We start from the raw sequence: 115,343 nt of genomic DNA, 5'->3' as shown, positions 1-115,343 counted from the left end.
CATGTATAGGCTTATGAATTGGCGTAAGCGTTTCTACCAAATGACCGTAATCATTGGACTACATGTGAACGTTAGAGGGGTTACTATACCCTTTTTTCAGTCGCACATTTTTAGTCTAGTTTGAATACTAGACTTTTTTTATACTATTTTAGTTTATTTAAGTTTGTTTTTTTCTTAAATAATTTCAACAATCCGATTACATCAGGTTATTGCAGACGAAAAAGCCAAATTGATTAAGTCCATTCATAACAAGAAGGGGAGCGTTAAGAATGAAAAGTCAATTATCAAAGGTAAGTCAAACACTGATTCAAGTCGCATTAGGAGAAAAGCCAGCAGATCTCGTTTTAAAGCAAGGTACGCTAGTCAATGTCATTACTGGGGAACTAAATGAAAATGTTGATGTTGCTATCTCAGGAAACAGAATTGCTTACGTAGGAAATGCAGATCACACGATTGGACCAGACACTGAAGTAATCGAACTTAACGGAAAGTATTTAGCGCCAGGATTAATGGATGGCCATATGCACGTTGAAAGCACGATGCTAACGGTAACTGAATTTGCTCGAATGGCATTAACAAAAGGTACGACAAGTATTTTTATGGACCCGCATGAAATGGCAAATGTATTCGGTAAAGAAGGCGTTCGCTATATGCATGAAGAAGGGCAGAAGCTGCCATTACATGTCTTTACAACATTCCCATCTTGTGTTCCATCAACAGCTGATCTAGAAGATGCCGGAGCAAGTATCACTGTTGAGGATGTGGAGGAAGGCTTAACGTGGGATGGTGTAGTTGGGTTAGGAGAAATGATGAACTTCCCAGGTATCGTCAATCGTGACCCATTGATGATCGGTGTGGTAAATGCCACAATTGACGCAGGTAAAACTGTAACAGGCCATTTTCCAGATGGGACTGACCAAATGCTCCAAGCTTATCTTGTTTCTGGTGCTGATTCATGTCATGAAACAATCAATCGAGAGAAGGCGTTGGAGAAATTACGTTTAGGTATGTATCTCATGATTCGTGAAGGCTCAGCATGGCATGATGTCAAGGAACTGGCAAAGGTTATTACAATTGATAAAGTTAATACTGAGCAAATTATGCTCGTCACAGATGATATTTATCCCCAAACTCTTGTAGAAAAAGGACAAGTGAACCATGTTGTTCGACGTGCGATTGAAGAAGGTGTTGATCCAGTAACTGCTATTAAACTAGCTTCAATCAACACTGCACGTTACTTCAAGTTAGCAGATGACTATGGTAGTGTATCACCGCGAAAAGTGGCCGATATCATCATATTAGATGAATTAGAAACGATGGAACCAACGCTAGTCATTGCTGATGGAAAAATTGTCGCTCAAGACGGTAAGCTAATTATTGATTTACCAACATATGAGTATCCAGCTCACGTAAAAGACTCTGTTCACGTAAAACGTGCAGTTGAAGCAAGTGACTTTATTATCAAAACAGATGCAACCACTGATCGAGTGACAGCAAATGTAATTGAAGTCATTGAAAATAGTGCTCGTACAAAGCGAACTCAATTTGAGCTTAAGGTAGAATCAGATCAAACAATTGTGACAGACTTAGACCAAGATGTGATTAAACTCGCCTGCTTAGATCGTCACCATAAGTCGGGTGATATATCAGTAGCGTTTGCTCATGGCTTTAAATTGAAAAAAGGAGCCGTTGCTTCAACCGTTGCTCATGATAGTCATAACTTAATTGTTATGGGGACTAATGATGAGGATATGGCTTTTGCTGCAAATTACTTAGTTGAACTAGGTGGAGGAATGGTAGTAGTTGAAGATGGTAAAGTACTAGCTGAAGTACCTCTACCAGTAGCAGGGTTAATGTCAGATCAGAGAGCTGAAGTTGTAGTTGAACAAGTTGAAAAACTCGAGCAAGCATGGAAGGACCTTGGCTGTCCAATTCATGCACCATTTATGACATTCTCATTAATCGCACTACCTGTTATCCCGGATATCCGGATCACGAACCGTGGACTTGTAGATGTGGTGAAATTCGATTTTATTCCAGTAATAGAATAATAAAACAAGGATGGTCAGTTGCTGATCATCCTTTTATTTTTGGTGTTTTTTTGACTTACTTTCTAAATAGAGTTCTCTCGCTTCAGTAGGTGTCTTTTGCTTAAATCTCTTAAAAGTTCGTCCAAAGTATGTAGAATCAGAAAAGCCAACTAAATAAGCTATTTCTTGAATTGTGTATTGATTACTATATAACAAGTGTTCCGCCTCGGAGATCCTTAGTAGATTAATATAAGTCTTTAACGAATAACCGGTCGCCTTTTTGAATACGTAACAAAAATAATTCGGGCTCAAATTGCACATATCAGCTGCTTGCTTGACACTAAGTGGTTGATCGAAATGATTACTAATGTGGAAAAGGACTGGCTTTATTACATCATACTTATTACTTTGATGATCAAACGTTTGAGCAACATGGGCAAACTGAAAAATTTGTGCTATCGCTTCGAGTAAGTGAGCTTTTACAAGGATTTCATAACCGAACCTTTTTTCTGTAAAGCTGTAAATTATTTTTTCTAAACAGGCCTGTAGAGAGTCTAATTGTTGATGATTAGATTGATAGTAAAATGGAATATTAAACTCATTGTTTAATAATGGGATAAGATAGTTTTGTTTTACTCGATCGATTTCCCCATCGATCAGAAAAGCCTGATTAAACACAATCGCATATAATTGACTTTCATGAGACTTTGGAAAGGCAGAGTGAAGTTGCTTGCGATTTACAAAGATAATATCACCTGCACTGACATCTTTAAACTCTGCACTAACCTGAATCCTAAATGAACCTTTTGTAATATAGAGCCATTCAAGGTGATTATGCCAATGAAGCGGAATTGTACTTTGCTCTGGATGACGAATAAAAAATATATTGATCGGAAAAGCCGGATCAGGAATGCTCGTGTGTTCTTCTTTTGATAAATGCAATTTCTCCATGATTGCTCCCCACCCTAAAATCGTAATTGAGTCCGATAATATCGGAATTCCCTCCGTTGTATAGCGCCTTCAATAGATAATATAATATGAGTATAACTGAATGATGTTATATGCAGCAAATAATTCATAAACAATATGCCGCTAAGAGGAGGACAAGGGATGTTTGAGAACATTAATCAGACGTTAGTACGTAAATATGATGGGGAGACACTGATTATAGAAGCATGGGGCGAAAATTCACTAAGGATCCGCGCATCCTATACTGAATTTGAAAAGTCAAACTGGGCTTTACTAGATCCATTAAAGTCAGCACCAGAAATAACAATTAAAGAAGACTCAGCAGAAATTGTTAATGGGAAGATTAAAGCTGTTGTTAAGAATAATGGTCATATGACCATTTACAATCAAAAAGGTGAAATTTTATTACAAGAATCAGAACACACATATCAGCTAAAATATGGTGGAAGGGAACTCACCCCTAAAGTTGGTAGTAGTGATTATCAATTAACATTTCGATTAGAGTCTGAGCCGAATGAGAAATTATTTGGTATGGGACAATACCAACAAACATTAATGAACTTAAAAGGTTGTCAACTAGATCTAACACATAGAAATAGTCAAATTAGTGTTCCATTCGTCTTGTCAAACTTAGGCTATGGCTTTTTATGGAACAACCCTGCAATCGGTAAGGCGAATTTCAATTTAAATATCACTGAATGGACGGCTTATTCAACAAAGCAACTTGACTATTGGATTACTGCTGGCGATACACCTGCAGAAATTGAAGAAGCATATGCAAATGCAACTGGTAAAGTACCAATGATGCCTGATTATGCGATGGGCTTTTGGCAAAGTAAATTAAGATATCAAACACAAGAAGAGCTATTAAATATCGCCAGAGAGTATAAAAAACGTCAACTACCACTATCAGTTATCGTTGTTGATTTCTTTCACTGGACGAATCAAGGTGATTGGAAATTCGATCAGGAATACTGGCCTGATCCAGAAGCGATGGTTAAAGAATTAAATGAAATGGGCGTAGAACTGATGGTCTCAGTTTGGCCAACTGTTCAAACTGAAAGTGAAAATTATCATGAAATGACTCAAAAAGGATACCTGTTAAAAACAGATCGTGGAGTGCGGACACAATTTAATTTCCTCGGTTCAAATGAATTGTTTGATCCAACGCATCCAGAAGCAAGAAAGTATCTATGGAGTAAAATCAAACAAAATTACTATAAATATGGCATTAAAATATTTTGGTTAGATGAAGCGGAGCCAGAGCTCTCAGTTTATGATCATGATATTTATCGTTATCATATAGGACCAAGTCTGCAATATGGTAATCTCTATCCACTTAAATACAGTCAAACATTTTATGATGGTATGAAGGATGAGGGGCAAGAGAATATAATTAATTTAGTTCGGGCTGCGTGGGCTGGCAGTCAGCGTTATGGTGCGCTTGTCTGGTCTGGTGATATTCCATCAAGCTTCGAATCATTAAATAAACAAGTACGAGCTGGGCTGAATATGGCGATTGCCGGAATACCTTGGTGGACAACGGACATTGGTGGTTTTCACGGTGGCGATCCAACAGATCCAACATTTAGAGAATGTATGGTTCGATGGTTTCAATATGGAGCATTCTCTCCTGTCTTCCGTGTTCACGGTGACCGTGTACCGATGCAGGAACCAATTGGCACAACTGGAGGTGGCCAGTGCCATAGCGGTGCTGATAATGAAGTGTGGAGTTATGGTGAAGAAGTGTATTCAGTTTTCGAGAAATTTATGAATATACGTGAACAAATGAAGCCGTATATAAGAGAAATTATGAAACAAGCGCATGAGAAGGGTACACCACCAATGCGTCCACTGTTTTATGACTTCCCAGAAGATGAACAAGCATGGGAGATCGATGATCAATATTTGTTTGGCCCTGATATTTTAGTCGCTCCAGTATTACGTGAGGCACAACGTGAGAGAACAGTATATTTACCCAAGGGTGCCATATGGAAAGATGCTTATTCTGAACAAGTATATGAAGGTGGGAAAGAAATAATGGTTCACGCGCCATTAGATCAGATACCGCTATTTATTAAGAATAACGTAAATCTTCCAGTAAACTTTAAATAAAGGGTACTGAAACCGAACTAGTCTCAATAAGCAAAAACAGTTCTATTTACGCACTTTTTCCGTAAGTAGAACTGTTTTTATTAATATGAGTCAATTTCATAATACAAAATCTAGTTAAGAACACGAACAATTACAAATGAAAATACAATATCATACGTAAATAAAGAAGCCTAATCAAGTGATTAGAACGGCAGGCGGCGACTCCAGCGGGAACAATCGTGTCCGAAGATCCAGTGATAAAAGCTTGGAAAGCTTTTATCAATTAGCTGAGTTTAACGAAGGCAAGCTAAAACCGTCACGTCGTGTGACGACGCTTGCATGACCTACATCCTGTAGGCCCGAAAGCGTCCGCCTAGAGTGGAAATCACCGCGTCACCTGTAACCCAATTGTTCGTGTTTTATAGCCAATTAAGTCATTATGAAATTCATTCATTTAACTAAATTTTGTCCCTAAAAGATTTAGTAATGATGCGGTTTAATCTGTACTTTACTTGAGGAGTAGCAATGAAGCTCTAGGCGAATCCAGTAGAGTTCTTCTTTAATTAACTTTAGAAACATGGTAATATGATACAAAAGACACGGAGTTCGGTATTGGAGGAAACAAATATGAAGCGTGGTAGTTTTCAACAAATGAAAGCACTAAACAAATCTATTATTTTGACCAAAATATTAGAAGATGGACCGATTTCTAGAGCACAGATTGCAAAAGAGACAAAGTTGACACCACCTACAGTAGGTTCATTAGTGAAAGAATTAATTGAACAAAAGATGGTGATTGAAAGCAGTCAGGGTGAATCAAAGGGTGGACGCAAGCCGACAATGCTTGTTATTAATGAGAAAGGTCACTATATGATTGGGATAGACGCTGGGTCAAGAAATATAGAAGGTATATTAACTGACTTATCAGGTAAAATTGTTACACATGTGAAAAATAAATTGACCCTACCAATTACAGAGGATCAATTTTTATCAGTCTTAATTGATACGATAAATACGATTCTAGAGAATAGCTCTGATTATAAGAATGATATCGTTGGCATCGGAATTGCTATGCATGGTGTTGTAGATGCTGAAAGTGGTAAATCATTATTTGCCCCTAACTTGAATTTACGTCAAATGCCAATTGCAGAAACATTGTCAGAACATTTCCCTTACCTGATAAAAGTAGAAAATGATGCACGTGCTCTTGCTTTAGCTGAGAAGTGGTTCGGACAAGGTAAAAGTAGTGAACGGCTAGTCGTTGTAAATATTGGAACAGGTGTTGGCTCTGGTGTCACGATCGGTGGCGAGCTGTACCATGGTGAGAGCCATATTGCCGGTGAGATCGGACATATGACAATTGATTTAGACGGCGAACAATGTACGTGTGGAAATAAAGGATGTTTACAAACATTTATTTCAGGACCTGCAATTGCAAAGCGTGCAATCAATCAAATTAATCTAGGTGAACAGACGAGTTTAGCTGAGGTTGATGAGGTAACAGCGCTAAAGGTATTTGAAGCAGCTGAAGCAGGTGATCTTGTTGCTAAAGAGATTTTACATCAGACAGGGACGTATATCGGTGTTGGATTAATTAATTTGATCCATACACTAAACCCAAGTCAAATTGTTTTAACAGGTGGCGTCACCAATGCAAAAGATTACTTATTACCAAATATTGAAGCGGCAATAAATGAACGAGCATTAACAAGGAAAGCTAAGCAAACGATTATTTCAGTATCTGAATTAGGTGAACATTCAACTGCGCTTGGAGCAGTAGCGCTTATTATAGGCGAATTATTTGCTACAAATGGAACATTATCATAATAGTAAAAAAACAACCCAATTTATCGATCATCAGTCGGTAAATTGGGTTTTGTGTGTTAATTAATGATTTAAAAACGGGAGATTTTCTATGTAACTAAATGCATGATCATAAAGTTTCTCAGTTTCAATAAAGCGATCAATCATAGACTCAGTTCCCATTACAACCGAGATTAACCTTACATCATTTCTTTGAACAGTCCCAGTAAATCCGAACCCAGCAAGATCTGTATAACCAGTTTTCAAGCCATCAACTCCTTGATAAGGGATGACATTGGATAACATCAGATTAGTGTTTTGATATTCCTGATCATTAATAAGAAGCTGTGGCTGGCTCGTAATTTCTAACAGAACGGGATAGTTATTAATTAAATATCGAGCGAGCGTTGCAAGATCACGTGCTGACATTATATTTGTATCCTCAATTGTGCCCACAGATGAAAAATGGCCAAGATGATCGTTGTTAAGTCCAGTACTGTTTACAAAACGTGAATTATTTAATCCTAACTCATAAGCCCTCTGATTCATCCGCTGAACAAATGCTTTTTCGCTACCACTGACAGCCTCCGCTAAAGCAATTGATGCTCCATTAGCTGAATGAATCGCCATCGCTTGAAATAGCTCTTCAACTGTATATGTTCTATCCTGTTCGAGATCAACTGATGCAAATCCAGGTCGGTGTGAAATATAGTAGGCATAGTCACTAATCGTAACCTCCGTGTTCCAACTTAGTTCCTGTGCTTCAATCGCTTCTAAGACTAACAATTCTGTCATTAGCTTTGCCATACTAGCTGTCGGTAAGGCAACATCACTATTATCCTCATAGATCACATGCCCTGTTGATCCATCAATCAAGATAACCGAGTTTGCATTGATATCGATATCTGTTAGCTTCCAAAACCGCTTCGTTAACTGATTAGATAAGATGCGATCTTCAATCGTCCTTTGATAAATATCAATGGACTGGCTAGCAAGAGGTTGACTCTTATTACTATTAAATAATAAAATACCAGCTAAACTGATAAGCAGTATAAGTAGATAAAATGAACGTTTTTTCATCATTACCACCAATTGTTTTAATTATTAATCATAATGTAACACAAATCATACTATGAGAACATCTATTAGACGAGATAACTAATGAAACTAGACTTATCGATATTAACTAAAATCAAGTTACATGGGTCTTAATTGAGTAACGATTTTAATTGATCACAAATCTGTTCAATACTTTTGTTTGTCGTATCAATGATTAGATCAGAACTTTCTCTTAATAGTGGTAAAACAAATTCAACATTATCAAGTATTTCAGCCTTTTCAGCTTCTGTCTTACCATAATTATTATTCGTTCTTTGATCAATCCGTTTAAACATTGTATTTAGATCAGCTGTGAAGAGTACGACTTGATCAAAATACTGATAAAATTTACCTTGGTTAGCGTAACAACCAGAAATGAATAGGTCTTTATCTTGATAATGATCAATGAGATGTTGGATCTTTTCCTCATCCCAACCAATCTCTGTACCTTGATCTGTTTCAATAACTCCTGTATAGCCAACATCTGTCTCAACGACATGATAACCTTCTAAAGCTAGATGTTCTAAAGTAGTTGTTTTACCCACACCAGACATACCGGTAATAAATATAATTGCCATTTGATGACCTCACTCGCATTATTTTAAGTCTTAATAAAGGAAAAGAAGATTTATTACTAAACCTTCTTTTCCAGTCAAATTATTTAATTATAAAGTTGAAAATTTAAATGTCGTCGTATGACGGTACGTTTCGTGTTTAGCTAGCAAAATACTTGGGAAACCAGGATAATTAAGTGATGCAGGTGTACTTTGTGTCTCTAAGCAAACACCAAGGTGCTTAACTGATTGACGTTCTTTTAAAGTACAAGAGTCATCAACGCTATTACCAGTATATAGAACCATTGCTGGTTGGTTTGTTTTAACTGTTAACTTACGTCCGCTTGTCTCCTCAGATAATTCAACATTTACATCTTCTTTATGGTTGAAAATGAAGAAATGATCATACCCGTCTCCAGCAATTTTATTTTGTGGATCATTTGAGCCAACGCCATCAGCAATTTTTCGTCCTTTTGTAAAGTCAAATACAGTATCAGCAACTGGAACTAAGCGCCCAGTTGGAATTAATTCATGATCAAGCTCAACATATTGACTAGCATCGATCTTCAAATCGTGATTTAAAACAGTGTCTTTTAAATTACCAGTTAAGTTAAAGTAAGAATGGTTTGTTAATGATAGAATTGTATCTTGATCAGAAATAGCTTCGTAATCAATTGTAAATTCATTATCATTCGTTAAAGTATAAGATACTTTGAATTTAACTGTTCCAGGGTAACCTGCATCTCCATCTAGGCTAGTGTGATATAAAACAGCACCTGTACTAGTTGCCGTTTCAATTAATTCAACCTGCCAAATAACACCGTGAAGTCCAACTGGTCCACCATGTAAGTGATGTTTACCTTCATTTGCTGGTAATTCATAAGTTTTCCCATTAAGTGAAAAAGTCGAATTGGCAATTCTTCCAGATACACGGCCAATTAAAGCGCCGAAATAGTTACTATTATTCAAATAATCTTTATAGTTATCGAAACCTAAGACAACGTTTTCATAGTTACCATGTTTATCTGGTGTAATAATTGAAGTGATGATTCCACCGTAATCTAAAAATGATACAGACATTCCATTATCATTAGAAAGTGTATATTCATTCCACGATTGTCCTTCAACTGTTAATGGTGTTGTTATTGCGTTCATAATAAAGACCTCCTATGAATTTAATTATTTATTTAGCGAGGAAGTAAAGCGCTTAAATGCTTGCCATCCACGACTATTATCTTTAAAAATACCAGAATCCTTTAATACTTTAATAAATTTGTTTGATAGTTCTTGTTCGATAACTTGATCAATATTATCTCTTGTTAACTGTTTATATTCAAGCTTAATTTCATTCGCCCATGGTTGATGATAAGCTTCAATTTGATCAGCCTCACCTAGTAAATAATGCTTTAAATCTTTTAGCTCATCTTTCAAGCGAGGAGGTAAGACGGCTAACCCCATTACTTCAATTAAACCGATATTTTCCTTTTTAATGTGATGAACATCTTGATGAGGATGGAAAATACCTTCTGGATGCTCTGAGCTTGTGCGATTATTTCTAAGGACTAAATCGAGTTGATAGCGTCCATTTCTAAATTGAGCGATAGGTGTAATCGTATTATGTGGTGTTTTATCCGTGAATGCTACAAGATCAACATCCGGATCACTATATTCACGCCACTTGGCTAAAATCTTCCCACCCGCTTCAACCAGTTGATCAGTATCTTGTGCCCGTAATCGAATCACGGACATTGGCCAGTTGAGAACGCTTGCATCAATCATTGGGTAGTCATCTAATTTAAACTGATAAGCATCCTTAGCGTCTGTCATTCCAAAAGTATACTGTCCAGCTTGATAGTGATCATGGCTTAAAATACTTCCACCTACTATCGGTAAATCGGCATTTGACCCGATAAAGTAATGTGGGAATTGTTTAACAAAAGCAAACAATCGAGCAAAGGTAGTTTTCGAGATAACCATTGGTTGATGCTCTTTACACAGTACGATACTATGCTCATGATAATATAGATACGGTGAGTATTGAAAATACCAATCTTCACCTAGCAAATTCAAGTCTATCATACGGTGATTTGAACGTGCTGGATGGCCAATCCTACCAACATATCCTTCATTTTCACTACAAAGTAAGCAAGTTGGGTAATGACTTGTTTGCTTCATTTCCCGTTCTCTCTTAATTTGTAGTGGGTCTTTCTCTGGTTTAGATAAATTGATCGTAATATCAATTTTACCATAGTCAGTATCCGATTGAAAATGAATGTTCTTTGCAATCCGTTCCGTTTGAATGTAATGAGATGTTTGACTAAAGTGATAGAAAAAATCAGTCGCTTTTATCGGATCTTGCTGATAAAGTGAGTTGAATTGATCATTTACTGCAGACGGACTAGGCAAAAATACATTCATAATCTGTGCTTTAAGCTGATCACGATCATCTAGTGCACGAGTAATGACTTTTTGGGTAATAGCGTACTCGACAATTTTAGTTAACAACTGTGGGATTGTTTTGTCTGTTTTAGTGAGCACCGGCTCTTCAAAGGATTCCATATTTAGTAGTCCGAGTATTTGATTACGGCAATAAATTCGGTCTCGCTCTTTGATTAGACCAGCACTAATCACTTGGCTAATTAATTGTTCAATTAATAGGTACACCATCATTTATTCCCCCTAATATCCATTTGGATTTTGTTGATGAAAACGCCATGCATCTGAAATAATTCGATGAATCTCAGTTCGAGTAGGTTGCCAACCTAAGATTTGCTTCGCTTTCTCTGAAGAGGCAATCAAAGTACTTGGGTCACCAGCTCTTCTTTTGCCTACTTTAGCTGGGATAGGATGATCAGTAACTTGTCGTGCAACTTCAATAATTTCCTTTACAGAAAAACCATGGGAGCTTCCTAAGTTAAAGATGTCACTTTCTCCACCACCCACTAAATATTGAACAGCTTTAATATGTGCATCGATTAAATCTTCAACGTGAATATAATCGCGGATACAAGTTCCGTCAGCTGTAGGATAATTATCACCAAAAATAGTGATGAAGTCTCGTTTTCCAAGTGCAACCTGTAATACAATCGGGATTAAATGAGTTTCTGGATCATGATCTTCACCAATTTTTGCATCTTCTCTAGCACCGGCAACATTAAAGTATCTAAGAGAAACAAACTGGATATCGTGAGCCTTTTGGCACCAGCGCATCATTTTCTCCATTGTTAATTTCGTTTCGCCATAAGTATTTGTCGGCTGTGTCGGCATCGTTTCGGTAATAGGTACTGTAGTAGGCTCACCGTATGTTGCAGCAGTAGAAGAAAACACAATATACTTAACATTAAATTCAACCATGGCTTGTAGTACAACCTGTGTCCCATATACATTATTATCAAAATACATTAATGGTTGTTCCATGGATTCACCAACGAGAGAGTTGGCAGCAAAGTGTATGACGGCATCAATATTCTCTTTTTGAAATACAGATCTTAAAAAGTCTAAATGACGAATATCACCTTGATAAAATGTTGCATCAGGATGAATTGCATCTTTGTGTCCAGTAGATAAATTATCGACAACGACGACTCGATGATTTTGTTCAATTAATTGATATACAGCATGTGAACCAATATAACCCGCGCCACCTAATACTAAAATATTCATTCAAAATGCCTCCCTATAATTCTATTTGTTTCGCACCATCACTGATCGTTGCCTGATAAAAAGTTGGCTTGTAACCTATTTTTTCATGGTAGTTAACTATAACATTGTTCATAATTTTTTCAACGTGATCGTTGGCAACAAGGGCAATCGCACAACCACCAAAGCCTGCTCCAGTCATTCGAGCGCCTAAGACGCCTTCCTGGCTTAAAGTAACGTCAACAAGTGTATCAAGCTCAATACCGGTCACTTCATAATCATATTGAAGCGAACGATGCGATGCTGTAAGTAGTTTACCAAAACCAATTATATCATCATTTTTCAGCTTCATTAGTGCATCGATTGTACGTTGATTTTCATAGACGGCATGTTTAGCGCGCTTTCGCTCCGTCTCATTTTCTATCAGCGCTTGATGCTGTTCAAATTGATCAATCGATAATTCACCTAGGCTATTAATTGGTAGTTTCGTTTGTAAAGCAGCTAGTGCACGTTCGCATTCACTTCTGCGCTCATTATACTTTGAGTCTGCTAACTCACGACGCTTATTTGTATTCATAATTAGGATAGTATTATCCTTCAAATTAACAGGCGCGTATTGATAGGTTAGCGTATCACAATCTAATAAAATTCCGTGATCCTTTTTCCCCATTCCAATCGCAAATTGATCCATAATACCGCAATTGACACCAATATATTGGTTCTCCACTTTTTGGGCCAGCTTCACGAGTTCAATTCGATCAAGATCAAGCTGATAAAGTGATTCAAGCATAACGCCTGTTGCGAGTTCAATCGAAGCAGAAGATGATAACCCAGCACCATTAGGAATATCACCGTAGAAAAGTACATTAAAACCATAATCAAGCTCCATACCAGTTTTAATAAAATAATCAACGATTCCCTTTGGATAGTTAGCCCAATGATCAGCTTTATTGTAAGCTAAGTTATCTAACTCGGCAGTAATAATGCCAGTCTCTTCAAAGTTCATGGAGTATAACTTAATCAATCTGTCAGTGCGCTTTGTAGCGAGAGCGTATGTGCCAAAAGAGATTGCAGCAGGGAAGACATGACCACCATTATAATCTGTATGTTCACCGATTAAATTAATCCGACCAGGTGCAAAAAAGGTCTGTATCGGCTCATTTGGTTGGAAAAGCTGCGTAAAAGTCCTAACTAATTTTTCTTTATTCATTGAGAGACAACTCCTTATAGACTTAATTAAATTAATTTATTAATTGTAGATGATTTATTATATTCATAGATGGTCAAATGTGTCAAGTACATCATCGAAAGTTAAAAAGATATTTTAGAACTAAATGAGAGTAGGGGATAACAAGGATATTAAGCCATTGTGTAGTGACGTTCATTTTAGCGAAAAGTGCTCTCTTATAGATGATCAAGATGAGAAAAGAGGAATCCAGTAACAAACTGAATTCCTCTTGTGTTTAGCTGAGTTTTATACTAGCCTTGTAATGATATTATTTCTCACGATTAATCAAACCGTTCGCTTTAATAACTTCTTGATACCAGTAAAAACTCTTCTTCTTAACTCTACGTAAATCTTTCGGTCCAGATTCATCACGATTAACATAAACAAAACCGTAACGTTTTTGATATCCATTTAGCCAACTTAATAAGTCAGTAAATGACCATGTACAATATCCAAGTACGTCAACACCATCTGATATTGCGTTTTGAATCGCTGCAACGTGAGATTCGAGATAGTCAATTCGATAATCATCATTTACGACATCGCCTTCTTCAAGCGTGTCAAATGCACCTAATCCATTTTCAGTAATTAGAACAGGTAACTGATAGCGATTGTTAATTCTCCGCAAAGCAACACGTAAGCCTTCAGGATCAATTGTCCAATCCCAATCTGTCGTTTCAGCATATGGGTTTTTAACATATTTAAATAATCCTGGGTGACCTGATGCCTTAGAAGTACCTTTCTTACCGGTCGTATTCATCTCAGCTTCACCTACACCATCGAGTGGGTTCGCTTCAAATGTACTAGTTTGGTAATAGTTGAGTCCCATAAAATCTGGTTTAGCTCGCTTTAATAATTCAAAATCGCCAGGTTCAATCTCTGGTGTAAGACCTTCAGACTCAAGATAATTCCACATTGTTTTCGGATAGTGTCCCCATGCATAGACATCCATCCACCAATGTGCATTAATTTCTTCTGCATTTTCTGCTGCAATAATGTTTTCTGGCTTACTATCAAGTGGATATGCAGGGCTGTATGCAAAGCTTGGACCAATTTTCCCATCTTTAACAATCTTACGGAATGTTTCAATTGCTTTAGCATTTGCAATGTTAGCGATATGGTTAGCTTGATACATTCTCTTTAAATCTTTTACTCCTGGTGGGTGTAGACCTGAACGATAGCCAAGACCGATAAAAATATTTTGTTCATTCAATGTAACCCAATATTTTACCCGATCACCGTAATGTTTAAATAATGTCTCGCAATATGTGTTAAAATCCTCAATAATTTCTCTTGATTCCCATGCACCATACGCATCCATCAATGCTTGTGGTACGTCCCAATGGTAAATAGTAATGAGAGGCTCAATATTATGCTTAATGAGTTCATCTATTAAACGATCGTAAAATTTTAAACCTGCTTCATTGACCTCACCACGGCCTTCTGGATAAATCCGGCTCCAAGCGATGGAAAAGCGGTATGCTTTTAACCCTTGTTCAGCCATTAAAGCAACATCTTCTTTATAACGATTGTAGTGATCAACGGCAACGTCACCGTTAGTGTTTTTAAATGTAGTTCCAGGGATTTTTGTGTAGATATCCCAGACTGATGGCCCTTTGCCATCCTGGTCGTAAGCGCCTTCAACTTGATACGCAGCAGAGGCAGATCCCCATAAGAAATCTGATGGGAATGGCTTTAGTTGTTTGTGTTCCATTATTACACTCCTTTATTTTATTTTTATTCCAATCTCTATTACAACAAAGTTATTTGACAAGTTGACCAAATAACAGAACGAGAATTGGAATTATCTATTCAATGCATTAATGCAGTGAAAACAAATTTAAGTAATAAATACGTTGTGGTTTCATATAGAAATTTTATATGATTTTAACAAACTATCAAGTTATTTCAATAGAACCATTCTGCAGTAAAAAGTTATAAAGAGCCCCATATAAATTCGCTGAGCTAGTAAAATGACAGGGAACAATATAAGGCTTTGCAACATGATGTGGATTTGCCTTTTTAATTCGCTCAATAGCATCTTTGATCCCGTTAATAAATGCTGGCTGAACACTAACACCTCCACCTATGGCAAATATGTCAGGATCAATAATATATTGTAAATTAAGGATTTGAACAGCAACATTTGTACAGAAAATGTTGAATATTTCAAGGGCATCAGGATCTTTGGCGTCAATATATTTAAACACACCGATACCATCATTTTTCTCTAATCCTTTTATAGCTGCAATCTCATTTACCATAGTCGAGGCTGAACACATAGTACCGATAAACTTTGCTTTGTGACTAGCATGATCAATACTTTCCATCACATAACTTTGTTCTCCAGCCTCTAAATGTGCTCCACGATGAAGTTTACCATTAATGACAATACCGCCACCCACTCCTGTACCGAAAGTAAGGATGACACTATGCAAATAATCTTTAACGGCACCTTTCCACAATTCAGCTAGCGCTACACACTTCCCATCATTTTCAATGCTAACGGGTACACGACATTGCTCAGATAACATTTGCACAAGATTTTTTTCATGCAAATATGTTAATGCGCCTCCATAATAAATAACACCAGTATTAATATCAATAGTCCCAGGACAGCAAATTGCGATCCCTTTAATTTTCGCTGGTGATACATTGAATATTTCGACCATTTTATTCACTAGGTATTCAGCTGATTTGTATGGAGTGCTGAATTCTCCTTGCTTAATCATTTCACCATCACTGCTCATCCATGCGTATTTTACGAATGTACCACCTATATCAAAACTAAGATACATAAAAAACCCTCATTTCTCTAATAAATTTCACTAGATTAATAGTTTATAATAATCCAGCGCTAACTTCAATGACATGTTAAATTGATTGGCCCAATCTTTAGTTCAATTTTTTGTAATAAAAAAATATTAAAATTGACACTTTACGAAAGCGCTTTAGTGATATATAATGTCAATAATAAAACAAGTGAGTCAAAGAGTAAAGGGCATTTATCAATAATTAATAATATTAATATAGCCTTTTTGCATAGAAAAGTCTATTAATTTATTAATTATATTCTATAATAAATGCTTTTATTCGCAATAAAAACGAAAGCGCTTTTCAAGAAAATAAAGGTTATTAATGCTTTTTGATTCATTTGGGTTATTGAAATTAAAAAGGGAGGGTTTTGATAAAGTGAAAAGATATTGGAAGCTTATATTGATGGTTGTATTGGTAATTGGATTATTAGCTGCGTGTGGTGGTGACTCCAAAGAAGGATCAAGTAATGCTGATGATGAAGGAACCGATAATGGTGTAGTTGAAGAACAAATTGGTAGTGATGATGCAGAAGTTGAATTGACATTTTGGGAGTTTGGAAACACTGGTTACGATGTTCTGATTGAAGAGTATGTTGAATTAAATCCTCATGTATCAATTAAATTATTAAATCAAGATATGAATGATGTTCATGATAATTTATTTACCTCAGTTTCTGCTGGTAGTGGTGCACCAGATATTGCAATGATTGAAGAGGGTGGAATTGAACGTTTTAAAGCTGCGCAAGACAAGTTCTATAACTTATATGACTTTGGTGCAGCGGATGTCGAAGGGGAATACCTTGATTGGGTATGGTTAAACGGTCAAAGTGCAGATAATACATTCCAATTTGGTTTACCAACAGATATTGGACCAACAGTAATGTTTTACAGAACAGACGTTTTTGAAGAAGCTGGCTTTGATTCTTCACCTGAGGCAGTATCTGAATTACTAAGTACTTGGGATGATTTTGCTGAAGTCGCTCAAATCATTAAAGACAAGACTGGTAAACTAATGACTGATTCTGGTGAACTTGTATATAACGCTAGACGTGACCAAGCGACAGAGACATATTTTAACGCTGAAGGCGAATACATCTTAGAAGAAAACGCTCAAATTAGAGAAGCGTACGATTATGTAGTAGATCTGATTGAAGCTGAATTAGTAGGAGACGTACCGCTTTGGACACCTGAATGGTTTGCGGGTATGAACGAAGCTACTTATGCAGTATTCCTAGGTCCAGCATGGATTCAGGGAGTTATCAAGGATAATAGTCCTGAAGAAGGTATTTGGTCTATTGTTACAATGCCTGAAGGTGCTGGTAACTGGGGTGGATCATTCTTAACTCTACCTGCTGAAGGCGAACATCCAGAAGAAGCCTATAAATTTATTGAGTGGTTAACTGCTCCTGAACAACAATATAAAGCATTCTTAGGATATGGACTATTCCCATCAACTCCAGCTGTTTATGATATGCCAGAGTTCAAGAGCTATGAAGATTCATACTTTGGTGGTATTAACACTGCAGAGGTATTTGGTGAAGCTGCAAAAGCAGTAAAACCTGTCTACAAAGGTAGTGCATACTATCCAGTTGGTGATGAAATTTATGAAGCACTTGATAACATTGCTGGTGGTGGCGATCGAGAGCAAGAGTGGGAAGATATGCTCATGCGAGTTCAAGGAATTATTGATAGACAATAAAATGATATCTTTTGAAGGGTATGTATTTAATCATACCCTTCAAAATTTCGTAAATTATAGGTAATTAACAGATAGATTAATAGAAGTTTATCTGAAATTATATAAGTGAGTACAATAGGACCTTAGGTAAGTAGCGTGTGATTTATCGATAGTTTAATGCTTTTCGAAAAGGAGGAATAACATGGAAACGACTATAAAGACTAGGAAGCTAACTGAGAAGAAATATAATGCCTTGTCTGGTTATATTTTTACTTCCCCTTTCTTTATTTTGTATGCAATTTTTGGCTTGTTCCCAATGTTATTTAGTTTTTACTTGTCATTTTATAAATGGGATGGATTAACGCCAATGACATTTGTAGGTTGGGACAACTTTAAGTTAATCTTAAGAGATCGCATTTTCTATTCTTCAATTCTAAATACATTTATTATGGGTATTATGGGTACGTTACCGCAGCTGGTTATTGCGTTGTTAATTGCATTTGCACTTAACTCAGCACTCATTAAATTTAGAAATACTTTTAGAACCCTTATTTTCTTACCATATATAACTTCTCTAGTGTCTGTAGCGATTATATTTGGGCTTATGTTTAATAATCAACCGTTTGGGTTTATTAACTATATTTTAAGCTTATTTGATATTGAGGCAATTCGATGGAGTCAGTCATATTGGCCGGTGAAGATCGCGATTTCTACAATGGTGTTTTGGAGATGGGTTGGTTATAATACGATTATTTTCTTAGCGGGTATGCAAAGCATTCCTAAAGAATTGTATGAGGCGGCAAAGATCGATGGAGCAAGTGTTATGCAACAAATTAGATTGGTTACACTCCCAATGCTAAAACCAATATTACTTTTTGTAGTATTTACTTCAACGATTGGTGCGCTACAACTATTTACAGAACCATTTATATTTTTAGGTAGAGGATTGCGTGAAGAGGGAATAACAATTGTTTCATATCTTTGGAGAGATGCGTTTGTCTATAATTCTTTTGGTACAGCTTCTGCTGCAGCAATAATCCTCTTCATTATAGTTATATTATTAACGGGAACTAACCTTTTAATTACAAACTTAGTTGGACGTTCACGTAAGGTTAAGGAGGGGTGAGTAACATGAGTAAAGAACCAGAAGTAGGGTACAAAAAGTTTTCTATTAAGCGAATGTTTGTTTATCTATTTTTAAGTGTAGCAGCAATAGCTTCACTATTTCCATTTTATTATATGTTTGTAATGGCAACTAGGCTAAATCGTGAAATAAACGCTGTCCCACCCCCGTTTACACCAGGTGCTCACTTAGTTGAAAACTTCAAAAAAGTAAATGACAACATCAACTTTTTTGGTGCAATGGGCAATTCTTTTATAGTATCAGCAACGATAACAATCGGTGTTTTATTTTTTTGTTCGTTAGCAGGCTTTGCATTTTCAAAATTAGAGTTTAAAGGAAAGTCATTTCTATTTGGGTTTATATTACTAACAATGATGGTACCAACACAATTAGGTTTAATTCCTCAATACTATGTCATCACAACATTGGGATGGTTAAATGACTTAAAGGCAGTAATTATTCCTGGCTTAGTTAATGCATTTGGTGTGTTTTGGATGACACAGTACATTAGGGATGGTGTGCCATACGAAACTGTAGAAGCAGCAAAAATAGATGGATGCTCTAACTTTAGAATCTACTGGAATATTGTTGTGCCGATGATATTACCTGCCTTTGCAACTTTAGGTATTATTGTCTTTATGCAAGTTTGGAATGACTTCTTATGGCCGGTAGTGGTCTTGCGCGAGCCAGCGGTACACACAATACAGGTAGCGTTGCGCTCATTGAATGATGCAAGGCAATTGGATTATGGTATGATTATGTCAGGAACCTTCTGGGCAACTGTCCCATTAATCGTTGTATTTTTATCTTTCAATAGACTATTTATCGAGAGTTTAACCGATGGTGCTGTAAAAAGTTAAATATAGAATATATTCAACATTTTAAATACTCACATTCGGTATCTTTTTAAATTAAAGATATTGAATGTGAAATTTATTTTTATTGCAGCTAATCTAATAAGCTAATCAATCTAACTGATAATGATAGATTACGAAATGAGGTTTTGATATTGGGAAAGTTGTATATAAAGTAGCTGAAATCTGTTATAAGTTCGTTGTCTTAAATTTATTATGGATTCTATTTACGATACTAGGCTTAGGTGTCTTTGGGGTAATGCCTGCAACTGTTGCGCTTTTTGCTGTAATTAGACAATGGATAAAAGGAGAAAAAGATTTAAGGCTAATCAGTTTGTTTTGGCGTTACTATAAGGCTGATTTTTTCAGAGCTAATTTAATCTGGTTAATATATTTAGCTGTTTTTTATGTGATTTATGTAAACTATATGTTTGTTGAGTTTTATTACGCAGAAGACATCCATTTTTATATATATTCTGTTATATTTGTTGCATTTATCGTGATATTCATGTCATTTGTTAACGTCTTTTCGATTATGGCTCATTATAAAATGAAGACAATCCAATACATTAAGGTAGCACTTGGAATGGTGTTTTCAAAACCACTTCATACAATTATTCAAATCATTTGGTTATTGGTCTACTACATTGTTTTTATTGAGTTGCCTAAAGTATTCTTAGTTTTAGGTGTGAGTGTTATTGCATTTGTTTTACTGGGTACAAATTATCGGATATTTATTAAGTACGATCAAAAATGAATGGTAAATCTTAAGTTAACTTTAGCTCATGTCGGTGAAAGAAAATGTAGTTATTGTTGTGCTTGCAATTGGTTTTGAGTGATATAAGTAGTATTTTGTCGTATAATAAATATAGAAATAATTATACTGGATCAGTATGAGGAGATATAAAAGTCCTAAACTTTAAAAAGCATTAAGAATTTAAAAAGAATAGTATCATATAGAAGGGGAAATAGCATTGGTGACGATTTATGATTTGGCGAGAAAAACAGGCTATTCAATTACGACTGTTTCGCGAGCGTTGAATAATAATCCGGGTGTAAGTGAGAAGACTAAGAAATTAATCATTGAAGAAGCAAATAGAATAGGTTATTATCCAAACTCTATTGCTAGATCTTTAACGATGAAAAAATCATTTACTTTAGGGGTAATCTTTACTGAAGATTTAGGTCTAGGAATGAAGCACCCTTTCTTTAGTGCGGTAATTGAAGGTTTTAAAGAGAGGGCCGAGAAGTTTGGCTTCGATTTAGTATTTTTAAATAGATACATTGGTAATGAGAAAAAGAGTTATATTGACCATGCGTATTACCGTGGTGTTGACGGTGTCATTATTGTTTGTTCTGATTTTGATGATCCTGAAGTGTTAAAGCTAATAGAATCAGATTTGCCTAATGTTGTATTAGATGTATACAGTCACAAAACTAACGTTATTTATAGTAATAACCTATATGGAAGCGAATTAGTTATTGAACATTTATATTCATTAGGACATAGGAAAATTGCTCATATAGCGGAGACAGCTGGGTCATTTGCTGGTAAAGAGAGGATAAAAGGCTACAAGTTAGCTTTAGATAAATATGGTATACCGATCAATGAATCCTACATTGAGAGCGGAAGTCATTTCTCATATGAAAGTGGCTATACTGCAATGAAAAAATTATTATCCTTAGATGATATACCAACAGCGGTTTTTGCCTCTAGTGATACGGTAGCTGTTGGAGCGATTAAAGCCATTAGAGATGCAGGGCTTTCCGTACCTGACGATATCTCGATAGTCGGTTTTGATGATATAGAACTTGCTCAACATATTACCCCTGCATTAACGACAGTCTGCCAAAATAAGGAGTTAATGGGTAGGAGAGCGGCTGATGTATTAATTAATCAAATCAATCAAAAAGACGACGAATATACAGGCGAATACACAGCTGTGGTGCTGCCTGTGGAGTTAATCGTTAGGGAATCTACAAAAAGTATCAATTAATATCATTTATAAGATGATCTAAAGGTTTAAATTATTCAAACTGCCATACCTGAGCGTCATTCGGTAATGATTAAATTACCCGATTCTTCTATACTGATTAAATAGTACAAATCTAAATTATTAGGTTTGTGCTTTTTTATTTTATCAGTAGAGTAAGTGTAGTTATTGTTATCAATAGATCACAAAAAGGGTCAGGTCAGCTAAATAATTTAAATAGCTGACCTACATCTTGTTTTACTTTACGATCAAATTGCTTTTGATTCTACGTCTAAGTAGAGCTAAAAAATATATCTGGTCTTTAGCTAGCAACAGCCGATTCCTCGGGTTGCTCAGGCTCTAATATTACTTCATCCTCAATTTGATCAGAAGCTACTTTAGTTTCAACGGTAAAATGGTTCATCGTATCATCTAACTTATTTGCAGCAAGAAATAGATCATTAGAGTGATTATCAATTTGATCGATTACTTTATGTTGATCAAATATTGCTTTACTTGTCTCATTGATATGTTTCGTCGTTTTATCAGATAAAGCAGTTAAATCATCTAGTGATGTGTTAATAATATCACTTTCTGTTGTCATCGTTTTGATAGATTCAGAGATGTTATCGATACTTGTAACAAGATCAGTTATAGAATGGTCAATCTTCAATAGGCTAGCGATATTGTCTTCTAATTTCTTTTGTTCTTGTCTTGTTGTTTCATTTGAAGATATTAGTACTGTTTTAACTGCATTTGCTTCTTTTTGAATACCTTCAGTAATGATATTGATATTGTTTATTGACTGATTTACTTCATTTGATAAATTACGAATCTCTTCTGCTACTACGGCAAATCCTCTGCCATATTCACCTGCTCTCGCGGCTTCAATAGAAGCGTTTAGTGCGAGTAAATTTGTTTTATCTGCTACTTTATTAACTAGTGCAGTAATCTGTGAAATATCTTTTGCTCGATCAACTAAATCATTAACCTTGTTAACAGTATTACCAACAGTTTGGTTAACGGAACTAATATTGTTCACTGTCATATTCATTAATGATATACCTTCTCTTGCTTCAACTGCTACATCATGAGAGGCTTCTTTCATAACTACACTGAGTTGACCAATTGTATTTACTTTTTCATTAAAGTTAGTATTTGTATCAGATATCTCAACTATAGAAGCGGATTGTTGCTCTACGATAGTTATTAATTCGCTTAAAGTATCCGAGACATCCTCGCTCACACCTTTTAAAAATGTAGTTGAATTTTCAATATCAAGACTGTTGATGCTAATGTTGTTTGATACTGAATAAATATCTGCTAAGATCTTCTCAATGCCAATTTTCATTGTATTTAAAGCGGTAGATATTTTTGAAAACTCATCATTACCTTTTGTGTCGAGGTTATTGGAAGATAGATCCCCTCTCTTAATTCTTTCGCTAAAATCTATGATATTTGATAACCGTTTTTTAATATTTTTGCTTACTAATATTAATGTGATCACGCCAAATATAATTGAGATTACAATTGAATAAATTAAAATCTGATTCGTACGCATAAAGCTATTTGTAGTACGCTCGATAGAATTTAATCGTTCTTGTTCGAAAATTTCCCGTAACTGATTTAGTGAAAAGGCACTCTGTTGATAATTACGTCGTGCATTTTCGTAAATTCTTCTATTGATATTTGCTGTTGTTTCATCACTTCTTAGTTCTGAATATTCATAAAAACTTTCAATAATCTCTTGATCGTTCTCAAGTACAGTATCGATTAAATATTCTTTCTGTTCTGAATCGATAAAAGGTTGTATCTCCTCTAAGTAAGTATTAAACTTCTCAATCGAGTCTTCAAATTCACTCACTGTATAATTGGTTGGTGAAACAATATGTTGTCCTAATATGGAATACCTACCTTGAATTAATAATTCCATCTCATATAATTTCACAGCATTCTCAGTACTTTGGTTCATTTTTGATACTTCATCACGCGTATTGAACAATAGTAGATTAATAAGTATCGCTGAGATAACAAATAAAGAAACAGTAAAAGCAAAAACTAATCCGTATTTAAATGTTAAATTCCTATTAGACCATTTGAACAAATTAAACACATCCCACTATGAATTTTGTATTGGAAAAACAATATTATAAAAAGCGCTTTCGATAATAAATAACATTTTACACACTACAACGGATACTTCGTGATAAATTTTAAATATAGCGAGCAACATTATTGATAAAGGTGCTAAAAAGTTGTTATAACAACAAAAATACCCCCAAAATTATTCAAGGAAATAAAATAAAACGAAAGAGATCTATAAATCACCCGCCAAAATCTATAATTCTAATTGACAAAAATTATAACTATATTTATAATAAATTGCAAGCGCTTTCGTTTTTAAATTTTAATAATAACTAACCGTGTTTGTAGAATTTATTTCTCAATCAGTAGGTTATTTGGAGGTGATAATAAAAGTTTTATCTTGTTTTATAGTAAACAATTATTTAAGGAGGAAATTAAATAGTGAAATTGTTTAAGAGATTTGTAGTTTGTTACCTAAGCTTGATCCTTATAGTGACCAATTTAAATGTAACGACGATCTTAGCGAATGACTTAACAGAAGATGAAAAAAGTCATGATGATTGGAAGCTAGTATGGAGTGATGAATTTGATGGTGATGAAATTGATATGAACAATTGGAGCTTTGACCATCCTGAAAACGGAAGGTACAACCAAGAAATCCAATCTTACACTGATAAAAATGCATGGGTTAAAGATGGATACTTGGTAATTGAAGCTCGTGAAGAAGAAATTACTGAGCCTAATGGTGAGACATATAACTATACCTCCTCTAAGTTAATTACTAAAGGCAAACAAACATGGACATATGGAAAAATTGAAGTACGAGCAAAGATGCCAGAAGGTCAAGGTATGTGGCCTGCGATCTGGATGATGCCAGAAGATGAACCTTTGTATGGTACGTGGCCAGTAGGTGGCGAAATTGACATTATGGAACTTTTAGGACATGAACCACATAAGGTACATGCGAACATTCATTACGGAGATCCTAAAGGTGAGTCACAAGGCACATATGAATTAAAAGGTGGCAAGAAATTTTCTGATGACTTTTATTTATATACACTTGAGTGGGAACCAGGAGAGATTCGTTGGTATATTAATAATGAGTTGTACCATACAGCGAATAACTGGCATTCGAAGCACCCAAGTAATGCAGATGAGTTTACCTATCCGGCACCATTTGATCAAGACTTTTTCTTAATATTAAATATTTCAGTTGGTGGTGGATGGCCAGGTAATCCAGATGACACTACAAAATTACCACAACAAATGGTTGTCGATTATGTAAGAGTCTATCAAAAGGATGAATATCCAATACGAGAAAAGCCAGAATTACCGGAAGATGTTGGGGCAGGACGAGCTCCTTTAGAAGATGGAAACTATGTTTACAATGGCAACTTTAATATTGATAGTCCTGAAGTTGGTGGTATTGACGGGGTTACTAATACAGCTTATTGGACATATGCTGAAGGACCAGGTGGTAGTGCAACATTAAATGTTGAGGATGGTAATCTACACGTAGGGATTCATAGTGGTGGTACTGTTGACTATGGTGTTCAATTAATTCAAGATCCAATTCCATTAGAGAAGGGCGCAACATATAGAGCCTCCTTTAAAGCAAAAGCGGAAACTGAAAGAAATATGATTGTTAAGCTAGGTGGTGGTGCGTCTAGAGGTTACTCAGATTACTCAAAACAAAATCCAATAACACTATCAACACAGTGGGAAGATTATCAATTTGAATTTGTAATGCCTGAACGAACAGATTTAAGTGCAAGATATGAATTTAATATGGGATTAGAGGATTCGGATATCTGGCTTAGTGATATTAAATTAGAGAAAATAGCAGATGCACCAGATACGGATCCAGTATTTGAGCCAAGGTCACCATTGCCAACTGGTAACTATATTTACAATGGCACGTTTGATCAAGGGAAAGGCAGAATGAGCTTCTGGGAGTTCAGAACTGATAGTAGTGCAGATGCAGACAAATATATTGGTAGCAAAGTACTTGAAAGAAGATTCGACGCTCACATAAATAATGGTGGAGATAAGCCGGAATCAATTCAATTAGTCCAAACAGAAATTAATCTTGAAAAGGACAATAGTTATCAATTAGTATTTGATGCAAGTGCAGACGCGCCTAGAAATATTAATGTAACGCTTGTTACTTCTAATGGAGATTTGATCACAGACCAAATAGTTAAGATTAATGAAGAGACAAAACAATACGAGATCTATTTTGATGTAGAAGTAGAGACAGGCAATAATGTTGAACTCCAATTCAATCTAGGTGGAAGTAACGAAAATGTATACCTTGACAATGTTGAATTGACGAGAGTTTTAGAATGGGACGGTATTGAAAATAACTTAATTAAAAATGGTATTTTTGATAGTCTAGCTCATTGGTCAACTGAATTTAATCATTCAGAAGCAAAATTTAGCGTAGATGAGAATGGACATTTCAAGGTTAATATTACTGATGTTGGATACGATACATGGGCGATTCAATTATATCAATTAGGTGTTAATTTAGAACAAGGTGAAACTTATCAAGTGTCCTTTGATGCAAAGTCAACGATCGAAAGACCGATCCTTTTCCATATGGAGCATAAAACTAACTATACAAAGTATTTTGATACAAAGATTGATTTAAACGATGAGTGGACAACTTATCAATATGAGTTTACGATGACAGAGGTAACGGATCCGGATACAAAATTTGGCTTCTCCTTTGGTGGTGATGGTACAAATCAAATACCAAATATAGAACATGATATATTGGTTGATAATATTGTATTAACTAAAGTAGTTGACATTGATGATAATGACCCAACAATACCAGGTGACGAAGAAGAAGTAGTGCCAGGAGATGGTGAGGAAACAACGCCAACAGATGAAGATCCAGTACAAGTAGACGATGATGAGACAACACCAGAAGAGGTAGATGAACCAACTACTGATGATGAAGGAAAATCTGATGAATCGACGAAAGATGCAGATAATGGACAGCGTCTTCCAGAAACCGCAACTGGATTGTTTAGTACAATATTTATTGGTGTAATCTTAATTACAACTGGTTTAGCAATCGTGTTTATTACGAAAAGACGGACAGGAATTAGTAGAATTAATTAAGTAACAAACGGAGGCTGGGACAAAAACTAGCCAAGAAAGTATAAAAAATGGCTCTGAACAAAAAATAAATTGTTCAAAGCCATTTTTTTATTTATATCTAATTCAAAATGCACACAAGTTCGCTGAAATACACACAAGTTTTCAAAAATGCACACAAGTTCACGGAAATACACACAAGTTTTCGAAAATGCACACAAGTTCGCTGAAATACACACAAGTTTTCAAAAATACACACAAGTTCCCGGAAATGCACACAAGTTTTCGAAAATATACACAAGTTCCCGGAAATACACACAAGTTTTCGAAAATGCACACAAGTTCGCGGAAATACACACAAGTTTTCAAAAATACACACAAGTTCCCGGAAATGCACACAAGTTTTCGAAAATACACACAAGTTCCCGGAAATACACACAAGTTTACGAAAATACACTCAAGTTCGCGAGAATACACACAAGTTTACGAAAATACACACAAGTTCCCGGAAATACACACAAGTTTTCGAAAATGCACACAAGTTCATGAAAATACACACAAGTTTTCAAAAATACACACAAGTTCCCGGAAATGCACACAAGTTTTCAAAAATACACACAAGTTCCCGGAAATGCACACAAGTTTTCAAAAATGCACACAAGTTCACGGAAATACACATAAGTTTTCAAAAATGCACACAAGTTCATGAAAATACACACAAGTTTTCAAAAATGCACACAAGTTCGCGAGAATACACACAAGTTTTCAAAAATGCACACAAGTTCGCGAGAATACACACAAGTTTTCGAAAATGCACACAAGTTCACGGAAATACACACAAGTTTTCAAAAATGCACACATCTCTATTTTTTGAACAAAAAAGCTACCTAATTCAACAAACATCCTCTTTCATTCCACGCACAATATACCCAACTTCACCCAGAAAAACAAAATATAAGGATGAATTATAACAATTTGATGTATAAAATTTAAGTTTATTGCCCCACAATGACAAATATAACGAGTGAGTCGTTAATTTTCATCAACCTTTAAACGCTCTGTAACCTATGTCAAGTAGTTTTGTATTAAGATGGTTAGTGCTGAAAATAAAGGAGGCAATAAATTTATGAAGAAATTGGTTTTCGTGGTAATAGCAATTGCTGCATTATCAGTAGGTATACCTAAACCAGTTCACGCGCAAGAATATCAAGTTAGACCAGGCGATACGATTTGGAAAGTAGCATATGACTTTGAAAAATCAGTAACTGAAATAAAAGAGTTAAATCACCTTGATTCTGATGAAATTTTCCCTGGACAAGTTCTTAGACTAGAGGAAGAAGAAATTATTCATACGATTGAAAAAGGTGATACATTATTTGCATTAGCTAACAAATATAATGTAACTGTTGTTGATTTAATGAATTGGAATGAACTAGATTCTGATCTGATTATTATTGGACACACGCTCGTTATTTATCCAAATGCTGAGGCTGTTACGACCGATGATGAAGTGACAGTACCTGTTCAAAGTAACAAACAAACATCTACGCAATCAACAAGTCACAATAATTCATCGAATAAAACGATGAAGATGACGGCGACAGCTTACACAGCTGAATGCGATGGGTGTTCAGGAATTACGTATACAGGTTTAAACTTACTGGAAAATCGAAATATGAAAGTCATTGCGGTTGATCCAAATGTTATCCCGCTAGGAACTCGTGTCCATGTTGAAGGTTATGGAGAAGCCATTGCTGGTGATATTGGTGGCGCAATTAAAGGTAATAAAATTGATATTCATGTTCCAACGAAAGATGAAGCCTATAGTTGGGGCGTGCGTGAGGTAACAGTCACCATTTTAGAATAGTCGTGAAAATAATAAAGAGAGCGAATGATCTACATTTGCTCTCTTTTTATGTGGTCACATCATGATCAATTACACTAGTTTCAACTTGGTTTTCACTCTGTTGATCTTCTTGAATCAAACCGATAATGCTAAAACCAATGATTAATAAAATAAATAAAAATACTAAACCCTTTCTCATGAAAAAAATAGCTCCTTCCTATGATATGTTTGTCAAGACCTATCCTATTGTATATGATTATGGCAGAAGAAAAAAGAACTAACATTTGGAATCTTGAAAGGGGCATAAGATGGCTAAATTTGAAACAGCTAAAATTATTAAAATTGAATCAATAGGAGAGGGGTCACGAGTTTGTCTTGATTTTATTGATCGACTTGATCCGCTTGAAGGCGTTTTGATTGGTAATACAGGTAGCGGTTATTTGATGGCACTATCTGAAAATCGGTCAACAGAAACTTATCCACCTCGCCCATTCCGAATCAATGCTGGTGCTTATCATCATTATCTATTGCTTGAAGATGAAAAAACGGGGTACTTAGCGGAAATGAAACCAGGTATGAGAGTTCCAGTTTGGTATAATGGTGAGCCTCGATTTGTACCAATTGGTCGGGTGAAAATAGAGAAAAGGCCATTTTTACGAATCGTTTGTCAAACTGAAACAACAGGTGATGAGATTTCTGTCACTGTTCAGGAAGCTGATAGTGTACACTTATTAAGTGCCGATCAAACAGCTAAATCAGTTCTAGAATTAAAGCTTGGAGACAAGCTCATTTGTCTACAAGATCAACCAGGGCGTCACTTAGGAAAAAAGATTGATGAAGAGATTGAGGAAATATAATCAATTTTTAGAAAATTCGATAAATTATCTTGACATCAATAAATGAGCATATTATGATAGTAAGCAATTATATGATCTCTGTGATGATAAAGAGGAGTAGCTTAAATTTTTTCTTTAGAGAGCTAGTGGTTGGTGGAAACTAGTGTCAAAATTTAAGTGAATGGACTTTTGAACAGTCAAACTAAACGGCAATTTGCTCAGTAAGCTTTGACGGAGGTTGTTTCACCGTTATCATGAAACAGCGATTAATCATATTGATCTGATCGTTAAGTGAGCATTTAAATGCTAATTAAGGTGGTACCACGGGTTTTCTCGTCCTTTATGGAATGAGAAAACCCGTTTTTTTATATTTAATTAGTATTTTTAAAAAGCAGATTGAAACATTTAGTAACTGAACCAATTTCATAATTAAATCAATGATGTAAGAATAGTAAGCTTAAAAATTGTTATTTCAGAGAGCTGAGGATTGCTGGAAACTCAGTATAACAAATAAGCTGAATGGACTTACTAGAGCTTTTCTGAACGAGATATTTAGTAGGAAAGGACGGCTAATCCCCGTAAACGGATTAAAGTGTAGAGTGTAATGCTCTAAACAGGTGGTGGCACCGCGGTTTTATTAATAAATCGTCCCCTAGATAGTCAAATTTGGCTATTTAGGGGATTTTTTAATTTAAATAAAGGAGTGACTAAGATGACGATTCGCTATTCAACACAAGTGATCCAAGCTGATACGTTAACGCCGATTGCTATTTTTAACAGCCTGAAAGGTAAGAAAAAATTTATTTTAGAAAGCTCAAGTCATCATCAGGATAAAGGTCGTTATTCATTTATTGGGATCAATCCATTTCAAGAAATCATCGGAACAGATCAAGAAGTGACGGTAAAAACGGATACGACTATAGCAGAGATTAACGAAAAGCCATTAGAATTTGTTAAACACGAAATACCCCGAATCGACTTAGAGCTTCCATTTCCGTTCTATGGTGGAGCGATCGGTTATATGAGCTACGATCTCATTAGAAATTATCAGAGAATCGGACCATTGCTTCCAGATGAAATTAAGATGCCTGATCTCCATTTAATGATTTATCAGGACGTGCTCATTTTTGATCATCAGAAACAAACATTAACGATCATTGCCTTAGACTTATCTGGAACAAGAGATGAATTAGCATTAGATAAAGCCATTGAAGTAATCGTAGGACAACTAAAAGAACACCAAACCGAACTAGAGAATGAAGGATTAACATTGCAGTTTAAACCTTCAATCGATCAAGCCACTTTTATCAAATTAGTTGAAGAAGCACAGCAATATATTGAGCGTGGTGAAGTATTACAAGTCGTATTATCACAAAGAATGACAGCACAATTTGTTGATGATCCGTTCCAACTATATCGACGATTACGAGTCATGAATCCATCACCGTATATGTATTACATTGACTTTTCCGATTATCAGATAATAGGAACTTCACCTGAAAGCTTGCTTAAAGTAAAAGGCAAGAAGGTTATTACAAACCCGATTGCTGGAACGCGACCTAGAGGGAAAACAAAAGCAGAGGATCAACGATTAGCAGAAGAACTATTAGCTGATCGAAAGGAATTATTAGAACATGAAATGCTCATTGACTTAAGTCGATCTGATTTAGAACAAGTCTGTCACACTGAAACAATTCATTTAACAAAACATATGCTCATTGAACGTTATCAGCACGTTATGCACATTATTTCAGAACTGACAGGTGAGTTAAAAGATAACTTAACATCAATAGATGCACTGCTAGGTTTACTGCCTGCAGGGACAGTATCAGGCGCACCGAAACAAAGAGCGATGCAAATTATTAATCAATTAGAATCTGTTCGTCGAGGAGTTTATGCAGGTGCAGTTGGTTATATCAATTTAAATGGTGATTTAGATTTAGCAATTGCGATTCGAACAATGGTCATTAAAGATCAGGTCGCCTATGTTCAAGCTGGGGCGGGGATAGTTGCAGAGTCAGATCCAAGGCGTGAATATGAGGAGACGTTAAATAAGGCAAAATCACTTGTCGAAGCGGCAAATAAAATTACGTAAAAGGAGGGCTTAGCGTGAAACAGTATATCGAAACTGTTTTGTCAGGTAATAACTTAACAATTGAGGAGATGAAAAAAGCTGCAGCGCAAATATTCAATCCGAATACATCTGCTGCTGCGGTCGGTGGTTTTTTAACAGCATTACGTGCTAAGGGAGAGGCGGTCAGTGAAATTACCGGCCTTGCTCAGGTTATAAGGGAAAATGCGGTTACGATACAGCCTCAAATGGAAGATCTAATTGATAATTGTGGTACGGGTGGTGACTACTCACAGAGCTTTAATATTAGTACCACAAGTGCATTCGTCTTAGCGGGCGCAGGCTTAACTGTAGCAAAGCATGGTAATAGAAGTATTACGAGTAAATCAGGCAGTGCTGACGTATTAGAGCAGTTAGGTATCGAATTAAGTGCGACGCCAGAGCATATTACGAACGCACTTCTTAATAACAAGATTGCTTTTTTGTTCGCACCACATGTTCACCCAATGATGAAGCAAGTGATGACAATTCGTCGGGGATTGGCGATTCCAACTATTTTTAACTTAATTGGTCCGTTAACAAATCCCGTCAATTTAAAGACGCAGTTACTTGGAATCTATCGCCGTGACCTTCTTAACACGATGGCTGAAGTACTTCATCAATTAGGTAGGAAGCGAGCGGTTGTGATTAATGGTGCGGGATATCTTGATGAAGCATCGCTAGCAGGAGAAAACCATTGCGTGCTATTAGACGATGGTCGCTTGAAGCCATTTACAGTTCACCCGGAGGAAGTCGGATTACCCGTAATTGAAAATCACCGAATAAAAGGTGGCGATGCAAAGCGGAATGCAGAGATATTATTAAGTGTGCTTAAAGGAGAACAAAGTGTTTACCGCGATGTTGTGTTACTGAATGCTGGACTTGGAATTTTTGCAAGTGGGAAAGTGGCAAATGTCAAAGATGGCGTCGAATTAGCTAAGGAAAGTATTGATTCTGGTGCGGCACTAAATAGCCTAAATGGACTTAATAAAAATAGTTACTAGGAAGTGATCAAATGACAATTTTAACTAAAATTATTGAAGCGAAAAAGGTAGAAGTTGCACGACTTAAACAATCATACAAATTAGCAGATCAGTTAAGAACGACTCCAATATACTCATTTATCGAACGTTGTGAACAGAATCAAGGCTTACACCTGATTGCAGAATTTAAACGAGCTTCACCATCGAAAGGCATCATCAATGCTCATCTAGATCCGGTTGAACAAGCACAAACATATCAGAGCTTAGGTGCTTCAATGGTATCCGTACTAACTGATCAACAGTTTTTCAGTGGTAGTTTTGCAGATTTAGAGAAAGTGAGAAAGAGTGTCCAGTTACCTGTGTTAAATAAGGATTTTATTATTGATAAGATTCAAATTGATCGGGCATATCGATCTGGTGCAGATGTGATTCTACTAATCGTAGCGAGTCTAGATGAGACGAGATTAACTGAGCTCTATCATTATGCAAAAGGACTTGGTCTTGAGGTTTTAGTTGAAGTTCATAATGAAAGAGAATTAGAGCAGGCACAGACACTTGGTGCGAGATTAATAGGTGTTAACAATCGAGATCTAAAAACATTTGAGGTTGATTTAGCCGTAACGGAAAGACTCGCTCAGCTAATCAATCATGATCGAGAAATATTAATTAGTGAGAGTGGGATTCAGTCAAAAGCAGATATTGCTCGTGTTAAACAAGCGGGAGCACGTGCTGTTCTAATTGGAGAGACACTAATGCGTGCTACTAATTTACAAGAGACATTAAAAAATATCTTCATTTGAGGTGACAGAATGGTACTTGTTAAGATATGTGGAATTACTTCTCTTCAAGAAGCAGCTGCAGCAGTTGATGCTGGTGCAGATTTTATCGGTTTTGTCTTTGCTGAGAGTAAGCGACAAGTAACGGTTGAACAAGTTGATTACATTCAGCGGCACTTACTAAGTGATGTGAAGAAGGTTGGTGTCTTTGTTGATACACCGATCCACCTCGTCAATCAAATTGCTCAGGAAGTTAACTTAGATTTTGTGCAATTACATGGCCAAGAGTCAATCAAAACTTGTTTAAAAAGCGATCGACCTGTAATTAAGGCACTATCATTACAAAGCGATCAAGCGATGAATCAAGTATTAGATTACTTAGCTGTTGTAGATTATATCTTATTAGATGGCCCTAAGCCGGGAAGTGGTGTTCGATTTGATTGGGGATTAATTAATAAGATTACACAAGTAAGAAGTAAACTCATGCTAGCAGGTGGATTAACACCAGATAATGTAGCATCAGCCATTCAATATACTAAGCCGATCGGAGTTGACGTATCTAGTGGTGTTGAAACGAATGGCGTAAAAGATCTGTACAAAATAAAACAATTTATTCACAATGCGAAAGGAGTCAGGTGAAGTAAATGTCAATATATCAAAAACCAGATCAAAGTGGACATTTTGGCTTGTTTGGGGGGCGATTTGTCCCTGAAACGTTAATGCCAGCAGTACTTGAGTTAGAACAGGCTTATGAAGCGGCAATTGATGATCCGATTTTCCAACAGCAACTAAGCTACTATTTATCTCAATACGTTGGGCGAGAAACACCGCTTTACTTTGCAGAACGTTTAACGAAAATGCTAGGTGGTGCGAGGATTTACTTAAAGCGTGAAGATTTAAATCATACAGGCGCACATAAGATTAATAATGCACTCGGGCAAGCATTGTTAACTTTAAGAATGGGTAAGAAAAAAATTGTCGCAGAAACAGGAGCGGGTCAACATGGTGTCGCAACAGCGACAGTGTCAGCCTTATTAGGATTAGAGTGCATTATTTTTATGGGTGAAGAAGATATTCGTAGACAAAAGCTCAATGTTTTTAGAATGGAGTTACTTGGAGCAAAGGTTGTGAGTGTTAGTCAAGGCAGTGGCACGCTAAAAGATGCAGTCAATGAAGCACTTCGCTATTGGGTAACAAATGTAGAGGATACTCATTATATTATTGGTTCAGTCGTAGGTCCGCATCCATTTCCTAAAATAGTCCGTGATTTTCAAAGTGTGATTGGCACAGAAGCAAAACGACAATTTGAACAAGAGTATGGTGGGCTTCCTGATGCAATCGTCGCTTGTATTGGTGGTGGTAGTAATGCGATGGGATTATTTTATCCGTTTATTGACGATCAAACCGTAAAAATTTACGGGGTAGAAGCGGGCGGATTAGGTGTCGAAACTGGAAAACATTCCGCTGCTTTAACTGATGGAAAAGCGGGTGTGCTACATGGTATGATGACATACCTACTTCAAGATCAACATGGTCAAATTCAAGCAGCGACATCAATTTCGGCTGGATTGGATTATCCAGGAGTCGGACCAGAGCATAGCTTTTTAAAAGACATTAATCGTGTTCAATATGTATCAGTTACCGATCATGAGGCGTTGGCGGGGTTAAAATTGCTATCAGAAACGGAAGGGATAATTCCAGCGTTAGAAAGTGCTCACGCAATTGCTTACTTAGAAAAGCTCGCACCAAAAATGAGTCAAGACGAATCGATCATTGTCTGTCTATCTGGACGTGGTGATAAAGATGTTGAAACAGTACAGTCAGCTTTAGGGGGTGGGCAAAATGACGATTAGTAAGCTAGAATCAGCATTAAAGCAAACATTAGCAAGCGGTAATAAAATCTTTATCCCATATATTATGGCAGGGGATGGTGGGCTTGATCAGCTACCTGAACAAATAGCATTTTTAGCGGAGACTGGTGCAACAGCTATTGAGCTAGGGATTCCATTTTCTGATCCAGTCGCCGATGGACCTGTTATCCAAGAAGCAGGACTTAGGGCATTATCTTTAGGTGCTAATCTTCGATCTATTTTGGCAATTCTAGAAGAAACAAAGCATGAACGAACGATTCCAATTGTCTTAATGAGTTATTTTAATCCGATATTCGCTTATGGCCTAGAGGCTTGTCTTCAAGATTGTCGTCGAGCGGGCGTTTCGGGATTAATTATTCCGGACTTACCAATTGAAGAGGAAGGGATTATTCCTGAATTGTTTGCTCGTGAAGAACTTGGCTTGATTCGACTTGCGACATTAACGAGCTCATCTGATCGTCTGGAAAAAATTGCTGAAAAAACGACTGGATTTTTATATGCTGTCACTGTGACTGGTACAACGGGAGAACGTCATCAATATATTGATTCGATTGGCGAATATTTATCTAAACTCAAGCAAATCAGTAAAAAACCAGTTGTTGCTGGCTTTGGCGTCTCGACACCAGAACAAGTGAAGCGGTTAAGCCAATATTGTGATGGTGTGATTGTTGGTAGTAAAATCGTTAAATCTTTACACAAAAACGACCGTCAATCAATTACTGAACTAATTGGAGCGACTAAATTGACGAATAACTAGAATAAAAAAACCCCCTACTCGTAGCAGAATGTAAATCTGAGTAGGGGATTAGTTAAATTATTGGTTCTATAATTTTTGGTGTTGGTGAGTTTTTTACCAATTTTCTGACACCTTTTTTTGTGTTTCCATAGAAAAAGGCCAATAGAATCCTTTAAAATTAAGTCGACGAAAACCAATTTAAAGGAGAATCTATATGGCCTACGCTCATTGTATACGAAAAATATTTAATATTAAAGACGAAGGGTTAGATCCCTTACATTTATACAGGAACGAAAGCAATAGGAAACTACTTAGTTAAAATAGCAACCATTTAATTTAGAAGTGAAAAATAGCAGGTGAAATACACGAGACTCCTGCGGGAATAGCACGAGCTGAAGATCCACTAAGGCAAGCGCTCTTTGCTTGCCTTAGTTAGCTAAAAGCCGTGCCCGCGGAAACATACTAAGATTAGTAGTACAAGACCTAGGCCAGGTTTTGTGCTACTATTTTTTTATAGTAGAAGTGAAGTAAAGCCGAATCACGCTAAGGACCTTGAGTTCGACGATCGGAAACTGGCTAACTTCACTCCCTTATTTGAATCAGCTTAGTATGTTGGGTCCCCAGAGACCGTGTATAAGAAAGTGGAATCGATAAGGTAAAGTGGAGACTTCTACAAAAATATTAAGGAGGAGAAGAAAATGAGATGCGTTATTGCTTTCGACGTTAGTCGAAAGAGTAGTACCATGGCCGCTTACAACGAGCAAGGTAACTGTGAATTTGAAGGGAGGTTAATTCATTCAAAAACGGGATTCTCTAATTTAAGTAAAATCATTAAAGATCTAAGTGAAAAGAATAATTATACCTTAGAATTTGTTTTTGAAGCGACTGGAGTATATTCGGCTGCTTTAGAACGATTCTTACGAGAGAATAATCTCGTTTATTATTCTTTAAATCCTTTATTAGCACACCTTAACACCCAATCTCTAAGAAGAAACAAAACAGATATAAGTGATGCGCATCAACTGGCTAAGAATCATTTTAAAAACGATTATTTCCAAACTTATCGCGAAGATTCTTATTACGAACAGATGCGTACAATGTCACGTCGCTATGATGAGATTATGAAAGAGAAGATTCAGTACAAAAATCGACTACATGCATCATTACAATTATCTTTCCCAGACTTTGATACGGCTTTTATTAACAAATCAAAACTTTATTATAATCTTGTACAAGTATTCCCTCACCCAAACTTGATATTAAAACGATCTAAAACAGTTATTAAAAATCGTATTAAAAAATGCACTAAGAAAAACTATTCATTAAAAAAGTTAGAGGAAAGAGCAATTTTATTGATTGAAATCGCAAAGGATTCATTTCCAGCAGTTGATGAAACAGACTATTCTTGTGAGTTAGTAAGGGATTATGCCAAGAAAATATTAGAGATGGAGGAAGAGCAAGATGAAATCATTCAAAGAATGACAGAAATGTCAAAAGACCGTAAAGAATACAGGATCCTTCGGTCATTTCCCGGAATAAAAGATAAATTAGCCTGTAGAATCATAGCTGAACTAGGGGATTTAACACGTTTTAAAAATAATAAACAACTAAATGCATACGCCGGTATAGATATCGTAAGATATCAGTCTGGAAATATGGAGTATAAAGATCGTATAAATAAACGAGGTAATAGTAGACTGCGTGGTATTTTGTATTTTATGATTGTCTCAATGCTTTCTGCTAAAGGAAAACAAATAAATCATTTAGTTGATTATTATTATAAATTAAAAAAACAACCCTATAATAAGCATCATAAGGTTGCAGTAGTCGCTTGTATGAATAAATTCTTGAAAGTCACATTTCATCTTATTCAAAACGACCTATTGTATGATTATGAGAAAGCTTCAAGCCAACAATAATCATACTATGATTTAATTATAACACAATAGACCTTGAAAAAAGACAAAAAACACAAGGTCTATTCGAAGTGCAAAATTTTAATTAATTCCCGGAGGGGTACCCCTCCGGGAATTAATTAAAAAAAGGGATTTAAACACTTGACTAAACGTAAGAAAGCGAGTGTATTTCACCTGCGGTGAACAAATTGTATCTTAATTAAAATTAATATAAATTTATTCTCGACTAATTATAAAACCTACCAACACTATTTGACATTGAACCAAATTATTTTGCAGCAACAGTTGTTGCTTCTTTAGCTAGTGCATTTTCTTGTTGAACAGCTTTTAATGCAACTTCATTTAAGTAATGAACAGGCTTATTAAAATGCGGTTGGAAGAAGAAATCACTTAATGCTAATTGTTCGATTGTCATTTGATTTGCTATCGCGATACTTACTGTATTAGCTACTTGAGTTAAGTCAATATCTGAAATAACCTGAGCACCAACAACTCGAGTAGTTCCAACTTCATAGACCAGCTTTAAGTGAACAATATTATTTTCAGGCATAAAGTCAGGGCGATATGTTTCTTTAATTTCAACTGTACGCACATCGATATCATTCATCTTAGCAGTCGCTTCAGTTAAACCAGTTGACCCGATGTAATGATTATAAATCTTCAAGCCAGAAGTACCTTGAGTACCTGGGTGCTTAACTTTACGTTCAACGAGGTTCTGAGCTGCAATTGTTCCCATTCGGACAGCATTTGTTGCAAGTGGAATATATGCTGACTTTCCTGTTGGATTATAAGGAACTGCACAGCAATCTCCCGCTGCAAAGACATCCTTTGCGCTTGTTTCCATAAATTCATCAACTACGATAGCTCCGCTTGGTAACATATCAAGTTGCCCTTTAAATAACTCTGTGTTTGGGCGGAATCCAATACACATGACAACGAGTTCAGTTTCAATCTCACTCTTATTTGTAATGACTTTTTCAACTTTACCGTCACCCTCAAAGCCAGATACAAATTCATTTAATAATAGTTGAACACCTTTTTCACGGAAAGATTTTTCAACTGGTTCTGTAAATGCTTCGTCAAGATAACGGTTTAAAATACGAGATTCAGCATCTACAAGTGTAACTTCCTTGCCGTTTTCCTCAAATGCTTCAACTAATTCAACACCGATATAACCACCACCGACAACAGTCACATGCTTGACATGCTCTGAACGACGGATGATTTCTTTGGCGTGGTCATAGTTTTTACATAAAACAACGTTTTCTAATTCAAATCCTGGAATTGGTGGAGTGATTGGCCATGATCCAGTAGAGATAATTAACTTGTCATACGTATGGTGTCTAACTTCGCCAGTTTTTAGATCTTTTGCTTCAAGCTCTTTTTTAGCAATGTTTACAGAAACAACATCATGCTCCATATGCATTCTAATGCCGCGGTTTTCGAAGCCGTCAACAGAAGCATAAAATAGTGATTCTGCCTTTTCTACTACGCCGCCGACATACAATGCGATTCCACAAGATAGGAATGAGACGTTATCGTTTCTCTCAAATACATCAATTTCAGCATCAGGGTAAAGTGTCAATGTGTTTTTAATTGCTGCTGTTCCAGCATGTGTACAACCAATAACTGCTACTTTCATTTTCTTGTCCTCCTATTACGTTAATATCATCACACAAGCTTATAAAAGTATGTGAAAAATAACGCATATGATTATTTACACTTATTATAACAATAAGTATGTTAAGTAATCAATCAATTGTTACCTTTTTCACAAACTTATTTTACAAAGCTTATTACCATGCTCATTAGAACGATTAGAAAAATAATTTTCACAAAGTTGTCACAATATATTTTGACGATTTTGTGACGATAAAATAAAAAAACAGGGGGTAGCCCCTGTTTTTATTGATATAGCTTACGTATTTCTTCTTGTAATTTTCGATCAGCAACATATTCACTGTAGCTCATTTGTTTATCAACTAATCCATTTGGAGTGATTTCCATTAAACGATTAGAAATCGTGTCAATAAACTGATGGTCATGTGATGTGAATAAAAGTGCACCTTTAAAGTTAATTAATCCGTTGTTTAACGCAGTAATTGACTCAAGATCTAGGTGGTTAGTTGGTTCATCGAGCAGAAGGACGTTTGCAGTCGATAGCATCATTTTTGCCAACATACAGCGAACCTTTTCTCCTCCAGATAGAACTTTTGCCTTTTTTAATGCCTCTTCACCTGAGAATAACATTCGACCTAAAAAGCCCCGTAAGAATGTTTCTGTCTCATCTTCAGGTGAGTACTGGCGAAGCCATTCTACTAATGTGAGATCATTATTTTCAAAAAACTCACTATTATCTTTTGGGAAATATGATTGTGATGTCGTAATTCCCCATGAATATGTGCCTGCATCAGGTTCAATTTTACCCATTAATATATCAAATAATGTTGTTTTTGCGATATCATTTGGTCCGACAAAAGCAACCTTATCTGTTCGATTAAGTGTAAAGCTTAAATTATCCAACACCTTCACACCATCAATTGTCTTTGTTAAACCTTCTACACGTAACAGATCATTACCAATTTCACGCTCTGGTTTAAACGCTACATATGGATAACGACGTGATGATGGACGGATATCATCTAAAGTAATATTTTCAAGCATTTTCTTTCTTGATGTCGCTTGACGAGATTTAGAAGCATTCGCACTAAAGCGAGCGATAAAGTTTTGTAATTCCTTAATCTTTTCTTCTTTTTTCTTATTTTGATCCTGAGCCATTTTCAGTGCGAGTTGACTTGATTCATACCAGAAATCATAGTTCCCAACGTAAAGTTCAATTTTACCAAAATCAACATCAGCGATATGTGTACATACTTTGTTTAAAAAGTGACGATCGTGCGATACAACAATAACTGTATTTTCAAAGTTAATTAAAAACTCTTCTAACCACTGGATAGCTTGAATATCTAAGTGGTTCGTAGGCTCATCGAGTAAAAGGATATCGGGTGATCCGAATAAAGCTTGAGCAAGTAAAACTTTGACTTTTTCTGACCCTGATAAATCAGCCATTTTCTTCGATTGAAGATCTTCGCCAATTCCAAGACCTTTTAATAAAATACTCGCATCAGATTCTGCTTCCCAACCATTTAACTCGGCAAACTCAGCCTCTAACTCAGCTGCTTTCATACCATCTTCTTCAGTAAAATCAGTTTTTGCGTAAACAGCATCTCTTTCTTGCATGACTTGATATAGTCGTTCGTGTCCACGAATAACTGTCTCAATAACCGGCAATTCCTCATAAGCAAAATGATCCTGCTTTAATACAGCCATCCGCTTACCCTTCTCTAAGCTAACATGTCCCGCTTGAGGCTCAATCTCGCCAGCGAGAACTTTTAAAAATGTTGATTTTCCTGCACCGTTAGCGCCAATCAGTCCGTAACAGTTTCCAGGTGTAAACTTAATATTGACTTCTTCAAACAGCTTTTTGTCGCCAAAGCGCAAGCTGACATTTGATACTTGTAACATAGTTCATTCCTCCAAAATATATAACCTGAGCCTAGCTTATGCTAAATACGAAGCTAAGTCAATCAGTGAATATCAATGGATAAGCAAAATTTCTAAACGTTTTTAAGCATATTTCTTTATTATTTTTGTGAAAAGTGGAATGATAGTCAAGAAAGCACTATATAGAAGAATTTAAGGGAGGACTTTCAATGGCAAAAGATTTTTACCAAGCAGTCAAGGATCGCTACTCAGTTTACCAAATTAGTGATCAGAAAGTAGTATCAGAAGAAAGAATTGAAGAAGTAGTTAAATTCGCAGTTGAGCATACACCATATGCTTTTAACTCACAAAGTGGCCGTGTCGTTGTACTATTCAACGATAATCACGATAAGCTTTGGGAAATCACAAAACAAGAGTTGAAAAAAATTGTTCCTGAACAAGACTTTGCAGGAACAGAAGCTAGAATCAATAGCTTTAAAGCAGGGTATGGAACAGTTCTATTCTTTGAAGATCAAAGCATTGTACGTGGCCTCCAAGAGCAAATGGAATTATACAAAGATAATTTCCCAATTTGGTCAGAGCAAGCATCTGGAATGCTACAATATGTTGTTTGGACAGCACTTGAAGCTGAAGGTTTAGGTGCAACACTTCAGCACTATAACCCTTTAATTGATCAAGGTGTTCGTGCAGAATGGGGTATTCCTGAAGACTGGCTATTACGTGCGCAAATGCCATTTGGTAAGCCAGAAGGCGAACGCCCAGCTAAAGAGCAACAGTCGATTGAAGACCGTGTGAAAATTTTTAAATAAATTGATTATAAAATCTCCTGTACTTTTGCAGGAGATTTTTTTTAATTCCTTAATTGAGACGCCTCTGAATTTACTTTAAGCGGGTAAGTTGGCATCATTTTTTCTATTAAAGAAAGCATATGATTAAGTTTATAATCACGACAAAGATAACGCTCCTTATTTACTAATGAAGTGCAAATTGCTATGATTTAGTAAAAGATGTTCTATGAGGAGGCTAGTCATGACTGTCATCACATTTTTTGCGATTTTAATTCTTTTATTAATTTTTCAATTTTATATTAAAAGTTTTTTATCGAAAAAGTTCCAATTAACAGGGGTAAGAGCTGGTAAAGGAAGATTTGTAAACAATTGTCATCAATTAATTGATTTCGGATTATCCGCGATCTTTATTATTTTGTTTTTACTCTTTACAATGACGGATATCGTCAAAGCAGGTATGTTTGAGATTGCTTCACCTTATATTATCTTTCCGGTAATATTCATTATTATGGAGCTAGTTAGAGCATGGTTCCAATGGAAGGAAACAGACGAACCTAAGCGTGCCTATATCACATTGATGAACGTATCAATCTTAGTCGTCTTAATTATCTTCTATTACTTGTACATTATATTTTATATTTAAGTGGTTTCACCTTCTATGATGAAGGAAAGAAAGGATTGATTCTTTGAGTAAAATAGTTGTCCTTGCAGAAAAGCCTTCTGTTGGTCGTGACATGGCAAGAGTATTAAAGTGCCAGAACAAGCAGAATGGTTATTTTGAGGGAGCAAAATATATCGTTACGTGGGCACTTGGGCATCTTGTCACATTAGCAGATCCAGAAGCTTACGATCCAAAATACAAACAATGGCGATCAGAAGATTTACCGATGTTACCAGATCGTCTTAAGACTGTAGTGATTCGACAAACAAATCGGCAATTTCAAGTCGTAAAAAAGCTACTAAATCGAAAAGATGTTAGCCAAGTGATTATTGCTACGGATGCAGGGAGAGAAGGGGAGCTTGTTGCTCGCTGGATTATCGAAAAAACACGAATCAATAAACCGATTAAACGGTTATGGATCTCATCTGTTACGGACAAAGCAATTCAAGCTGGCTTTAGAAATCTACAGCCTGGTGAAAAATATTATCCACTATACTTAGCTGCTGCAGCTCGGTCAGAGGCTGATTGGTATGTTGGTTTAAATGCAACGAGAGCTTTGACAACGACACATCAAGCACAATTATCTAGTGGGCGAGTTCAAACACCGACATTAGCTATGGTCGCTGAACGTGAAAAGCGTATGAGTGAATTTAAGTCACAAGTGTTTTACGGTATTAGAGCACGGTTAAAGAACGGGCTACAACTAACGTGGCATGATCAAAACAATCAAGCGAGAATTTTTGATAAAGCAAAAGCAAAGCAATTATTAGCCAAGCTTGAAGGAAAACAAGCGCAGATTCAGTCAATAAAGAGGTCTGAAAAACGTAGTTATGCGCCACCACTACATGATTTATCGTCATTACAACAGGAGGCGAATAGGGCATACGGATTTTCAGGTAAGCAGACTTTATCCATTATGCAAAAGCTATATGAGCAACATAAGGTTTTAACTTATCCACGGACCGATTCAAGATTCCTCTCAAGTGACATTGTTGAGACATTAAGAGATCGAGTCGATGCCTGTGCGGTTGGTGAGTATCAGACTGCTGCGCGCTCAATCTTGAAAAACGGTATTAAAGCAAATCAGTCATTTATAAATGATAAAAAAGTGACTGACCACCATGCAATTATTCCAACAGAAGAGCCAGTGCTATTATCAAGTTTAGATGATCGTGAACGAAAAATTTATGATCTTGTTGTTAAGCGATTTTTAGCTTGTTTATCAGCACCGTATCGATATGAGCAAATTACAGTCGAAGCGGAAATTAATCGTGAACGATTTTCAATGAATGAAAATCATGTAATCGACCTAGGTTGGAAAGCCGTTTATCAAGATCAAGAAGAAGAATCGCGCCTCCCGCTTCTTAAAGAGGGCGAATTATTAGACGTGACGGTTCAGTTAACAGAAGGAGAAACGACACCACCAGAGCGTTTTACAGAAGGTACTTTACTTCAAGCGATGGAAAACCCAGCGAAATATATCGACACTGGAAGCAGTAAACAAACCGAAACACTTAAGCAAACTGGTGGACTAGGTACTGTTGCAACACGTGCTGATATTATTGATAAGTTGTTTAGTTCTCATTATATTGAAAGTCGTGGTAAATATATTTACACAACTTCAAAAGGTCGCCAGTTATTAAAATTGGTGCCAGCTGATTTACGCTCGCCAATCTTAACGGCTGAGTGGGAAGATCAGCTTGCTGCAATTGCTCGTGGTCAATTGAAGAAGACAACTTTTATTAATGAGATGAAGCAATATACACGCACAATTGTGAGTCAAATAAAAAATAGTGACCATACATTTAAGCATGATAATGTAACAGGAACAAAATGTCCAAGTTGCGGGAAATTAATGCTTGAAGTGAATGGAAAAAGAGGTCGTATGCTTGTCTGTCAAGACCGTGAATGTGGAAAGAAAAAGCGAATATCTCGTACGACTAACGCACGTTGCCCGAAATGCTATAAGAAAATGGAGCTTCGTGGTTCGGGAGAAGGCCAAACCTTTTCTTGTAAATGTGGCTATCGTGAAAAACTATCCGCCTTCCAGAAACGAAAATCACAAAATAATCAACATCAAGCAACAAGACGAGATGTTAATAAATATTTAAAGAAAAATAATGAAGAAAGCTTTGCCAACACAGCACTAGCAGATGCATTGAAAAAATTAAAACAAAAATAGTATATTTAGGTTAAATAATTTATCAGCGTCAGTGAGTTTTTTTAAAATTCACTGACACTTTTTTTATGGAACAATAGAAAAAGGCCAGTAGATACCTTGATAATTAAGTTAATAAAAACTAATTAAAAGGGGAATCCACATGGCCTATGCTTATAGTAAATGAATCATGTTACATTTCTTTAAGTAAATCACGAATTTCAGTTAACAATTTTGTTTGTTCATCGATTTCTTCAACAACTTCTTCCTCTGTTTCTGCTTGTTTTTTCTTAAATGAGTTGATTACACGTATAAAGAGAAAAATTGAAAAAGCGATAATTAAGAAATCGACAACCCTTTGGATAAAAATACCGTACTCAATTACAGCATCACCAACTATAATAGATAAAGAAGAAAAATCAATGCCACCCATCAATAAACCAATTAATGGCATAATCACGTTGTCTACTAAAGATGATACAATACTACTAAAAGCAGCTCCAATAATAATTCCAACTGCTAAATCTAATACATTACCTCTTGCAATGAATGCTTTAAAATCCTTTAACATCGATTACAACTCCTTTTAGCTAACATAATTTGAGAGCTTACTTTTTTTATAGACTTACCTTAATTTTATCATAAAATCAATGATTATAACTGATTATCTAGAGAAATATATAAATGAACTATTAAATTGTTGAAAAATTCAGTATAATAATTATAAATTAATGTAACTTTTTTGTAATCGTAATAGTCTAATAAGTTAGTAAGGGGGGAGGCAAAAATGAAAACGAAGACGATCTATTTATTATTTTCAAGTACAGGTACGCTACTTGCTAGAACGATAGATTTATACACAAGAACATCCTATAATCATGTCTCAATCGCACTCGATCAATCGTTAAACCTTGTTTATAGCTTCGGCCGTAAAAGACCGAAGAACCCTTTTATTGGTGGGTTTGTGAAGGAGAATTTCAATTTACCTTTCTTTCTAGAATCGAATTGTGCCATCTATCAATTAAAGGTTACAGAACAAGAGTACGAGCAATTAAAAGAGAAAATCTTACTTATGGAAGCACAAGAACACTTATATCGTTATAACTTTTTAGGATTATTTGGTGTTATTTTGAATAAAGAAATACCACGTCAAAATGCTTACTTTTGTTCACAATTTGTTGCAACAGTACTTAAAGAGTGTGGTATTTACCACGGTTCAAAACCACCGGGTCTAATTAGGCCTCAAGATTTACGGGAATGGAGAGAGTTAACGTTAGTTTATCAGGGCAAACTGGAATCCTACCCACATTTAAATGAGCAACCCGAAGAAGAAGAAAATAATCCGATTTACCAAGTATTTAGCACTTATTATTTTATTATTAATTATCAATTATACCGTACGAAAAATCGTGTTTTAAAAACATTACGTTATTTTCGCTATTAAAAAGCTTAGCAGGAGCAACTTGCTAAGCTTTCTTTAATTTGTGCTTATATAATTTATTTATGCAAATAAGCCTTAGGTCTTAGTTAAATATATAGCTGAAGGTTGTTACATAAATTTCCCCCTCAAGGTAAGATTGAATTAACAAAAAGAAATGAAAGATGTCAAATATAAAAAGGAGAACGCCTATGTACAATTTGTTTGAGAAAAAACCAGTTCAAATTATCTTACTCGTCTGTCTAGGAGTATTTGTACTTGAATTTATCTGGATGGATTCAAGACATATTGTTGGAATCGCAATATTAGCTGTTCTTGCCTACTTTTCATGGCAGCATTATTACAGAGAACCGAATCGATTTATCTTTTGGGTGTCGATCATCATTATTGGTTCAATCTTGATAGATACAGTATTCTTTCGGATTATTATAGGGATTGTGCTTGCTTGGTTTATTATTCAATATCTTCAAAATCAATCAGCCGAAAAAGGCGATGTTAGAGTCGTCAAATTCTCAGAAGAGTCTATACAAGAGTCAGAAGTATTGTACACAAATAAATGGTTTGGTCGACAAAATCGAGGGACAGAGCCGTATCAATGGCAAGATTACAATAGTCAAACGATTATTGGTGAGACAGTGATTGACTTAACACAGACAGTACTACCTAAGGGAGAGCCACTTGTTTTAGTCCGTCATCTTGCTGGGACGATTAAAATTATCGTGCCGTATGATGTAGAGGTGAGTATTCACCATTCTGTATTTATCGGATCTGTTGATATTTTTGGTTATGGTTACGATCAAATGACAAATCGTGTTGTTCATTATCAAACTGAAAATTACCATCAAGCGAACCAACGGGTGAAAATCTATACATCAATGATAGCAGGGAAATTTGAGGTGGTCAGAGGATGAGAAAGGCAATAGCAAAGGGCATCCTATTTTCAAGCTTTCTTGTTGTTATTTTACTTTTACTTGTGTTCCAGCAATATGATTTTCTTGACTGGCGCTTTTTATGGGTTCGTAGTTTTGGTGGTTTACCAATAATTATTTTAATCGTTTTACTGATTTTATCGATAGGATCATTTTTTGGTCTTGTATCATATCAGGAGCAGAAGTATCAGCTCCAAATGATTAATGATAGATTAAAACAAGTTTTATCAGGAAAAGCAGAGGCGAATATCGTCACTAGAGCAAAACATAAATCAATTAAACAAACAATCGAATTGATCTATGAACTACAACAACAATTGAATCAAATGGCAAAACGCATGCAAGAAGTGATTAGTGAGCAGCTTGAAGATCAGGAAGAAAAGATTGAAGCGCGATTAACAGAGGAAAGAAACCGATTGGCAAGGGAACTTCATGACTCAGTTAGCCAAGAATTATTTGCTGCATCAATGCTTGTGTCTGCAATTAATGAAATTGAACCTGAAAATATTGATCAAATTACTCAGCCACTTGAGCAAATTGAACAAATGATTCAGCAAGCACAGCTTGAAATGCGCGCTTTATTACTTCACTTACGCCCGATTGCATTAAGACATCAAACACTAAAAGAGGGAATTGATCAGCTAATTTCCGAGCTGGTTGAAAAAGTACCGATTAAAATAAATTGGCAAACAGAACCGATTGTCCTTAATCGTGCAGTAGAGGATAACTTGTTCCGAATATTACAGGAATCATTATCAAATGCATTACGACATGCGAAAGCGGAGCAAATCGATGTAGCCTTCATTAAGCGTGACAATATCGCCATATTGTCAGTTACTGATGATGGGGTCGGATTTGATTCCGAACAGGTTTTATCAGGATCGTATGGATTAGCTAATATGCAGGAAAGAGCGGCTGAAATAGGTGGTCAATTCAAAGTGATTAGTCTACCAAAACAAGGGACGAAAATTACAGTCCACATTCCGCTAAATCGTGAGGAGTGAGAAGATGATTCGAGTATTATTTGTCGATGATCATGAAATGGTTCGCATAGGTGTGACAGCATTTTTAAAAACACAAAAGGACATTGAAGTCGTTGGCGAGGCCGCAAATGGTGAAGAAGGCGTAAAAATGGCACTTGACCTTCGACCAGATATTATTTTAATGGACATTGTGATGGATCAAATGGATGGTATTGAAGCAACTAAGAGAATTATCGAGAGCTGGCCTGAAGCGAAGATCATTATGGTTACAAGTTTTGTTGATGATGATAAAGTCTATCCTGCACTTGAAGCAGGTGCAACAAGCTATCTATTAAAAACATCAAAAGCAAGTGAGATTGCTAATGCAATTCGGAAAACAGCAAAAGGTGAATCCGTCTTTGAACAAGAAGTAACAAATAAAATGATGGCAAAAATGCGTGGGAATTTGAGTCCTGATCTCCACGAGCAACTAACAGAACGAGAACGAGAAATTTTACTCCTAATTGCATCAGGAAAAACTAATCAGGAAATCGCCGATCAATTATTTATTGCGTTAAAGACGGTAAAGGTTCATGTTAGCAACATTTTAAGTAAGTTAGAGGTAAAGGATCGAACGCAAGCGGCTATTTATGCCCATGAACATAAATTGATTGAAAAAGATCAGGTTTAAAAAGGAGGACAACATGAATCAGAAACGATATCTACAAGAATTAGCATATTATCTTCGTTCATTACCTAAAGATGTTCAAGATCAAATTATTAAATTTTATGAAGACGAATTTAATAAAGCTAAAAATGAAGGAAGATCAGAAGAAGATACGATTTTATTATTAGGTAGACCGAAAGCCAATGCAGAGAAGGAACTAGCAATTTATGCTGATCAGATTCAGCCAGAGTCTAGTTTTGATAGTAACGAAGCTTACCAAAGCGAAGAAAAATGGCAAAGTGTAAAGCAAATGAATCAACCAATTAATTATGGCATGCTTATTCTTTTAATCGTCATTAATATTATCTTTGTCTTAGGTCCTGCAGTTGGAATATTATTTGCTGGCTTTGGACTTTGGTTAAGCTCGATTTCTCTTATGGCAACGCCTCTAATGGTATTCTGGTTCAATGGGGCTGTCTCATTCCCAGAGTTCTATCCCGTAATGGCGGCAGTAGGATTAGGAATCTTACTATTTGTTGCAATGCATTATTTATCTAAGTTAGCCTCTCGCTTAATTCGTGCTTATTTTGACGCAATGAAGCGAATGGTAAGGGGGGAATAACGTTGAAAAAGTTCGCATTATTAGGTGCAATTTTATTAGTTATTGGTGTATTAGGTACGATTTTTAATTGGAATCATCTATTAGGAGAAACGAATATTAAAAGAATCGATGATTCAGTCACGGTCGAAGCAAGTGATCTTGAATTAATCGAGATAAACATCGATGTTGCCAATCTAAATCTGTATCAAATTGATGGTGATTCAATTCAAATTGATTATCGTGGAAGAAGTCATCGAAATGTTAAGGACATACTAACAGTTAATAACGACAATGATACGCTTTATGTTGAAGTAACTCATCGTTCTAGATGGTTTAATCTATCTTTTATCCCATTTTGGAACAAACATACAACGAAAATTGACATCGGTATACCAGCAGGATTTGACGGGATTATTGATACAAATGTAGATGTTGGAAAAATTAGTGTGGAAAATTTAAACTTAAAGCAATTTAATGCAGTGGTAAACGTGGGAAATATCGAAGGAAAGCGCGTCTTTGTTGAAGAAGGGACAGTTGAAGTAGATGTAGGGGAAATTAACTTAACTGATGTGAGTAGTCATTGGGATTTAGAAACGAATATTGGTGATATTAATCTTGAGTTACAGGAGTGGGAAGGCAGAATAGATGCAAGATCAAATATCGGTGAGTTAACGTTTCGATTGCCAAGTCACGTTGAATATTATTCACTTCATTTAGAAGCAGAGTTAGGGAAGGTTAGAGGGGTAGATAATCCAATCATTGGATATCGCTCTGCTACAGAAGCGGGCCCAAGCTTAAATGCATTTACTGACATAGGTGATATCGAGATTCATTGGCAACGATAGAACAAGTAAGTAAAAACAGCTAGTTGATCCTTTAAATTGAGGAATTAACTAGCTGTTTGACTGACTTGGATTATCTTTAGGAGCAATTGCGCCTGAACGAGGCACTTTAATAGAAAACGAAATATTTTCATCAGTTAAATCAAGCTCCTGAACACTAAAACGGAAATTACTCTGAATATCGATTTGTGTCACGGCAACATAAATTTGTTCATTTTTTGAATCAAAGTAAAGCCAATCTGGTGAATCAACTTGCTTATTGAAATAATGAAGAATTCGGTCTTTAGGAAGATTTAATAAGCCAAGAGACATTTCAGTGACTAATAAAACTAAGTCGCCATTTTTTTGGACAACTGGATCCATACGAATATTAATTGGAAGTGAAACACCAAAAGCAGAGAATGAACCAAACAGATGGAGATCTTGATCGATATGCACTGAAAATCGCGCAGAATCAGATTGCAAAACTTGGTCGAGATAATCATTTATTAATTGATTTAAATCTCCTTTTGTCGCTTGTACTTTAAATTCTGCTCCAGGTTCATCGATAACAACTGGATTTGGTAATGGATCAGACTTTGGTGGTGTTGTGAAGATAATGACTGCAAAAACCGTAATCGCCACAATATTGATTCCAAAAAGAATGAGAAAATACATTTGCCAATTTCTATTTTTCACATGATCACCTACTTTAGATAACATCTAACTTATAACGGTGAAAATGGATGAGAATGCTTATAATTTTTTTATTGAGGAGAAATTTGTTCATCCATCATCTCTTTTTTTTCTTGTGCTATAAGCTCGAATGTCGGAAGCATTTCTTCTAATACTCGGGCACCGATGAGTGAGTAGCCTGTCTCATTCGGATGGAAATTATCATTAGCTAATAAATTTACTCGATCGATTTGAAATAGGTCATGAATTGGAATAAAGTGTCCTTGCTCATAACTTTCAAATGTCACTTTGCCAATATTATTCCACTTGTTTAATATATCCTCGAGTGCCTCAACCTCATCAAAATAGCCTTCAAAAGGATTATAAAACCCGATTAGAAAAATTTCCACATCTTCATTGTATGATTGAATGAGCTCGAATAGTTCTATTAATCGAGATTGATAATGATCGATTTCTTCATCAAAAATCGCCTCATTTAAGCTTAAAATATTATCGCGAACAATTTTAATCATATCATTTGCACCGACAGTTAACAAAATAATATCTGCTCGCCGAATGGAACGTTGAACAGATGCTTCTTCTTTGATTCTATCAATGACTTGATTTGTTTTAAATCCTCTCTGACCAAAGTTATCAATTCTTACTCGATAATCCATAGCTGAAAGGCGACGCTTAACCGTTGACAAGTAGCCATCACGATTTGTTTCATCACCAACACCTTGAGTTAACGAATCACCAATAGCAGTAATATAATAGTCATTTTGGGTAAAGACATTTATCGTTTGCTCAACCGCTTCTTTAAGTGTTTGTGAAAGATCATTTGTTGCAGTTTGAACCTCTTCATCCATACTTTCCACTTGACTGATAACTTGATCAATAGGTTCTTGATCTGGCTCTGTAACAGTCGTTTGATTAAATTGATTCGGTCTTAAGAGAAGAAATAGAAATATGGCAAATAAGATAACTGTCATGCTTATCCAAAACAATTTAATTTTTCGTCGTCGCGTCATAGTTAACACCCATTCAGAAATAGTTAGATAATATTATTTATTCCCTTTAATGAAATAAATAAAACGATTCGGACGTACCCAATTTAATCTTGAAAAAAATGCACCGCTAACAATTAGCGGCGCAAGTTTATTTTTATTTAATCATGTTTAGGTGTGGCACGAATTTTCTTAGCTGCACCAAAAATACATTGATCTTCAACGTAAAATTGATCATTTGCTTCGGCTTGAGCTTTTAATTCAGTATAGTCATCTTTAGTTCTAAACCAGATCAGCTTCGCATCAGCTGGTAATTGGTCGATTGTACTTGGATTGGAGACAAACAATAGATCAATTGGATCTGTATTGTCAGCTAAGTCAGTTAATTTAAAGCCTAATTTCGTTAATTTTGCTAAACATTTATGCTGAGTCCGATCACCAGCAATGACTATATTCTTCGGTCTAATCCCACCATCTTCGCGAGCAAATGGTGATTCTAGTACCCAACGCACTGCATCATCTAGACTAAGTTTAATAGTAGGCTCTGTTCCCGTTGCTTTTGCAATTGCCTGATCTAGATCTGCAATAATATCGTCAATACTTTCTAAGCCAACTGATAAACGAATCAGTGATTCTGATACACCACTTGCTTTTAGCGCTTCTGCATCTAATTGCTGGTGAGTAGTTGATGCTGGATGAATAATTAGTGATTTTGCATCACCAACGTTAGCAACGTGAGAGAATAGTTTTATATGGTCAATGACTTTTCGACCGACCTCACGCCCACCCTTAACACCAAATGTAATAATTGATCCGAACGTATCAATTAAGTATTTCTTAGCTAATTCATGAGAAGGGTGTGATGCTAAGCCAGGGTAGTTTACCCATTCAACTTCAGGGTGATTCACTAAATAGCTTGCTACTTTTTCCGTATTTTCCGAATGACGCTTAATACGTAGGTTTAATGTTTCTAACCCTTGTAAGAAATAAAAAGCATTTTGAGGACTTAATGAAGGTCCGATATCACGTAATAATTGTACGCGTAATTTTAATGCGAAAGCAGCTGGACCGACATCAGTGCCAAAGCGGATACCGTGATACGTTTCATCTGGTTCAGTAAAGCCAGAAAAACGTCCTTGTGTCCAATCAAATCGACCACCATCGACAACAATTCCGCCTATTGAAGTCCCATGACCACCAATCCATTTTGTCGCAGAGTGAATGACGATATCTGCACCCCATTGAATTGGCTTCGCACCATATGGTGATGCAAAAGTATTATCAATAATTAACGGCACACCATGTTCATGGGCAATATCAGCGACCGCTTCAATATCAAACACATATAAAGATGGATTAGTAATTGTTTCAGCAAAAATCGCTTTTGTCTTATCAGTAATAGCCGCTCTAAAATTCTCAGGATCTGTACCATCAACAAAAACAACATTTATACCATACTTAGGTAGTGTCTCTTTGAATAAATTATAAGTTCCGCCATATAAATTACTATCAGCAATAATTTCATCACCAGTTCCTGCGAGGTTAAAAATCGCTAACGTAATCGCAGACATTCCTGAAGCAGTTGCTACAGCAGCCACACCATCTTCCAATATCGCAACACGCTGCTCAAATGCATCAATCGTTGGATTCATGATCCGCGTATAGATGTTGCCAGGCTCAGCTAGAGCGAATAAGTTTTGTGCATGCTCCGTATCTTTGAACACATAAGAAGTTGTTTGATAGATTGGAACTGCCCGTGATTGAGTTGTTGGGTCAACCTGTTGCCCCCCATGAATCAATTGCGTTTCTACACCGGTTGAACGAAACTGTTCTTTTGACATTTTTTAATCTCCTCCTTGAATGTGTATGTATAACTCTATTTACAAAAAAACCTCTTCTAAGTAAGAAGAGGTTGCGGTGTCTTAGCCTCGTCTTATCTGTCAGATTCATCATCTGTAGGATTTAGCACCTTTCTTACAAGTAGGTTGCTGGGCTTCGTAGGGCCTATTCCCTCCGCCACTCTCGATAAGAGCTATACATATTAGTATGGATTATAGTGGAGAATAAACTATTCGTCAAGTAATTAGTTTAAAAATTTAAACAATTTAGACAAATTGGTGAGAATAGCACAAAACTCTTATCAAACGCATAAATTATTGAAGGATAGGAGTTGAGGAAAATGGCAGAATATGAACAAGACTTTTTAAAAGCCGCTCGAGAGTGGGTCAGAAAAATGGATAGTCTATTCCAGCGCTATTCAGATGACAGCCTACTCGCATCGATCGATCAATTTTTTCAAAACAAACAAATACCAACTTATATTAAAAACACAGAAGATGAGTGGATCGTCACATATCAATTACCTGGTGTCACTAAAGACCGGATTAAAATGTTCATTCGAGACAACCGCTTAATTGTACAAGTAACTGAGGATGAGAGTCAGGAAATTAAAGACGATCAAAAAGATCTCTATCACTTTAAACAGTTTACTCGCTCAAGAGAAAGTATCATTCTTTTACCCGGTGCAATTATTCCTTCAACACTAAAAGCAGATTTCAGAAATGGCTTACTTAAAGTTAAAGCAAGAAAACAAAGAATTAATAAAAGAGATCTTTTACTAGATTAGCTTAAATCTCTCTGAATGATTTTGTACAACCGCTTTTGATTATGACTAGATTCATTAGTTTTGCTAAATATAATCAGAAGCGATTTTTTTAGCTTACAAATGTGAGTCAATTTCATAATACAAAAATCTAGTTAAGAACACGAACAATTACAAATGAAAATACAATATAATACGTAAATAAAGAAGCCTAATCAAGTGATTGGAACGGCAGGCGGCGACTCCAGCGGGAACAATCGTGTCCGAAGATCCAGTGATAAAAGCTTGAAAAGCTTTTATCAATTAGCTGAGGCCGATCCCGCGGAAAGCGTCCGCCTAGAGTGGAAATCACCGCGTCACCTGTAACCCAATTGTTCGTGTTTTATAGCCAATTAAGTCATTATGAAATTCATTCATGTATATTTGTGAACAATTATTGAGTTTTATGGTATATTTAGGACAAGGAAGGGGGTTTATATGTTGGGCTTTACTGAACTTATTATATTTTTAAACTTTCTTTTAGTCATTGCAATTGTTTTTCTTGAGCATAGAAATCCAACGTCAACATGGGCTTGGATTCTTGTTATTACATTTATCCCGATCTTTGGTTTTTTACTTTATTTAATTTTCGGACGCAAGCTGAGTCGTAAGCAACTATTTATTTGGGATAACAAAAGTAAATTAGGTGTAAAGAAAGCCGTAGCAAATCAACTAGAATTATTGGATGAAGGGAGTTTTCCTATTCCCGATCTTTATAAAGATAATATTGATTTATTCTACTTACACTTGCGCAATAATGATGCTATTTTAACTCATGAGAATAAGGTAGAGGTTTTTAATGACGGACAAGCAAAATTTGACCGACTTATAAAAGATTTAACTGAGGCAAAGGATCATATTCATATCCAATACTATATTTACCGAGATGACGCATTAGGTAAAAAAATTGCTGACGTATTAAAATTGAAGGCAAAGCAAGGTGTCTCAGTTCGATTTTTATATGATGATTTTGGCTCGAGAAACTTAAAAAGAAAATTCATCCGTGATTTGAAAAAGGCTGGAGTCAAAGTTGAAGCATTCTTCCCTTCATTAATTCCAAAAGTTAATTTCAAAATCAATTATCGTAACCATCGTAAGGTCGTCGTAATTGATGGGAAAATTGGTTACATAGGCGGATTCAATGTAGGTGACGAATATCTTGGTAAGGTGCAAAAGTATGGCTACTGGCGAGATACCCACCTCCGAATTGTTGGTGAATCTGTACGTAGTATTCAAACACGTTTTATCCTAGATTGGAACCAAGCATCGAAACATCAGCTAATTTTATATGATCCAGTTTTTTATCAAGCTGAACCACAAGGAAATGTTGGGATGCAAATTGTTTCAAGTGGTCCAGACTCGGATTGGGAACAGATCAAATATGGTTATATAAAATTATTGATGGAAGCAGAAGAGTATGTATATATTCAAACACCATACTTCATTCCAGATGAGAGTCTTGCTGATGCTGTCAAAATTGCCTCACTATCTGGGATCGATGTAAGAATTATGATACCGAATAAACCAGACCACCCATTCGTATATTGGGCGACGTATTCATATATTGGTAATATGCTTGAAGCGGGAGCAAAGGTATATATTTACCAAAATGGCTTCCTCCATGCAAAAACAATTATGGTTGATGGAAAAATCGCATCCGTCGGTACAGCTAATATCGACGTACGGAGCTTCCGATTAAACTTTGAAGTAAATGCATTTATTTATAGTGAAGAAGTAACTCAACGCCTCTTAGCTGATTTTGAAGAAGATATGGAAAAATCAGAATTACTCACATTAGAGGCATATCAGCAAAGATCACACTGGATTAAAATTAAAGAATCAATCGCCAGACTGATCTCACCAATTTTATAAGATAATTTTTAAATAGATGTAGCTGAACATACGGCTACATCTATTTTTACTTTTTAAAATGAGAATGTAAATGAACTTGTGTGTATTTCTCGGAACTTGTGTGCATTTCCGCGAACTTGTGTGTATTTCTCGGAACTTGTGTGTATTTCTCGGAACTTGTGTGTATTTCTCGGAACTTGTGTGCATTTCGCAAAACTTGTGTGCATTTCCGCAAACTTGTGTGCATTTCCGCAAACTTGTGTGCATTTCCGCGAACTTGTGTGTATTTCTCGGAACTTGTGTGCATTTCCGCGAACTTGAGTGTATTTCGCAAAACTTGTGTGCATTTCGCAAAACTTGAGTGCATTTTCCCAAACGCGAAATTAAACGAACTAAAATACCAAATTTGTTCGATTATCTCGTCTGTATTATACTTACTAGTGTAGAAGTGGGGGATCGTATGATGGAGATTTTATCAATTGAAGGTTTAACCAAAACATATGGTGATAAATTACTATTTAATCAAATATCTTTTTCTATTCAAAATCGTGATCGGATTGGAATTGTCGGTGTCAATGGGACTGGAAAATCGACGCTATTAAAGGTGATTGCGGGAATTGAAGATCGTGACAATGGAACGCTCAATCATGCGCAAAACTTTAAGATTGCATATTTAGCTCAGGAGCCGAACCTTAATATAGATCGAACAGTTTTAGAAGAGGTTTTTTCTGGAGATTCTGATGTGATGATTGTTTTGCGTCAGTACGAGCAAGCATTAATTAATTTAAGTAAAAATCCGAATGATCCACAAGCTCAGGATGCATTTACAAAAATGCAAGCAAAAATGGATCAACAGGATGCGTGGGATGCCTCGACAACGGCAAAAACGATTTTGACAAAATTGGGCATACAGCAATTTGATCAAAAAATTAATACACTATCAGGTGGTCAGAAAAAACGAGTCGCATTAGCAAAAGCGCTTGTTCAACCAGCAGATTTACTGATCTTAGATGAACCGACAAACCATCTAGATCATGAATCGATTGAATGGTTAGAGAAATTTTTACCGACGTATCAAGGGGCTGTTATGCTTGTTACGCACGACCGCTATTTCCTGAATCGAGTGACGAATAAAATTTATGAACTTGACCTCGGTAATATCTATCAATATACAGGTAATTACGAAACATATTTAGAGAAAAAAGCTGAAAGAATTGAACTTGAAAAGCAAGATGAACAAAAACATGCAAATCTGTTGAGAAGTGAGATGGCTTGGTTAAAACGAGGCGCAAGAGCCAGATCAACAAAACAAAAAGCAAGAATCGAACGAATTAGCGAGATGCAAACTAAAACATTTATGACAGACCAGTCAGAACTTGAATTTGGTGTTGGCTCTACACGTTTAGGCAGAAAGGTGCTTGAGCTTCATGAAATTTCTAAAGCTTACGACACAAAACACCTAATTAATAATTTTTCATTTTTATTTAAACCAGGTGATCGAATTGGGATTGTCGGACCGAATGGTTCTGGGAAATCAACATTATTGAACATTATTGCCCAGAGAATTGAGCCAGATAACGGCGAGATAGAAACCGGACCAACTGTAAAATTTGGTTACTATGAACAAGATCATAGCGACATGGATGAAAATCTCAAAATCATTGAGTATATTAGAGAAACAGCTGAAGTCATTCATACTGACAAAAATGAAACGATCACGGCCGAGCAGATGCTCGAACGATTTTTATTCCCGCGCTCAAAACAGTGGACATATATTCATCGCCTATCAGGTGGGGAAAAGCGCCGACTTTATTTATTAAAAGTTTTAATGGAAGAGCCGAACGTTCTACTACTTGATGAGCCGACGAATGATTTAGATACTCAAACACTGTCTATTCTTGAAGATTATTTAGATCATTTTCCTGGTGTCGTGATTACAGTTTCCCACGATCGTTATTTCCTCGATCGTGTCGTCGAACAATTACTCGTCTTTAACGAGGCAGGAACGATCGATACATTCTATGGTAACTATAGTGAGTTTTTAGCACAACAAACTGAAACAAAAAGTGACCAGCCTAAGGAAAAAGCGAAGCCGAACCAGCCTCGGCCAAAGAAAAAACGTTTATCCTACCATGAGCAAAAGGAATGGGATACAATTGAGGATGAGATTGAAGCATTGGAGGAAGCAATTGAGACTGAGAAGCTTGCGGTAATAGAAGCAGGGGCAGATGCTGATTTGGTGCACAAGCACTATACGCGTCAGCTTGAACTGGAAGCGGAACTAGATGTCAAGCTTGAACGTTGGGAAGAGTTGTCACTTCTAGTAGAAGAGATTAATCAGAATTAGTTGTTTCATAATCCGAAATAAAAGATGTATAATAGGACTAGTAAAAAAATTGGAGGGTTTACAGATGGCAGATGTTAAGTTACAAGAAAAGTATGCTGAGCTTGCCTTAAGAACAGGCGTAAATTTACAAAAGGGACAAGCATTGATGATCAACTCATCAATTGAAGGTGTTGAATTTACACGAATCGTTGTCCGTAAAGCATATGAGCTTGGTGCGAAAACAGTATTAATTAATTGGCAAGATGATGAAATTTCATTACTTAAGTACCAAAATGAATCTGAGGAAGTTTTAACAGATGTACCACAATGGCAAGTAGATAAATATATGAGCTTTGCTAAAGATGGTGGCGCATTACTTTCAATCAGATCAACAAATCCTGATTTACTTAAAGATGTCGATCCGAAGAAAGTTGCTGCAGCATCAAAAGCAAGTGCTGAAGCGATGAAGGAATTTAGACAGTATACAATGAACGACCGCATTGCTTGGTCAATTATTTCAATTCCAACAGGCGACTGGTCACAAAAAATCTTCCCTGGTTTAGAAGCAGAAGAAGCAAAAGAAAAACTTTGGGAGCAAATTTTCAAGATTGTTCGTGTTGACCAAGACGATCCAATTAAAGCTTGGGAAGAGCATAATCAAACATTGAAAAATGCACATGCTATTTTGAATGAGAAAAAATATAAAGCATTAATCTTTAAAGCGCCAGGTACAGATATTACATTCGGTTTACCTGAGGGCCATATTTGGAAAGGTGGCGGGGCATATACAACTGATGGTCTGCATTTCAACCCAAATATGCCAACTGAGGAAGTTTTCACAGTACCGCATAAGTATGAAGTAAATGGTGTAGTAAGCAATACAAAGCCACTTGTATATAATGGTAATACAATTGATAACTTCAGTTTAACGTTCAAAGATGGAAAAGTTGTTGATTTTACAGCTGAGCAAGGTTATGAGACATTGAAAAACTTACTAGAAACTGATGAAGGAGCAAAACGTCTAGGAGAACTAGCACTTGTTCCAGATGCATCACCAATTTCTCAATCAGGCTTAATTTTCTACAACACATTATATGATGAGAATGCATCATGTCACGTGGCATTAGGAAAAGCTTATCCAACAAACCTTGAAGGTGGTTCAGAAATGTCTGATGAAGAATTAGACAAGCATGGTGTGAACGATAGTTTAACACACGTTGACTTCATGATTGGATCAGCTGAATTAGATATTGACGGCGTACTACCTGACGGATCAACAGAACCAGTATTCCGTAAAGGTGCATGGGCATTTGATATTTAATTTTTAATAAAAATAAAAGCGTTTTTGATCAAAGATACGATATGATCAAAAACGCTTTTTCATTTTGTAAGAGTTGTTATTTATTAGTCCCGAGTAGTCGTTCTTTCCACCGCTTAAACATTTTTGCAGTTGAATCCATCTTCAGTGTTTCCATAATATTGATGGTCATATTAATTTGCTCTAGACCTTCATCTTTTTTATAAACAATTTTATTAATCAGGCCATCGCACCAGAGCAATAACGTACGCGCAAACATTGAACGTTCTTCAATCTCTTGACTTTGAATCAGGCTATTAATTTCTTGTGCTTTAGAGTAAGATTTTTGCATTAAACACATGGCAATGATGTTAGTGGCAAGCATAATTTCTTCATTTGGAGTTTTATGAATTGACTTAGATCGAAGGTATGACTTATACATACGCTTGTATAAGGTTAAAATCGTATCAAGATCACCCAAACAAAATAGAGAATTATTAAAAAGCGAAACTTCATAGTATCCCCATTGCTCGCAATTCATTAAATAATCCTTTAATTGGCTAATCCATGTAGGATCAAAGGGTTCTTTTTTGATTGAGCAAAGATAAATCATGGCTAGATAATACAAATGTTGATATTTAATTTGCTGTGTTTTATTAAATTCATCTAATGTTAATTTTGCTATCGTCTCAAGCTGCTCATGATCTAATACTTGGAACGCTTTTATCATTCGTTTTCCCCATTGACTAAGCTTATCAGGAGCGAAGTTATTATGATATAACGAAAACTCTTCCATTGAAACGTTCAGGTTTTGGATGATTTGATAAAAGGTATCAGCTGATATTGATGATTTCCCTTGCTCGAATCGCCAGTAATTCCCATTATCAATTTCATTTCCGCAAATATACTTAAGCTTAATTCTTTTCATCTTTCGGATTCTTCTTACTGTTTCTCCTAACGACATAGATGCACCCCCTTAATAAATTCATAAGCAAGCTGTCTATTTCAATTTAGTCTACTCTTAATAAGAGTAAATAAATGTGTTTAATAATCAATAATCGACAAGTTTCAACTATTACTCTACCATTATATCACCGTTATGGAAGTAAATATATCTACTTTACTGCGTATTTACAGTAAAATAATTTGCATTTTGATAGTTATGCCATAATGAATCTGTCAGCTGATCAATGCAAAAAAAAAAAGCACACCGTTTTTTATCCATTAAAATACGCTCATGGATAAAAAATAAATGTGCTAAGCAAAAATTAATTATGATCCCTAATTTATATCTACAATCTAGTAACCACCAATTAACCATTCAGTCATGTTGGAAACCTCCCCTTTAATTGTTAAAATCCTATCTCTAGGTTATCCAACATGAAAAAACGTGTTATGTAATACTGTAAATTCACATAAAAGCGATGGTTATTTTAGGGAAAATTGCAAAAAAGCATTGATTAAGCACAAAAAAGTCACACGTTTTGATAAACGCGTGACTTTTTTGTGTTGAAAATATTTAATTTCTAGTTATTTGTGTGAACTTTAATAATGTCTAAAAATGCTTTTCCATATGAATCGTATTTCTTCAAACCAATTCCTTTAATCATTAGCATTTCTTCCTTGTTCTTAGGCAAGTAACGGCAAAGGTCTTTTAATGTTGCATCTGAAAAAACAACATAAGGTGGAATCTTTTCCTCTGTTGCAATTTGTTTACGTAACTCACGAAATCGTTCGAATAACTCTGGATCAAAATCCGTTTCTGCTACTTGTTGGATTTCTGTCTGACGCATCCACACCTGTTCTTTGTTTTTCAGAACATCAGCTGCTTTTTGTGTAAGCTGTAAAATAGGGAAGCGATCACTTCCTGTCGATAAATAGCCTTCTGCGACGAGGAAATGGATAAATTCAGTAATTTGCTTTTCGGTTCGCTCCTTCATTAATCCATAAGTAGATAATTGATCAAGCTCAAATTGTTTTATTTTTTTATCTTTTGAACCTTTCAGTACCTTGGCCGTTAAAGTAGCGCCAAATCGCTGTTCCATTCGCATCACACATGATAATACCATTTGAGCATCACGTGTGCGATCAACCTTTTCGCTTTGATCAGTACAATTTGTGCAGTGACCACAGTCATGATAAGGATTTTTCTCACCAAAGTAATCTAGAATATAGCAAGGTAGACATTTATCTGTATGACAATAATTTATCATCGCTCGTAGCTTTTTATACTCGAGTGCTTTCATTTCTTCATCTAATTCTGATTGCTCGATCAGAAATGATTGTAAGTGGCTGTCTTGACCTGAGAATAATAGAATACAGTTACTAACCTCACCATCACGCCCAGCGCGGCCCGCTTCTTGATAGTAGGCTTCAATATTCATTGGCAGACTGTAATGAATTACATAGCGCACGTTTGACTTATCAATCCCCATGCCAAACGCATTTGTTGCGACCATGATCTCGACTTGGTCATTAATAAACCGATTTTGCTCATTTCTCCGTACATCTTCAGCTAAACCAGCATGATAATAAGCAGCACGAAAACCTTCCTTAATTAATTTCGCATGGATCGACTCAACGAGCTTACGTGTTGGCGCATAAATAATCCCTGACTCTTGTCGATGCTGTGAAATATAATTGATTAAAAAATCTTGTTTGTTTTGTCCCTTTACAACATGAAAATGTAGATTATCACGGTAAAAACCAGTATTCACCACTGATTGATCATCAATTGACAGTAGACGCTGAATATCTTCGATGACTTCCTGAGTCGCGGTCGCAGTTAAGGCAAGTCGAAAAGGAATCTGGGTTAGTTGATTAATCGTATCTATTATTGAGCGGTAGCTCGGTCTGAAATCATGACCCCATTGTGAGATACAGTGGGCCTCGTCAAAGGCAATAAAGGAAATTTGAAGTTTGTTAATTGTGGTGAGAAAGAAGGGACTATCAAATCGTTCTGGAGCAACGTAGATTAAATCATAATATCCTTCACTTAACAAACGCATCCGTTCATTATATTCTTCGCTCGTTAAGCTACTATTAATATAAGTTGCCTTCACACCTAACGTATGTAAACTATCAACCTGATCCTTCATTAAGGAAATTAACGGTGAAATAATGATTGCCGTACCATCTAATAAAATTCCAGGTATTTGATAGCATAGTGACTTACCGCCACCCGTCGGCATAATTCCAAGCGTATTTTTTCCTTCAGATATGAGTGAAAGTAATTCTTTCTGCCCGGATCTGAAATCGGCATAACCAAAGTAATCTTGTAAAATTTTTTGAGCATCGATTAAACGCATTTTTAACCACCTTTCGTAAAAAACTTCCCCCTAAAAAGTTGGTGTGTGAAAGAGAACTTGTCCACACACCAACGATGGGAGATGTTCAGATTTGATTAGTTAAATCATTTACTCACCTTGTAGCTGGTGATGTTTTGTGTAAATTTGATAAAAGTGAATAACAATTGTCTTCGCAACCGCATAAGCAGGGACTGCAAATAAAATGCCTAAAAATCCACCGATAGCACCTGCAGCTAAGATCACTGTAATAACCGTTAACGGATGAAGTTTTAACACTTTACCCATAATATTCGGTGAAATTAAGCTGCTTTCTATTTGTTGGGCGACGATCATAATCACAGCAGTCCAAACGCCAACCATTGGATCTTGGAAGAAACCAACAAGAACAGCAGGTATTGCTGACAACCAAGGACCGATAAACGGAATTAAATTCATAAATAAACCAAATACCGCAAACATTAGCGCATAATTCAAGCCAACAATCCAATAACCAATCAGCAACATAATACCAACAGACAAGCTAACTAACAATTGCCCATGAATAAAAGAAGAAAGGACATCATTAATATTTGTTAATAATGTCTGCAGGCTCTTTGCTTTAGATTCACTTAAAAATCCAGTGACAAATGGAATAAATTTATGACCATCCTTCAACATGAAGAAAAGGAAAAATGGAATCATCACAAGCGCAACGATAAAACTTACAAATGAACCAATAAAGCTAAAAAGTGAGCCCACGATTTGCTCTGCATAAACATCAAAGTTATTAATTAAATTTTGAATCGAATCTTCCAATGAAGCAGGAATATAATCTTGACGATTTTCCCAAAAACTCCATAAATCTTCGAACCAAACGATGATTTGAGGGAATGAATCAACTAAACGCCCGAACTGATCTTGAATTGGTGGAATGATAAAATAAACACTAAAAAAACCAATCGCAATCATTAATAGAAAGACAATCACAATGCCTAGGACACGTTTAATTTTTAACCGCTCAAGCAAATTGACCAGTGGATTAGTTATGTAATAAAGTAGACCTGCACCAATAATCGGTACAGCAATAGAAGTAAGCAATAATCCAATCGGTTTAAAAATAAAAGCGGTCAAATGAATGAGATAAATAAGTGTAAAAATTAGTACAGCATACATTAAAACACGAAATGATTTCTTTCTCGTCACTTGCCTCAAACCTTTCCATTATCAACTAGCTTAATCATAGCACAAAACTGATGAAAAAAGGAATATTCTTGGTAATGAAAAATGGGTGAGATAATGAATCACGATACTGTGCAAGATCTGAATAATTAAGCTATAATAAATTAAACAGTCAAGATGACCATTTGTCAGATTAACTGTATCAACGACTTAACTGGGAGGAAAAGATGATGATAAGTCTAGAACAAGTCGTATTAAAAATGGCTGCAGAAATAGACCAAGCCAAACAAACGAAAGACCCGAATAAAATTAAGCAACATGCACGGGCAATTCAATTATTAGCTGATCTCATACTAGATGGGGAAGGCATGAGTCCATCGACGACAGAACAGCCGAGTCAATCAGCTTTTAATGAACATGAACTCCGTCAAATGATGGGGATGACTTCAACATCACCGCAAACACCTAAAAACGATTATGGACAATCCGATTCTAAATCAATCTTTGATTTTTAACAAAAAATAAAAATCCCCTCTAAAGTAGTTTTCTTTGCTGTGCACCCCTAAAGTTAGACCGAAAATCTAACCTTAGGGGTGTTTCTTATGGTGAAATATAATTTTGAATTTAAATTAGAAGTAGTAACTGCTTATTTAGCAGGTAAAGGAGGTTATAAATCATTAGCTAATCAATTTTCAATTTCTGATAAAAGCACTGTTAGAAAATGGGTTAAAGTTTATGAAACGATGGGTGAATCAGGTCTAAAAAGGAGAAAGTCACATAAAACTTATTCTGTTCAATTTAAGTTAGATGTTCTACAATATAAATTAAGAACAGAAGAGTCTTATCAAGATGTTGCCTTGAAGTTCAATATGCACAAACCATCGATTGTCGCCAATTGGATGCGTATTTGGAATAAAGAAGGCATTGATGGGCTCTCTAAACCAAAGGGGCGTCCTCCTATGTCAAAAAAGAAAAAGCAAAAGAAAAACGATAACACTTTAACTAGGGTACAACAGCTTGAACGAGAAATTGAATTACTTCGTGCGGAAAATGCTTACTTAAAAAAGCTCCGAGCTTCAGGAATAAATATTCCGAGCCGACTGCGAAAGTAGAATCTAGAATTATTCATGCTCTTCGTGAAGATTTTAAACTAGCAGTAATTCTTGAAGCGACAGGATTTCCAAAGGCTACGTACATGTATTGGCAAAAACGATTCAACGAATCGAATCCAGATGAAGAGATTGAACATCTAATTAAAGAAATATTCAAGGAAAACAACGGTAACTATGGTTACCGAAGAATTTGTATGGAGTTACGGAAATGTGGACACATCGTTAATCACAAGAAAGTTTTACGTATTATGAATAAACTTAATTTGACATGCACAAAATTCACGAGAAAATCAAGAAAATATAATTCATACAAAGGAACTGTCGGAAAGGTTGCTCAAAATCGAATTAACCGTAGATTCAATACACATATTCCTTATCAGAAAATAACAACTGATACAACAGAATTTAAATATTACACAAAAGATCAGAGCGGTAAAACCGTTATTAAGAAGGCGTATCTTGACCCTTTTTTAGATATGTTTAATGGTGAGATTTTATCATATAGATTATCCCAACGACCAAGTGCGAAAGCCATTTTAGATGCATTGAATGAGACAATCATAATAACTAAAGAGTGTCCTTATCGAACAACAATTCATACAGATCAAGGTTGGGGTTACCAAATGAAGGCTTTCCGCAAGCGATTAAAGGACAATGAAATATTTCAAAGTATGTCACGAAGAGGTAATTGTTTGGATAATTCTCCAATGGAGAATTTTTTTGGGTTAATGAAACAGGAGATGTATTATGGAGTTATATACGAATCATTTGAAGAGTTGAAACAAGCAGTTGATAAATACATTTATTATTATAATAATAGACGAATAAAAGTAAAATTGACTGGCATGAGTCCGGTTGAATACCGGAAACAAGCCAGCCAATTAGTAGCTTAAATATTAAGTTTAACTTTATGGGTTCAGTACACTTTCTTACTACGTTAGGGGGATTATTAGTAAACGACAAAAGTATGTCGTTTTATATTTTAGAATGCAGTTGGATACTCGTAATCAATACGCTCATCAAACGTAATGTAGTCTAAGTAAATCGTTAATAATAAGTAGCGCTTCTCTGTTTCTGGATCGCTAATAATGATATGGTCACGTCCAGCAGCTTCAATAACTCCTTTGAAAATCTTCGCATTCCAACGCTCATTATTTTCAAATGTCATATAAATAGTAGCAACGCGGCCACGATTCAAGCGTAAAATATTTTCTACATATGACTGCTCTAGTGGCAGCATTCCTTCACCTGATGGTGGTCCAACTGGTTGTGCAACAGGTTGTTGCATAAATGGTGGGAAACCAGGTTGAACTGGAAACGGCTGTCCCTGTTGCATTGGTGGTGGACCAAATGCTTGTGGTGGAACGAATGGCATTTGGAACATTCCTGGCATTGGCATTTGCTGACGCTGATCTTTTTCTTCACTCATTAAACTAACACTCCTTTTTATTAAGATTTAAATACGTGTACATACACTTTCAAGCGGTGAATAGAAACAATGTGATTTAAAACGACCGGAATTCCATTGGCCATACCACTGAGCAGGACAAGAGCCAGACGGCTTAAAAAACCATAATGACCTGTGAGCGGGATGAAACCTTTCACCACGGACGACGCGGCGAGCGAGATTTTTTTCGTGTTCTCTAGCGCGTTGGTAAAAATACCCTTTTTGTGTTGCTTCAAATCCACCGGGACTTTGAAAGACCATATCTTGAATCGAACGGATATTTCCAAAATCTAAGCAGTCATCAATGACTCGATTGATTCCGACGTTGCCAACCATTAACATGCCTAGGTCGCCTTCACCTTCGGCCTCTGCACGCATTAACCTTGCTAACAATTCAATATCTTTTTCTGTATGAGCAACAACCATCGATTCACCTCATTTCTAAAACGTCCTTCTGTAGCCATATTTATGTATCAACAATTGAAATTATGTTTTTTAACACAAGAATAGGGAAGATTAAAATATAGCGCACGTAAATAAGGGGGCATGGATTAAATTTCGAGGATAAATACATGCTTTGTTTCAGAAATTGTGATCAAAATAAGAAACTTTATTTTAAAATAAGCTTTAACTCTTTTAATTAAACAGAAAAAGTCGTATGATTATAACAGAATTATATTTTGGAGGTTTTTTTCATGAGTAATTTATTTGATACATTAAAAGAAAGATTAACTGGAAACACTAAGCGGATTGTTCTCCCTGAAGGTTCAGATGAGCGAATTTTACGAGCAGCAGCACAATTAGCTGGTGAGGGATTAGTTCAACCTGTATTAGTAGGTGTTCCAGAAGAAGTGAAACAGAAAGCTGCTGAATTAAACTTGAATTTTGATCAAGTAGAAATCTTAAATCCTGCTGACTACCCAGAATTCGATGCGATGGTTGCAAGCTTCGTAGAACGAAGAAAAGGAAAAGCAACAGAAGAGCAAGCACGTGAAATGCTATTAGATGAAAACTATTTTGGCACAATGCTTGTATATATGGATAAGGCAGATGGATTAGTAAGTGGTGCAGCACATTCAACAGCTGACACAGTTCGTCCAGCACTACAAATTATCAAAACAAAACCAGGCATTAAAAAGACTTCAGGTGTCTTCATTATGGTTCGTGAAGAAGAAAAATATGTTTTTGCAGACTGTGCAATTAACATTTCACCAGATAGCCAAGATTTAGCAGAAATTGCTATCGCATCAGCAGAAACAGCTAACTTATTTGGCATTGATCCACGTGTTGCAATGTTAAGCTTCTCAACAAAAGGTTCAGCTAAATCAGAAGAAACATTAAAAGTTGCTGAAGCAGTGAAAATTGCTAAAGAAATGAAGCCTGAATTAACATTAGATGGTGAATTCCAATTTGACGCTGCGTTTGTTCCAAGTGTAGCAGAAACAAAAGCACCTGATTCGGAGATTAAAGGGGATGCTAACGTATTTGTTTTCCCAGGACTAGAAGCGGGTAATATAGGATACAAAATTGCTCAACGTATGGGTAACTTTGATGCAGTTGGACCTATCCTACAAGGTCTGAACAAACCAGTTAACGACCTATCACGCGGCTGTAACACAGACGACGTTTACAAATTAGCAATCATTACAGCAGCACAAGCATTATAATAAAGAAGAAGCCGTTGGATTTTACTCCAACGGCTTTAAATTTTAATAAGTTCCGCTATATTTCACTGTTTTAAGAGATGAACTAGAGTGCATTTTCGAGAACTTGTGTGTATTTTCGAAAACTTGTGTGTATTTCTCGTAACTTGTGTGTATTCTCGCAAACTTGTGTGTATTTCCCGTAACTTGTGTGTATTCTCGCAAACTTGTGTGTATTCTCGCAAACTTGTGTGCATTTTCGAGAACTTGTGTGTATTTCCGCAAACTTGTGTGCATTTCGCAAAACTTGTGTGCATTTCCCGTAACTTGAGTGTATTTCACAAAACTTGAGCGCACCTCACCAATGATGAAAATAAAAATAGACAAACAAAAAGGGCTTCGAACAATTTACTTTTGTCCAGAGCCATTTTTTACATTTTTCCCGGCAAGTTTTTGTCCTAGCTTCTTTATTTTTTGATTAAGGCTCAAACAAATCTCCTAAAGCCTTTTGATTACGTTCAAGCATTAATTCACGTCGCTTCATAAACGTTACTTTTTCTGCATCGGTTAACTGATCATTAGTGATCTCTAATCCTGAATTAGTCAACAGCTCAACTAGCTTTGCGACAATATCATCAACTGAAATAGGTACATTTAAAATCGTCTCTAATGCTTCCATTACATCAGGATTAACATTAGGATAATTAAAGCGTGTCTCTTCACCTTGAATCCCGCGCTGGTAAAACTCACGAATTAATCGCGCCCGGCTTTGATGATCTGCAGTTACAGATAAGTATATTTGAATCGCAATCCCATTTCGAATTCGTCGTTGCGAGATACCAGCAAATTTTTTCCCGTCAATACTTAAATCATAGTCACCTGGACAATACGAGCCGACAACTTCAAATGCCTTAATTTGATCAGTCCAATCAGCGAGTAATGCTTTCATAAAGCTAACCATTTTTTCATAGCCTTCATGAATTCCAACTGAGCCTTGATCATTTATTAATAAACTTAAATTTAACACACCTTCATCTAGCGCAACGGCAAGACCACCAGAATTACGGACAATTGGTGGATAGCCTTGTTCCTTCAACCAACGAGAAGCCTCCAGCAAATGAGGCAAGCGCGAATCTGCGATACCAAGAACAACTGCATTTGGGTGAGTCCATAAGCGAACAATTGGTCCAGAATCACCTTTATGAATCGATTCTGCCAACGCATCATCAACCGCAAATGATTCCCACACCTTATACTCATCATTACGCTGATCGATTAATCGTATTTTTTTATCTAAAAAAATCCCCTGCCAAGTCTCCACGTACATCGTCATCTCCTCTTTAAGCTTGCACGAATCTATTATATAATGAAAAAAGAACATTAGCTAATTCGACAAAGACGGAGGATAACCAAATGACTTATTTAACCGCTCAACTCAGTGAAGAAAAAGTCTTTAAAGACCCTGTCCATAGTTACGTCCATGTTCGAGATCAAGTGATTTGGGACCTAATTGGGACGAGGGAATTTCAGCGTCTACGCCGGATTAAACAGCTTGGTACAACATACATCACATTTCACGGTGCAGAACATAGCCGCTTTAACCACTCACTTGGCGTCTACGAAATTATTCGCCGCATCTTAGAAAACTTTACAGAAGAACTGAATTGGGATCACGAGGAGCGTATGCTTTGTCTAACTGCCGCACTGCTTCATGATCTTGGCCACGGCCCATATTCCCATTGCTTTGAAAAAGTATTCGATCTCGATCATGAGCATTTTACCAAACAAATTATTCTCGGTAATACTGAAGTGAATCAAATTTTAACAAAGGTAAGTCGAGACTTTCCGAAAAAAGTAGCCGAGGTAATCAATAAAACCTATCACGATAAACTGATTGTTAGCTTGATCTCAAGCCAAATTGATGCAGATCGGATGGACTATCTCCAACGAGATGCATATTATACTGGTGTAAGCTATGGTCACTTTGATATGGCGCGTATTTTAAGAGTCATGCGTCCGCTAGATGATAAAATTGTGATTAAAGCTTCTGGCATGCATGCTGTTGAAGACTATATAATGAGTCGCTATCAAATGTACTGGCAAGTCTATTTCCATCCAGTAAGTCGAAGTGCTGAAGTGATTTTATCTAAAATTCTCCATCGAGTTAAGGCGCTCCATATTAATGGGTACCAATTTAAGCAAGAACCAACTCACTTTTATTCATTTTTCACAGGTGAGATCTCACTTGAGGACTATATAAAATTAGATGAGACGATTATGCTTTTCTATTTCCACGAATGGATCAATGAACAAGACGTGATTTTATCAGATTTATGCTCACGCTTTTTAGACCGGAAATTATTTAAATATACAAATTTCGATATGAAAGATGACATGGGAAAATTGCAAGAATTAAGACAATTGTTTGACCGGGTTGGAATTAACCCCGACTATTATTTGGTCATTGACTCATCATCAGATTTGCCGTATGATTTTTATCGCCCAGGAGAAGAAGGGGAGAGGCTACCGATTTACTTACAGCTGGAAAATGGTGAGCTGAAGGAATTGTCGGAGGCATCAGATATCGTTGAATCGATATCCGGAAAAAGACGGACAGATCATAAACTTTACTATCCAGCCGATATAATTAATAAACTCAAAGAGCATGAGGAAAAACATCGAATTCAAGCTTTATTAGGGATGAACTAGGAGTGACGATATGCTACTAAACCACGCACGTTTATTAAGATTTTTCACCGATGCAAATGAAGTCGTCGGTCGCAAGAAATTACAAAAGATGATCTATATCCTAAAAAAAATGGGTCTACCTTTTAATGAGAAATACGGATTTCACTTTTATGGCCCGTATTCTGAGGAATTGACACTCAGAATTGAAGAGCTTTGCAATTTAGGCTTCTTAACAGAGAAAGAGGAAAAAAAGGAAAATTATATTCAATATCATTACATCCTTAATGATGCAGGCAAGCAATTTCTCGATCAAGCTCCAGATGATTTGCCAGCTTGTCGTGATCTGATAGAGCAATTAAACAATCAATCAGCACGATTTTTAGAATTAATTGCCACGATGCTATTTTTCGATGACTTAACACGCCTAGAAGTCGAACAAAAGGTGAGCGAGGTCAAAGCAAAAGCCAATTACAAACAAGAGGAATTTGCTGAAGCATGGACATTTATTGAACAATTGAAGCAATTGCATTAAGTTTAAAATGATATTAACTAGCAGATAAGATTACTGCGAATACCAAATAATATGCTAAACCGCAGACACAAAAAAGCGTGATGCAAGGATCACGCTCTTTGGATTCAAATCTCAATGATAATCACAATAACCTATTGGTTCTGTTCCTTTAATGAAAAACATTAATCGACTAACAGAACAGTGTTGGTTTGATAATAGACCTGTCTGCGGGTCTACATATGCAGCAACAATACCAGGTGGAGCAATAAAACTATTGCTCTGCTTATTTTTATGCCCCGCTTCCATTGCATCACGCCAAATTAGCTTTGCTGCTTGATTTGAATTGACTGGTGAATTGTCATCATAGCCTGTCCAAACACCGACAATTAGATCTGGACTATAACCAATCATCCAATTATCAGTCGTCGTTGAGCCACTTTTTCCCGCATAATCACCTGTTAAGTCACCGCTAATTGAACCACCTGTTACCGCAAGATAGTCAGATAAATTCGGATCAAACATCCCTGTCAGTAACTGATTTAAAATAAATGTAATCCGCTCATCCAACACCTGCTCACCTAAATCGAACGACCGTTTATATATGACCTGATCATTTGGATCGAGAATTTTTTCTAAAATATACGGCTTAACTTCGTGACCACCATTAGCAAAATGACTATAGGCAGTCACCATTTCTACTACGCTAAGTGATGCCGTTCCAAGTGCGAGTGCAGGAACAGGCTCTAATTCACTCGTAATCCCAAGAGATCGTGTGCGTTCAATCACTTTTTCAGGCGTTAAGAAAAGATGTGTTTTCACAGCGTAAATATTGTCACTAACCGCAAGCGCTTGAGCGAGCGTGACTGTATCCTCAGCATATCGCTCGTTAAAATTTTTCGGTGAATATGAGTTGTTATCATTAAAAATAAATGTCGTCGGTTCACTCATTAATGGCGTCGCAGCTGTAAAACCATTTTCAAGTGCAGTATAGTAGATAAATGGCTTAAACGTTGACCCGACCATGCGTTTAGCCTGTGTTGCACGATTAAATGGGCTGAGCTGATAATCTGTTCCTCCGATAAGTGCCTTGATAGCTCCGGTAGCAGGATGAGCCATCATCGCACCGACCTGCAGATCACCAATATGATTTTCGACAGATTGATTCAATGCTTGCTGTTCCTCTAGTTGAATCGTTGTTTGTAGCTTGAAACCAGGCGGAACGGGGTGCCCTAAAATGCTAGTTGCTTCTTTTATCGCAAGATCTGCAATATAACCAAATTGCGAATCCCGCTTCGAGTCTGCGACAATATTAAGTACCTCAGTCCGGGCCAGTAGCGCTTCTGTTTCGTTAATTAAGCCACCGGTATAAAGTAGATTAAGGATTTTCTCTTGCTGCTTCTTTGCCGTCTCAAAATGATTGATTGGTGAGTTTCCATTTGGTCGGTTCGGAATCGCGACAAGCATTGCAATCTCAGCCAGTGATAATTCTGTTGTCGGTTTATTAAAATAAAATTGACTCGCAGTCTCAACGCCATAAATCCCATGACCAAAATAGATTGTATTCAAGTATCCTTCTAGTAGCTTATCTTTATCGTAATGATACTCTAATCGTATCGTATAGAATGCCTCTTTAATTTTCCTATCCCAAGTTTTTTCGTGCGTTAAGAATAGATTGCGCGCATATTGTTGAGAAATCGTACTAGCCCCCTCAGTTAAATTGCCGCGTTGAATATTTTTTAAAATCGCTCCAGCAATTCTTTTCAAATCAAAACCACCATGATGATAAAAGTGTTGATCCTCAATCTCAATGGTTGCTTTGATTAGGAATGGGTTAATTTGATCAAGTGATCGCCAGATTCGATTACCATCGCTATACATCGTGCCAAGCTCTTCGCCCTCAGCTGTTAAAATTGTTATCGGCTGCTCATTTAATTGTGGTGGACCTAAGAAATGAATCGTTAAAATAAAACTAATGAGTCCAACTGCAGAAATAAGGACAAACCAGACTGCAACTCTTTTCATAATCGTCACCTCCTGCTAGTCAGTATCACTTTTTTTGTAAAAAATTAAACATCTAAAAAGAAATGGGTGATAAAAATTCCACTAACACCCATTTCGAGTGCGTTCGCTCTCAAATTTGAGATTTCGCACTATTTGCTAGTGCGTTCGCACCCAATCTTAAAATTTCGCTCTACCTTATAGTGCGTTCGCACCCAAATTGGAAAATATTAAAAAACCGCTCCAAATAAAATTTAACTAAAATATAAAATTCAACAAAAGTTACTTGAGTTTCTCATTAAACATTTCTATACTTAGGAATACTAATAGTTTTAAGGATGGTTTCATGCGGCTAGGAAAATTTTTTGTTAAAATTAATTTACAGACTGAAATTGATGATGGTCACGATTGCCAGCAGACGTTAGTTGATGCTAAGGGTGAATTAATTCAAACCGAGAGGCAAACGGTGATCAGATTTAATGAGGTTATTGATCAGCAGCCTGATGTTGCAACGATGGTGACGATTAAGTCAGATCAGATTGCGATTAAACGTTCAGGTGGAGTGGAAATGGTTCAGCAATTCCGTCCAAAACAAATTACTGAAACAATTTATCGTCATCAATTTGGTTCAATTCGAATGGAAACACAAACGCAAGATTTCTATTATCGACCGATGACAGCGAACGGCTCTGCCGAATTAAAATTAAACTATAGAACAAAATTGGATGGGGAAGAGGAACGAACACACAAACTCTTACTCACAATCAAGGAGGACAATCAATGACAATCGTACAAAAGATGCAAGACGAGCTTAAAACAGAGATTAAATCAGCGATTCTAAAAGCAGAGCTTGCAACTGAAGAACAAATTCCAGCGATTATTTTAGAAAAGCCAAAGGAGAAGGCTCATGGTGACTACGCAACGAATATCGCGATGCAATTAGCACGTGTAGCGAAAAAAGCACCTCGTCAAATCGCAGAGCAACTGGTAGAACAGCTAGATCTTGAAAAAGCATCAATTACAAAAGTGGAGATTGCTGGACCAGGATTTATTAATTTCTTTATGGATAACAGCTATTTAACAAAGCTTGTGCCATTAATTTTAGAGCAACAAGATCAATATGGTCGGACAAACACTGGAAAAGGTGAAAAGGTTCAAATTGAATTTGTTTCAGCCAACCCAACAGGCGATCTGCATTTAGGTCATGCTCGTGGTGCTTCAGTCGGAGACACAACAGCTAATCTATTAGACACTGCCGGCTACCAAGTTGAGCGAGAGTTTTATATTAATGATGCAGGTAATCAAATTAATAATCTTGCACTATCGATTGAAGCGCGCTATTTACAAGCACTTGGCCATGATGTGCCAATGCCAGAGGATGGCTATCATGGAAAGGATATTATTGATATTGCCAATGAATTAGTTGAAAAATATCAAGAAAAATTTATTGAGCAGGATGAAACAGAGCGCCGTGCATTTTTCCGTGAATATGGCTTGAAGTTTGAATTAGCTAAACTGAAGCAAGACCTCGCTGATTTCCGTGTTAACTTTGACAATTGGTTTTCAGAGACTTCTCTATATGAAGAAGATAAAATTGTACCTGCATTAAATCTGTTAACGGAAAAAGGTTACACATATGAAGACGGTGGTGCTACTTGGTTTAGAACGACAGATTTTGGCGATGACAAAGACCGAGTTCTAATCAAAAATGATGGCACATATACGTACCTAACACCAGATATTGCTTACCATAAAAATAAACTTGACCGTGGCTTTGATAAGTTAATTAACTTCTGGGGCGCTGACCACCATGGCTACATCGCACGTATGAAAGCAGCAATTCAAGCACTTGGTTATGATCAAGATACGCTTGAGGTTGAAATCATTCAAATGGTAAACCTATTTGAAAACGGTGAGAAGGTTAAGATGAGTAAACGGACAGGTAAAGCTGTTACGTTAAGAGAGCTGATGGAAGAGGTCGGTATCGATGCGATGCGTTATTTCTTCGTTATGCGCTCAAGTGATGCACACTTAGATTTCGATATGGATCTAGCAAAATCACAATCAAATGAAAACCCAGTCTATTACGTACAATATGCACATGCTCGTATCTGTACATTACTAAAACAAGCAGCTGAAAAAGGCTTTGAAATAGACTTGACTCAGTTAAAAGATCATCTAATGACTGAAAAAGCAGAGGATTTATTAAAACAATTAGGTGATTTCCCACAAGTGATTGCTGATGCTGCTAAAGATCGTGCACCACACAGAATGACTCAGTATATTTTTGACCTTGCTTCATTGTTACACAGCTATTATAATGCTGAAAAAGTACTTGACTCAGACAACCCTGAGAAAACAAAAGCACGCCTTGCATTAATGGAAGCAGTCAAAGTTACTATTGCCAATGGATTAAAAATTCTTGGTGTTCATGCACCAGACCATATGTAAACAGACGAAAACCGAGCTTGGCTCGGTTTTTTACTGACAATAAAATAATCTAACGAGGTAAACGAATGACAACATTATTACTACTGATCATCTATTTAGCTTTCATTAGCTTAGGATTACCTGATGCTTTACTCGGGACAGCTTGGCCTGTCATGCAACTAGAACTTGATTTGCCGATGGAAGTCGCCGGCGTCTTATCTATGACAATCACATCTGGCACAATTATTTCTAGCTTAGCAAGTGGGCGTTTACTAAAGAGATATGGTACAGGCAAAGTAACTTTTATCAGTGTGCTGATGACTGCCGCTGCTTTGCTTGGATTTTACTTGGCACCATCTCTAATTTGGTTAATCATCTGTGCAATTCCACTTGGTCTTGGCGCAGGTGCAGTTGATACGGGATTAAATGATTACGTTGCCATTAACTATGAAGCGCGTCACATGAGCTGGCTTCATAGCTTTTGGGGTGTTGGTGCTTCACTTAGTCCAATCATCATGTCGCAATTTATTCTTCAAGGTCATGCTTGGCGCGAAGGCTATTTAACGATTTCGATTATCCAATTTGCACTTGTAGCGATACTTTTCTTAAGCATCCCTTTATGGAGTAAAGTCGCAGCAACAGAAGAAAGTCAATTAAATCAAGCGATTGAAGCAGAAGCAACAGCATCAAAAACTGCAACAAAACCGCTACAAGTAAAGGGTGTAAAATATGCACTATTAACATTTTTATTTTACTGTGGAATTGAAGCGGGTGTCGGCCTTTGGGGGAGTAGCTTTTTAGTTAATATTAAAAACTTTGATCCTGCAATTGCTGCTCGCTGGGTATCATTTTATTATGGTGGTATTACAATAGGCCGTTTTATAACGGGTTTTATTACATTCAAAATGTCAAACAAAGCACTGATACGAACTGGTCAAATGACTGCACTAATCGGTACGATCCTGCTATTTTTACCATTGCCACAAATATTTTTAATGAGTAGCTTTGTGATTATCGGACTTGGACTGGCACCAATTTTCCCTTGTATGATTCATGAGACACCAGCAAACTTCGGTAAACAGCATTCACAAGTATTAATTGGTTATCAAATGGCAGCAGCTTACACTGGGACGACATTTGTCCCGCCGTTAATTGGTCTATTTGCAGGTCAGCTTACGATCGCAATCTTCCCACCAATTGCAATTCTTTTAGTAGCAGGAATGTTGTTTAGCTCAGAAAAATTAAATCAAATCAACAGCGTAAAATCAAAACAACTTAGTATGTAACAAATTTTTATCTAAGTAGAACATAGGTTTCAATAATTATTTAACATTAATGCAAAAATAATTAATCAACTTATAAATATCGTGCATTTTTCAGGATGATACGATACCATATAAGAAAATGTAAAAAAACGAGGTGTAGTAGGATGCAAAAGTTAGTCTATTTTGTGGGAGTGGCGGGTACAGGGAAAACAACCGTAGCAGAAAAGGTCGCACGTGAGATTCCTTGTGCATTTTTAGATCGTGATACAGTGGGAGGTCGCTTTGTTGAAAGATTCTTAGAACAGCAAGGCTTAGATCCAGATGACCGTGATTCACAATTTTATAAAGAAAATCTTCGTGATTTAGAATATGATACAACGTTAGATATTTGTGTTGAAAACCTTCGTGTTGGTCAAAATGTATTCATGATCTCTCCATTTACTTCAGAGCTAAAAAATAAACAATACTTAGAAGACTTGCTTGTAGCAGCAAATAAAACAAAAGCAGAAGTAGACGTGAAGGTTGTCGTTGTTACACTACAAGATATTGAACAACAACGTAAGCGAATCGAGCAAAGAGGTACAGACCGTGATACTTGGAAGCTTGAGAATTGGGATCAGTATGAAACACGAGTTAATTTCGTTCCTGAAATTAATTGGGATATTCCTGAAGACAGCGTTCTCGTCTTTGATAATTCAGGTGATTTAACAGAAGATAAAGTCGCTGAACTCATTAATTTTATCGGTAAATAATGATATCGTTAATTTTGTTTAGTTAGGATAAATTTTTTCTGATCTTTGTACAACACTAATGATGAGTGATAAAAGTAATCAGTTATTTGTTCATTCTTCATGCAATGTGATTAATTTTATATCAATTAATAAGAAAGATTGCTTTTTATAAAACATACTCATATAATGTACAAATGATGGAATCATGTGATTAAACACGATCGCTTTAAATATGGAGTAAAGGGAGTGCAAAACGGTGTCAATTGCGAATACAAACCGTGAGAATTTACAGGAATACTCGATGATTGAATTAGCAATCCTCGTATTAGAAAAAACAAACAAAGCACTAAATTATAGAGAAATATTTAATCAAGTTGCTGATATAAAAGGTTATTCAGAGTCAGAGCGTCACTCAAACTTAGCTCTTTTCTACACTGACCTTAACTTAGACGGCCGCTTTTTAACACTAGGCGGCGGTGAGTGGGGTTTGAAAAAGTGGTATTCAGTTGAGCAAATTGACGAGGTCATTCAAATCGAAGCAACACCGAAAAAACGTAAGAAGAAAAAGAAAGTGGTCGATCCAGTTGAAGATGATCCAATCATTGATGATGCGGATGAAGATTTAACTGAAGTTCCACTAGATATTGTTGGAGCTGCATATAAAAATACAATTAACGATGACGACGAAGATACATTAACATTAAGTGATGACATCATTGATGAGGAAGACTTCGATGATTATGATGAAGATCTAGATGATGAAGAAGATGAAGATCTAGATGACGAAGATGATTACGATGATGAGGATGAACTCTAAATTTAGCAAGTCGAGTGTCAATTAACTTTTATTTTTTAAAAAGATAACGATCAACTACTTGACATTTTTCTGCTCAATGCGTAATATTTTATTTGGGCTCTACAAAAGAATTATAATGATGCGTCCCCCTGTTACAGGGGGGCGTTTTTGTTTTTAATGTGGCTGTAGAGCGTTTTTAAAACATATAACCGACCTGCTTGGATATTCTACAAGTAGATCCGTATTTTTATGAAAAGGGAGCGAAATAAATCGTGGCAAAATACATCTTTGTAACGGGTGGAGTTGTTTCATCAATTGGTAAAGGGATTGCAGCGGCTTCATTAGGTCGATTACTAAAAAATCGTGGTCTAAACGTAACTATTCAAAAATTTGATCCTTATATTAACGTCGACCCAGGTACGATGAGCCCATATCAACATGGGGAAGTATTTGTAACTGATGACGGTGCGGAAACAGACTTAGACCTTGGACACTATGAGCGTTTTATCGATATTAACTTATCGAAATACTCTAATATTACAACAGGTAAAGTTTATTCATCCGTTATAAAAAAAGAACGTCGTGGTGATTATTTAGGTGCAACAGTTCAGGTAATCCCACACATTACGAATGAAATTAAAGCAAAAGTATTCGAATCTGCTGAACACAGTCATGCTGATGTAGTGATTACAGAAATTGGTGGTACTGTTGGTGATATTGAATCACTTCCATATCTAGAAGCAATCCGCCAAATCAAAAATGATGTAGGTCGAGAAAATGTCATGTATATCCATACGACACTCATACCATATATTAAAGCAGCTGGTGAGTTAAAAACTAAACCAACACAGCACAGCGTGAAGGAATTACGTTCACTTGGTATTCAACCAGACGTCATTATCCTACGTTCAGAAATGCCTGTTCATCAAGAAATGAAGGACAAAATCGCTCTATTCTGTGATATTAAACCATCTAATGTCATTGAATCAACAGACGTTGAAACGATTTATCATATTCCACTTTCACTACGCGATCAGGGTCTAGATCAAATTACTTGTGATCACTTTGGCTTGAACTGTCCAGAACCTGATATGACAGAGTGGGAGAAATTAGCTGAAACTGTTAAGAATTTATCTGGTAAGAAAACAATTGGCTTGGTCGGTAAATATATCGAGTTACCCGATGCTTATATTTCAGTTGTTGAAGCATTGAAACACGCAGGTTATCCATATAATGTTGATGTAGAAGTCAAATGGATTAATTCAGAAGACATTACTGTTGATAATGCTCATGAGTACTTGAAAGATGTTGATGGAATTCTTGTCCCTGGTGGCTTTGGTGATAGAGGTATCGAAGGGAAAATTAATGCCATCCGTTATGCGCGTGAAGAGAAGGTTCCGTTTTTAGGTATTTGCTTAGGCATGCAGCTGGCAACAATTGAATTCGCGCGTAATGTTTTAAACTTAGAAGATGCTCATTCAACAGAAATCAATCCAGACACACCATACCCAGTTATTGATATTCAAGCTGACAAAAAAGATCTGGAAAATATCGGTGGCACACTTAGACTTGGTCTATACCCATGTCACTTGAAAGACGGCTCAAAAATTAAACAAGCATACAATAATGCTGATGTGATTCATGAACGTCACCGCCATCGCTATGAAGTAAACAATGAATATCGTGAAGCACTTGAAGAGAAAGGCTTAGTACTTTCAGGTATGAGCCCTGATAATCGACTTGTTGAAGCAATTGAATTACCTGATCACCCATGGTTTGTTGCGACACAATTCCACCCAGAATTTAAATCACGTCCAACAAGACCACAACAGTTGTTTACAAGCTTTATCGGAGCGATCGTTAATAAGTAAATTTAATAAGTGATGAATGAAGCCTTACCTTTCGTTCATCACTTTTTTATCGTGCAATTGCTCACTTGTGAACAAGGTCAATAGATGGAAAAGTTAGATTTTTTATGTATATTTACAGTAAAATAGGCCTATTATTCAAAAATCTTGTAAGATGAATTGCTAGGGAGGAGATGCAAGTGACTAAAAATGTTTTAATAGTAGACGACCAAGCTGGGATTCGTCTTTTGCTTGAAGAAGTAATTCGTGGTGAAGGCTATCAAGTGACGAGCTGTGAAGATGGGATCTCTGCGATTAACTATGTAAAAGAACATCAACCAGATTTAATGATTATAGATTTTCAAATACCTCTAAAAAGCGGCTCAGAAGTGGTAGCGATATTAGAGGAATCAGGCTACCAAGTACCGACAATTTTCATCAGCGGCTTAATCGAAAATGCAAAAGCGTTGACCAAAAAATATCAAACAGTAAAAGGTTATATTTCCAAACCATTTAATTTAATCGATGTCAAAGAAAAGATAAATCAATTAATGAACGAATAGTCAGAATAAAGGGTTTTAATTACATAATTTACTTAAAATTACAATAACTCTAATAGAATTGTTAAAAAATTTTGACGTAATCGCTTACATTTGCTTCACGTTGTTGCATGGAACTGTCGAAATTGGTATGCTATTAGAGTACCCAATCAAGAAAAAATTTTGACTGGATATAGTCGTGTGCTCATTTTTAATGAGCGTGCCAAATGGCGAATAAATAATTTCTTATATTTTTAAGGAGGAACAATTCATGGCATTAGTATCAATGACAAAAATGCTTCAAGATGCAAAAGCAGGAAAATATGCTGTTGGACAATTTAACATTAACAACTTAGAGTATGTCCAAGCTATTTTACAAGCAGCAGAAGAGGAAAAATCTCCAGCAATTTTAGGTGTTTCTGAAGGAGCAGCACGCTACATGGGTGGCTACGATGTAGTTGTAGCAATGGTTAAAGCTGTTTATAAAGCTCAAGGAACTACTGTTCCAGTAGCAATCCATTTAGATCACGGTTCAAGCTTTGCTGAGTGTGCTAAAGCTATTCATGCAGGTTTCACATCAGTAATGATCGACGCTTCTCATGCTCCATTCGAAGAAAACGTAGCAATTACTTCTAAAGTTGTTGAGTTAGCTCACTTACACGGTGTATCTGTTGAAGCTGAGCTTGGAATCGTTGGTGGAGAAGAAGACGGCGTTGTAGGAGAAGTTATGTATGCTGATCCTAAAGAGTGTCAAGAACTTGTTGAGCGTACTGGAATCGATACATTAGCTCCAGCTCTAGGTTCTGTTCACGGAACTTACAAAGGTGAGCCTAAATTAGGATTTAAAGAAATGGAAGAAATCGGCGCTGCAACTGGTGTGCCACTAGTATTACACGGTGGAACTGGTATTCCATTGAAAGATATTCAAAAAGCAATTTCTTTCGGTACAGCTAAGATTAACGTAAACACTGAAAACCAAATCCAACAAACGAAAACTGTACGTGAAGTATTAGCAGCAAATCCAGATATGATCGACCCTCGTAAATATCTTGGACCTTCACGTGATGTAATTAAAGAAACAGTTATTGGTAAAATGCGTGAATTTGGTTCTTCTAATAAAGCGTAAGAAATCCAGTCAGTGATACTGTTTATTCAAACGGAATGAATGAACAGTAAAATGATAATGGAGTTGTTGTAAAAAGCATCTGCTTTTGTGACAACTCCATTTTTATTATCTAATCTGTTATGATACACGCTTCTGTCAATTTTTTTTCGTGTAAATTATTTGTCAATTGACCAATTTTTAATAAAATGAGGTAGATACATACGTGATTTATTTGTATAATGAAAAGGAATGCGTTTTTTATACAAAGAGCGCGTTTTTCAGAAAATACCATCATGATTCGATAAACAGACTTAATAAGCGAATTATTGGTAAGTTAAAACTACTTAATGAACATTTTCTGTTATAATAAAGGTTGGTAAAGTAAGCGTTTACCTAATCGATTTTTAAGCTTTATCAGGAATTTTATATTCATTGAGACAAGTTTTTTCTTTATGATCTGAACAATTTAAACGCATCAAAGTACCAAGAAGGTATACACTAAGAGTAACGAAACGAGACGACAAATATAAAAAGTGAGGCTACTGATTATGAAAAAATTATTTGTAGAAGGTGGTAACCCTTTAAAAGGAACGGTAAAAATAGGTGGAGCAAAGAACAGTGCGGTTGCTCTATTACCGGCAACAATTTTAGCAGATTCTGAAGTAAGTATTGAAGGCCTACCAGATATTTCCGATATTGTGATCTTAAGTGAATTACTCGAAGAAGTCGGTGGTAAAGTTAGACGTGATGGAAGCACTGTACATATCGATCCAACACATATGACTTCAATGCCACTACCAAATGGAAAAGTTAAAAAACTTCGTGCGTCTTATTATTTCATGGGTGCGATGCTCGGTCGTTTTAAGCGAGCAGTCATTGGGCTACCAGGTGGTTGTCACATTGGCCCGCGTCCAATTGATCAGCATATTAAAGGATTTGAAGCATTAGGTGCTAAAGTCACGAATGAACAAGGTGCAATCTATCTCCGTGCTGATGAGTTAGTTGGCGCTAGAGTTTATCTTGACATCGTTAGTGTTGGCGCAACAATTAATATTATGCTTGCAGCTGTTCGCGCAAAAGGTAAAACGATTATCGAAAATGCAGCGCGTGAGCCTGAAATAATTGATGTTGCAACACTTCTTACAAGTATGGGTGCTAAAATCAAAGGTGCAGGAACAGATGTTATTCGGATTGAGGGTGTTGATTCATTATCTGGATGTACACACACGATTATTCCTGACCGAATTGAAGCAGGTACGTATACAATCCTTGCTGCAGCTTTAGGAGAAGATGTTTTAATTGATAATGTCATTCCACAACACTTAGAGCCTGTTATCGCTAAGCTTCGCGAAATGGGAGTGGAAATTGAAGTAGGGGAAGATAAGCTTCGTGTTAAAAAATCAGAAAATCTAAAAGCCGTTGATATTAAAACACTCGTTTATCCAGGCTTTGCAACAGATTTACAACAACCATTTACAGCACTATTAACGAAAGCTGAAGGTACTTCAATCGTAACTGACACCATTTATAGTGCTCGTTTTAAACATACAGATGAATTGCGCCGCATGAGTGCGAAGATTAAAGTTGAAGGATCAAGTGCAATTGTATATGGTCCAACAAAATTACAAGGAGCAAAAGTTCGAGCCTCAGACCTTCGTGCTGGTGCCTCACTCATCATTGCTGGTTTGATGGCCGAAGGAATTACTGAAATTACAGGAGTCGAACATATAGAACGAGGTTATGAAAACCTAACAACGAAATTAACCAATTTAGGTGCGAAAATTTGGAAAGAAGCGATGACTGAAGAAGAAATTCGCCAAACACAAAATTAACAACATAAATGCAAGCATCTTTTATGCGATGCTTGCATTTTCTTTACTGAAGTCAAGCTTGAATGAAGAAAGAGTTATATTGTAAAAATGGCAAAATAAGCACAAACCCACCACGACTAAGTTGCTATTTCTAGAAAAGCGGTTGAAAATTTTTTCGAAAAGGAGTAGGATAAAAATATCTACCGCATACTTCATGAACACTCAAAATCTTCTAAATTTATATTCCCATTTTTCAATTGAATAAAATAACTAATAGAATAGGTGTGATGATCACGTGTCAGAAGTTACAATTTCACAATTAGAGGAACTGACGTTAAAAGATCTCTACGCAAAGGCAAGAGAATTTAAAGTATCTTACTATGCCAAATTAACGAAACGGGAACTCATTTTTTCAATTTTAAAAGCACAGGCCGAAAAAAGCGGTTATTTATTTATGGATGGAATTCTAGAAATCATTCCATCAGAAGGATTTGGCTTCTTAAGACCAATTAATTATTCACCAAGTGCTGAAGATATTTATATCTCTGCATCTCAAATACGTCGTTTTGATTTAAGAAATGGCGATAAAGTCTCAGGTAAGGTTAGACCACCTAAAGAAAATGAACGATATTATGGCTTGCTTCATGTAGATGCGGTCAATGGAGAAGATCCTGAGCTTGCGAAAGAACGTGTGCATTTTCCAGCGTTAACTCCTCTTTATCCAAATAGAATGATGACACTCGAAACAGAGCCTCATGAAGTCTCAACGCGTATAATGGATATTATTACTCCTGTTGGTTTTGGCCAGCGTGGATTAATCGTAGCGCCACCAAAAGCAGGTAAAACGATGCTACTCACTGAAATTGCCAATAGCATTACTAAAAATCATCCAGATGTTAAGTTAATTATTTTACTTGTTGATGAGCGTCCAGAGGAAGTAACTGATATAGAGCGCCAGGTTCATCCGGACGTTGATGTTGTTAGCTCAACTTTTGATGAAGTTCCAGAGAATCACATTAAAGTATCGGAATTAGTTTTAGAACGCGCGATGCGACTCGTTGAACATAAGAAAGATGTCGTTATTTTGATGGATAGTATTACACGTTTGGCACGTGCTTATAACCTTGTTATTCCACCAAGTGGTCGTACATTATCAGGTGGTATTGACCCAGCAGCCTTCCACCGACCAAAACGTTTCTTCGGTGCAGCGCGTAATATTGAAGAGGGCGGTAGCTTAACGATACTAGCGACTGCTTTAGTTGAAACAGGTTCAAGAATGGACGACGTCATTTATGAGGAGTTTAAAGGAACAGGTAACTTAGAACTTCACCTCGATCGTCAACTTGCTCAACGAAGAATTTTCCCAGCGATTGATCTATTACGTTCAGGTACTCGTAAAGAAGAGCTTCTTATTTCTAAGGAAAAACTCGATATCGTTTGGTCAATGCGTAAAGTGATGCAAGACACACCTGATTTCATCGAACGCCTATTGAAAAAGATTCGCTCAACAAAATCGAACGAAGAATTTTATCAGCAAACGATTGATGAAATGAAGCGGAAAAATATTAAACCATAAAATGAAGCTCTTAATCTTTTGCGAGATTGAGAGCTTTTTTTATAAAGAATATAAATATTAAGAAAGGATTGAAGCAATGAACTATCAATTTGTTGAAAAGTCGAATCGTCTCATCCAATTAGAAGCACTCATACCTAGACTCAAACAATCACATCCCAATTTTCACGAACTAAATATCCAGCTAGGCAAGGATCTAGCAGGCTACGTTGGTGAAAAGAACCTCCGTTATTACTTTGAATTTATTCAAGCAAAGAAAGTCATCCATTTATCTGGACTTCGACTGCACGGTAGCACATACTATACCCAGATTGACCACCTAATTGCAACGCCTCACATAATTTTCATCATTGAAGTCAAAAATCGCAAAGGAATTATCGCACAAAATCAACACGGTCAATACGTCCAACAATACCAACAAACCTCCGTCACCTTTGATAATCCTAAACACCAAGCCGACATCCAAAAACGTCAGCTTGACTATATCCTTCGACACCACGGTTTTCCCTGTATCCCGATTATTCCAATCGTTGCATTTCCACACAACTCAGTTCAACTAGATGTCTCGATAACTTCTAAAGAAGTAATGGTCGCACAGGAAGTACCGTTTTTCACCAATGACTGTCTAGCGAATAATCGCCAACTATACTATAACGACCACCAATTACAACAACTTGAAAAACTTTTAAGAAGTCTTCACCAACCGCGAGAAGTCGATTTGATCAAAGATTACAACATCAAATTAGAGGACTTAAACACAGGTGTACTCTGCCCATTATGTAGAAATATTTTTATGCAGCGACAATACGCAACATGGACATGCTCAAAATGCGAAAATTCCGACCCAACTGCACATCACCAAGCTTTACGAGACTATACTCATCTGTTTAGTCCAATTATCAACAACCGTACAGCCAGATGGTGGTTAGGATTAAGTTGTTACTCACTGACTTATCGCCTGCTATCGGAATTCCCAGTAATTAAACCAAGCGGCCGCAAAGCAGTGCAATATAACTTATCCAGCTTGAATAAAATAGACAAAAGTTCATAAATTATAATCAACTTATTGAAAATGCACACAAGTTCGCGAAAATACACACAAGTTTTCAAAAATACACACAAGTTCGCTGAAATGCACACAAGTTTCCGAAAATACACACAAGTTCCGAGAAATGCACACAAGTTTCCGAAAATACACACAAGTTCACGAAAATGCACACAAGTTTTCGAGAATACACACAAGTTCGCTGAAATACACACAAGTTTTCGAGAATACACACAAGTTCCGGAAAATGCACACAAGTTTTCAAAAATACACACAAGTTCCGGGAAATGCACACAAGTTTTCGAGAATACACACAAGTTCACTGAAATGCACACAAGTTTTCAAAAATACACACAAGTTCCGCGAAATGCACACAAGTTTTCGAGAATACACACAAGTTCGCTGAAATACACACAAGTTTTCGAGAATACACACAAGTTCCGCGAAAATGCACACAAGTTTTCAAGAATATACTCAAGTTCACCAAAAGACAACATCTCCCAACCGGATCTGTCAATCAAAATAAATAAAAGTATTGCATTGTATTTCTGACACTGGTATAATCTAAAAGTATGTAAAAAGGCAGTTTGGAGCAGTTTAACCCGCTGTTGTAAGCTAGCCAAAATTAACTCTGATTCCGGTGGATTCAGGGCAAAAGGAGTTGGAACACATGAAAAAGGATATTCATCCAGAATACCAAAAAGTTGTATTTCTTGATACGAGCTCTGGCTATAAATTTTTAAGCGGATCAACTAAGAAATCAGAAGAAACAATTGAGTGGGAAGACGGAAATACTTACCCATTAATCCGCGTTGAAATTAGCTCGGAATCTCATCCATTCTACACTGGTAAACAAAAAGCAGATACTGCTGGTGGCCGTGTGGATCGCTTTAAGAAAAAATATAACATTAACTAAGAAATACCTAGTGATACTAACGACAGCCATTCCACAATGGATTGGCTGTCTTAAGTCTTGCTAAAACTAGACACAGGCCACCGTCAAAACGAGCCTGTTTTTTTATTTCGACAAACAGACAAACAAATGGAGGACAACTACGATGAAGCAAGGATCAATTGAGCTGATCTGCGGCAGCATGTTTTCAGGAAAATCAGAAGAACTTATTCGCCGTATCCGTCGTGCAAAATACGGCAAACTAAACACAGTCGTATTCAAACCCGCGATCGATAATCGATACTCAGAAGAAGCGATCATGACACACAATGGCAACTCAATCAAAGCATATTCAGTGACATCATTATCTGAATTAGTTGAAAAACTCTCCCCTGAAATTGATGTGGTCGGAATTGATGAAGTACAATTTTTCGAAAAAGAAATCGTTGATCTCGTTAGTCAACTTGCAGATCTTGGCTTTCGTGTAATACTTGCTGGACTTGATACTAATTTCCGCGGTGAACCATTTGGGTTTATGCCGGAATTAATGGCACTCAGCGAATCTGTTACAAAACTAAATGCAATTTGCCCAAAATGTGGAGCAGATGCTAGTCGAACACAGCGATTAATTGATCAAAAGCCGGCACACTACGATGATCCAATCATTAAAATTGGGGCATCAGAATCGTATGAACCTCGCTGCCGAAAATGTCACGAAGTACCAGGCAAACCGGATTATGAATATAAAATCAAACAACTTTGACCGAGTCCCTGCCGATAATATATAATAAATTGAATGATTCGAACAAAAAGAGGTGGAATCCATGCTTGATAAATTAGCTGGTCTAGAAGAACGTTATGAAAAATTAAACGAATTATTAAGTGACCCAGACGTAATAAGTGATACAAACAAGTTACGTGAATATTCAAAAGAACAATCTGATTTACAAGATATTGTTGACGCATACCGTGAATATAAAAATATTAATGAACAATTAGAAGGCGCTAAAGAAATGCTTCAGGAAGAAACAGATCCTGAGATGAAAGAAATGATTCAACAGGAACTTGATGAACTCGAACCACAAATCCCAGAAATAAAAGAAAAACTGAAAATATTACTCTTACCGAAAGATCCGAATGACGATAAAAACGTTATTATGGAAATCCGTGGCGCTGCTGGTGGAGATGAAGCGGCTTTATTTGCAGGAGATCTATTCAGAATGTACCACCGTTATGCAGAGGCTGAAGGCTGGAAGATCGATGTTATGGAAGCAAGCTCAACTGGTGTCGGCGGCTACAAAGAAATTATCTTTATGATTAATGGTAAAGGTGCCTACTCAAAACTGAAATACGAAAACGGCGCACACCGTGTTCAACGCGTACCGGAAACAGAATCAGGTGGACGAATCCATACATCTACAGCTACGGTAGTTTGTTTACCTGAAGCAGAAGATGTTGAGGTTGATATCCAAGAAAAAGATATCCGGGTAGATACGTTCGCATCAAGTGGACCAGGTGGCCAAAGTGTTAACACGACAATGTCAGCTGTTCGTCTAACACACGTCCCAACTGGAATCGTCGTTTCAATGCAAGATGAAAAATCACAAATTAAAAACAAAGAAAAAGCGATGAAGATTCTCCGTGCTCGTATTTATGATATGTATCAACAAGAGGCACAAGCTGAATTAGACCAAACACGTAAATCAGCTGTCGGTACAGGTGACCGTTCAGAACGAATTAGAACGTATAACTTCCCGCAAAACCGAGTTACTGACCACCGAATTGGCTTAACCATTCAAAAGCTCGATCAAATTTTAGAAGGGAAGCTCTCTGAGATTATTGATGCTCTGATTATGGAAGAGCAAGCTCACAAAATGGAGCACGTTGGTGATTAATATGAGTCAAACAATTCAAGAAGTCCTCAATAGGGCTTCTGTTTTTTTAGAAGAACATGGCCGAGAACCTAAAGTAGCTGAGATACTCTTGCTTCATCACACCAATTTTTCAAAAACAGACCTACTCTTGAATCTGCGCGAGCCAATTGATGAAGCAACGCTAAACGCATTTTTGAAAGATATTGAGACACATGCGACAACAGGCAAGCCCGTCCAACACCTAACTGGAACGGAACAATTCTACGGGCGAAACTTTACTGTTAACGAGCACGTGCTCATTCCAAGACCAGAAACTGAAGAACTCGTTCAACTGATTTTAGCAAAAACGAAAGATCAGCCACGACCACTGAAAGTACTAGATATCGGAACAGGAAGCGGGGCAATTGCGATTACGCTAAAAAGTGAAGATCCAACATTAACAGTTGAAGCGAGCGATATTTCGACACAAGCACTCGCAATTGCTAAGCAAAATGCTACAAACCTTAACGCAGACGTGAAGTTTCATCAAAGTGATTTTTTACAAAAATGGCTCGGTACAGGTGAAAAGTTTAATTTAATTGTTTCAAACCCACCGTACATTGCATGGGAAGAGCGTGAAACCTTATCTGATACTGTGAAAAATTTTGATCCAGAGCTCGCCTTATTCGCTGATAATCAAGGCCTTAAAGCTTACGAAACAATTATCAACCAAGCCAAATCAGTTCTCGCACCATCAGGATGTCTAGCATTTGAAATTGGCCATCAACAAGCAGAGTCAGTTACACAATTAATCAAATCAGCATTCCCAACGAGCTCTGTTGAAGTGATTAAGGACATCAATCAAAAAGATCGAATCATTTTTGCAAAATGCTAGTTTAAAAGATTTCCCCTCTGGTGATACTAGTCTTAAGATTGATGCCGGAGGGGAAAATAATGAAACAGGTTTTTCAAGTAATCATGTCACTCGTGATTTTGTTAACTCATCAACCAGTTCCAATGCCAGAAACAGCTGGCTATCAAATGATTCCAGATGAAGCGATTAGGTTAAGAATTTTAGCAGAGAGTGATGATCCAGAAGATCAACAATTAAAATATGCTGTGCGTGACGCGGTTAATGCTGAAATTACAACTTGGGTAGAGCAATTGACGAGTATCGAGGATGCGCGAGAAATCATCAAGACTCGACTTGATCAAATTGATATGATTGTTGCCAATACATTAAAAGATCACGGTTCAACGATTAATTACACGATCGATTATGATTCAAATGTTTTATTCCCAGCAAAACTGTATGATCAATATGTGTACCCTGCTGGTGAGTATGAAGCGATACTAATTACGCTAGGTGAAGGAGAAGGCTCGAACTGGTGGTGTGTACTATTCCCGCCATTATGTTTTCTTGACTTCTCAGCAGGGACGACAGTATCAATGGACGAGGAAGAACAAGTTGCTGAACAAGAAGAGTCAGACCTCACAGATAAACCGAAAATCTCATTCTTTTTTCTTGAATGGTTTAGATAATCTATCATGAATGGTTGCTAACCTTCATAGACTAGACTAGAAAAACTTGAGAGGGAGCGATTGACATGTTATTAACGCCACTGCCGTCCGATGAAAGCATGAAAGAGTTGCCTTTTCAACATTTAATCAGCAAAAATCAACAACAGCAGATGACTTATTTAATCAAAGACAGAAAGCGAGTGCTAGGTTTTGTCGAGCTCGAGTGGGAGGACGAAAAGATTTGTAAGTTAACTAAATTTGTTGTGACCAAGCTAGATCATACAGAGCAATTGATTGAGATTTTCTATCACATTCTTGAAAAATTCGAACGCACAGAAGCTGAGCATTTAATTGTAGAAACAGAAGAAGAACCACTAACAGAATTATTAATTTGGCTCGGTTTTAAACAATGGTCTGATGAAAAAAATATTTTAGGCTACACTTATAGTTAAGACAATCTTATCCGCAGACATGACCTGTTGTCCAAGCATATTGGTGAAAATTTGTTAATCTCCAAAAACTGACTTGTATAAATTATAAATTATCGCTAAAATAGGCAAAGAGCAAATTGAACCTGTTAATAAGTTGTGGGTAACTTATTCGGCAAAGCCGTTAAAGGAAAGAAGGACTTATTTATGTCAATGCAAACAGAATTTTTAATCTGGGATGAGCAGGCGACAGACCAACTATCAAAATATATTAGATCAGGCGAGGTTGTCGCTTTTCCAACAGAGACAGTCTATGGACTAGGAGCGGACGCAACAAATCCTGAAGCCGTTAAGAAAATATTTCTAGCGAAGGGCCGCCCATCAGATAATCCATTGATTGTTCATGTAGCCAGTATTGAACAAATTGAAAGCTATGTAACAGAAATATCACCAGCTGCACGGCGATTAATTCAAGCATTTATGCCTGGACCACTTACTGTTGTGCTACCAAGCAACGGAAAGATTTCCGATCAAGTAACAGCAGGTCTAGACACAGTTGGCGTGAGGATTCCAGACCACCCAGCCGCACAAGAGCTGATTCAGAAAGCAAACGTACCGATTGCAGCACCTAGTGCCAATCTTTCAGGTAAGCCAAGCCCAACAAGTGCGATCCATGTGTTCCAAGATTTGAACGGAAAAATTAAGGCGATATTAGATGGTGGGACAACTGGTGTTGGATTAGAATCAACTGTTGTCGATTGTACCGGAGAAAAACCAGAAATTATCCGCCCGGGCGGTGTAACACAAATGGAGATTGAAGAAGTACTCGGGTATCCTGTTGAACTTGCAACAGAGGATGCCAGTGAAGTACAACCAAAATCACCAGGGATGAAATATACACACTATCAACCAGATGTCCCGTTAATTTTGATTGATGGTGATCAGGAATTTTTCCAAGCACAAATTGACGAATATCGATCAAATGGAGAAAAGGTAGGAGTGCTCGCAAGCGAGGAGTTAGCGACAATTCTAAATGCAGATCTGATTCATATTTGTGGAACAGTTGAGAATTTATCAACAGTAGCAGGTCAGCTATACCAATCGTTAAGAGTCTTTAAGAAAACAGAGGTTGATATCATTCTAACAGAGGTATTTCCAACAGAAGGTATTGGACAAGCGATTATGAATCGACTTAACAAAGCAGCAAATCAAATCATAAAACAAGAAAAATGACAGGTACTTACCGAGTCATTTTTTTATTTCCCTAGCATAAACTTTATTTAGCTCGTCCAACCAAGGGGGAATACCAATGCTAAATTCAATTGTTACACAACTCATCCTTGCAATTGTCGTCTCATTTGACGCTTTTTCAGTTTGTCTAGGTATCGGCCTCCAACCGATCAGATTAAAAAAGGTAGCAGAGATTGGCATTTGGATTGGCTTATTTCATATCTTAATGCCACTTCTAGGATTACTTCTAGGTAGTTTCCTCAATGATCGTTTTACCCATTTAACTGAGCTAATAAGTGGACTATTGCTTTTCGGCATTGGTGCCCAACTTATTTTTCAAACATTTGCAGAACAGACTCGTCAATCATCTCCAAAAACACTGACAACATCTGCAATTACGATGCTCGCATTTTCAGTTAGTATCGATAGCTTTCCTGTTGGCATTAGCCTAGGTATCTCTGGCTTCCATACAGCACTTACACTCGTACTATTTGGTAGTGTATCAATGTTTGCTGCTTGGCTCAGTCTATTAATCGGAAAGAAAATTCAACATAATATCAACCGCTCGCTTGCATGGATTGGTGGTCTTATTCTATGTATTCTCGGCCTGAAAATTATTTTTTAGCAAAAATACAGCTTGACTCAACATCAATATGAGTAGACGCAAGCTTATTTTTCTTCGCAAAAAACTCTCCCTCCCAATGCTTTCAATACCCCCATTCTTTGTAGCATCTTATTTGGTTCCCACTTCCTGTTATGATATGATTTACATGAAAAAATTAAGCCAAAGGGGAGAAATAATGAAAATATTATTTGTCTGCACAGGCAATACATGTAGAAGTCCAATGGCAGAAGCAATTCTTAAATCAAAAGCAAACTTTGAAGTCCAATCGGCTGGAATTGCAGCAATGACTGGTCAACCGACAAATCCAAAAGCGATTGACACTTTAAAGGCAAATCAGATTGACTTCTCAGGACAATCACAACAGCTCGATTCAGAACTTGTTGACTGGGCAGATTTGATTTTAACAATGACTAATCACCATAAACAGGCGATTACCTCTCACTTTTCAGCTGGTATTGATAAAGTTTTTACACTAAAAGAGTATACGAGTGATGACGCCGATGAGACTTGGCAAGCTTTAAAAGCTACTTATTTAAAATTAGAAGAAAAAAGAGCCAGCATCAGTGAAAACTCAACAAAAGAAGAGATTGAAGCCTGCTTAAGTGAAGAAATTGCTGAAATCAGACGGCTTGAAGAGAAGCTTAGAGACTTGGATATTGTCGATCCATTTGGTCAGAATCTTGAAGCATATCAACAGGCATATCAAGAAATTAACAGCGCAATTGACAAATTAATTGAAAAGTTGCCAGAATAATAAGAAAGCTACTATTATTTAAGCCTAAAAATGAGTACAATAGAGTTAAGTAAAATTGATGAGGAGTGGAAGGATTAATGAAAGTTATTATTACAGCAGATCACGCTGGTTATGAATTAGCACAAGAATTAGTACCATTTATTGAAGAACTTGGAGCAACAGTTGAATATACAGGACCAACAACTTCAGAGTCAGTTGACTTTTCAGACTATGGTTTTCCAGCAGCTGAAAAAGTTTCAAGTGGCGAATTTGACCGCGGTTTAGTCATTTGTGGTACAGGCATTGGGATGTCAATTGCAGCTAACAAAGTAAAAGGCATTCGCTGTGCACTTGTACATGACGTATATACAGCACGTGTAACACGTGAACATAACAACTCGAACGTTTTAGCAATGGGCGCGCGTGTTATCGGTGTTGATCTAGCTAAAGAAATCGTAAAAACATGGATCGGCACTGATTTTGAAGGTGGTCGTCACCAACGCCGCCTTGATAAAGTTGCTGAATACGAACAAGCAAATCGCTAAAAAGTAGAGAAAGACTTTTTTAGGTCCTCAATTAATACATCACGTTCTAAAATCTAAAGATCAAGAGACCTGTAGGTGTTGCTGATTTTGTAGGTGGATAACCATCTACAATCAAATAAATTTTTAATAGAAGAGGATTAAGGGGGAACGATGAGGATGAAATTTTTACAAGCAAGTGACCAAGAATTGTACCAAGCGATTGAACAGGAGCGAGCAAGACAACACGATAAAATCGAGTTGATCGCTTCAGAAAACTTTGTCTCAGAAGCGGTAATGGAGGCACAGGGCTCTGTTTTAACAAACAAGTACGCTGAAGGATACCCAGGCAAGCGCTACTACGGCGGCTGTGAATATGTGGATATCGCAGAGAACCTCGCTCGTGACCGCGCTAAAAAGCTATTTGGTGCTGAGCATGTCAACGTTCAGCCACACTCAGGCGCACAGGCAAATATGGCTGTTTATTCAGCATTTTTAACACCTGGTGACACGGTGCTAGGCATGAACCTATCTCACGGTGGCCACTTAACGCACGGTAGTCCAGTAAACTTTAGTGGAAAGCTCTACAACTTCGAAGAATACGGTGTAGACCCAGAAACAGAAATGCTCGATTATGAAGCAATTCGTCAAAAGGCGCTCGAGGTAAAACCTAAGTTGATTGTTGCAGGAGCAAGTGCATACCCACGCTTAATTGACTTTAAGAAATTCCGTGAAATTGCTGATGAGGTTGGCGCATACTTAATGGTTGATATGGCACACGTTGCTGGACTTGTCGCAACAGGTCATCATCCAGATCCAGTTCCATATGCTGATTTCGTCACGACAACAACACATAAGACGCTCAGAGGCCCACGTGGCGGTATGATTTTAACTAAAGAAAAATACGCCAAGAAAATTGATTCATCTGTTTTTCCAGGCATGCAAGGTGGTCCATTAATGCACGTTATTGCAGCTAAAGCAACTGCATTTAAAGAAGCATTAGACCCAAGCTTTAAAGATTATTCAGAACAGATTATCAAAAACGCTCAAAGCCTAGCAGAAAGCTTGCAAGCTGAAGGTATTCGTCTTGTTTCAGGCGGTACGGACAACCACTTATTACTCCTAGATGTTCGCACCCTTAATCTAACTGGAAAAGATGCAGAGAAAATTCTTGATGATATCGGCATGACAACAAACAAGAACACAATTCCATTTGACCCAGAAGGACCATTTATTACAAGTGGTGTTCGTGTTGGTACAGCAGCAGTCACAACACGTGGCTTTAAAGAAGCTGAACTAAAAGAAGTCGGCTCAATCATTGCCTTTACTTTGAAGAATTACCAAGATGAAGCAAAATTAACAGAAGCGAAACAACGTGTCAAAGCACTGACAGATCGTTTCCCGCTCTATAAATAAAAATGAAAAGTCGAAACCAGTTTATGAATGGCTATCTGTTGAGTAGACAGCTGGCAGCTCATATTCTTGTTTCGACTTTTTCGTATATTTTCTGTAGTACGTGCGAATAAAATATATTTTTGTCAAAAAGAATCGAACTTTACTTGAAAGCACAGACTATTTTCTGTACAATTTTATAGATATATAAATTGATAAGGAGTGATCGAACGTGAGTAATGTATTTGTACTGGATCATCCATTGATACAACACAAAATCACACATATTCGACAAACAGAAACAGGTACAAAAGATTTCCGTGACCTAGTTGATGAAGTAGCAGGCCTAATGGCTTATGAGATTACACGCGATTTACCATTAACTGAAATTGAAATTGAAACACCTGTAGCAAAAATGAAATCAAAAGTATTGAGCGGTAAGAAAATTGGTATCGTGCCAATTTTACGTGCAGGTTTAGGTATGGTAGACGGCGTATTACGTCACATCCCAGCAGCAAAAGTAGGCCACGTTGGGCTATATCGTGATCCGGAAACATTAAAGCCTGTTGAATATTATTTCAAGATGCCAAACGACATTTCTGAACGTGAATTAATTGTCGTTGATCCAATGCTTGCAACTGGTGGATCAGCAGCTGACGCGATCGATTCCTTGAAAAAGCGTGGCGCAAGACGAATTAAATTTGTTTGTCTAATCGCAGCACCAGAAGGCGTTAAATATCTTCAGGAAAAACACCCAGACGTTGATATCTACCTTGCACAAATCGACGAAAAACTAAACGAAAAAGGTTATATCGTCCCAGGTCTTGGCGACGCAGGTGACCGCCTCTTCGGAACTAAATAATGATGACAAAAAACTGCTTCCATCGAAGCAGTTTTTTTATTGAGAAAAGTGTTGGATGATTTTACATTAACTACTAATTCTGGTGCGATCGCACTCAAAATCGAAATTTCGCACGCAAATCTCAAAATTCGCACATAATCATAGTGCGATCGCACACAAATCAGTAATTTCGCACTCAAACTGGAAAAATTGAACCATTCATCATAAATTCACGTAGTTTCAGCTTGTATTTTTTCTAATTGATCGAGTCATACTAGATTGGAAAAGGGAGCGATCAAACAAGATGAAACGTGCCATCATATTATTTTTATTAATCATATCTATACCAATTACACTACAAGCGCAGTCACCTCACCAACCAAAGCGATTACTTCTTGAGCTGAATGTACCAGCAGATGAGTTTATCGAAACACTAGATCGTGACTATCCTAGGGTAACAATTTTAGAAACATTTGAGACACTATTTGATGGCATCGCAATTGAAGGACAAATGCATCAACTTGATCGAATTGTTGAAGATGAAGCTGTCAAACAGGCATATCCGATTACGACATATTCTGTCACACCAGAGAAAGTTCAGTTCATTGAGCAAGGGAAAATACCGAGCCGTCCAAAAAATGCAGATCAGCACACATACACAGGAAAAGGCGTAAAAATTGGTGTGATCGATACGGGGATAGACTATACACACCCTGATCTTGAAGCAAATTATCAAGGTGGCTATGATTTGGTTGATTTTGATGATGATCCGATGGAAACGACATCGACTCAAGGGATTCCAACAATACATGGTACACATGTTGCTGGGATAATTGCAGCAAATGGAACAGTTCAAGGTGTTGCACCAGATGCTGAACTTTACGGTTATCGCGCACTTGGCCCAGGAGGATTTGGAACATCTGTCCAAGTGATCGCAGCAATTGAAAAAGCGGTAAACGACGGTATGGATATCATTAACCTATCGCTAGGCAATCGAGTTAATGGACCAGATTATCCAACGAGTCTAGCAGTTAATCAAGCAATCAAGCATGGTGTATCAGTTGTGATCGCCAACGGCAACTCCGGTCCAAACGAATGGACTGTCGGATCACCAGCAACAGCAACAGATGCAATCTCAGTTGGTGCATCAACACAAAAATACCAAACACCGATCCTCATTGAACCAAAGCAAAATAAACAGATTCAAATTAAACAAATTTCCAATACGAAAGACTGGACACTTAATCGCGACTATTCAGTTGAATATCACGGACTAGGCATCGATGCACTACCAGATTTAACGGGAAAAATTGTTTTATTCAAAAGAGGCGAAATTAGCTTTGCAGAAAAAATCACCAACGCGATCCAAGCAAATGCAGAGGCGGTAATCATTTTTAATAACTCTCCTGATCCAATCGAAGCAGGAGTTGAAGGAAGTGAAACACTAGACATTCCAGCTGTTTTTATTTCACAAGATGATGGCGAATGGCTAATGGAGCAAATTGAAAGATCAAATCAACTTTGGCTAAAAACAAAATATGAAACACGCGAAAATCATATTGCAAACTTTAGTTCACGTGGTCCGGTCACCGCAAATTGGGAGATCAAACCTGATATTGTTGCACCTGGTGTTGACATTATGAGTACAATTCCAAATGGATATGCAAGTCTGCAAGGAACAAGTATGGCAGCACCTTATGTCACTGGAGCATTAGCCGTTTTAAAAGAAGCACATCCCAATTGGACACCCGCTCAATTAAAAGCAGCACTATTAACTCAAGCTAACAGAATCGACGATCAGACGCCAACTGAACAAGGAATGGGAGAAGTTAATCTAAGCAAATCTATTCACACATCAGTTTTAATTACAAACTCAATGATTAACTTTGGCTTAATTGACGAACGCGTAAATAGACAAACAGAACATGTAACGATTACGAATGTGTCAGATGCCCCGATTAAAGTCAGATTTAGCCGTCCACCAATTAAAAAAGGTGTAAGATGGACATTACCAAAATCGACAACGCTTAACCCAAACGAAGCAAAAACCTTACCGATTCAGCTGTCAATTAGACCAGATCAACTTAAAACAGGAATTTATCAAGACTATCTAACAGTAGAAATTGATCGTAAAGATTATCACTTACCTTACTTATTCATAAATCAAACAGCTGAATTTCCACACATAGCTGGTTTTGAAGTTGAACAAAGCTATAAAGATGAACAAATTTATCATATACGCCTCCAACTTGCTAACACAACCGAATCGTTAATGATCGAGCTTTACGATCCAGTCACTTACGCATACTTAGGCGAACTGTTATATGCAGAAAATCTTGAAGCAGGATTATTCGAAACAACAATTGATCTTTCAGATGAAAAGCAACTAGACCAATATTTACTCAATGTCACAATCACCACAGACAATGAAACGACATATTACCAACACACGATCCATTAACAAAAAAACTTTAACATTCCCCAAAGGTATGTTAAAGTTTTTTTAGAGCTTTTCTCGACAGGAACCGCTAATATTTCCCGGGAAATATCAATTACTGAAGGAGGGTGGAAATGTTACAGGATTTAGGTAAACAAGCTGTATTTAATATCACCTCGCATATTATTTTTATTATGATTACATGGCAAGTACTCCAAGCCGTTCGGATTGAAGAGATTTTTAAGAAAAACCGCGTATTTGAAGCGCGCGTGTTGATCGTGTTTTTGACGATTACAATCGGTTCAGTCGTCAGCAATTTTTTCATCGATCTTATCAACTGGGCTCAACAAATCGTCTATTTATTCTAAATTCTGCAGTGGTTTTTCCTTTTGTGAAAAATCACTTTTCATTACAGCACCACACTGAATATATTTCCACAAGTAAATTATTTCGATTTGAATAAGAACCATCGTCCTCGGTCATACTGAGTAGTAAAAATGATTTGGGGAGAAGAGAATGAAAACAGTGATTCATAGTTTACTGGTTTTATTGCTAATACCACTTTTTAATCCTATCAAAGTCGAAACATCATTAAATCAACTGATTCAATTTGCACACGAGCATCAATATCAAATTGAATCTGGTCAATTAATCATAAAAGAAGCATTCTCAACGACAGAACAAGACCACATTGAAAAGCAACTGATTGAATTAGGCTTTGAAAAATCCAATCACAGATTTGATCGCGAATTAGCGCCAGATTTAATTGAAACGGTGACAATAATTGATACTCAAGATCAGCGAGAAATCACCGTAAATTATCAATTAACAGGAAACATTAGTCTATGGAGTGAAGATAAGGATTACGCCAATAGGACTAACAGATTAATTGCCACGATTTACACAAGTAAAAGGCATGATTATGCTTGTATTAAGTTATCTATTCATGATATGATGCTAAGTGGATATTTTTTTGAAAATATTAAAAAAGAATGGAACTATCAAGAGATTGATAGAATTGAAGAGCCTGATTTAACAGTCATGTCCGGCTATTCACCAAAATTTAAACAAAAAATCCCATATAAAAATCAACTAATGAACTTACAGATTTCAGTCAGAACAGGAATTAACCAAGAAAAACAAGTTATGATAGGCACACCTATCCTTATGACTGAATACTAATGATATATAGACTTTGAAATTTAGAGGAGAATGCATCTTGGAAAAAATAATCATTAAAGGTGGTAACCGTTTATTTGGAACTGTTAAGGTTGAAGGAGCAAAAAACGCTGTTTTACCTGTAATAGCTGCAACTTTAATGGCATCTACAGGAATATCAAAAATTTATAACGTACCTGCATTAGCAGATGTATATACAATAAAAGATGTATTAAAACATTTGAATGCTAAAGTAACACTAGAAAAAAATCAATTAACGGTCAACGCAACGAGACCATTACTAACAGAAGCGCCATTAGAGTATGTTACGAAAATGCGTGCATCAGTTTTAGTATTAGGTCCATTACTTGCGCGCTATGGTCATGCAAAAGTAGCCATGCCAGGTGGCTGTGCAATCGGCTCACGTCCAATTGATTTACATTTAAAAGGATTTGAAGCACTAGGTGCAAATGTACATGTTGGCAATGGATATGTAGAAGTATATGCAAATAAACCTTTGAAGGGTGCAAAGGTCTATTTAGATGTGCCTAGCGTTGGGGCGACAGAAAACATTATGATGGCTGCAACCCTTGCTAAAGGAAAGACTATTATTGAAAATGCTGCAAAAGAACCAGAAATTGTTGATCTAGCAAACTTCTTAAATAAGATGGGTGCTAGAGTTATTGGTGCTGGAACTGAAACGATTAAAATTATTGGTGTTGAACAATTAAAAGGCGTAGAACACACAGTAATTGCTGACCGAATCGAAGCAGGAACTTATATGGCAGCAGCAGCGTTAACTGGCGGAAATGTCCTTGTCGAAGGTGCTGAAATTGACCACTGTCGAGCAATCGTATCTAAGTTTGAAGAAATGGGTGTAACAGTTATGCCTGAACCAAACGGTATTCGTGTTATTGGTCCGGAAAAATTAAAGCCTGTTGATATTAAAACATTACCTTATCCAGGTTTCCCAACAGATATGCAATCACAAATGATGACTCTAATGCTAAAAGCTGAAGGCACGAGCATCGTGACTGAGACAGTATTTGAAAATCGTTTTATGCACGTAGAAGAATTTAGACGCATGAATGCTGATATGAAAATTGAAGGCAGAAGTGTAATTATTAAAGGCGATCGAGAGCTCCAAGGTGCAGAAGTCCAAGCAACAGACCTAAGAGCAGGTGCATCTCTCGTCTTACTTGGCCTGATCGCTGAAGGCTACACGCGCGTCACAGAACTTAAACATATCGATCGTGGCTATGTTGGTTTAGTAGAAAAACTTCGCACACTCGGCGCTGACATTGAAAGAGTTGATGAAGCGACACAAATTACAACAGAAGAACCGGTTGAAAAAGTTTCCTCATTATAAACAGAAAAAAATAACGAAACTCCCCTAAACGTTAGCGTCAGACATTGAATCATTGACTCTAACGTTTAGGGGAGTTTTTTGCTTGAAAGCCCCACCTAATTAGTCTTGATAAATTTCCAACCCCATAAAAAAGCAAATAAATCTCACCAGTAAAAGTTTTTGTTAATCAGACTCTAGCAAGTTCCTTCATATAATAGTCGTAAACAACCCCCCTACCAATTTAATTACAACAGTAACGTGACTTTATAAAAAAACTACTAAAATTTTGTTCATCCGTCATAGTTTTAAGCGTTTCTTCATAGTGTATACTGTTTACCATATTTAGATTGGAGGGCTTAACAATTCGAAACAATCTATCCAAACGTAATTCAGTCAACCCGATCTCCATTTTATTATTAGCAATAACTGTACTGGTATTGAGCCTACCAACTTTGATTATCTTGCTATTTTCAAAAGAGGAAGACACTCAACCACCAAATGACGTAACAGAACTAGTGGAAATTCTTAATGAAGAAAGTGAACTGACTGTTCATGTAGAACGATCTGTTACAAATGAAATTGAATCGATTCCAATTGAACAATACGTCGCCAGTGTTGTCGCCTCTGAGATGCCGGCAGAATTTGAGCTAGAAGCGTTAAAAGCTCAAGCCCTAGCAGCTAGAACTTACATTATTCAGTACCTATTAGCGACAGGATCACTTGACACAGATCAAGCCATTACAGATACTGTCCAGCACCAAGTTTACAAAAATCAATCAGAGCTGAAAGAACAATGGGGAGCCGACTACAATTGGAAAATGGAAAAGATCACGGGTGCAGTACTTGCAACCTCAGGCCAAATCCTAACCTATCAAGACGAGCCGATTACGCCAGCGTTTTTTTCAACGAGTAATGGCAAGACTGAAAATGCCGAAGATTATTGGGAAAATTCATTACCATACCTTGTGAGTGTTGAAAGCCCGTGGGATGTATCATCACCGCGATATTTAGACCAGAAAAGTATTCCAATCGATGAAGTAGAATCGTTACTTGGCATTCGCATTAATGCACCAGTAGAAAATCCGCCAACAACATACACAGATAGTGGCCGGGTAAAAACCGTACAATTGGGTGGAGAGTTTTTTACAGGTAGACAGATTCGTGAAGCATTAAAGTTACGTTCGACGGATTTTGAAATTGAGCAAAAGGATGACCATCTCATATTTACAACGAAAGGCTTCGGACACGGTGTAGGGATGAGTCAGTATGGTGCAAATGGTATGGCAGAGGAAGGGAAGACCTATCAAGAGATTGTAGAGCATTACTATCAAGGTGTAGAGATTGCGCAATTAGATGAAGCTAAATATCCTGAGCTTGCATTGAAATCAGTAGTGATGTCACAGTCAGAAACACCAAATAATTAATTTTTCTAGAAAAAAATTTAAAAATATCAAATTAAATGTATATAAATGCCTCTTTCTGATCACAATGGTTGCTGAGGTGATAATTATGAAAGAGGAAAAACGTGGGCTAAAATCTCACTGGAAACGAATTGTTAGGAAAAAAGGCTTTTTCCCGGCGCTTTATCTTGCTGTAGCAGCACTTCTATTAACAGGTGTGCTATGGTATCAAAATGCAAATCGAATTGCTGAGCCAGATATAAATCTTGATTTTAATTATCAGGACGATCTCTGGGGCGACAATGCACTTGACCGAGAAGAGCCATCAGAGCCTGTAACAACACCAGTAGAGAATATTAGTTTACCTGTTTTAGCTGAGAGTCGTACACAAATTGTCACGAAGTTTTATGATCATGATGCTGATCAAGAAGAGCAGGAACAAGCACTAGTATTTTACAACAATAAATACTATCAAAGCCAAGGGATTGATATTGCTGCAACTAGCGATGAACCATTACAAGTTGTAGCTGCCTTAAGCGGTGAGGTAGTAGAGGTGAAAGAAAATCCACTGCTTGGCTACATTGTTCAGTTAAAGCATGACCATGACGTGACGACGTACTACTCAAGTCTAACAGATGTCGTTGTTGAAGAAGGGCAAAAAGTTTCACAAGGTGAAGTGCTAGCACAAGCAGGAACGAATTTATTTAACAAAGATAAGGGTACACACGTCCACTTTGAAATTCGTAAAGATGGCAAACCGGTAAATCCAGAATCATATTTCGAAAAACCAGTTGCTGACTTAACAGTGGATGATGATCAAAAAGAGCCTAAAAACCCTGAGCCAGAGCTTGAATCTGGACTAACTAGAGCACAAACCTAATATGCCAAAAGCACAGTACTCGTAATGTAAGTACTGTGCTTTTTTGTCTAATTGACAAAAAACGCATAATTATGTCAAATTTGCATGAATTTATGTAAGTTATTTGCGCAAATCTATTGTAAAAAAATGAAAATATGTAATAATAGAGTTATTATTAGACTAGAGTGGAATGGAGGGGTATTAATGTCAATTAAACCAAGTCAAGTTAAGTTTAAAGACGCGCATCAATATTTGAGTTGGCTACAATTAAATAGCGATATTAATACGCATCCAGATAAGCTTAAAGCTTTTTTTGTTTCTACGAATGATCTATATTCCCAATGTATTGGATTAGAATTTTTATTAATGAATGGATTTTTGCCTGAGTTTGAACAATTACTAGAACGTAATCGTAATAGTCGTTCAAAAGTGAATAGAGAATGGGCATTTATTTATGATTTGTTTTTAATGAAACAAAAGCGAGTCCGCTCTAAAAGTCAGCTGCTTGAGTTGGTACAACATTTTAATACGGAGGACGCAGCGCTTCAATGTATCCAATTATTTTTAGAAATTGCACTATATTTTGATATCTTTGAATATGGCATTTTAGCCAATCGCTTAGAGGAGCTAATTAGAAAGCTATATGCAGTAACGGATCCTATTTTAAAACCGCTTTTTAAGCAAAGGATGAACATGGTTTTATTCCATCATTATTGGAAGCGTAATGAGATGGTCTTAGCTAGAAAATATGGCTTTGATGCATTAGTGAATACGACAAATATTCGCTACCTTGCCAATCTACACATTAATTTGAGTCTATCCTATATTTTTGAAGATTTTGAACTAGCGAATTATCACTTAGATGAAACAATTAGAATTGCAAAGGAAAATAATTTACCACGATTGATCACAAGTGTTGAAAATAATACTCGTCCATTTATCTATGCCCATTTTAACATACCGAATCAGCTAGATACACCGATTAAAAGCGAACAAGCTCACTTAGCACTTGCACGAGGAGATTTTAGTACAGCACAGCGTATTTTATCAGAAGTAACTGAAGATACACCATTCACCAAGTATTATATTGGTCGTGCTTTCCAAAATCGTCGCATTTTACTTCAATCGTACAATGAATTCTTAGAGCAACGTAGCGATCATTTTTTTGCACGTCTCCCATTAACAGCATTGCGTACACTGTAGCTTCAGTTAATTCATAAATGAATATTTGGAGGTGACAGGTATGTTGCGTAAAATAGCGAAAGTTATTGTTACACTCATGTTTGTTAGAATGTTGTCAGTCATGCAACTAGAACTTACACCTTCTGTCGAGGCTGCCAGTGTCAAAGCAAGTGATCCTGAACATGGGGAGATTTTCAGTGATCCGGAGCATGGAGAAATTTTCAGTGATCCGGAACATGGCGAAATCTTCAGCGATCCTGAGCACGGGGAGATTTTCTAGCTGATCGTGCACCCGAAAAGGCCGAACCTAATTTAATGGTTCGGCTTTTTATTATGCCAAAATTCAACCTACACGCATATTCAAAACATTTTGATAATAAAATGGTACAAACAACAAAGTAGGTCTGAGGATTTTCATAACTGAATCATTCATCATTTATTCGTGCTATCCAAACTCCCACACCTTGACCAGACAACAAGAGGAGGCAAATGATGTGCATGATTACATTAAAGAAAGAACACTTCGAACAGGACGATATATCATTGACACCCGTAAAACTGTTCGAACGATCGCAAAGGAATTCGGGGTGTCAAAAAGTACTGTTCACAAAGATTTAACAGAACGATTACCCGAATTAAATCCCACACTTGCCAAAGAAGTTAAACAAATTCTTGAATACCACAAATCAATTCGCCACTTAAGAGGTGGTGAAGCAACGAAACGAAAATACCAGAAATTATCGGCTGATAAGTAGCTTCCATGTTAGATCCTCTCTAAAACGAAAAATCCAAAAATGGACAAAATCTGAAGTAAAGATAAAAAGATCAACAAACTAATAAATGATTTTTGAATTTTGACATAATCTAATCAAAATAGTTTATCTTTACTTACCTATATATGCTATTATATACTATTAGATGTATGATTTATTTTCGGAAGTTATATACATAGGGAGGATCGTACTCATGTTTGCAAGAGATATTGGAATTGACCTAGGTACAGCGAATGTATTAATTCACGTAAAAGGAAAAGGAGTCGTATTAAACGAACCCTCTGTTGTCGCAATGGATCGATCAACTGGGCGCGTTTTAGAAGTTGGTGAAGAAGCCCGTCGAATGGTTGGTCGTACACCAGGAAATATCGAAGCGATTCGCCCATTAAAAGATGGTGTCATTGCTGACTTTGACGTGACTGAGGCGATGTTAAAGTACTTCATTAATAAAATTAAAGTAAGAGGCATGTTCTCAAAACCACGCATGCTTATTTGCTGCCCGACAAATATTACTAAAGTGGAACAAAAAGCGATTAAAGAAGCCGCAGAAAAATCAGGCGGAAAGAAAATTTATTTAGAAGAAGAACCAAAAGTAGCTGCTATCGGTGCTGGAATGGATATTTTCCAACCTAGCGGTAACATGGTCGTTGATATTGGTGGAGGAACTACAGATGTTGCAGTTCTCTCAATGGGAGACATCGTTACAGCTCAATCAATCAAAATGGCCGGTGACAAGTTCGATAATGAAATTTTAAACTATGTAAAACGCCACTATAAATTATTAATCGGTGAGCGTACATCTGAAGATATTAAAGTTCATGTTGCAACTGTATTCCCTAATTCACGCAACGAAGAAATTGATATCCGAGGTCGAGATATGGTAACAGGTCTACCTAGAACAATCACGATCGGATCAGCAGAAATTGAACAAGCACTACGTGAATCTGTAGGTATTATTGTTCAAGCAGCTAAGAATGTTCTAGAAAAAACACCACCAGAGTTATCAGCAGATATCATCGATCGAGGTGTTATTTTGACAGGTGGCGGTGCGCTAATTCACGGTATCGATCAATTACTGTCAGAAGAGCTTAAAGTTCCTGTATTCTTGGCAGAAGAGCCAATGCACTGCGTAGCCAAAGGGACAGGCCTCATGTTAGAGAATATTGATAAGATTGAAAGAAAATCAATCGTTTAATTTTTATAAAAAAATCTACAAAAATATCGAAAAAATCATTGAAATTGCCCTATATGATTGAAATTATGGTAATATAAAGGTAATGTTTTTCGCATTGGAAGGAGAGAGGTTACGTGTTACGAGGATTTTATACTGCAGCAAGCGGAATGCAAGCACAACAACGCCGACAAGAGGCTTTATCAAACAACTTAGCAAACGCACAAACGCCTGGATTCAAACAAGATCAAGCGGCGATTCGAGCATTTCCTGAATTGCTGATCAATCAGGTGGGGAAAAAGAATATTCCTACAACACGGCCGTTTTCCGTGCCTACTCAACAGCCCATTGGTTCGATAAATACAGGAGTCTATGTTCAAGAAACGATTTCCGACCACCAACAAGGCGGTCTACAGGAAACGGGAATGACAACAGACATGGCGTTAATCAATGTTGAACTACCAGATGAAACAGGCGGAATCTTTTTTGCTGTTCAAAATGCTGACGGTGAAGTTCGCTATACTCGAAATGGTAATTTCACAATTGATGGCGAAGGCTATTTAACAACGAACCAAGGCTACTATGTGCTTAATCAAGCGGGAGAACCGATTTTTACTGATGGACAAGTTTTCTCTGTTACAAGTGAAGGAGAACTTGAAGTTGGTGGAACGGTAATTCCTTTAAATATTGCCTACACTGAAAATGTTAATGATTTGATTAAAGATGATCATGATCTGTTTACGTTTACTGAAGGGACTGGAGAAGCCGTTGATGCTAGAGGTGTTGCTGGCTTAACATTCGCCGTCCAACAACGCTACTTAGAAAGTTCTAACGTTGACCTTGTTCAAACAATGACAGATATGATGCAAGCATTCAGATTATTCGAAGCAAACCAAAAGGTGCTTCAAGCTTATGATCAATCAATGGATATAGCCGTTAATCAAGTCGGACGACTAACATAAGGGGCGAATTAAGATGAGTCGAATGAATATTCAAGCTGCTGTTACAATGGGGCAACTTCAAAATAAAATTGATTTAATTAGTCATAACGTAGCAAATTTAAATACAAATGGTTACAAAGCGCGCTCGTCCAATTTTTCATCATTAATCTATCAAAATATTAATAATCTAAAAGATGTCGACGCGAACGCACCAGGAAGACACACACCACATGGTATCCGTTTAGGATCAGGTGCGCGTATTGGTCACACGAATATTAACCTAACAGCAGGTTCGTTAAATATCACAAACCGCGGTTTAGATGTTGCATTACTTCGTGACAATCATTTATTACAAATTCAAGTCACCGAAAATGGTAACACTGAAACACGCTACACACGTGACGGATCGCTATACCTACAGCCAGTTGATGGTGGGCAGGTTATGTTAACAACAAGCGACGGTCACCCGGTAATTGGACAATCCGGTGGTGCGATTATGTTTGATGAAAATATCGAAGACATTCGTATTAATGAAATCGGACAAATTGTCACAGTTCGTAATGGTGTAGAGGTTGTTGAGGATGGACTAGCAGTTGTTGAAGCGGTCCGACCACAATTTTTACAAGCAGCAGGCAAGAATTTATTCAGATTACCGAATTTAGAAGGTACACCTTATGTTGCTGCAGATATAGTTTCAACGGTCAATCAGTTTGACAATGAGATTCAAAGTGGAGCACTTGAACAATCAAACGTCGACCTTGCCACACAAATGGCCGAATTATTACAAACACAACGTGCTTATCAATACAATGCCAGAACAATCACGATGCACGATCAAATGCGCGGGTTGATTAATCAACTACGCTAAGGAGTTCTACCTATGCAAAGAGCCAATGTCATTACTCAAGAAAAACCAAATCAAGTGAAACAAAGAAGACGCGTCAATCGACACGAAGAGGAAAAACAAAAGCGAACGAAAGCACCGATTCGCCGGATTTTCCCAATTTGGCTTCGCCTGATTGTCATTTTCTTGCTAGCCGTATTCGCACTTATTATAGGTATGATCATCGGATACACAGTATTGGGTGATGGTACCGACGCTTTGGAAGTATTAAGTTTTGACTTCTGGAAAAGAGTGCTTGATATGATACGCGGAGTCGAATAACGGGACATAACGTTGGAATTATTTTTATAAAAAAATAAAGCAGTTTAATCCAGAACAGATTAACTGCTTTTTTACGGAAATAAAAAGACAGAATTTTCACCAAATAAATACCAGGTACTAAAGGAGCGTACTAATTATGTTAACTATAGAAGAAATCAAAGCGATCATCCCACATCGCTATCCATTTTTACTAGTCGACCAAATTCAAGAAGTGTCAGAAAACCGTGTTGTCGGTAAGAAAAACGTAACAATCAATGAACCATTTTTCCAAGGTCACTTCCCCGAATACCCTGTAATGCCAGGCGTATTAATCCTAGAGGCCTTAGCACAAACCGGAGCCGTCGCCATGCTAGGCAAAGAAGAAAACAAAGGAAAAATTGGATTCCTCGCTGGGATTGATAAAGCACGCTTTAGACAACAAGTCAGACCAGGCGATACACTTACATTAGAAGTTGAAATTACCCGACTCAAAGGCCCAATTGGAAAAGGAAAAGCAATCGCAACAGTCGACGGAAAAATCGCCTGCGAAGCAGAAATCATGTTTGCAATACAATAAATGAAAGAAATCCTTCACGAATACTGTGAAGGATTTTTTGTTGGCGACAATGCCTCGGAACTTGAGTGCATTTTCTCAAACTTGTGTGTATTTCTCGGAACTTGTGTGCATTTCTCGGAACTTGAGTGTATTTCTCGAAACTTGAGTGTATTTTCTCGAACTTGTGTGTATTTTTCGGAACTTGTGTGTATTTCTTTGAACTTGTGTGCATTTTTCGGAACTTGTGTGTATTTCCGCAAACTTGAGTGTATTCTCGCGAACTTGTGTGTATTTCTCGGAACTTGAGTGTATTTTCTCGAACTTGTGTGTATTTCTCGGAACTTGAGTGTATTTTCGCAAACTTGAGTGTATTTCTCGGAACTTGTGTGTATTTCTCGGAACTTGAGTGTATTTTCTCGAACTTGTGTGTATTTCTCGGAACTTGAGTGTATTTTCTCGAACTTGAGTGTATTTTCTCGGAACTTGAGTGTATTTTCTCGAACTTGTGTGTATTTCTCGGAACTTGAGTGTATTTTCTCGAACTTGTGTGCATTTCCGCGAACTTGAGTGCATTTTCAAAAACCTGACTACATTTCCCCCAAATTGACTGCTTACCCCCGCAACTTAACTCCATTTCCACCACTCAACTATATTCCTCAAACCCAAAATAACTTTCATACAAAAATCAAAAATCATCTTGTTTAGAATTGATTCACCGGGGCAAACTATGTCTGTATTTTATATGAAAAGAGGTGAACGAGATGTTAACGAAATTGTTAATTTCATTAATGACGATTGGTCTATTATCGGGTTGTATGCAGGACGAAGAACCTCCACAAGATGATCAACCTTTAGATGAAGAGATTCAAGAGGATATAGATAAGATTGAGGAAGAGACAGACGACATGTTAGATGAAGGTGATGTGGGACAAGACGATTCAGATCCTGCTACCGATGAAACAGATCCGGGAACTGACGACACAGACCAAGGAACTGAAGACACAGGTGGTGACCAGGCACCTGAGGAATCGGAAGATGGAAATACGGAAGATCAAGATAAGCCTAAAGATGAAGAAGAGTAATTTAGTTTATTAATTAGGTCAATCGACGTCAAAATAAATATCTACACAAAAAATCAGTGGAGAATCATTCAAGCATTCTCCACTGATGACTACTTTAATAACACTTGAATAAACTTCCACAAAAATCCCCATCCTATATAAAAAACACTAAAAGAAGGAATCCAATTGAATCCACGATTAGTAAAAAAATCATTTACATACATATTAATTATCATCTTAATTAAATTTGCTGCTGTAATAAAAGATGTCGTCATCGCCTATTATTTTGGTGATTCATATCAAGCCGATGCATTTTTAACAGCATTTGTTATCGTAAATATATTCATATTATTTTTCACAAATGGAATGAGAAATGTATTTATTCCTAATTACATGAAAGCAAAACTAAATAACAAGCAGCTTGAATTCACCAGATCGCTATTGACAGGTACATTGATACTAACAGTTTGCTTGGTAATCTTAATGCTTATTACATCACCAATATTCATTCGAATCTTATACCCAAATCAAGCACAATTAATTACAAAACTTACACAGATTCTATTTATTTCACTTATTGCAGTATCAATTAACGTCGTTATGGAGTCATACTTTGAAGCCAATCAACTGTATAGCTTATCAGCATTTTCACAATTCATTGTTTTACTTACAATGATTATTTTCACATATTTTTTTCAAGAAAAATTCAGCATCTATGCATTAGCTTATGGATATGGAATTGGTACGCTTGTCTCACTACTAATCAAACTATATCCAGCGCGAAAAATAGTCAGACCAGATTTTTCAACCGAAACCGTAAAAAAATTCTACCGTGCCTATATACCAATTGCAATTACAGTTATGGTTGGCCAAATTAACTTAGCAACTGACCAGTTTTTTGCTAACAGATTTGGTGAGGGGATCGTGACCTATTTAAGCTATGCAAAAAATTTAGTCCATTTACCACAAGGGCTAATTGCAACAGCACTAGCAACAATCACACTCCCAGTCATTTCACAAAGCAGTGCAACGAAACAGACACAAAAATTCATTAATACAATCCGACAAGGTCAGTTATTCATGATCGCTCTATTAGTCCCAGCTATTGTAGGCTTGGCTATACTAATGCCAGAAATAATCGCCTTCTTATACGAACGAGGTGCCTTCACAAATGATGCCACCCGCCAAACGGCTGTCATCGCGTATTACTATTTAGGATCAGTACTCTTTTATAGCCTAAATCAAATGCTTGCAAATGGAATATACGCCATTCATAAAGGTCATCTAATAATGCGATTAGGCCTAATCTCGATCGCGCTGAACATCATCTTAAACCAACTACTGACGATAAACATCGGTCACATTGGAATCCCACTAGCATCATCAATTGTTGGCATCATATACTTTTTGCTAACATATCGTATATTTGTCAAACATATAGGAACACTAATGAATAATAATTTTCTAATTTCTTTAGGAAAAATTCTCGTATCAAGTCTTGTGATGGGAATCGTTTTGATGCTCGTTTTGAATCTGCATCTACTGATCAAAATTGCTATAGGAATAATCATTTACTTCACGAGTAATGGTGTGCTAAAAACAAAGATTAGGTGAAGCCTTATGCAAAATAAATATAAAAATAGTGATATCATTTGGATCACGTTTCTATTATTACAACCATTTATCGATATGATCGCACTCTATTCAAATCGCCTTCCTTCTTTAATTAGAGGAGGCTTTTTGTTGTTCGCGATCATTTATTTATTCAGTCAAAAAAAAGCACGTCTATACATCCTGCTAATCTGTCTTTATGGATGCATACATCTTGCGGTCTTAGTTTTGCAAAAGGCCCCTCTCTCATTAAGTAGTGAAATATCTTATTTCATTAAAACAATCTACTTACCAATCGTATTTTTGTATGCGAAAAATAAGTTCCGCACAACCAATTATGTAAACATGATTTTAATCAATCAAGTCGTTATAAATCTCGTTATGATTATAGCTGGTCTTACACAAACAGGAAAAAGAACTTACGACATGCTCGCAAAGCAAGGACACACAGGATGGTTCTTTTCAGGAAACGAATTAAGCGTAATCTTACTGATGGGACTAGCAATGATATTATTGAAACTCATCACAACAAAAAACAATAAACATACCTTCTGGCTATTCGCTCTACTGCTTGTTCATATTTCTAATATGCTAACTGTCGGAACAAAAGTTAGTCTATTTAGCATCTTCATATTAGTTTCGATCACAACCTTACTAACATTTATCAAACCTGCAAATTTAAAATTAAGTGCAGCATTACTAACGCTATTTTTGATCATCTATTTTGTCTATCCATATACACCTGCTGGTCATAATACACAACGACTTGTAAATGAACCGTCAACGTCTGAAGACATTAATCAAGATCCGGATCAGGTATTTGATCAAATGTTAAGTGGTAGGCGTGACTTTTTAATGACTAATATTAAACAATATCAAACTGCTCCATTAACAATGAAGGCATTTGGCCTTGGCTATGGTGGATTGTATAAAGAACAACCCAAATTAGTTGAGATGGATGTTTTTGATTGGTTTATCGGTTTTGGTTTTCTCGGAATGATGTTGCTTTGTTATCCGTTTATTGTTCTGATCGTCAATATTATTCCAAACTTACATTGGCGCTATTGTAAAGCAAGTACGATCCTGCTGTTAGCAATCTTTTTATCAGCAGGTAGTGCGTTTATTGCAGGTCATGTCTTATCAGCACCAGCTGTAAGCATATACCTCACTTTATTATTAGTCATATTTAATCAGCGCTATCAAGATGAAAAGAAATTACTGATTATTACTACGATGTATCCGACGAACAAAACACCGTCATTCGGAATTTTTATTAAAAATCACGTTGAAAAAATTAAAAACTACCCAATCAAAGTAGATATCTTAGCTATCAAAAATCATAAAATGGACAAGTTAAATGTGATCGTTAAATATACCGTATGGCTGATTAGATTTTGTTTGATACTACTCTTTAAAGCAGAAAGCTATCAGGTCGTTCATGCGCATTATGTTTTTCCAAGTGGCTTATTAGGTCAAGTCATTAAGCGCATTTATGGGACTCGTCTAATCGTTACCGCACATGGTGGTGACATCGATAAAATGCCAAAAAAACACCGACTTATCGCCGTAAGCATAAAAAGAATTCTAACAAATGCAGACCATATTGTGGTCGTAGGTGAAAAATTAAAACAAGTATTAAATAAAAAATATAAAATTGCACATAATAAACTCACCGTCCTCAATATGGGTGTTAATCGGTCTGTCTTTAAACCAGGTTCAAAAACTCATGCTAGAAAAAAACTTAATCTCCCGCAAGACAAAATAATTGTTTTATTTGTCGGCAACTTAATCAAAGCGAAGGGGTTAGAAGAATTAGTCAAAGCATGCGAGTCTTTAACAGATCAGCATCATCTTGAATGTCATTTAATTGGTGCAAACAAGGAGCCGATTTTTTTTGAACAGTTACTTAAATCGACCAAGATGAAGATCCATCATCATAAAGCAACTGTTCAAACACAAATTGCAACATGGCTACAAGCAGCGGATATCTTCGTATTACCATCACATATGGAGGGATTTGGTTTAGCGGCTTTAGAAGCTATGGCAACACATACACCTGTTGTTGGTACAGATGTTGGAGGATTAGCCTATCTGCTTGCAGATGAAGCGGGATTAATTGTACCACCACATCAACCGCAAGCCCTAGGCGATGCGATTAATAAACTAATTCAAGATCAAGCACTTAGAGAAAGATTAATCAAAAACGG

At 36.7% G+C, this 115,343-nt stretch carries 100 protein-coding genes, 2 riboswitches and 2 other annotated features (2 of these 104 running past the window's edge); of the genes, 76 read left to right on the top strand and 24 right to left on the bottom strand.

Translation table 11 applies throughout. The features are described 5' to 3' along the window. Positions 1–81: riboswitch (purine riboswitch) on the top strand (it extends 19 nt beyond the left edge of the window). 188 nt (positions 82–269) lie between these two features. Beyond that, a complete protein-coding gene (ade, locus tag AXY_RS10785; RefSeq protein WP_015010849.1) occupies positions 270–2,051 on the top strand; it encodes an adenine deaminase in 1,782 nt (593 codons plus the stop codon). Between the two features lie 33 nt (positions 2,052–2,084). Here the strand turns inward: ade and AXY_RS10780 are convergent, their stop codons facing one another. Next, a complete protein-coding gene (locus tag AXY_RS10780) occupies positions 2,085–2,981 on the bottom strand; it encodes an AraC family transcriptional regulator (RefSeq protein WP_015010848.1) in 897 nt (298 codons plus the stop codon). A 159-nt stretch (positions 2,982–3,140) separates the two neighbouring features. Here AXY_RS10780 and AXY_RS10775 point away from each other — a divergent pair, with 159 nt between their 5' ends. Then, positions 3,141–5,114: a glycoside hydrolase family 31 protein gene (locus tag AXY_RS10775; protein ID WP_015010847.1), complete on the top strand. Its 1,974-nt coding sequence runs from the start codon at positions 3,141–3,143 to the stop codon at positions 5,112–5,114. A gap of 606 nt (positions 5,115–5,720) precedes the next feature. Further along, entirely contained in the window at positions 5,721–6,920 is a 1,200-nt protein-coding gene (locus tag AXY_RS10770; RefSeq protein WP_015010846.1) for an ROK family transcriptional regulator, read from the top strand. A gap of 60 nt (positions 6,921–6,980) precedes the next feature. On the opposite strand, the gene AXY_RS10765 is transcribed toward AXY_RS10770, so the two are convergent. From AXY_RS10765 to AXY_RS10730, 8 genes are all read right to left on the bottom strand, one after another. Continuing rightward, positions 6,981–7,976, bottom strand: a complete 996-nt coding sequence (locus tag AXY_RS10765; RefSeq protein WP_015010845.1) for a D-alanyl-D-alanine carboxypeptidase family protein — start codon at positions 7,974–7,976, stop codon at positions 6,981–6,983. Between the two features lie 128 nt (positions 7,977–8,104). Continuing rightward, complete coding sequence (locus tag AXY_RS10760) at positions 8,105–8,572, bottom strand: AAA family ATPase (RefSeq protein WP_015010844.1); 468 nt, start codon at positions 8,570–8,572, stop codon at positions 8,105–8,107. 87 nt (positions 8,573–8,659) lie between these two features. Next, entirely contained in the window at positions 8,660–9,703 is a 1,044-nt protein-coding gene (locus AXY_RS10755; RefSeq protein WP_015010843.1) for an aldose epimerase family protein, read from the bottom strand. A gap of 24 nt (positions 9,704–9,727) precedes the next feature. Continuing rightward, entirely contained in the window at positions 9,728–11,218 is a 1,491-nt protein-coding gene (gene galT, locus AXY_RS10750; RefSeq protein ID WP_015010842.1) for a UDP-glucose--hexose-1-phosphate uridylyltransferase, read from the bottom strand. Positions 11,219–11,227: 9 nt separating this feature from the next. Then, positions 11,228–12,211: a UDP-glucose 4-epimerase GalE gene (galE, locus tag AXY_RS10745; protein WP_015010841.1), complete on the bottom strand. Its 984-nt coding sequence runs from the start codon at positions 12,209–12,211 to the stop codon at positions 11,228–11,230. Positions 12,212–12,224: 13 nt separating this feature from the next. Then, a complete protein-coding gene (locus AXY_RS10740) occupies positions 12,225–13,397 on the bottom strand; it encodes a galactokinase (RefSeq protein ID WP_015010840.1) in 1,173 nt (390 codons plus the stop codon). A 286-nt stretch (positions 13,398–13,683) separates the two neighbouring features. Beyond that, positions 13,684–15,129 (bottom strand): glycoside hydrolase family 1 protein, encoded by a 1,446-nt coding sequence (locus AXY_RS10735; RefSeq protein ID WP_015010839.1) that lies wholly within the window; start codon positions 15,127–15,129, stop codon positions 13,684–13,686. Between the two features lie 184 nt (positions 15,130–15,313). Then, entirely contained in the window at positions 15,314–16,213 is a 900-nt protein-coding gene (locus tag AXY_RS10730) for an ROK family protein (protein WP_015010838.1), read from the bottom strand. A gap of 394 nt (positions 16,214–16,607) precedes the next feature. Here AXY_RS10730 and AXY_RS10725 point away from each other — a divergent pair, with 394 nt between their 5' ends. The 5 genes from AXY_RS10725 to AXY_RS10705 all read left to right on the top strand — a co-directional run bounded on the left by AXY_RS10725 (position 16,608) and on the right by AXY_RS10705 (position 21,883). After that, complete coding sequence (locus AXY_RS10725; RefSeq protein WP_041450181.1) at positions 16,608–17,930, top strand: ABC transporter substrate-binding protein; 1,323 nt, start codon at positions 16,608–16,610, stop codon at positions 17,928–17,930. A 181-nt stretch (positions 17,931–18,111) separates the two neighbouring features. Then, positions 18,112–19,035, top strand: a complete 924-nt coding sequence (locus AXY_RS10720; RefSeq protein ID WP_015010836.1) for a carbohydrate ABC transporter permease — start codon at positions 18,112–18,114, stop codon at positions 19,033–19,035. Positions 19,036–19,040: 5 nt separating this feature from the next. Next, complete coding sequence (locus AXY_RS10715; RefSeq protein ID WP_015010835.1) at positions 19,041–19,892, top strand: carbohydrate ABC transporter permease; 852 nt, start codon at positions 19,041–19,043, stop codon at positions 19,890–19,892. Positions 19,893–20,040: 148 nt separating this feature from the next. Further along, complete coding sequence (locus AXY_RS10710; RefSeq protein WP_041450180.1) at positions 20,041–20,643, top strand: YesL family protein; 603 nt, start codon at positions 20,041–20,043, stop codon at positions 20,641–20,643. 217 nt (positions 20,644–20,860) lie between these two features. Continuing rightward, positions 20,861–21,883, top strand: a complete 1,023-nt coding sequence (locus AXY_RS10705; RefSeq protein ID WP_041450179.1) for a LacI family DNA-binding transcriptional regulator — start codon at positions 20,861–20,863, stop codon at positions 21,881–21,883. A gap of 298 nt (positions 21,884–22,181) precedes the next feature. Here the strand turns inward: AXY_RS10705 and AXY_RS10700 are convergent, their stop codons facing one another. After that, the gene (locus AXY_RS10700; RefSeq protein WP_015010832.1) at positions 22,182–23,972 is read right to left on the bottom strand and encodes a methyl-accepting chemotaxis protein; all 1,791 of its coding nucleotides are present in this window, start codon (positions 23,970–23,972) and stop codon (positions 22,182–22,184) included. A 464-nt stretch (positions 23,973–24,436) separates the two neighbouring features. Between AXY_RS10700 and AXY_RS10695 the strand changes: the two genes are divergently transcribed. Together AXY_RS10695 and AXY_RS13100 are read left to right on the top strand one after the other, a co-directional pair. Then, entirely contained in the window at positions 24,437–27,076 is a 2,640-nt protein-coding gene (locus tag AXY_RS10695) for a carbohydrate binding domain-containing protein (RefSeq protein WP_197536010.1), read from the top strand. Between the two features lie 1,102 nt (positions 27,077–28,178). Further along, positions 28,179–28,919, top strand: a complete 741-nt coding sequence (locus AXY_RS13100) for a LysM peptidoglycan-binding and 3D domain-containing protein (protein ID WP_015010830.1) — start codon at positions 28,179–28,181, stop codon at positions 28,917–28,919. A gap of 46 nt (positions 28,920–28,965) precedes the next feature. Here the strand turns inward: AXY_RS13100 and AXY_RS13095 are convergent, their stop codons facing one another. Beyond that, entirely contained in the window at positions 28,966–29,097 is a 132-nt protein-coding gene (locus tag AXY_RS13095) for a hypothetical protein (protein WP_269447581.1), read from the bottom strand. Positions 29,098–29,206: 109 nt separating this feature from the next. On the opposite strand from AXY_RS13095, the gene AXY_RS10685 reads away from it, so the two are divergent. The 8 genes from AXY_RS10685 (at position 29,207) to AXY_RS10650 (ending at position 38,129) form a co-directional block, all read left to right on the top strand. Further along, complete coding sequence (locus tag AXY_RS10685) at positions 29,207–29,755, top strand: 3-dehydroquinate synthase II (RefSeq protein ID WP_015010829.1); 549 nt, start codon at positions 29,207–29,209, stop codon at positions 29,753–29,755. A 74-nt stretch (positions 29,756–29,829) separates the two neighbouring features. Continuing rightward, positions 29,830–30,078, top strand: a binding site (T-box leader). Positions 30,079–30,162: 84 nt separating this feature from the next. Next, positions 30,163–30,390: a binding site (T-box leader), on the top strand. 56 nt (positions 30,391–30,446) lie between these two features. Beyond that, a complete protein-coding gene (gene trpE, locus AXY_RS10680) occupies positions 30,447–31,829 on the top strand; it encodes an anthranilate synthase component I (protein WP_015010828.1) in 1,383 nt (460 codons plus the stop codon). A gap of 14 nt (positions 31,830–31,843) precedes the next feature. Then, positions 31,844–32,848 carry an anthranilate phosphoribosyltransferase gene (gene trpD, locus AXY_RS10675; protein WP_015010827.1) on the top strand — a complete coding sequence of 335 codons (1,005 nt, stop codon included), beginning with the start codon at positions 31,844–31,846 and terminating at the stop codon, positions 32,846–32,848. 11 nt (positions 32,849–32,859) lie between these two features. Then, positions 32,860–33,627, top strand: coding sequence for an indole-3-glycerol phosphate synthase TrpC (gene trpC, locus AXY_RS10670; RefSeq protein ID WP_015010826.1), 768 nt, complete (start codon positions 32,860–32,862; stop codon positions 33,625–33,627). Between the two features lie 9 nt (positions 33,628–33,636). After that, complete coding sequence (locus AXY_RS10665) at positions 33,637–34,242, top strand: phosphoribosylanthranilate isomerase (RefSeq protein WP_015010825.1); 606 nt, start codon at positions 33,637–33,639, stop codon at positions 34,240–34,242. A gap of 5 nt (positions 34,243–34,247) precedes the next feature. Further along, the gene (gene trpB / locus AXY_RS10660) at positions 34,248–35,456 is read left to right on the top strand and encodes a tryptophan synthase subunit beta (RefSeq protein ID WP_015010824.1); all 1,209 of its coding nucleotides are present in this window, start codon (positions 34,248–34,250) and stop codon (positions 35,454–35,456) included. Continuing rightward, positions 35,446–36,231, top strand: a complete 786-nt coding sequence (gene trpA, locus AXY_RS10655) for a tryptophan synthase subunit alpha (RefSeq protein ID WP_015010823.1) — start codon at positions 35,446–35,448, stop codon at positions 36,229–36,231. The genes trpB and trpA overlap by 11 nt, the downstream gene beginning before the upstream one ends. 677 nt (positions 36,232–36,908) lie before the next feature. Continuing rightward, a complete protein-coding gene (locus AXY_RS10650; protein ID WP_015009979.1) occupies positions 36,909–38,129 on the top strand; it encodes an IS110 family RNA-guided transposase in 1,221 nt (406 codons plus the stop codon). A 265-nt stretch (positions 38,130–38,394) separates the two neighbouring features. On the opposite strand, the gene AXY_RS10645 is transcribed toward AXY_RS10650, so the two are convergent. Together AXY_RS10645 and AXY_RS10640 are read right to left on the bottom strand one after the other, a co-directional pair. Further along, positions 38,395–39,768, bottom strand: a complete 1,374-nt coding sequence (locus AXY_RS10645) for an FAD-dependent oxidoreductase (RefSeq protein ID WP_015010822.1) — start codon at positions 39,766–39,768, stop codon at positions 38,395–38,397. A gap of 263 nt (positions 39,769–40,031) precedes the next feature. After that, positions 40,032–41,651 (bottom strand): ABC-F family ATP-binding cassette domain-containing protein, encoded by a 1,620-nt coding sequence (locus AXY_RS10640; RefSeq protein ID WP_015010821.1) that lies wholly within the window; start codon positions 41,649–41,651, stop codon positions 40,032–40,034. A gap of 188 nt (positions 41,652–41,839) precedes the next feature. Here AXY_RS10640 and AXY_RS10635 point away from each other — a divergent pair, with 188 nt between their 5' ends. From AXY_RS10635 to AXY_RS10625, 3 genes are all read left to right on the top strand, one after another. Beyond that, positions 41,840–42,439 (top strand): nitroreductase family protein, encoded by a 600-nt coding sequence (locus AXY_RS10635; RefSeq protein ID WP_015010820.1) that lies wholly within the window; start codon positions 41,840–41,842, stop codon positions 42,437–42,439. A 220-nt stretch (positions 42,440–42,659) separates the two neighbouring features. After that, the gene (locus AXY_RS10630; protein ID WP_015010819.1) at positions 42,660–43,061 is read left to right on the top strand and encodes a DUF4181 domain-containing protein; all 402 of its coding nucleotides are present in this window, start codon (positions 42,660–42,662) and stop codon (positions 43,059–43,061) included. Positions 43,062–43,104: 43 nt separating this feature from the next. Further along, a complete protein-coding gene (locus tag AXY_RS10625) occupies positions 43,105–45,261 on the top strand; it encodes a DNA topoisomerase III (RefSeq protein WP_015010818.1) in 2,157 nt (718 codons plus the stop codon). A gap of 169 nt (positions 45,262–45,430) precedes the next feature. Here AXY_RS10625 and mscL read toward each other — a convergent pair whose 3' ends face one another. Next, positions 45,431–45,808, bottom strand: coding sequence for a large-conductance mechanosensitive channel protein MscL (gene mscL, locus AXY_RS10620; protein ID WP_015010817.1), 378 nt, complete (start codon positions 45,806–45,808; stop codon positions 45,431–45,433). 216 nt (positions 45,809–46,024) lie between these two features. On the opposite strand from mscL, the gene AXY_RS10615 reads away from it, so the two are divergent. The 6 genes from AXY_RS10615 to AXY_RS10590 all read left to right on the top strand — a co-directional run bounded on the left by AXY_RS10615 (position 46,025) and on the right by AXY_RS10590 (position 50,679). Further along, complete coding sequence (locus tag AXY_RS10615) at positions 46,025–46,681, top strand: hypothetical protein (RefSeq protein ID WP_015010816.1); 657 nt, start codon at positions 46,025–46,027, stop codon at positions 46,679–46,681. 185 nt (positions 46,682–46,866) lie between these two features. Continuing rightward, positions 46,867–47,586, top strand: a complete 720-nt coding sequence (liaF, locus tag AXY_RS10610) for a cell wall-active antibiotics response protein LiaF (RefSeq protein WP_015010815.1) — start codon at positions 46,867–46,869, stop codon at positions 47,584–47,586. Further along, a complete protein-coding gene (locus AXY_RS10605; protein WP_015010814.1) occupies positions 47,583–48,608 on the top strand; it encodes a sensor histidine kinase in 1,026 nt (341 codons plus the stop codon). Before liaF ends, AXY_RS10605 begins: the two co-directional genes overlap by 4 nt. A gap of 4 nt (positions 48,609–48,612) precedes the next feature. Further along, positions 48,613–49,257, top strand: a complete 645-nt coding sequence (locus tag AXY_RS10600; RefSeq protein WP_015010813.1) for a response regulator — start codon at positions 48,613–48,615, stop codon at positions 49,255–49,257. A gap of 13 nt (positions 49,258–49,270) precedes the next feature. Then, positions 49,271–49,855 (top strand): DUF1700 domain-containing protein, encoded by a 585-nt coding sequence (locus tag AXY_RS10595; RefSeq protein ID WP_015010812.1) that lies wholly within the window; start codon positions 49,271–49,273, stop codon positions 49,853–49,855. Positions 49,856–49,857: 2 nt separating this feature from the next. Beyond that, a complete protein-coding gene (locus AXY_RS10590) occupies positions 49,858–50,679 on the top strand; it encodes a DUF4097 family beta strand repeat-containing protein (protein WP_015010811.1) in 822 nt (273 codons plus the stop codon). A gap of 48 nt (positions 50,680–50,727) precedes the next feature. Here the strand turns inward: AXY_RS10590 and AXY_RS10585 are convergent, their stop codons facing one another. The 3 genes from AXY_RS10585 to AXY_RS10575 all read right to left on the bottom strand — a co-directional run bounded on the left by AXY_RS10585 (position 50,728) and on the right by AXY_RS10575 (position 54,178). Next, a complete protein-coding gene (locus tag AXY_RS10585; RefSeq protein WP_231841347.1) occupies positions 50,728–51,354 on the bottom strand; it encodes a YpmS family protein in 627 nt (208 codons plus the stop codon). A gap of 68 nt (positions 51,355–51,422) precedes the next feature. After that, positions 51,423–52,361 carry a GDSL-type esterase/lipase family protein gene (locus AXY_RS10580; RefSeq protein ID WP_155835499.1) on the bottom strand — a complete coding sequence of 313 codons (939 nt, stop codon included), beginning with the start codon at positions 52,359–52,361 and terminating at the stop codon, positions 51,423–51,425. 137 nt (positions 52,362–52,498) lie between these two features. Then, a complete protein-coding gene (locus tag AXY_RS10575; RefSeq protein ID WP_015010808.1) occupies positions 52,499–54,178 on the bottom strand; it encodes an O-acetylhomoserine aminocarboxypropyltransferase/cysteine synthase family protein in 1,680 nt (559 codons plus the stop codon). An 89-nt stretch (positions 54,179–54,267) separates the two neighbouring features. Continuing rightward, positions 54,268–54,369, bottom strand: a riboswitch (SAM riboswitch). Positions 54,370–54,516: 147 nt separating this feature from the next. On the opposite strand from AXY_RS10575, the gene AXY_RS10570 reads away from it, so the two are divergent. From AXY_RS10570 to AXY_RS10555, 4 genes are all read left to right on the top strand, one after another. Then, positions 54,517–54,963: an Hsp20/alpha crystallin family protein gene (locus AXY_RS10570; RefSeq protein WP_015010807.1), complete on the top strand. Its 447-nt coding sequence runs from the start codon at positions 54,517–54,519 to the stop codon at positions 54,961–54,963. Positions 54,964–55,416: 453 nt separating this feature from the next. Continuing rightward, positions 55,417–56,850, top strand: coding sequence for a cardiolipin synthase (gene cls / locus AXY_RS10565; protein WP_015010806.1), 1,434 nt, complete (start codon positions 55,417–55,419; stop codon positions 56,848–56,850). A gap of 439 nt (positions 56,851–57,289) precedes the next feature. Then, the gene (locus AXY_RS10560) at positions 57,290–59,176 is read left to right on the top strand and encodes an ABC-F family ATP-binding cassette domain-containing protein (RefSeq protein WP_015010805.1); all 1,887 of its coding nucleotides are present in this window, start codon (positions 57,290–57,292) and stop codon (positions 59,174–59,176) included. A 64-nt stretch (positions 59,177–59,240) separates the two neighbouring features. Beyond that, a complete protein-coding gene (locus tag AXY_RS10555; protein WP_015010804.1) occupies positions 59,241–60,476 on the top strand; it encodes an aminopeptidase in 1,236 nt (411 codons plus the stop codon). Between the two features lie 76 nt (positions 60,477–60,552). Here the strand turns inward: AXY_RS10555 and AXY_RS10550 are convergent, their stop codons facing one another. The 3 genes from AXY_RS10550 to AXY_RS10540 all read right to left on the bottom strand — a co-directional run bounded on the left by AXY_RS10550 (position 60,553) and on the right by AXY_RS10540 (position 64,942). Then, complete coding sequence (locus tag AXY_RS10550; protein WP_015010803.1) at positions 60,553–61,416, bottom strand: helix-turn-helix domain-containing protein; 864 nt, start codon at positions 61,414–61,416, stop codon at positions 60,553–60,555. A 562-nt stretch (positions 61,417–61,978) separates the two neighbouring features. After that, positions 61,979–63,760, bottom strand: a complete 1,782-nt coding sequence (gene recQ, locus AXY_RS10545) for a DNA helicase RecQ (RefSeq protein WP_015010802.1) — start codon at positions 63,758–63,760, stop codon at positions 61,979–61,981. Between the two features lie 108 nt (positions 63,761–63,868). After that, positions 63,869–64,942 carry an AI-2E family transporter gene (locus AXY_RS10540; protein WP_015010801.1) on the bottom strand — a complete coding sequence of 358 codons (1,074 nt, stop codon included), beginning with the start codon at positions 64,940–64,942 and terminating at the stop codon, positions 63,869–63,871. Between the two features lie 206 nt (positions 64,943–65,148). On the opposite strand from AXY_RS10540, the gene AXY_RS10535 reads away from it, so the two are divergent. Further along, a complete protein-coding gene (locus AXY_RS10535; RefSeq protein WP_051007538.1) occupies positions 65,149–65,433 on the top strand; it encodes a YwdI family protein in 285 nt (94 codons plus the stop codon). An 87-nt stretch (positions 65,434–65,520) separates the two neighbouring features. Further along, a protein-coding gene (locus tag AXY_RS12660) for an IS3 family transposase (RefSeq protein ID WP_155835498.1) occupies positions 65,521–66,923 on the top strand; the annotation gives its coding sequence in 2 pieces (ribosomal slippage) (positions 65,521–65,992 and positions 65,992–66,923; 1,404 coding nt in all). A gap of 89 nt (positions 66,924–67,012) precedes the next feature. Here AXY_RS12660 and gerQ read toward each other — a convergent pair. Then, positions 67,013–67,459 carry a spore coat protein GerQ gene (gerQ, locus tag AXY_RS10520; RefSeq protein WP_015010797.1) on the bottom strand — a complete coding sequence of 149 codons (447 nt, stop codon included), beginning with the start codon at positions 67,457–67,459 and terminating at the stop codon, positions 67,013–67,015. 27 nt (positions 67,460–67,486) lie between these two features. Then, positions 67,487–67,903, bottom strand: coding sequence for a cell wall hydrolase (locus AXY_RS10515; protein ID WP_015010796.1), 417 nt, complete (start codon positions 67,901–67,903; stop codon positions 67,487–67,489). 269 nt (positions 67,904–68,172) lie between these two features. On the opposite strand from AXY_RS10515, the gene pta reads away from it, so the two are divergent. Continuing rightward, positions 68,173–69,144: a phosphate acetyltransferase gene (gene pta, locus AXY_RS10510; protein ID WP_015010795.1), complete on the top strand. Its 972-nt coding sequence runs from the start codon at positions 68,173–68,175 to the stop codon at positions 69,142–69,144. Between the two features lie 454 nt (positions 69,145–69,598). On the opposite strand, the gene AXY_RS10505 is transcribed toward pta, so the two are convergent. Continuing rightward, complete coding sequence (locus AXY_RS10505) at positions 69,599–70,447, bottom strand: lipoate--protein ligase family protein (RefSeq protein ID WP_015010794.1); 849 nt, start codon at positions 70,445–70,447, stop codon at positions 69,599–69,601. An 86-nt stretch (positions 70,448–70,533) separates the two neighbouring features. Here AXY_RS10505 and AXY_RS10500 point away from each other — a divergent pair, with 86 nt between their 5' ends. Then, complete coding sequence (locus tag AXY_RS10500; RefSeq protein WP_015010793.1) at positions 70,534–71,829, top strand: HD domain-containing protein; 1,296 nt, start codon at positions 70,534–70,536, stop codon at positions 71,827–71,829. Between the two features lie 10 nt (positions 71,830–71,839). After that, positions 71,840–72,340, top strand: coding sequence for a YwgA family protein (locus AXY_RS10495; protein ID WP_015010792.1), 501 nt, complete (start codon positions 71,840–71,842; stop codon positions 72,338–72,340). Between the two features lie 111 nt (positions 72,341–72,451). On the opposite strand, the gene AXY_RS10490 is transcribed toward AXY_RS10495, so the two are convergent. After that, on the bottom strand, positions 72,452–74,341 hold the full coding sequence (locus tag AXY_RS10490) for a transglycosylase domain-containing protein (RefSeq protein ID WP_015010791.1): 1,890 nt from the start codon (positions 74,339–74,341) through the stop codon (positions 72,452–72,454). A 322-nt stretch (positions 74,342–74,663) separates the two neighbouring features. Between AXY_RS10490 and AXY_RS10485 the strand changes: the two genes are divergently transcribed. The 40 genes from AXY_RS10485 to AXY_RS12655 form a co-directional block, all read left to right on the top strand. After that, the gene (locus tag AXY_RS10485; RefSeq protein ID WP_015010790.1) at positions 74,664–75,101 is read left to right on the top strand and encodes a DUF1934 domain-containing protein; all 438 of its coding nucleotides are present in this window, start codon (positions 74,664–74,666) and stop codon (positions 75,099–75,101) included. Then, a complete protein-coding gene (gene argS, locus AXY_RS10480) occupies positions 75,098–76,768 on the top strand; it encodes an arginine--tRNA ligase (RefSeq protein ID WP_015010789.1) in 1,671 nt (556 codons plus the stop codon). The genes AXY_RS10485 and argS overlap by 4 nt, the downstream gene beginning before the upstream one ends. A 65-nt stretch (positions 76,769–76,833) precedes the next feature. Next, positions 76,834–78,033 (top strand): MFS transporter, encoded by a 1,200-nt coding sequence (locus AXY_RS10475; protein WP_015010788.1) that lies wholly within the window; start codon positions 76,834–76,836, stop codon positions 78,031–78,033. 143 nt (positions 78,034–78,176) lie between these two features. Then, positions 78,177–78,764 (top strand): AAA family ATPase, encoded by a 588-nt coding sequence (locus AXY_RS10470; protein WP_015010787.1) that lies wholly within the window; start codon positions 78,177–78,179, stop codon positions 78,762–78,764. A gap of 235 nt (positions 78,765–78,999) precedes the next feature. Continuing rightward, complete coding sequence (gene rpoE / locus AXY_RS10465) at positions 79,000–79,560, top strand: DNA-directed RNA polymerase subunit delta (RefSeq protein ID WP_015010786.1); 561 nt, start codon at positions 79,000–79,002, stop codon at positions 79,558–79,560. 251 nt (positions 79,561–79,811) lie between these two features. Beyond that, positions 79,812–81,410 carry a CTP synthase gene (locus AXY_RS10460; RefSeq protein ID WP_015010785.1) on the top strand — a complete coding sequence of 533 codons (1,599 nt, stop codon included), beginning with the start codon at positions 79,812–79,814 and terminating at the stop codon, positions 81,408–81,410. A gap of 170 nt (positions 81,411–81,580) precedes the next feature. Further along, the gene (locus tag AXY_RS10455; RefSeq protein ID WP_015010784.1) at positions 81,581–81,949 is read left to right on the top strand and encodes a response regulator; all 369 of its coding nucleotides are present in this window, start codon (positions 81,581–81,583) and stop codon (positions 81,947–81,949) included. A gap of 247 nt (positions 81,950–82,196) precedes the next feature. Continuing rightward, positions 82,197–83,051 (top strand): class II fructose-1,6-bisphosphate aldolase, encoded by an 855-nt coding sequence (gene fba, locus AXY_RS10450; RefSeq protein ID WP_015010783.1) that lies wholly within the window; start codon positions 82,197–82,199, stop codon positions 83,049–83,051. A gap of 527 nt (positions 83,052–83,578) precedes the next feature. Then, entirely contained in the window at positions 83,579–84,862 is a 1,284-nt protein-coding gene (locus tag AXY_RS10445; protein WP_015010782.1) for a UDP-N-acetylglucosamine 1-carboxyvinyltransferase, read from the top strand. A 274-nt stretch (positions 84,863–85,136) separates the two neighbouring features. Next, positions 85,137–86,417, top strand: a complete 1,281-nt coding sequence (rho, locus tag AXY_RS10440) for a transcription termination factor Rho (protein WP_015010781.1) — start codon at positions 85,137–85,139, stop codon at positions 86,415–86,417. A gap of 76 nt (positions 86,418–86,493) precedes the next feature. Beyond that, positions 86,494–87,465, top strand: coding sequence for a nuclease-related domain-containing protein (locus AXY_RS10435; protein WP_015010780.1), 972 nt, complete (start codon positions 86,494–86,496; stop codon positions 87,463–87,465). A gap of 664 nt (positions 87,466–88,129) precedes the next feature. After that, positions 88,130–88,375: a type B 50S ribosomal protein L31 gene (locus AXY_RS10430; protein WP_015010779.1), complete on the top strand. Its 246-nt coding sequence runs from the start codon at positions 88,130–88,132 to the stop codon at positions 88,373–88,375. A 142-nt stretch (positions 88,376–88,517) separates the two neighbouring features. After that, positions 88,518–89,114: a thymidine kinase gene (locus AXY_RS10425; RefSeq protein ID WP_015010778.1), complete on the top strand. Its 597-nt coding sequence runs from the start codon at positions 88,518–88,520 to the stop codon at positions 89,112–89,114. 61 nt (positions 89,115–89,175) lie between these two features. Continuing rightward, a complete protein-coding gene (gene prfA, locus AXY_RS10420) occupies positions 89,176–90,246 on the top strand; it encodes a peptide chain release factor 1 (protein ID WP_015010777.1) in 1,071 nt (356 codons plus the stop codon). A gap of 1 nt (position 90,247) precedes the next feature. Beyond that, a complete protein-coding gene (gene prmC, locus AXY_RS10415) occupies positions 90,248–91,099 on the top strand; it encodes a peptide chain release factor N(5)-glutamine methyltransferase (RefSeq protein ID WP_015010776.1) in 852 nt (283 codons plus the stop codon). A gap of 59 nt (positions 91,100–91,158) precedes the next feature. Next, entirely contained in the window at positions 91,159–91,746 is a 588-nt protein-coding gene (gene spoIIR, locus AXY_RS10410; RefSeq protein ID WP_015010775.1) for a stage II sporulation protein R, read from the top strand. Positions 91,747–91,811: 65 nt separating this feature from the next. Beyond that, a complete protein-coding gene (locus tag AXY_RS10405; RefSeq protein WP_015010774.1) occupies positions 91,812–92,177 on the top strand; it encodes a hypothetical protein in 366 nt (121 codons plus the stop codon). Between the two features lie 183 nt (positions 92,178–92,360). After that, positions 92,361–93,386, top strand: a complete 1,026-nt coding sequence (locus tag AXY_RS10400; protein WP_015010773.1) for an L-threonylcarbamoyladenylate synthase — start codon at positions 92,361–92,363, stop codon at positions 93,384–93,386. 76 nt (positions 93,387–93,462) lie between these two features. Beyond that, positions 93,463–94,008: a manganese efflux pump MntP gene (locus AXY_RS10395; RefSeq protein ID WP_015010772.1), complete on the top strand. Its 546-nt coding sequence runs from the start codon at positions 93,463–93,465 to the stop codon at positions 94,006–94,008. Between the two features lie 175 nt (positions 94,009–94,183). Then, positions 94,184–94,762, top strand: a complete 579-nt coding sequence (locus AXY_RS10390) for a low molecular weight protein arginine phosphatase (RefSeq protein WP_041450176.1) — start codon at positions 94,184–94,186, stop codon at positions 94,760–94,762. Between the two features lie 77 nt (positions 94,763–94,839). After that, positions 94,840–95,286 carry a ribose 5-phosphate isomerase B gene (gene rpiB, locus AXY_RS10385; RefSeq protein WP_015010770.1) on the top strand — a complete coding sequence of 149 codons (447 nt, stop codon included), beginning with the start codon at positions 94,840–94,842 and terminating at the stop codon, positions 95,284–95,286. A 156-nt stretch (positions 95,287–95,442) separates the two neighbouring features. Next, the gene (locus AXY_RS10380; protein ID WP_015010769.1) at positions 95,443–96,678 is read left to right on the top strand and encodes a serine hydroxymethyltransferase; all 1,236 of its coding nucleotides are present in this window, start codon (positions 95,443–95,445) and stop codon (positions 96,676–96,678) included. Between the two features lie 208 nt (positions 96,679–96,886). Beyond that, a complete protein-coding gene (gene upp, locus AXY_RS10375) occupies positions 96,887–97,516 on the top strand; it encodes a uracil phosphoribosyltransferase (protein ID WP_015010768.1) in 630 nt (209 codons plus the stop codon). Positions 97,517–97,799: 283 nt separating this feature from the next. Continuing rightward, the gene (locus AXY_RS10370; RefSeq protein WP_015010767.1) at positions 97,800–99,956 is read left to right on the top strand and encodes a S8 family serine peptidase; all 2,157 of its coding nucleotides are present in this window, start codon (positions 97,800–97,802) and stop codon (positions 99,954–99,956) included. Between the two features lie 110 nt (positions 99,957–100,066). Beyond that, on the top strand, positions 100,067–100,300 hold the full coding sequence (locus tag AXY_RS10365) for a DUF1146 family protein (protein WP_015010766.1): 234 nt from the start codon (positions 100,067–100,069) through the stop codon (positions 100,298–100,300). A 148-nt stretch (positions 100,301–100,448) separates the two neighbouring features. Next, positions 100,449–101,114, top strand: coding sequence for a YwmB family TATA-box binding protein (locus AXY_RS10360; protein ID WP_015010765.1), 666 nt, complete (start codon positions 100,449–100,451; stop codon positions 101,112–101,114). A 37-nt stretch (positions 101,115–101,151) separates the two neighbouring features. Further along, positions 101,152–102,459, top strand: coding sequence for a UDP-N-acetylglucosamine 1-carboxyvinyltransferase (murA, locus tag AXY_RS10355; protein WP_015010764.1), 1,308 nt, complete (start codon positions 101,152–101,154; stop codon positions 102,457–102,459). 326 nt (positions 102,460–102,785) lie between these two features. Then, positions 102,786–103,862, top strand: coding sequence for a stage II sporulation protein D (gene spoIID / locus AXY_RS10350; protein WP_331708983.1), 1,077 nt, complete (start codon positions 102,786–102,788; stop codon positions 103,860–103,862). Positions 103,863–103,947: 85 nt separating this feature from the next. Continuing rightward, a complete protein-coding gene (locus AXY_RS10345) occupies positions 103,948–104,718 on the top strand; it encodes a M23 family metallopeptidase (protein WP_015010762.1) in 771 nt (256 codons plus the stop codon). Between the two features lie 183 nt (positions 104,719–104,901). Continuing rightward, the gene (locus AXY_RS10340; RefSeq protein WP_015010761.1) at positions 104,902–105,900 is read left to right on the top strand and encodes an AimR family lysis-lysogeny pheromone receptor; all 999 of its coding nucleotides are present in this window, start codon (positions 104,902–104,904) and stop codon (positions 105,898–105,900) included. 40 nt (positions 105,901–105,940) lie between these two features. Then, a complete protein-coding gene (locus AXY_RS10335; protein ID WP_015010760.1) occupies positions 105,941–106,159 on the top strand; it encodes a hypothetical protein in 219 nt (72 codons plus the stop codon). A 214-nt stretch (positions 106,160–106,373) separates the two neighbouring features. Continuing rightward, the gene (gene spoIIID, locus AXY_RS10330; protein ID WP_015010759.1) at positions 106,374–106,634 is read left to right on the top strand and encodes a sporulation transcriptional regulator SpoIIID; all 261 of its coding nucleotides are present in this window, start codon (positions 106,374–106,376) and stop codon (positions 106,632–106,634) included. A gap of 211 nt (positions 106,635–106,845) precedes the next feature. Next, positions 106,846–107,847 carry a rod shape-determining protein gene (gene mreB, locus AXY_RS10325; RefSeq protein WP_015010758.1) on the top strand — a complete coding sequence of 334 codons (1,002 nt, stop codon included), beginning with the start codon at positions 106,846–106,848 and terminating at the stop codon, positions 107,845–107,847. A 113-nt stretch (positions 107,848–107,960) separates the two neighbouring features. Beyond that, complete coding sequence (locus tag AXY_RS10320; RefSeq protein WP_015010757.1) at positions 107,961–108,785, top strand: flagellar hook-basal body protein; 825 nt, start codon at positions 107,961–107,963, stop codon at positions 108,783–108,785. A gap of 13 nt (positions 108,786–108,798) precedes the next feature. Further along, complete coding sequence (locus tag AXY_RS10315; RefSeq protein WP_015010756.1) at positions 108,799–109,632, top strand: flagellar hook-basal body protein; 834 nt, start codon at positions 108,799–108,801, stop codon at positions 109,630–109,632. Positions 109,633–109,644: 12 nt separating this feature from the next. Next, positions 109,645–109,929, top strand: coding sequence for a DNA-directed RNA polymerase subunit beta (locus tag AXY_RS10310; RefSeq protein WP_015010755.1), 285 nt, complete (start codon positions 109,645–109,647; stop codon positions 109,927–109,929). Between the two features lie 136 nt (positions 109,930–110,065). Beyond that, complete coding sequence (gene fabZ, locus AXY_RS10305) at positions 110,066–110,485, top strand: 3-hydroxyacyl-ACP dehydratase FabZ (protein ID WP_015010754.1); 420 nt, start codon at positions 110,066–110,068, stop codon at positions 110,483–110,485. 740 nt (positions 110,486–111,225) lie between these two features. Beyond that, positions 111,226–111,546 (top strand): hypothetical protein, encoded by a 321-nt coding sequence (locus tag AXY_RS10295; RefSeq protein ID WP_015010753.1) that lies wholly within the window; start codon positions 111,226–111,228, stop codon positions 111,544–111,546. Positions 111,547–111,711: 165 nt separating this feature from the next. After that, positions 111,712–113,139 (top strand): murein biosynthesis integral membrane protein MurJ, encoded by a 1,428-nt coding sequence (gene murJ / locus AXY_RS10290; RefSeq protein WP_015010752.1) that lies wholly within the window; start codon positions 111,712–111,714, stop codon positions 113,137–113,139. Positions 113,140–113,145: 6 nt separating this feature from the next. Next, positions 113,146–115,343: the 5' portion of an O-antigen ligase family protein gene (locus AXY_RS12655; protein WP_015010751.1), read on the top strand. 85 nt of this gene lie beyond the right edge of the window; only the first 2,198 of its 2,283 coding nucleotides appear in the window; it begins with the start codon at positions 113,146–113,148; the stop codon falls past the right edge of the window.

The organism is Amphibacillus xylanus NBRC 15112 (genome assembly GCF_000307165.1).
Lineage (GTDB): Bacteria > Bacillota > Bacilli > Bacillales > Amphibacillaceae > Amphibacillus > Amphibacillus xylanus.
This window is presented reverse-complemented; position numbering and strand designations above follow the sequence as displayed.

What these genes read in the sequence shown, in the direction of transcription:
- AXY_RS10715 (WP_015010835.1), top strand. Translation starts at nt 19,041, where the DNA reads ATGAGTAAAGAACCAGAAGTAGGGTACAAAAAGTTTTCTATTAAGCGA.
- AXY_RS10755 (WP_015010843.1), bottom strand. Translation starts at nt 9,703, where the DNA reads ATGAACGCAATAACAACACCATTAACAGTTGAAGGACAATCGTGGAAT.
- AXY_RS10650 (WP_015009979.1), top strand. Translation starts at nt 36,909, where the DNA reads ATGAGATGCGTTATTGCTTTCGACGTTAGTCGAAAGAGTAGTACCATG.
- AXY_RS10600 (WP_015010813.1), top strand. Translation starts at nt 48,613, where the DNA reads ATGATTCGAGTATTATTTGTCGATGATCATGAAATGGTTCGCATAGGT.
- AXY_RS10335 (WP_015010760.1), top strand. Translation starts at nt 105,941, where the DNA reads ATGTTGCGTAAAATAGCGAAAGTTATTGTTACACTCATGTTTGTTAGA.
- prmC (WP_015010776.1), top strand. Translation starts at nt 90,248, where the DNA reads ATGAGTCAAACAATTCAAGAAGTCCTCAATAGGGCTTCTGTTTTTTTA.
- gerQ (WP_015010797.1), bottom strand. Translation starts at nt 67,459, where the DNA reads ATGAGTGAAGAAAAAGATCAGCGTCAGCAAATGCCAATGCCAGGAATG.
- AXY_RS10365 (WP_015010766.1), top strand. Translation starts at nt 100,067, where the DNA reads ATGTTACAGGATTTAGGTAAACAAGCTGTATTTAATATCACCTCGCAT.
- fba (WP_015010783.1), top strand. Translation starts at nt 82,197, where the DNA reads ATGGCATTAGTATCAATGACAAAAATGCTTCAAGATGCAAAAGCAGGA.
- AXY_RS13100 (WP_015010830.1), top strand. Translation starts at nt 28,179, where the DNA reads ATGAAGAAATTGGTTTTCGTGGTAATAGCAATTGCTGCATTATCAGTA.
- trpE (WP_015010828.1), top strand. Translation starts at nt 30,447, where the DNA reads ATGACGATTCGCTATTCAACACAAGTGATCCAAGCTGATACGTTAACG.
- AXY_RS10340 (WP_015010761.1), top strand. Translation starts at nt 104,902, where the DNA reads ATGTCAATTAAACCAAGTCAAGTTAAGTTTAAAGACGCGCATCAATAT.
- AXY_RS10765 (WP_015010845.1), bottom strand. Translation starts at nt 7,976, where the DNA reads ATGAAAAAACGTTCATTTTATCTACTTATACTGCTTATCAGTTTAGCT.
- cls (WP_015010806.1), top strand. Translation starts at nt 55,417, where the DNA reads ATGTTGGGCTTTACTGAACTTATTATATTTTTAAACTTTCTTTTAGTC.
- AXY_RS10395 (WP_015010772.1), top strand. Translation starts at nt 93,463, where the DNA reads ATGCTAAATTCAATTGTTACACAACTCATCCTTGCAATTGTCGTCTCA.
- ade (WP_015010849.1), top strand. Translation starts at nt 270, where the DNA reads ATGAAAAGTCAATTATCAAAGGTAAGTCAAACACTGATTCAAGTCGCA.
- AXY_RS10425 (WP_015010778.1), top strand. Translation starts at nt 88,518, where the DNA reads ATGAAGCAAGGATCAATTGAGCTGATCTGCGGCAGCATGTTTTCAGGA.
- AXY_RS10370 (WP_015010767.1), top strand. Translation starts at nt 97,800, where the DNA reads ATGAAACGTGCCATCATATTATTTTTATTAATCATATCTATACCAATT.
- mscL (WP_015010817.1), bottom strand. Translation starts at nt 45,808, where the DNA reads ATGTTAAAGGATTTTAAAGCATTCATTGCAAGAGGTAATGTATTAGAT.
- AXY_RS10495 (WP_015010792.1), top strand. Translation starts at nt 71,840, where the DNA reads ATGCTACTAAACCACGCACGTTTATTAAGATTTTTCACCGATGCAAAT.
- AXY_RS10295 (WP_015010753.1), top strand. Translation starts at nt 111,226, where the DNA reads ATGTTAACGAAATTGTTAATTTCATTAATGACGATTGGTCTATTATCG.
- rpiB (WP_015010770.1), top strand. Translation starts at nt 94,840, where the DNA reads ATGAAAGTTATTATTACAGCAGATCACGCTGGTTATGAATTAGCACAA.
- AXY_RS10740 (WP_015010840.1), bottom strand. Translation starts at nt 13,397, where the DNA reads ATGAATAAAGAAAAATTAGTTAGGACTTTTACGCAGCTTTTCCAACCA.
- AXY_RS10485 (WP_015010790.1), top strand. Translation starts at nt 74,664, where the DNA reads ATGCGGCTAGGAAAATTTTTTGTTAAAATTAATTTACAGACTGAAATT.
- AXY_RS13095 (WP_269447581.1), bottom strand. Translation starts at nt 29,097, where the DNA reads ATGAGAAAGGGTTTAGTATTTTTATTTATTTTATTAATCATTGGTTTT.
- trpC (WP_015010826.1), top strand. Translation starts at nt 32,860, where the DNA reads ATGACAATTTTAACTAAAATTATTGAAGCGAAAAAGGTAGAAGTTGCA.
- liaF (WP_015010815.1), top strand. Translation starts at nt 46,867, where the DNA reads ATGTACAATTTGTTTGAGAAAAAACCAGTTCAAATTATCTTACTCGTC.
- prfA (WP_015010777.1), top strand. Translation starts at nt 89,176, where the DNA reads ATGCTTGATAAATTAGCTGGTCTAGAAGAACGTTATGAAAAATTAAAC.
- AXY_RS10390 (WP_041450176.1), top strand. Translation starts at nt 94,184, where the DNA reads ATGAAAATATTATTTGTCTGCACAGGCAATACATGTAGAAGTCCAATG.
- spoIIR (WP_015010775.1), top strand. Translation starts at nt 91,159, where the DNA reads ATGAAACAGGTTTTTCAAGTAATCATGTCACTCGTGATTTTGTTAACT.
- AXY_RS10760 (WP_015010844.1), bottom strand. Translation starts at nt 8,572, where the DNA reads ATGGCAATTATATTTATTACCGGTATGTCTGGTGTGGGTAAAACAACT.
- AXY_RS10580 (WP_155835499.1), bottom strand. Translation starts at nt 52,361, where the DNA reads ATGACGCGACGACGAAAAATTAAATTGTTTTGGATAAGCATGACAGTT.
- argS (WP_015010789.1), top strand. Translation starts at nt 75,098, where the DNA reads ATGACAATCGTACAAAAGATGCAAGACGAGCTTAAAACAGAGATTAAA.
- pta (WP_015010795.1), top strand. Translation starts at nt 68,173, where the DNA reads ATGAGTAATTTATTTGATACATTAAAAGAAAGATTAACTGGAAACACT.
- AXY_RS10770 (WP_015010846.1), top strand. Translation starts at nt 5,721, where the DNA reads ATGAAGCGTGGTAGTTTTCAACAAATGAAAGCACTAAACAAATCTATT.
- AXY_RS10435 (WP_015010780.1), top strand. Translation starts at nt 86,494, where the DNA reads ATGAACTATCAATTTGTTGAAAAGTCGAATCGTCTCATCCAATTAGAA.
- AXY_RS10605 (WP_015010814.1), top strand. Translation starts at nt 47,583, where the DNA reads ATGAGAAAGGCAATAGCAAAGGGCATCCTATTTTCAAGCTTTCTTGTT.
- AXY_RS10455 (WP_015010784.1), top strand. Translation starts at nt 81,581, where the DNA reads ATGCAAGTGACTAAAAATGTTTTAATAGTAGACGACCAAGCTGGGATT.
- AXY_RS10405 (WP_015010774.1), top strand. Translation starts at nt 91,812, where the DNA reads ATGTTATTAACGCCACTGCCGTCCGATGAAAGCATGAAAGAGTTGCCT.
- AXY_RS10640 (WP_015010821.1), bottom strand. Translation starts at nt 41,651, where the DNA reads ATGTTACAAGTATCAAATGTCAGCTTGCGCTTTGGCGACAAAAAGCTG.
- AXY_RS10775 (WP_015010847.1), top strand. Translation starts at nt 3,141, where the DNA reads ATGTTTGAGAACATTAATCAGACGTTAGTACGTAAATATGATGGGGAG.
- AXY_RS10555 (WP_015010804.1), top strand. Translation starts at nt 59,241, where the DNA reads ATGGCAGATGTTAAGTTACAAGAAAAGTATGCTGAGCTTGCCTTAAGA.
- AXY_RS10515 (WP_015010796.1), bottom strand. Translation starts at nt 67,903, where the DNA reads ATGGTTGTTGCTCATACAGAAAAAGATATTGAATTGTTAGCAAGGTTA.
- galE (WP_015010841.1), bottom strand. Translation starts at nt 12,211, where the DNA reads ATGAATATTTTAGTATTAGGTGGCGCGGGTTATATTGGTTCACATGCT.
- AXY_RS10310 (WP_015010755.1), top strand. Translation starts at nt 109,645, where the DNA reads ATGCAAAGAGCCAATGTCATTACTCAAGAAAAACCAAATCAAGTGAAA.
- AXY_RS10345 (WP_015010762.1), top strand. Translation starts at nt 103,948, where the DNA reads ATGAAAGAGGAAAAACGTGGGCTAAAATCTCACTGGAAACGAATTGTT.
- trpB (WP_015010824.1), top strand. Translation starts at nt 34,248, where the DNA reads ATGTCAATATATCAAAAACCAGATCAAAGTGGACATTTTGGCTTGTTT.
- AXY_RS10635 (WP_015010820.1), top strand. Translation starts at nt 41,840, where the DNA reads ATGGCAAAAGATTTTTACCAAGCAGTCAAGGATCGCTACTCAGTTTAC.
- AXY_RS10550 (WP_015010803.1), bottom strand. Translation starts at nt 61,416, where the DNA reads ATGTCGTTAGGAGAAACAGTAAGAAGAATCCGAAAGATGAAAAGAATT.
- AXY_RS10730 (WP_015010838.1), bottom strand. Translation starts at nt 16,213, where the DNA reads ATGTATCTTAGTTTTGATATAGGTGGTACATTCGTAAAATACGCATGG.
- AXY_RS10665 (WP_015010825.1), top strand. Translation starts at nt 33,637, where the DNA reads ATGGTACTTGTTAAGATATGTGGAATTACTTCTCTTCAAGAAGCAGCT.
- AXY_RS10430 (WP_015010779.1), top strand. Translation starts at nt 88,130, where the DNA reads ATGAAAAAGGATATTCATCCAGAATACCAAAAAGTTGTATTTCTTGAT.
- AXY_RS10470 (WP_015010787.1), top strand. Translation starts at nt 78,177, where the DNA reads ATGCAAAAGTTAGTCTATTTTGTGGGAGTGGCGGGTACAGGGAAAACA.
- AXY_RS10575 (WP_015010808.1), bottom strand. Translation starts at nt 54,178, where the DNA reads ATGTCAAAAGAACAGTTTCGTTCAACCGGTGTAGAAACGCAATTGATT.
- AXY_RS10630 (WP_015010819.1), top strand. Translation starts at nt 42,660, where the DNA reads ATGACTGTCATCACATTTTTTGCGATTTTAATTCTTTTATTAATTTTT.
- AXY_RS10490 (WP_015010791.1), bottom strand. Translation starts at nt 74,341, where the DNA reads ATGAAAAGAGTTGCAGTCTGGTTTGTCCTTATTTCTGCAGTTGGACTC.
- AXY_RS10685 (WP_015010829.1), top strand. Translation starts at nt 29,207, where the DNA reads ATGGCTAAATTTGAAACAGCTAAAATTATTAAAATTGAATCAATAGGA.
- trpA (WP_015010823.1), top strand. Translation starts at nt 35,446, where the DNA reads ATGACGATTAGTAAGCTAGAATCAGCATTAAAGCAAACATTAGCAAGC.
- fabZ (WP_015010754.1), top strand. Translation starts at nt 110,066, where the DNA reads ATGTTAACTATAGAAGAAATCAAAGCGATCATCCCACATCGCTATCCA.
- AXY_RS10780 (WP_015010848.1), bottom strand. Translation starts at nt 2,981, where the DNA reads ATGGAGAAATTGCATTTATCAAAAGAAGAACACACGAGCATTCCTGAT.
- AXY_RS10315 (WP_015010756.1), top strand. Translation starts at nt 108,799, where the DNA reads ATGAGTCGAATGAATATTCAAGCTGCTGTTACAATGGGGCAACTTCAA.
- galT (WP_015010842.1), bottom strand. Translation starts at nt 11,218, where the DNA reads ATGATGGTGTACCTATTAATTGAACAATTAATTAGCCAAGTGATTAGT.
- AXY_RS10445 (WP_015010782.1), top strand. Translation starts at nt 83,579, where the DNA reads ATGAAAAAATTATTTGTAGAAGGTGGTAACCCTTTAAAAGGAACGGTA.
- AXY_RS10615 (WP_015010816.1), top strand. Translation starts at nt 46,025, where the DNA reads ATGAAAACGAAGACGATCTATTTATTATTTTCAAGTACAGGTACGCTA.
- AXY_RS10735 (WP_015010839.1), bottom strand. Translation starts at nt 15,129, where the DNA reads ATGGAACACAAACAACTAAAGCCATTCCCATCAGATTTCTTATGGGGA.
- AXY_RS10535 (WP_051007538.1), top strand. Translation starts at nt 65,149, where the DNA reads ATGATAAGTCTAGAACAAGTCGTATTAAAAATGGCTGCAGAAATAGAC.
- recQ (WP_015010802.1), bottom strand. Translation starts at nt 63,760, where the DNA reads ATGCGTTTAATCGATGCTCAAAAAATTTTACAAGATTACTTTGGTTAT.
- AXY_RS10570 (WP_015010807.1), top strand. Translation starts at nt 54,517, where the DNA reads ATGGCAGAATATGAACAAGACTTTTTAAAAGCCGCTCGAGAGTGGGTC.
- AXY_RS10380 (WP_015010769.1), top strand. Translation starts at nt 95,443, where the DNA reads ATGAAATTTTTACAAGCAAGTGACCAAGAATTGTACCAAGCGATTGAA.
- AXY_RS10645 (WP_015010822.1), bottom strand. Translation starts at nt 39,768, where the DNA reads ATGAAAGTAGCAGTTATTGGTTGTACACATGCTGGAACAGCAGCAATT.
- AXY_RS10595 (WP_015010812.1), top strand. Translation starts at nt 49,271, where the DNA reads ATGAATCAGAAACGATATCTACAAGAATTAGCATATTATCTTCGTTCA.
- AXY_RS10360 (WP_015010765.1), top strand. Translation starts at nt 100,449, where the DNA reads ATGAAAACAGTGATTCATAGTTTACTGGTTTTATTGCTAATACCACTT.
- AXY_RS10475 (WP_015010788.1), top strand. Translation starts at nt 76,834, where the DNA reads ATGACAACATTATTACTACTGATCATCTATTTAGCTTTCATTAGCTTA.
- AXY_RS10560 (WP_015010805.1), top strand. Translation starts at nt 57,290, where the DNA reads ATGATGGAGATTTTATCAATTGAAGGTTTAACCAAAACATATGGTGAT.
- AXY_RS10505 (WP_015010794.1), bottom strand. Translation starts at nt 70,447, where the DNA reads ATGTACGTGGAGACTTGGCAGGGGATTTTTTTAGATAAAAAAATACGA.
- mreB (WP_015010758.1), top strand. Translation starts at nt 106,846, where the DNA reads ATGTTTGCAAGAGATATTGGAATTGACCTAGGTACAGCGAATGTATTA.
- AXY_RS10400 (WP_015010773.1), top strand. Translation starts at nt 92,361, where the DNA reads ATGTCAATGCAAACAGAATTTTTAATCTGGGATGAGCAGGCGACAGAC.
- AXY_RS10720 (WP_015010836.1), top strand. Translation starts at nt 18,112, where the DNA reads ATGGAAACGACTATAAAGACTAGGAAGCTAACTGAGAAGAAATATAAT.
- AXY_RS10500 (WP_015010793.1), top strand. Translation starts at nt 70,534, where the DNA reads ATGACTTATTTAACCGCTCAACTCAGTGAAGAAAAAGTCTTTAAAGAC.